Below are 112,017 nucleotides of genomic sequence, written 5' to 3'. Positions count from 1 at the left end.
ATGACGCGGGCGCGGACCCCGAGCTGCTCACCCGCCCATCCCACACCCGGAGCCCCGAACCCCGCACCTGCGCGTGTTCGCGCGTCCTGGGGGGCTTGGGCGGACGTGGCTAAAGTCAGGTAGATGCCGCCCTCCGAGAGCCGCACCCCGACCTCCTTCGTGGGCGAGATGGACCTCCACCTCGTCGCCGAAGGCCGCCACGAGCTGCTCTGGCAGGTCCTCGGCGCCCACGTGCGCACCGAGCCGACGCCAGGCACCTCGTTCGTCGTCTGGGCGCCGAAAGCCCGCCAGGTGGCGGTCATCGGCGACTTCAACGGCTGGGACGGCCAGGCCCACCGGATGGAGTCGATCGGCTCCGGGCTGTGGGAGGCCTTCGTCCCCGGCGCGGGTGAGGGTGCCTGCTACAAGTACCTGATCGAGGGCGCCGACGGCGTGTGGCGCGAGAAGGCCGACCCGATGGCCTTCCACAGTCAGGTGGCGCCCGAGACGGCCTCCCGCGTCTACACCTCCCGCCACGTCTGGCACGACGAGGAGTGGCTCGCCGAGCGGGCCCGGCGGCAACCGGTCAACGAGCCGATGGCCACCTACGAGATGCACCTGGGGTCCTGGAAGCGCCACCCCGACGGCTCCTACTGGACCTACGACGAGCTCGCCGCGGACCTGCCCGGCTACCTGGCCGACCTCGGCTTCACCCACGTCGAGCTGATGCCGGTCATGCAGCACCCGTTCGGCGGCTCGTGGGGCTACCACGTCACGTCGTACTTCGCCCCCGACCCGCGCTTCGGCGACCCGGACGGGTTCCGACGACTGGTGGAGGCCCTGCACGCCGCCGGCATCGCGGTGATCCTGGACTGGGTCCCCGGGCACTTCGCCACCGACGAGTGGGCGCTGGTGCGCTTCGACGGCACGCCGACCTACGAGCACCCCGACCCCCAACGCGGCTGGCACCCGGAGTGGGGCTCCTACATCTTCGACTTCGGCCGCCCCGAGGTGCGCAACTTCCTGGTCGCCAACGCGCTGTACTGGCTGGAGGAGTACCACGTCGACGGCCTGCGCGTGGACGGCGTGGCCTCCATGCTCTACCTCGACTACGGCCGCAACGACGGCGAGTGGACGCCGAACCGGCACGGCGGCCACGAGCACCTGGAGGCCGTGCAGTTCCTCCAGGAGCTCAACGCCACCGCCTACAAGCGGGTGCCCGGCATCGTCACCATCGCCGAGGAGTCCACGGCCTGGCCGGGTGTCACCGGCGCGACCTCGGGCGGCGGGCTCGGCTTCGGCTTCAAGTGGAACATGGGCTGGATGCACGACAGCCTGCGCTACCTCGCGCACGAGCCGGTGCACCGCGCCTACCACCACGACGAGATGGCGTTCTCCCTGGTCTATGCGTTCTCGGAGAACTACGTGCTGCCGCTGAGCCACGACGAGGTCGTGCACGGCAAGGGCTCGCTGCTGCGCAAGATGCCCGGCGACCGATGGCAGCAGCTCGCCACCCTGCGCGCCTACCTGGCCTACATGTGGGCCCACCCCGGCAAGCAGCTGCTGATGATGGGCAGCGAGTTCGCCCAGGACTCCGAGTGGGCCGAGTCCCGTGAGCTGGACTGGTTCCTGCTCGCCGACTCCGGGCACCGCGGCCTGCACGACATGGTCCGCGACCTCAACAGCCGCTACCGCGAGCACGCGGCGCTGTGGCGCCTGGACCACGACCCCGCCGGCTTCGCGTGGATCGACGCGCAGGACGCCGGGCACAACACGTTCGCCTTCACCCGCCGCGCCCCCGGCGAGCCGGACCTGGTGTGCGTGACCAACTTCGCCGCGGTGCCGCACGACTACACGCTGAGCCTGCCGGTCGCCGGTGAGTGGGCCGAGGTGCTCAACACCGACGCGGCGGCGTACGGCGGCAGCGGGGTGGGCAACCTCGGGGTGGTGCACGCGGTGCCGACGCCGGCGATGCAGGCGCAGGCACCCGGAGGCAGCCCGGCGCAGGCGTCCCTGGTCCTGCCGCCGCTGGCGACGCTGTGGCTGCGTGCCCCCGATGCGCCCGCGGCCGCCGTTCCCGCTCCACCGGTCGCGGAGGAGTCCCGCACCGCCGACCTGCGGACCGCCGAGCTGGGCGCGGACCCGGCCGAGGCGACCGGTCCGACGTCGTCGGCGGGTCCCGCACTCGATGTGACGCGCACCACGGACGCGGGGCCCGGGAGCGCTCCTCTAAGGTGAGTCTGTGTCCGATCCGAGCGTCAGCCACAGCACCGTCGACGACGGCACCGCTCGGCTGACCTGGACCTCCGACCTCACCGACCGCGGCTGGCGCTCGGCTGTCGACATCGTGCGCCGGCAGGCCGCCGCCGCACTGGTGGACCATGACCGAGTCGAGGTGAAGGTCGCCACCGACGACGAGGAGGGCCAGCGGATCGCGACGTGGGCCGGCCTGCAGCGCGAGGGGGTGCAGCGCGGCCGCACCGGCGACGTGGTGGTCTACGCCCGGCTCGCCGACGACGTGCCGGTGCACGAGCCGGCGGGCTTCCGCTCCCTGCTCAACGCGTTCCTGCCCCGCAAGCGCGGGATCGCGCAGATGTTGGTCCGCGACGACACCCCCGGCCCCGAGCCGCGGGTGCTGATGTGCAACCTGACCTACAAGAGCGACTGGGACCTGCCCGGCGGCGTCGTCGAGGTCGGTGAGTCGCCCCGGCTCGCGGTCTCCCGCGAGCTCGAGGAGGAGCTGCAGCTGCGGATCACCGCCGGCGGCCTGGTGCTGACCGACTGGATGCCGCCGTGGGGCGGCTGGGACGACGCCCTCTGCCTGGTCTTCGACGGCGGCGCCCACCCCGAAGCCCTCGCCGATCAGGTGGTGCCGCAGGCCCGCGAGATCATCGCGGCGCAGTTCCTCACCCTGAGCGAGATCGACGAGCGCGCCACCGACTTCACGGCGCGGCGGGTGCGGGCGGCACTGGCGAGCCTGGCCGGGACGGGGCCGTCGTACACCGAGTCCGGTCGCTGAGCGCCTCCCTCGCCACCCGCCGCCCACCTCGCTGGGCGACGAGCACCCCGGCGACCAGCAGCACCCCGCCGGCCAGCTCGCCGGGTGAGGGCACCTCGTCGAGCAGCAGCCACGCGGAGCCGATCGCCACCGGCGGCACGAGCAGGATCCACGGCACCACCTCGGAGGAGGGGTGGCGGGCGAGCAGGCTGTTGAAGATGCCGTAGCCGACGAGCGAGGCGAGGCCGGCGGTGTAGAGGGTGGAGAGCGCCGCCTTCCAGCCGAAGGCCGCAGCGGCTGCCGACAGGGTCCCGGGGCCGTCCAGCGCCACCGCGAGCAGCAGCAGCGGGACGGGCACGACGAGCGCCGACCACACGGTCATCGACAGCCCGCCGGCCGCGCCGCCGGCACCGGAGGTGCGCGCGACGACGTTGCCGATCGCCCACATCAGCGCGGCCCCCAGGCACAGCAGGAGCCCGAGCAGCGCGACGTGCCCGCCGCGGCCGAACCCGACCACCACCAGCCCGACGGCGCCGAGCAGGACCCCGATCGCCTGCGCCCGGGTGGGCCGCTCCCGCAGCGCGACGGCGGAGATCGCGATCGTCAACGCCACCTGCGCCTGCAGCACCAGCCCGGCCAGCCCGGGTGGCAGGCCGACGTCGAGGGCGACGTAGAGCAGGCCGAACTGGCCCAGCGACATGAAGGTCCCCACCGCCGCGACGGTGCGCCAGCCCACGGCGGGCGGCGGCACCAGCAGGACGGCCGGCACGATGACGGCGAGGAACCGCACCGCCAGGAACACCAGTGGCGGCACGTCGCCCATGCCCCAGTCGATCACGACGAAGTTGACGCCCCAGATGGCGGCGACGAGGGCGGCGAGCGACTGTTCCCGGCGGTTCACCGGACCAGCATCGAGCACCTCGACCCTGTAGCACCAGCGAACAAACATGCATGTCTTCATGTAGCGTCGCTGCATGATCGATCTCGACGCGCTCGCCGGCCTGCGGGCCGTCGCCACCCACGGCTCCGTGGTGGCCGCGGCGGCGGCCACCGGCTTCACCCCCAGCGCCATCTCCCAGCAGGTCAAGCGGCTCGAGCGACAGACCGGGGTGCCGCTGCTGGAGCGGGTGGGCCGCGGGGTGATGCTGACCAGCCACGGCCTGCACCTGGTCGAGTCCAGCCGGCGCGTGCTCGCCGAGCTGGAGGAGCTGGAGGCCGGGCTGCAGCGCCGGGCGGGCGTGGTGAGTGGACAGGTCCGGCTCGCGGCGTTCTCCACGGCGATGCGCGGGCTGGTCGCGCCGATCGTGCGGCGGCTGCGCGAGGAGCACCCCGAGCTGCGGCTCACCCTGACCGAGCACGAGCCGTGGGACACCGTCGACCTGGTCGCCGGCGGCGAGGTGGAGATCGGCGTCGTGCACCGGTGGGGTGGCGTCGCGCTGGCCGTGCCCGAGCACGTCGTCACCACTCCCCTGGCCGGCGACGTCGCCGACCTCGTCGTGCACCGCGAGCACCCGCTGGCCACACGCAGCAGCGTCACCCCGCACGACCTGCTGGAGGTGGACTGGGTAGCCACCTCCGAGGGCACCATCTGCCGGCAGTGGCTGGGCCGGATGTACGACGGCACCGGCCGGGGGCCGCGGATCGCCCACGTCAGCGCGGAGTTCGACTCCCACCTCGCCCTCGTCGCGGCCGGGCTGGGGGTGGCGCTGGTGCCGCGCATGGGGCGGGCCCCGTTGGGCGAGGCGCTGGTCGCCGTACCGGTGCGCGACCCGGAGCCGGTGCGTCTCGTCGATGCACTGCACCGCCGCACGATGGCGGACTCCCCTGCCGTGACCGCGGTGCTGGACGCGCTGGCTCAGGCGGGCTCGGAGCCCAGCGCCTCCCGCGCGAGGTAGGTGGCGCCGGCGACGGCGGCCGGCATCACGGCGATCCCGCCCAGCGGCACCAGGAAGCAGGCCTGCACGCTGATCCCGAAGCCGAGCATCGCCCCGCGGTGACGCCGCATCAGGGCGGCTCGCGCCCGGCGGTCCAGGCCGCGGGCCTCCAGCGGGCGGGAGACGAGCTCGCCGGCCAGCAGCCTGCCCGAGACGAGGAGCCCGAGCACCGCGCCCAGCACCGCGCCGACGAAGGGCAGCAGCCCCACCACGAAGACGCAGAGCCCGGTCAGCGCGCCGAGCACGACGAGCACCAGCCCGTCGCGGGCCCCACGCAGCCAGCCGACCCCGGCCTCGGGGACCTCGCCGCCCAGCGAGCGCTCCACCTCGGCCCAGATCCGGGCGTAGAAGGGGTCGCCCACGGCGAGGGTGAGCCCGGTGAAGGTGACCACGGCCAGCATGGCCGCCCCGGCCAGCACCGCGAGGCCGAGGAGGAACCGGAGCGGAGTGCGCACGCCGGCGTCCCAGCCGTCGGCGAACGGCGTGGCCCAGGCGACGAGGTCGTCGACCCAGAAGAGCAGCGTCACGAACACGGCCGCGAGCAGCAGCGCGACGATCAGGGCCGGTACGACGCCCAGCAGCATCAGGCCGGGCCGGGTGCGCCACAGCCGGGCGCCGCGGAGCAGGAAGCCCGCGCCCTGGGCGAAACCCAGCGCCGGGGCCGCGCCCGCGCCCACCGTCGGCAGGGTGGTCATCGTCCTCGGTCCCGCGCTCGCTCGGCCGGGCTCAGAACAGCGCCGAGGCCAGCGCCTGGCGGCCCTTGAGCACCCGCGGGTCGTCGTTGCCGACGGCGGCGAACAGGCCGACGAGGTGCTCGCGGGCGCGGTCACGGTCCTTGCCTGCGGTGCGGCGCACCAGCTCGACCAGCCGGGCGAAGGCGTCCTCGACGTGGCCGCCGAGCATGTCCAGGTCGGCGACCATGGTCTGCGCGTCGACGTCGTCGGGAGCGGCGGCGGCCGCGGCGCGGGCGGCGTTGAGGTCCACGCCCTGGGTGCGCTGCAGCACCTTGGCCATGGCCAGGCCGGCGGCGGCCTCGTGGTCGGCGGGGTTGGCGTCCACCAGCTTCTGGTACTCCGCCACCGCACGGTCGATGTCGCCGTCGGCCAGCGCGTCCTGCGCGGGAGCGTAGCGGGGGTCGATCTCGGGCTCCTCGCCCTCGGTGGTGGCCGCGGCCGCGCCGCCGAACGCGTGGGGTGCGTGGTGCCCGGCGATGCCCTGTGCGGTGAGCTGCTGGGCCAGCTGGTTGAACAGCGCCCGGATGTCCTCGATCGGCGCGGCGCCGGGGATCGGCTGGGTGGCGGGACGGCCGTCGAGGATCACCAGCATCAGCGGGACCTGCGGGATCTGCATGGCCTGGGCGATCTGCGGCACGGCGTCCACGTCGATGGTCGCGGCGAGGAACCGGCCGTCGTACTCGTCGGCGACGGTGATCACGTCGGCGGCGAGCTGGGTGCTCTCCGGGGACTGGCTCGGGGAGTGGAAGACGAGGACGACCGGAGCGGTCATGGAGGCTTCCAGGACGCTTTGGAAGTTGCTCTCGTCGACGGCCACGGAGTACGCCGAGCCGCCGCCGGCGGGCTCGCCGGCACCACCGGCGGGAGCACCGGGCGCGGCCGGCCGGCCGGCACCGGGGCCGGCGGGCGCCGGACGCTTCTTGAGCGCGGAGAGGTCGATCGCTCCGGGACGGGAGAACGGCTGCTGCGACATGTGAGCAATCCTACGGAGAGGGATCAGTTCGGGATGCGGGGGCCGCGCAGACCGGCGCGTTGGACGACCCGCTGGATGGCGAGGTCGCGCTCGTCGGGCCGGCCGACGTAGCGGATGTCGCGCAGGCCCTGCTCCTGGGCGGCGGACTCGAAGCAGAAGTGGCCGAAGCCGAGCAGCCGTCCGTGCAGCGGCTTGCGCACGGAGATGTCCAGGATCCGGCTCAGCGGCATCGTCGCCAGGTGCTGCGACAGCACGCCGTGGACCCGGAACACCCGCATGTTCGTGATCACGAACCGGTCGCGCAGCACGGCCAGCCAGCCCCACGCGGCGTGCAGCAGCAGGGCGATGGCCACCACGAGGAGGATCCAGGCGACCTCGACGCTGACGAACCAGCTGGTCACCATCAGCAGCGCCGCGAGCACGCCCTCGGCGCCCGGGCGCAGGAAGGCGTACCAGTGGTGCATCACCTCGTCGACGACGACCTCGCCCTCCTCGCGCAGGAGGTGCTTGCCGATCCGGGGGTCTCCGAGTCGGGCCATCACGTCCCCGAGGAAGCGGATCATCGCGTCACCTCCCGGTCGTCGGCGGGTGCCCGCCCGCCGGCAGCAGGCCCGCCGAGGTGCTGGCTAGAGGGCACCGACGAAGTCGATGATGCCGGTGAAGAGCTGGGTGGCCAGCGCCCAGGCCCCGCCGCCCACGGTCTTGGCGGTGGTGGCCAGGCCGCTGGGGTCGGTGAACATCCAGAAGCCGAGGAACACGATCGCCACGACACCGATCAGCTTCTTGCCGTCCATGTGCGATGGTCTCCATCTCGTCCGGGCGCGCCCCCGAGGGCGCGGGTCGCCATATTGGTACCACCGGCGCCGCCGAGGTCGCGGGAGGCGCGCCTGGCACCCGGGCGATCCGGCGGTCAGGCGGTCAGGCCGGGCAGCTGCGGGTGATGCCGTTGGCCGGGGTGGCGGCCGGCACCTTGCCGGCGCGCAGCCACGCGTCGAAGAAGCCCTTGAGGCTCTTGCCGGAGATCTCCTCCGCGAGCGCCTCGAACTGGGGCACGGACGCGTTGGAGTCGTGGTGGGCGCTGACCCAGGTGCGCAGCACCCGGGTGAGGTCGGACTCCCCGATCCGGTTGCGCAGCGCGGCGATCACCATGGCGCCGCGGTGGTAGACGGCGGCGTCGAAGATGTTGTCGGCGCCGGGATCGGTCAGGTCGAGGCGCCAGAACGGCGCGTCCACGTCGCCGCACGTCTCGACGTAGCCCCGGTGCAGCCAGCTGTTCACGCTGGGCCCGCCGTGCGCCTCGGCGTGGTCCAGCTCCATGTAGGTGGCCAGGCCCTCGTTGAGCCAGATGTCGCGCCACCGGCTCACCGAGACGCTGTCGCCGAACCACTGGTGGGCGAGCTCGTGCACCATCAGGTCGCGGTCGATCCAGGCGCCGTACGTCGGCCGCGTCTGGTTCTCCAGCGCGAACCCGACGTCGAGGCTGGTGACCAGGCCGCCGGTGCTCGTGAACGGGTAGCGGCCCAGTCGTGCCTGCAGCCAGTCGGTGATCGAGGCGGTCCGGCGCAGCTTGCGCAGCGCCATCTTGCGGGTGGCGGCGGGCAGGCGCTTGGAGACGGCGTTGTAGTAGCGGATCCCGGCCGCGGAGCGGCCCTTCTCGATCGTGAAGTCGCCGGCGGCGAAGAACGCCAGGTACGTCGCCATCGGGTCGCGCATCCGCCAGTGGGTGGTGGCCTTGGCGCCCTTGACCTTGCGGCTGATCATGGTGCCGTTGCTGACCACCCGCTTGGCGCGCGGCGCGGTGACCTTGATGTCGTAGGTGGCCTTGTCGGAGGGGTGGTCGTTGGAGGGGAACCACCACGGCGCCATGTGCGGCTGGTTCATGGTGACCACCTCGTGCCGGTCGGCCAGCCAGGAGCGCTGCCCGGCGTAGGAGAGCCGGCTCGGCCGGCCGGCGTAGTTGACCACGACCCGGAACACCTCCCCCGCCGCGATCGGCGTCGCCGGGGTGATCCGCAGCTCGTGGGTGCTGGACTTGCGGAAGCGCGCCGGCACGCCGTCGACGGTGACCTTGGTGGCCTTCAGCAGCAGGTCCATGGAGAACCCGCGCAGGTCGCGGGTGGCGCGCATCCGGGCCGCGGTGCGCCCGCTGAGCCGCTTCTTCGCGAAGTCGTAGGAGACGTTGATGCTGTAGTGCAGGGCGTCGGTCCCGGCGTTGCCGTCCTTGGGCCAGTAGGGGTCCGGACCGAGGCCGGAGGCCTGCACCCCGGTGGTGCGCGAGGAGTCGGGCACCGCGACCGAGGTGCCGGTGACGAGGCCGGGGACCAGCAGCAGGAGCAGGGACCCGAGGAACAGCCGCGTGCGCATGGCGCGCACGTTACGCGAGTGCTCAGCGGGCGAGATGGTCGGCGACGAGGTCGTGGTAGCCCGGCGGCTGGAGCAGGAAGGAGTCGTGGCCCCACGGCGAGGCGATCTCGGTGTGGTCCACCGCGATGCCGCGCTCGGCCAGGCAGTCGCGGATGTGCAGCGAGTGCGCGGTCGGGAAGCGCCAGTCGGTGTCGAAGGAGATGAGCCGGAACCGGGTGCCGACCTCGCGCTCGGCGACCGTGGCGAACGGGTCGAAGTAGTCCATGGGCCGGGTCAGGTACAGGTAGGAGAGCGCGTCGAAGCGCTCCAGGAAGCTCGTGCCCTGGTGCTGCAGGTAGTGCTCGACCTCGAAGTCGGCGGTCAGGCGCATGTCGCCGGGGCCGGAGTCGCGCCGGTGACCGAACTTCGCCCGCAGCGCGGTGTCGGAGACGTAGGTGACATGCGCCAGCATCCGGGCCACCTTGAGGCCGTGGCGCGGGCTGACGCCGTGCTCGGCGTAGCGACCGCCGCGGAAGTCGGGGTCCTCCATGATCGCGGCGCGAGCGACCGAGGACAGCGCGATGTTCTCCGGGGTGAGCCGGGCGCTGGCCGCGACCAGCACCGCCCGCTCGATCCGCTCGGGCTCCTCCAGCGCCCACTGCAGCACCTGCATGCCGCCCAGCGAGCCACCGACGGCCGCGTGCAGCCGGGTGATCCCGAGCCGGTCGAGCACCCGGCGCTGCACCGCCACCAGGTCGGCGACGTCGAGCAGCGGGAAGTCCAGGCCGTAGGCACGGCCGGTGGCCGGGTCGGTCGAGCCCGGCCCGGTGGTGCCCGCGCAGCCGCCCAGCAGGTTGGTGCTGATCACGAAGAACCGGTCGGTGTCGACCGCCTTGCCCGGACCGATCAGGTTGTCCCACCACCCGGGCTTCGCGGCGCCGGCGTGCATCCCGGCGGCGTGCGCGTCCCCGGTGAGCGCGTGGCACACGAGCACCGCGTTGTCGCGGGCCGGCGAGAGGACGCCGTAGGTCTCGTAGGCGACCTCGACGTGGGCGAGCTCGGCACCACAGACGAGCCGCAGCGGCTCGGTGTCGGTCACCACCAGGCGCTGGGTCTCGACGATCCCGACACTCATCGTGTGCTCCTCTGGGTCGGACGCGGCGGCGCGGCCGGGGCGAAGTCGAGCCGAACAGTACACATTGAGCCGCGACGTGAACCACCCAGGTCAGGTCGGCCGGTAGGTTCGCCGGCGTGAGGAACACACGCACGCACGGCGTCGTGGTGGCGGTGCGCACCGAGGACGACCGCACGCTGGCGTCCGGGGCGCGGCAGGTCGCCCACGACGACGTGGACCACCTCGAGGTCGAGCGCAGCACGCTCTACACCGCCGACGAGCTCTACGACGCCGAGCACTACGCCGACACCCTCGACGCCCGCGCCGCCGGCTGGGCCCGCACCGTGACCGGCCCAGCGGCCGCGCTCGCGCAGGTGCTGCACGACCAGGCCATCGACACCGCCCTGTCCGCCTGGATCGCCGAGCGCCCGCTGGTCGGGGTGATGGGTGGCCACGCCGCCACCCGTGGCAGCGCGTCGTACGGCGAGGCGGCACGCCTGGGAGCGCTGCTGGGCGGCACCCACGTGGTGGCCACCGGCGGCGGGCCGGGGGCGATGGAGGCGGCCAACCTCGGCGCCCGGCTGGCGCGCCACTCCCCCGACACGCTGGCCGAGGCCCTCGCCACGCTGGCCCGGGTGCCGTCCTTCGAGCCGTCGGTGGACGACTGGGTGGCCTCGGCCCGCACGGTGCTGGCCGGCACCGGTGCGCCGACCCCGAGCCTCGGGGTGCCGACCTGGCACTACGGGCACGAGCCGCCGAACCTGTTCGCGACCGCCATCGCGAAGTACTTCCGCAACGCGCTGCGCGAGGCGATCCTGGTCCAGGTCTGTGACGCGGGGATCGTGTTCCTGCCCGGTGCCGGCGGCACGGTGCAGGAGATCTTCCAGGACGCCTGCGAGAACTACTACGCCGCCGAGGACGACGTCGCGCCGATGGTGCTGGTCGGTCGGCGCTACTGGACCGAGGAGCTGCCCGCCTGGCCGCTGCTGCGGGGGTTGGCGCGGGGCCGGGCGATGGAGCCGCACGTGCACCTCGTCGACACCGTCGAGGAGGCGGCCGCGCTGTTCACCGTGCCGCCGGTCCTCGACCCGCTGCACTGAGCGACGGGCTGAGCGACGGGCTGGAGGCGGGCTGGAGGCGGCTCGCGCTACTCGACCGCGGCGAGCTGGCCGCAGGCGCCGTCGATCTCCTGGCCGCGGGTGTCGCGCACCGTGGTCGGCACACCCTTGGCCTCGAGCCGGCGCACGAACTCCCGCTCGTCGGCCGGGTCGGAGGCGGTCCACTTGGAGCCGGGCGTCGGGTTCAGCGGGATCAGGTTGACGTGCACCCAGCCGTGGCCGCGCTCGTTGAGCACGTCGGCGAGCAGGTCCGCGCGCCAGGCCTGGTCGTTGATGCCGCGCATCATGGCGTACTCGATCGACACCCGGCGCTTGGTCTTGGCGAAGTACTCGTGCGCGGCGTCGACGGTCTCGGCGACGGAGAAGCGGGTGTTGATCGGGACCAGCTCGTTGCGCAGCTCGTCGTCGGGGGCGTGCAGGCTCAGTGCGAGCGTGACCGGGATGCCCTCGTCGGCCAGCTGCTTGATCCGCGGCACGAGCCCGACGGTCGAGACGGTGATGCCGCGCGCCGACATGCCGTACCCCTCGGGGGCGGGGTCGGTGAGCCGTCGTACGGCGCCGATGACGGCCTTGTAGTTCGCCATCGGCTCGCCCATGCCCATGAACACCACGTTGTTGACCCGGCCGCGGCCACCGGGGACCTCGTCACGGTCCAGCGCCCGGGCACCGGCGAGCACCTGCTCGACGATCTCCGCGGTGGACATGTTGCGCTGCAGGCCGCCCTGGCCGGTGGCGCAGAACGGGCAGGCCATGCCGCAGCCGGCCTGGCTGGACACGCACATCGTGGTGCGGCCCGGGTAGCGCATCAGCACCGACTCGACGAGGGCGCCGTCGAAGAGCTTCCACAGCGTCTTGCGGGTGGTGCCCTTGTCCGCCTCCAGCGTGCGCAGCGGCGTCATCAGCTCCGGCAGCAGCGCGGCGACCAGGTCGTCGCGCTGGGCCGCCGGCAGGTCGGTCATCTGCTCGGGGTCGTCGACGAGCCGGGAGAAGTAGTGCGTGGAGACCTGCTTGGCCCGGAAGCCGGGCAGGCCCATCTCGACGAGCAGCTCCTTGCGGCCGGCGGGGTCGAGGTCCGCCAGGTGCCGGGGTGGCTTCTTCCGTCCACGCGGCTCGGCGAGGACGAGAGGGAGCGGGCGCGGCTCGGCGGCGGCAGGCTGGTCGGACATCCCCACGATTGTCCCATCGCGGGCGGTCCTCACCCAATCCCGCGGCCGGGCGCGTCAACGGCGCCGCGACCCCTCGCCGGAGGCGCTCAGGTGTCGCGGTTGTAGAGGAACCAGGCGACGCCGGCAGCGACGACGCCGACGACGAGCAAGGTGGAGAACATCCCGAGCAGCAGGTAGCGGGCGAACCGGCGGGTCCGGGCGGGCACCAGCAGCCCCAGCGGCAGCGCCAGCACCACCACCACGAACGGCAGCAGCTCCTCGGCCCGCTCGTACCCGGCGATCCACTTCACCACCGCGGCGTACAGGCCGGGCACGACGATGATCCCGACCATGCCCGTGTAGAACCCCGCGAGCGGGAAGAAGACCGGGTGCCCGCGGTGGAACCAGTCGGGCCGACGCGACGGCGCGCCCTGGGACGAGGCACCCTGGTGCGAGCCGGCCGGGGACGGCGCGACCGGCGCCGGCGCGACCGGCGTCGACACCGGCGAGGCGGCGGGCGGGCGGCCTTGCTCCGCGGCGTCGTCCTCGCGCCGGAACGGCGGGGCCTGGGATGCGTCAGTCATGTCCGACTGATCGTATCCGGTGCCCGCCCCACACGCCGCGCCCGCGCTGTGTGACGCTGGGCGGATGAGTGAGCAGCAACCCATCCCGTCGGCCCCGGACGCCGTGCCCCACCCGGCTCTGACCTACAGCAGCTACCTGGCCCTCGACGAGGTCCTCGCCGCGCAGCGTCCTCGCTCCGAGGAGCACGACGAGCTGCTGTTCATCGTCATCCACCAGGTCTACGAGCTGTGGTTCAAGCAGATGCTGCACGAGCTGGCCGGGCTGCAGGAGCACCTCGAGGAGGGTGACACCGCACGCTCGCTGCACACCCTGGGCCGGGTGCTGGCGATCCTCAAGGTCGCCGTCGCCCAGGTCGACGTGCTGGAGACGATGACGCCGCGGCAGTTCACCAGCTTCCGCGGCCGCCTGGACGCCTCGAGCGGGTTCCAGTCCGAGCAGTTCCGCGAGCTGGAGGCCACCCTGGGCCGCCGCGACCCGAGCGTCTTCGAGCACTACCCGGCCGGCAGCCCCGGGCGGGCGCGGATCGAGGCGGCCATGTCCCGGCGCTCGGTGTTCGACTCGTTCCTGCGCTACGTCACCACGCAGGGCCACCCGGTGCCCGCCGAGGCCGTGGAGCGCGACGTGCGGCAGCCGTGGCCCGGCTCGGAGCAGGTGCAGGAGGTGCTGCTCGCCGTGTACGACGCCGACGGCGGCGCCGCGCAGGTGGCGGAGCGGCTCGTCGACCTCGACGAAGGCCTGCAGGAGTGGCGCTACCGGCACGTGAAGATGGTCGAGCGCACCATCGGCACCCGGCCGGGCACGGGCGGCTCCTCGGGGGCGCAGTACCTGTGGCAGACCGTCACCCAGAAGCTCTTCGAGGACCTGTGGGCGATCCGGAGCCGGATGTGACCCGGCTGCCCGACCCCGCTGCGCTCGCCGCGCACTACTCGCGGTTCGCGGTCGCCGAGCGGCTGCTGCTCACCGGGCACTCGCACCAGGCCTGGCCCGACGTGGCGCGCGAGGGCCAGGTGCAGGCGTACGACGACGCCGCCCTCGCCGTGGACACCAAGTGGGAGCGGGCGTTCGCGAAGGCCGAGGCGGTCCGGTCCGGGGTCCGCGCCCTGCTGGGCGAGGCGGACGCCGACGTCGCCCTCGGCGCCAGCACGCACGAGCTGCTGGTGCGCCTGCTCTCCGCGCTCGACCTGCAGGCGCGGCCCCGGCTGGTCACCACCGACGGGGAGTTCCACTCCGCGCGGCGCCAGCTGGACCGGTTGGGCGAGGCCGGCGTCGAGGTGGTCACGGTGCCCGCCGCGCCGGTCACGGACCTGGCCGACCGGCTCGCCGCGCAGCTGGACGACCGCACGGCCGCGGTCGTCGTCTCCTCGGTGATGTACGAGACCGCCCACCTCGTGCCCGGGCTCGACGCCCTCGCCCGCCGCGCCGAACGGCACGGCGTCGAGCTCGTCGTCGACGCCTACCACCACCTCGGCGTGGCGCCGCTCGACCTGGCCGAGACGGGGCTGACCGGGGCCTGGGTGCTCGGGGGCGGCTACAAGTACCTGCAGCTCGGAGAGGGCAACTGCTTCCTGCGGGTGCCCGGCCACGCCGAAGGCCTGCGGCCGTTGGTCACCGGTTGGTACGCCGAGTCCGGCGACCTGCAGCCCGACCCGACCGACACCTCGGCCGACACCCCGGCGGTGGCCTACGCCCGGGGCGCGGCGGCCTTCGCCGGCGCCAGCTACGACCCGACCAGCCACTACCGCGCGGCCGCGGTGCTGGACTTCTTCGCCGACCAGGGCCTCACTCCCCCGGTGCTGCGTGGGGTCTCGCTGCACCAGCGCGGCCTGCTGGCCGCCGCCGTGGACGACCTGGACCTGCCCGAGGACGTGCTCACCCGGGACCGGGAGACGCCCGCGGCGGGGTTCGCCGGGTTCTTGAGCCTGCGCTCGCCGTACGCCGCACGGCTGAGCCGAGGGCTGGCCGAGCGCGGGGTGCACGCCGACAGCCGCGGTGAGCACCTGCGGCTGGGCCCGGCGCCGTACCTGCGCGACGACCAGCTCCTGGCGGCCGTCGCCGCGCTCGGAGAAGCCGCCCTCGCACTGCACTGACCTCGGCCGAAGGGCGACGCCCGGGCTGCCGGGCGGTCGGCGTCAGAAGACGGCGTAGTGCAGCAGCAGCCAGATCGGGGCGATGGTGGCGAGCAGCGAGTCGAGTCGGTCCATCAGCCCACCGTGGCCCGGCACGACCTGGCTCATGTCCTTGATCCCCAGGTCGCGCTTGATCACGGACTCGCACAGGTCGCCCAGGGTCGCCATGACGACGGCGATCAGGCCCAGGCAGATGCCGATCCACCACTCGCCCTCGAGCAGGAACACCACCAGCACCCAGCCGGTCGCGACCGTGGCGACCGCCGACCCGGCGAAGCCCTCCCAGGACTTCTTGGGCGAGATCACCGGCGCCATCTGGTGCTTGCCGAACAGCACGCCGGCGACGTAGCCGCCGATGTCGGAGGCGATGGTGACCAGGATGAAGGTGATGATCCCCTTGACGCCGGCGTCGTCCAGGCCACCGCCGCCGCGGCCGCCCTCGGCGAGCATGAGCGCGACGAAGGAGCCCAGGAACGGCACGTAGACCAGCGCGAACACCGAGGCGGTGGCGTTCTTGACGTAGCCGTCGACGCCGCGCCGCAGCAGCCACAGCATCGTGACCAGGGCGCTGACCGCGGTCGCGGTGACCAGGGCGGCCGAGCCCCAGGCGTAGGCGACCACGACCATCACGACGCCGCCGACCATCAGCGGCTGCTCGGGCAGGTCGTACCCGCGGGCGAGCAGGCCGCGGCGCAGCTCCCAGATGGCGACGACCACGGCGATCGCGACGATCACCATGAACGCCGGCTTCCAGAACGCCAGCGAGGCGGCGACCGAGCCGAGCAGCACGACGGCCGAGGCGACCGCCGCCTTGAGGTCCCGGCCGGCGCGACCGTGGTCCTTCTTCGGCGCAGGCGCGGACGGCGGCACTTGTTGTGTCATCTGTGGAGAGCGGCTCGAGGTCAGACCTCCAGCAGCTCTGCTTCCTTCTGCTTGAACAGCTCGTCGATCGACTCGGTGTGCTTCTTGGTGAGTCCGTCGAGCCGCTTCTCGGCGCCGGTGACGTCGTCCTTGCCGACCTCGCCGTCCTTCTCGAGCTTCTCCAGGTTCTGCTTGGCCTTCTGCCGGACCTGGCGCACCGCGACCTTGCCGCCCTCGGCCTTCTCCTTGGCGAGCTTGATGAACTCCTTGCGGCGCTCCTCGGTCAGCTCGGGGAAGACGCAGCGCAGCTGCCGGCCGTCGCTGGAGGGGTTGACGCCCAGGTCGGAGTCACGGATCGCGCGCTCGACGTTGCCGATGGCGCCCACGTCGAAGGGGGCGACGATGATCGTGCGGGCCTCAGGCGCCGTGAACGACGCAAGCTGCTGGATGGGCGTCGGCGTGCCGTAGTACTCCACCATGATCTTGCTGAACATGTTGGGGTGCGCCCGGCCCGCGCGGATCGCCGCGAACTCCTCACGGGTGGCGTCCACCGACTTGCCCATCTTCTGGTCGGCCTCGTCGAGGATGTCGTTGATCACCGGTTCTCCTTCGTTCCTGGGGCAGGGTGCGCGACTCAGCCGGCGCTGACCCTGGTGCCGATCTTCTCACCCTGCACCACGCGCAGGATGTTGCCCTCGGGCTCCATGCCGAACACGATCATCGGGAGCTTGTTCTCCCCGCACAGCGCGAAGGCCGTCTGGTCCATGATCCGCAGGCCCTCGGCGATGGCCGCCTCGTAGGTGAGCTCGTCGTACTTCGTCGCGGTCGGGTCGAGGTGGGGGTCGGCGGAGTAGACGCCGTCCACGCCGCTCTTGGCGACCAGCACCACGTCGCAGCGGCTCTCCAGAGCGCGCTGCACCGCGACGGTGTCGGTGGAGAAGTAGGGCATGCCCATACCGGCGCCGAAGATGACCACGCGGCCCTTCTCCATGTGCCGGATCGCGCGCCGCGGGATGTAGGGCTCGGCCACCTGGCCCATCGTGATCGCGGTCTGCACCCGGGTGTCGACGCCCTCCTTCTCGAGGAAGTCCTGCAACGCCAGGCAGTTCATCACGATGCCGAGCATGCCCATGTAGTCGGCCCGGACGCGGTCCATGCCGCGCTGCTGCAGCTCAGCGCCGCGGAAGAAGTTGCCGCCACCGGTGACGATCGCGATCTGGACGCCGTCGTCGACGACCGCCTTGATCTCGCGGGCGATCGCCTGCACCACGTCGGGGTCGACCCCGACCTTCCCACCGCCGAAAACCTCGCCTGAGAGCTTCAGGAGGACTCGCTTGTATCCGGCCACCGGGGTCCTTCCTTGTCGATCGCGGGGACGCCCCCGAGGTTACCGGTAGCGCAGGCCTCGGGCCCAACGGCCTTGGGCCCGCCGAGCGGCCCTGCTCAGCGCACCCGGTTCACACGACGACGGTAGGAGGAGGCGTTGTCGCCCTCGATCCTCGACTTTCGGGTGCGGGAGATGTGATCGACCTTCTCCTCGCCGCCCTCGACCGGCTGCGCCTCGATGATCGTCTCGTGCTCGAAGGAGTGGGACTTGTCGGTGTTGCGGTAGTACCGGTAGATCGCCCAGTACGTCGCAGCACCGCCCACCGGGCCCGCCGCGAGCAGCCACACGATCCCGTCACTCTCGCCCTCGGCGGCCCGGACGACGTCGGCGACGAGCGGACCCGCCTGGGCGAGCACCAGCGCGAGGTCCACCAGCAGCGCGCTCATGCGCTCGCCACCAGGATCGCGCCGGCGATGCCCTCGAGGAAGGTGCCCACGGTGATCGCCGCGAGCAGCAGCTTGGGCTGGGAGACCGGGATGCTGCCCATGGTCTCTCCGGTGCGGGCGTTGACGGCGATGTAGTGCAGCACCCCGTTGCTCTCCTGCTGGTAGGAGTAGAGCCAGACCGGCAGGTACATCGAGACCCACCGTGAGCCGCCGACGTCGACGCGCTCCTGCTCCCAGCGCACCCCGCGGTCGAAGCGGCCCAGGGACCCCTCGACCTGCGCGCGGCCTACGGAGAGCAGCTGGTCCTCCAGCACCGGCTGCAGCGCGGTGACGTTGCGGTCGCGCTTCTCGCTGGTGAAGCCGACGAGGTAGCTGGAGTTCCAGCGCACCGCGTTCTTCGTGTCGAAGGGCAGGATCGTGTTCACGATGTTGTTGGTCTTCGCGCTGTTGAAGTCCGCACGCTCCGAGGAGCCCTCGATGGTGAGGTCGTCGACGGTGAACGCGACCTTCCGCGCCACCTGGTAGACGTCGGCGGCGTAGTAGGTGACCGTGTTGTCGCCCTGCTTCTCGGTCCACCGCCGGGTCTGCACCTCGCCCTGGCCCCAGTACTCGGACTCGACGCGCGCGTCCACCACGAGGTAGGGCAGGTAGACGCCCAGCACGTTCTCCGGCACGAACTCCTTCTTGAAGCGCTTGTGCGCGAAGAGCCGGCGCTTGGAGGCGAAGCCGCGGATCAGCTCGACCGCCTCGTCCTTGGTGAGCTTGAACGGCAGCACCGCGTCGGGGACCGCGCCGTTCTCGATCTGCTGGTTGACGTTCAGCGTGTGCCGGCACCAGTGGCAGCGGGCGTTCAGCGCGTGCGCGGTGTCGATGACGACCTCCGCACCGCACCCCTCGCACTTGAACGTGACGACGTCGTCGGCGTCCGCGGCGATGTCGGCGGCGCCGCTGGCGATGACCACCCCGTCGAGGGTGTCGATCCCCTCGCCGAGGCCGAGCTCCTCCTCGACCCGCGTCTCGGACCACTCGTGCCGGCAGTACCGACACACCAGCATGCCGGTCGACCCGCGCAGCTGCACGTCGGTCGACCCGCACCGCGGGCACCGGTTGAGCCCGTCCTTGAGCGAGTCGTTGACCGTGTTGATGTCCGGGCCCGGCTCGGGCTCGGCGCGCGCTGCTGCCAGCTCCTCCTCCAGCGACAGTGGTGGACCGTCGAAGGTGGGCCGCTGCGGCTCGCGCGGCTCGGTGGGTTCCTGCGTCATCTCAGAGCCCGAGCGCCTTCGCCTTCGCGGCGTCGTAGTCCTCCTGGGTGATGAGACCGGCGTCGAGCATGTCCTTGGCGCGCTTGAGCACCACCATCGGGTCGTCGGCGGCCGGCGCCGCGGGTGCGGCCGGCGCGGCAGGCGCCGCGGGTGCGGCAGGCGCCTGCTGGGCGGGCACAGGCTGCTGCAGCCCGCCCACGCCGAGGCCACCGGCCGCCATGCCCATCCCGATCAGCCCGCCCGGGCCGGCGTTCTCGCCGGCGTTCTCCATGCCGGCAGCCACCGAGGCCTGCAGGTTCGAGTTCCCGCGGGCGCCGGAGAGGGCGTCGGCGCGCTGCACGTTCTTGAGCAGCTCGCGGGTGTTGGCGTCGTACTCGATGGAGACGATCGCGACCTTCACGATCTCCAGGCCGCGGTCGGTGCGCCACTGGTAGTTCTGCTCCACCGCCGCGGACAGCGACTGCGCGAAGCCGATGGAGTCCTGCTGCAGGCGAGCGATCCGGTTCCCCTTGGCGGGGTCGTTGGTGTACATCGAGAACGCCGGGGCCAGCGAGCCGACGACCTCGTTGAACAGCTGCTCGCCGGCCGGGTTGTCCATGTCGGTGAAGTCGAAGAACTTCTTGCCGCCGATCACCTCGGCGGGCAGGAAGTTGCGCACGAACGTGAGCGGGTCAGTGATCTTGAGCGTGTAGGTGCCGCGCGTGATCGCACCGACCTGGGTGTTGAGGAACGCGTCGTCCCAGTAGATCTCCGACTGGGTGCCGAACCGGTTGTTCGGCAGCTCCTTGAGGGTCACGAAGATCGCGTTCTGCTGCGCCGAGGGGCGCCCGCCGAACTTGAACCGCTCCCAGCTCTGCTTGATCACCGCGTCGACGAGGCCGCCGCCGGTGAACACCGACTGCGACGCCGGCTCGTCGGAGTTCCAGATGTAGGCACCCGGCTCGGCAGCGAAGCCGGTGAACGCACCGTCCTCGAGCAGCACCAGGCCGTAGCCCTCCGGCACGATGAACTTCGAGCCGTTGGTGATGACGCCCTCGGAGCCGCGCTTGTTGCTGCCACGGTCCGCGTTCTGGCCCTTCGCCACGGCGGGGAAGACCGCCACCGTCGAGCTGATGCCATCCGGGATCCCGTAGAAGTCGACCCACTGGTCGCCGAGGGTTCCGCCGATCGCGCCGGCCGCCGCCTGAATGAGTCCCACTGACGTTCTCCTTCACCTGAGCCGGGCTCCCCCTGCGGAGGGCGCCCTCGACCGGAGTATGTCCGGTCGCCGAAACCATCAAACTACACCGCCACGGGGGTCGCGAACCTCCCCTGCCGCGCCTGGGAGGGACCAAAAAAAGCCGACGGCCGGCACCACGTGCGTGGTGCCGGCCGTCGTACGGTGCCGGGAGGACCGTCGCTCAGGCGCCGACCTCGAACCGGACGAACCGCTTCACGGTGGTGCCGGCGGCGTCGAGGACGGCCTTGACCGTCTTCTTCGACTCGCTGACCGACTCCTGCTCGAGCAGGACGATCTCCTTGAAGTACCCGCCGAGGCGGCCCTCGACGATCTTGGCGACGGCAGCCTCCGGCTTGCCCTCCTCGATCGTCTTCTTGGTGAGCACGTCCTTCTCCGCGGCCACGGCGTCGGCCGGGACCTCGTCGCGGGTCAGGTACTTCGCCTTGAGGGCGGCGACCTGCATGGCGGCGCCGCGGGCGGCGGCCTCGTCACCCTCGTACTCCACCAGCACGCCGACGGCGGGCGGCAGGTCGGCCGCACGCTTGTGCAGGTAGACGGTGGTCTCGCCGTCGAAGTACGCGACGTTGCCGAGCTCGATCTTCTCGCCGATCGTGATCGCGAGGTTCTCGACGACCGCGCCGACGGTGCTGTCGCCCAGCGGCAGCGCCTTGGCGGCCTCCACGTCGGAGGCCTTGCCCTCGTTGACCGCCTCGGCGATCTTCTGCGCGGTGGCGATGAAGTCCTCGTTCTTCGCCACGAAGTCGGTCTCCGAGCGCAGCTCGATGAGCGCGCCGCCCGCGTTGGCGACCAGGCCGGCGGAGGTCTCGCGCTCGGCGCCACGGGCCGCAGCCTTGGCCGCACCCTTGACGCGGAGCAGCTCGACGGCCTTGTCGAAGTCGCCGTCGGTCTCGTCCAGCGCCTTCTTGCAGTCCATCATCCCGGCGGAGGTCGCCTCGCGGAGCTTCTTGACGTCAGCAGCAGTGAATGCCATGGGTTCTCCTCGAAATCGGTTCGTGTGAGCAGAAGCGGGACGCCCCGGTGTGTGTGCCGGGTCGGCGTCCCGCTTCTGCTCGGTGCCTTGGGTGGAGCGGAGGCTCAGGCCTCGGCGGGTGCGTCGGACACCGGAGCGGCCTCGGCGGGCGCCTCGGACGTCGCAGCGGCCTCGGTGCCCTCGCTGGAGGCGCCGGTGGCCTCGGAAGCCGGGGCGTCGGTGGCGGCGTCGCCACCGGTGGCCTCGACGGCGACCTTCTCCGCGTCACCCTCGAGGAGCTCGCGCTCCCACTCGGCCAGCGGCTCCTGCGCGGCGGGGGCGCTCGAGGACGAGCTGCCGCCGGAGCGGGCGATGAGGCCCTCGGCCACGGCGTCCGCGACGACGCGGGTCAGCAGGCCCACGGCACGGATCGCGTCGTCGTTGCCCGGGATCGGGAAGTCGACGAGGTCGGGGTCGCAGTTGGAGTCCAGGATCGCGATGATCGGGATCCGCAGCTTGCGGGCCTCCTCGACCGCGAGGTGCTCCTTGTTGGTGTCGACGATCCAGACCGCGGAGGGCGTCCGGGTCATGTCGCGGATGCCGCCCAGGGTCTTGTCGAGCTTGACGTGCTCCCGCTTCATCTGCAGGAGCTCCTTCTTGGTGCGACCCGAACCGGCGACGGTCTCGAAGTCGACGTCGTCGAGCTCCTTGAGGCGGCTGATCCGCTGGCTCACGGTCGAGAAGTTGGTGAGCATGCCGCCGAGCCAACGCTGGTTGACGTAGGGCATGCCGACGCGGGTCGCCTGCTCGGCGATCGACTCCTGCGCCTGCTTCTTCGTGCCGATGAACATGATCGTGCCGCCCTTGGCCACGGTGTCCTTGATGAACGCGTAGCTGCGGTCGATGTAGGCCAGCGACTGCTGCAGGTCGATGATGTAGATGCCGTTGCGGTCCGTGAGGATGAACCGCTTCATCTTCGGGTTCCAGCGACGGGTCTGGTGTCCGAAGTGGACACCGCTCTCGAGGAGCTGGCGCATGGTCACGACAGCCATAGTGATCTCCTGTTGTGGTTTCGGTTGGTCCTGTCGCCTGCACGTGGTCCGACCACCTGGCGCGAGCCGGGTGGACCGAGGACCGACGTCCACGGGAGACCAGGTCCCGAAGGGCCTGTCGTGGTCAGCGGGCGAGCGAATTCCGGCCCAGGGCGGACCGGTACGGATCAGCCTACGGCGAACGGCACCCGGCGAGCCAATCCGTGGCCACCGGTCCTGCACAGCCGGGCCCGGGCGCACCTGCCGTCCACAGCTGCCGGGGATCGGGACCCGTGTCGGGGCGGCGCGGCGCAGGCTGCAGGCATGGCCCGACGTCTCCTGTTGCCCCTCCGCACGGCACTGGTCCTGAGCGTGCTGCTCGCGGTGCCGTCGGCTCCCGGGGCCCCTGCCCTCGGCGCCTCCGGTCGGACCACCGGTGGGACTGCCAGCACGACTGCACGGGCTGCCGTGTCCGGAGACGACCCGGTCGGGGTGTGGCCGTTGCAGCCGCAGCCGCGGGTGCACCGGCGCTTCGATCCGCCGGATGGTCCTTACGGCGCCGGGCACCGGGGCGTCGACCTCGCCGGCCACGCCGGCCAGCAGGTCCGGACGGCGTTGCCGGGCCGGGTCGCCTTCGTCGGCCGGATCGCCGGCCGTGGCGTGGTGACCGTCAGCCACGGCGACACCCGGACGACGTACGAGCCGGTGGCGGGCGCCGTGGCGGTGGGCCAGGAGGTGGCGGCGGGTGCGGTGATCGGCAGCCTCGAGCTCGTCGGGTCGCACTGCTTCCCCCAGGCGTGCCTGCACTGGGGCTGGTTGCGCGGCGAGACGTACCTGGATCCGCTGCGGCTGGTCGGCGGCGGTCCGGTGCGGCTGCTGCCCCTGTGGCGCGACCGGCCGGCGCCGGCGGGCGTACCGGGCGCACCGGGCGTCTCCTGGCCGCGACTGGTGGGGCTGCTCGGCGCTGGTGGGTCTGACGGTGCTGGTCAGGCCCGTGGGTGAGCCTGCTGGTAGGCGCGGCGGAGTCGGTCGGTGGTGACGTGCGTGTAGCGCTGGGTCGTGGCCAGAGAGGCGTGGCCGAGCAGCTCCTGCACCGAGCGCAGGTCGGCGCCACCCTCCAGCAGGTGGGTGGCGGCGGTGTGCCGCAGCCCGTGCGGCCCGAGGTCGGGTGCGCCGGGCACGTCGGCGATCCGGCGGTGCACGAGGGTGCGCACCGCCCGCTGGTCGATCCGCCCGCCGCGCGCGCCCAGGAAGAGGGCGGGGCCCGACCCCGGTCGGAGCAGCTGGGGCCGGCCCTCGCGGAGCCACCGGTCGAGCGCTCTCGCGGCCGGCGTGCCGAAGGGGACGGTGCGTTCCTTGCGGCCCTTGCCCAGGACCCGGACCAGGTTGCGGTCGCGGTCGACGTCGTCGACGTCGAGGCCGCACAGCTCCCCCACCCGCACGCCGGTGGCGTAGAGCAGCTCGAGCATCGCCACGTCGCGCAGCCCCACCGGGGTGCCGTCGTCGGCCAGCGCGCTCGCCGCGCGGAGCAGCTCGTGCGCCTCGTCGGCACGCAGCACGTCGGGCAGCGTGCGGTGCGGCTTCGGGGAGCCGAGGGCGGAGCCGGCGTCGCCGGGAGCCCGGCCGGTGCGGGCCAGCCAGGCGGTGAAGACCCGGGCCGCGGTGGCCCGCCGGGCGAGCGTGGTGCGCGAGAGGCCCAGGCTCTGCTGCTTGGCCAGCCAGCTGCGCAGCGAGCGGAGGTCGAGGTCGGCGACGTCGTCGATGCCGAGCCTGCTCGCATGCTCCAGCAGCGCGGCGAGGTCGCCGCGGTAGGCCCGCACCGTGTGCGGTGCGAGGTCGCGCTCGCTGACGAGGTGGCGCTCGTAGTCGGCCAGCACCCGGGCGTGGGCCTCGGGCAGCGCGTGGTCGGCGTCCGTGCTCACCGCCCGATCCTAGGACGGCGCCCGCCCCGACCGGGGCCGCCACGCTGCCGACACGGGCGGCCGGTCTCGCCTCCTCCTGACGAGCGGCGCTCCCATCCGATGAGGCGGTGGGCTCACGCGCGACCGCGCTCGGTCAGCCGCCACCCGCCTGCCCGCGCCTCCACGAGACCTCGCTCCTCCAGGCCCTCCAGGAAGTGGGCGACCTGCGGCGCACCGAGCCCGGCGACGAACGCGATCGACGCCGTCGGTGCCGGCTCGAGGACCGGGACGGCATCGAGCACCTGGCGCTCGGGCACCGACAGGCGGTCGCGCTCCTGCTCCGGGGCACGCAGCTCCTGGGTGAGGTTCTCCCCTGCGGACCCGAGCAGCTCGAGGACGTCGTCGGGTCCGGTGACGAGCGTCGCCGCACCGGAGCGCAGCAGCTGGTTCACGCCCTGGGAGGCGACGCTGGTGAGCGGACCGGGCGTGCCCATCACCACCCGGTTCAACCGCTCCGCCCAGCTGGCGGTGTTCAACGCGCCGCTGCGCACCGCCGCCTCGACCACGACGGTGCCGCGGGTGAGGGCGGCGATGACCCGGTTGCGGGCCAGGAACCGGATCCGGAACGGCGAGGCACCCAGGGGCGCCTCGGAGACGACGGCGTGGTTCTCCCCGAGGTAGCGCAGCATGTCGCGGTGGGCCGCCGGGTAGGCCCGGTCCACCCCGCACGCCAGCACCGCCACGGTCGCCGCCCCCGCCCCGACCGCTCCGCGGTGCGCCGCGTAGTCGATGCCGAACGCCGCACCCGAGACCACGGGATGACCGGCTGCTGCCACGACCGCGGCCAGGTCGCTGGCCAGCTGGTCGCCGTACGTCGTGGCGGAGCGGGACCCGACGATCGCCACAGAACGTCCCAGCCGGTCCAGGCGCAGCGGCCCCTTCACCCACAGGCCCGCGGGCACCTCGCCGCGCTGCTGCAGCTCGCCCGCCTCTGTGAGGTCCTCGAGCTGCTCGGGCCACTCCTCGTCCCCGGGGATGACGAACCGGATCCCCTGGCGCTCGGCCTGCTCGAGCGTCCGCTCGGGCTCCACCTCGGCGAGCCGGGCGGAGGCTGCGGCCAGTTCGGGGCGCAGGTCCGGGTGGCGCCGCAGCACGTCGAGGAACTCGACGCCGCCGAGGCGGCCGGTCAGGCCCAGGCAGCGCAGGTCGCCGGGCTCGACGACCATGCTGATCGTCGCGCGAGCGAGTCGCTCGGCGTCGCGGTCGGCCCCGGAGCCCGGGATGGGCGCGGCGGCGAGGGCCGTGCTGTCCAGGGGCGTGCGCTTGAGGGGCGGGGTCCCGGTCATCCGGCGCGCTCCGCTCCGGCCCACGTCGGGCGACCGCGGACCGTGCTCAGGTCCAGCGGCTCCCCCAGGCGCAACCTGAGCGCGGCCGCCACCTCCTCCGCCCCTGGGGTGATGTCACGTCCGGTCCGCACGGAGGCCAGGTCGGCCACCGTCCACGCGACCCTCAGCACCCGGACCGCTCCCCGGGCGCTGAGGCGTCCGCGGTACGTCTCCTCGTCGAGCAGCCGCTGCCCGGCCTCGCTGACGGGCCAGGTGTCCTTGAGCCGCGGGCTGGGGACCTGGCTGTTGTAGCGCCAGCTGCGGTCGGCGTACCGCCGCACCTGGCGGTCCCGCGCGGCGCGCACCCGCTCCCGGACCTCGGCGGAGGTCTCCACGGGGGCGAAGGGGTCGGCGCTGGCGGGTGTGGCCGGCTGGACGTGGCGCAGGATGTCGATCCGATCGGCGACCGGCCCGGAGGTGCGGGCCTGGTAGGAGCGACGGATCCGCTCCGCGCACTTGCACCGGTTGGTCCGGGCGTCGACGGTCCAGCTGCCGCAGGGGCACGGGTTCGCGGCCAGCACCAGCATGCCGCCCGCCGGGAGCGTGACCGACTCGTCGCGGCGCGCGATGGTGATGTCACCGCTCTCCAACGGTTGCCGCAGGGCGTCGATCACGTCGGAGCGGAACAGGGGGAACTCGTCGAGGAAGAGGACGCCGCAGTGGGCCCGGCTGAGCTCGCCTGGTTGCACCTGCCCGAGCCCTCCCCCGATCACGCTCGCCTTGCTGGCGTCGTGGTGCGGAGCCGCGAAGGGTGGGCGCCGCACCATGCCCTGGCCCGGGTCGAGCACCCCGGCGAGCGAGTGCAGGGCGGTCAGCTCGAGGGACTCCTCGGCGCTCAGGTCCGGCAGGATGGTCGGGATCCGCTCGGCGAGGCTGGTCTTGCCGCAGCCGCGGGCACCGGACAGCAGGACGGCGTGGTTGCCGGCGGCGGCCACCTCGACGGCGTACTTCTCGTCCAGCATCCCGCGCAGGTCGGCGAGGTCGAGCTCGTCGAGCCGCTCCTCGCCGCGCCAGGTGATCAGGTTGGTGCCCGAGGAGGGCGGGACCGGTGGCGCCTCGGGCAGGTCGTCACCCGCCAGGTAGGCGAGCACCTGCGCCAGCGAGCGTGCGCCGACTACCTCGACGCCGGGCACCATCATCGCCTCCTCCGCCTGCGGCTCGGGTACGACGACCCGTCGCGCCCCACGCTCGGCGGCGGCCAGCGTCATCGGCAGCACGCCGACGGCCGGTCGCAGTCCGCCGGCAAGCGTGAGCTCGCCGATGAACACCGTCTCGGCGAGGTGACGCAGCTCGACCTGCCCGGCCGCGGCGAGGACACCGATCGCCATGGCCAGGTCGAACTGGGTGCCCGACTTCGGCAGGTCGGCCGGCGAGAGCAGGATGGTGATCCGCTTGGCCGAGGGCCACTCCAGGTCGCTGTTGATGATCGCCATCCGGACCCGGTCCATCCCCTCGCGCAGTGCGGCATCGGCGCGCCCGACGATCACGAGCGTGGCGGCGCCGACGGAGACGTCGGCCTGGACGTCGATGAGGTGTCCGCGGGCGCCGTTGAGCGCCACACACTGCGCGGTCGCGAACGGCATCAGCACAGCCCTCGCACGTGCTCCACCTGCGCGGGCCCGCGGGCCGGTCGCATCACCGCGACGAGGTCGATGCGGATCCCGTCAGGGCGCACCGCGCGCTCGCGCGCCCACCGCTCCCCCAGCCGCCGCAGCCGGTCCAGCTTCGTCGGCGTGATCGCCTCGTGCGGCGTCCCGGCGACCAGGCTGGTGCGGGTCTTGACCTCGCACACCACCAGCGTGGCGCCGTCGCGCAGCACGATGTCGATCTCGCCCTCGTCACACCGCCAGTTGCGTTCGAGCACGGCGAGACCGAGCCCGCTCAGGTGACGTGCGGCCACCTCTTCGCCGTACGCCCCGATGGCCTGCCGTGCCTGTGCTGTCGTCGCCATGGGACCAGCCTGGGACGCGGGACCGATTCGGACAGTGGGCCACGTCGCGCTCTGTGGAGGACGACCGCCGTCCACAAAGCGATGGACGACAGCGGTCAGACGGCGTTACTCCACCAAGCGAACGTTGTTGCAGACGGGACGATCGTGCATCGATACCTCGGCGACGCCGACCTTGGCTCCGATAGCAGCAAGAACCGGGTCCAGAAGCGTGATCAGCAACGGATTCACAACAGATGTCAGCAACGGCTCCACAAGCCCGGTCGTGATCTCGTTGAGCGCCGCGGAGAGGTTGGTTCCCAACGCGTTGACGAGCGCGTTCTGACCGTTGCTCAAGGTGACGACCGGAGCACCGAATCGGATCACGTCGCCCACCCCGTCTTCAGGCACGATCAACGTCTCGGGTAGCCCCTCAGAACTTGGAAAGTCCACCTCATACGATCCTTCAGCCACCCCCACCCCGAGCAGACCGAGCGCGACGTCCAGCCGCACGGCAGCAAGGCCCAGCACCCCGCCGAGGGTCGCCTTCAGCAGTGCACCGACGCCGTTGGGGAACCCCGCCGGGTACTTCAGCGGGATCCCGAGGTTGAGGAGCAAGAAGATCGGGTCCAACACATCAAGGAATCGATCCGGGGTGACCTCGAGGTTCAGGTGAGATGGCGGAGCCGGTTTGAGCGAGACTGCACCCGTCCTCACGTGGAGGGTTGCGGCATCCGGATTGCACCCCAGTGCATCGAGTCGCGCCGTCGCTTCGCCGATCTCAAGGTTCACGCCTAGGCGTCCGCTGGTCAGGCCGCCCGGCAGATCAGAGCCTGGCAGGTCCACCTCCAGGTCGATTGCGATCTGTGCAGAGTGCGCCTGTACGTCCTTACGCCCGCAGACGGTCTTCGGGGGTTCGGTGATGCGAACCTTGGCGCCAACGACACCCAGGACCTCGCCGTCGATTGCCAAACCCGCGGGTCCTTCCTGCGCCATACCTGCGGCTACGACTGCAGCACTAACGAGGTCCAACACATTGATCGTGGCAGCAAGGGCATTGAGGTCCACCCCCGATTCGACACCGAGGATGTCGCCGATCCTGACGCGGACATCCTCGACGCCGATCTGAACGGCCCGAAGCACGTTCGCAGCGGCCACAGAATCCCTCCCCACGATGTCCGCAGCGGCAACGAGAAGGTCACCAAGACCGACAGCGGCCGTAGCGAGCTCCGAGGTGGACCCGACGTTTAGTTCCGCCATCAGGTCCACGAGGGGAACCGAGACACTTCGGAGATCAACCAATCCGTCGTAACCCACTGCATCGAGCTTCACCCTGAGGATGTAGTCCAAGAGCGGACTCAGCGCTCCGCCAGAGGTGTCGAGAGCGAGGGTCTTGGTCCCTACGGCGAAGCAGACCGAGGGGTCGGACCGCGTCGCCACGGCGGATCGCTGGGCCGAGCCCGACCGGTTGTCCCCGAGCACCCCTGCGAAGGCGAAGGCGACCTCCGACCTCGCGAAGACGCGAACTCCCTCTGCGATGTCGTCTGCTGCCTCTGCGGGCTGCCAGGACGAACCTGCTCGCTTGACGAACTCCCAGCAGACTCCGGATCTGGCGCTGACGCCTCTGCCTTTGTCCAAACACTCCTTCACCGTCAAGGGTATTCCTATGGAGTCCGAGTTGCGGCGCAGGTTGTTGTTCAGCGCTGTTGTCAAAGCGTCGGGATCTTGCTCTTGCACCGGCTTGTCGCTCTCGAGCAGCCAGGCCAGATCGAGAGCCGCGATGTCGGCCACGGTCTGCATGTCACGGCGGAGCACGCGTTGTTGCCCCAGGTCGACTGTGAACGCAGCAGAGACGAGAAGGACCCCGCTCATCATCACCGCCACCAGCACGGCGGTGACGCCACGGTCGTCCCTGCGTCGTGGATGCCAGCGGCGAGCCAAGTCAGCTCACCCGAGCCACAGCGGTGTAGGACAGCGTCCTGGGGAACACGAACTTGCCGCCGCCAGGGATCGGGAGCGGAATCTTCTCCTCGAAGGGCAGGTTCACCGTCACCGTCGCGCAATCTGCCGTTCCGTCGTTGGTGCACGGGTCCACAGAAGCCTCGACTGCGACGGCACACGTGTCGGCATCGGAACGGCAGAGCGCGTCGCGTGCGGCACTTGCTGCAGCCGCTTCTCGTTCTTCGTCCCCGCCTACAGCGACTGCCGCAGCACGCGCTCCCTCCGCGGCAGCCTGACTGACCGCCTGCCGGTCGTTGAGCATGAACCCGAAGTCGATGATCCCGAAGACCAGGATCAACAACACCGGCACGATCAGCGCGAACTCCACGGCCGCAGCGCCGCGCTCCCGGCGCGCACGTCCCCCGCGCCCCACACGACTCATCTCGGCCGGCCTCCCCGCCATCACTTCCCCATGCCTGCCCCCGAGCGGCACCGTCGGGGTCGAACAGTAATGGTCGTCACGACGACGGCGGAACAGATCCCGGGTCATTCTGCCCGGACGGAGTAGTCCGTGTAGTCCATTCGAACCAGGCCGCCACCGGGACCCGGCGATCCGCGATCGACGCCGCGGGAGCGCCCGGCGTCAGGACTTGGGCAGCTCGAGGTCGGAGCCGGCGAGCTCCTCGACGTTGACGTCCTTGAAGGTGAGCACCTTGACGTTCTTGGCGAACCGCGCGGGCCGGTACATGTCCCAGACCCAGGCGTCGGCGATGGTGACCTCGAAGAACACGTCACCGCCCTCGGAGCGCGCCTTCACGTCGACGGTGTTGCACAGGTAGAACCTGCGGTCCGTCTCCACGACGTACTTGAAGATGCCGACGACGTCCCGGTACTCCCGGTAGAGGTTCAGCTCCTGCTCGGTCTCGTACTTCTCGAGCTCCTCGGCACTCACGGGCTCGACTCTAGCCGTCCATCTCGGCCAGCGGCTCCAGCCCGGCCGCACGGCGCACGTTGACGAACCGCATCCGGTGCACCGGTGAGGGCCCGTGCTCGGCCAGCGCCGCGGTGTGGGTGGCGGTGATGTAGCCCTTGTGCGTCTTGAAGTCGTACGCCGGCCACTGCGTGTCGAGCTCGAGCATGATCCGGTCCCGGGTGACCTTGGCGAGCACGGACGCCGCCGCCACGCACGCCGCGACCCGGTCGCCCTTCCAGATCGCCAGCCCAGGCGCACCGAGCCCGTCGACGGGGAACCCGTCGGTGAGCACGTAGGCGGCCGGCACCTCCAGCTTCGCGACCGCCCGGCGCAGCGCTTCGATGTTCGCCACGTGCATGCCGAGCCGGTCGCACTCCTCGTGGGAGACCACGACGACCGACCAGGCCACGGCGCGGCGCACGATCTCCTCGTAGCAGCGCTCCCGGGCGGCCGCGGTCAGCAGCTTGGAGTCCGCCAGGCCCGGGATGATCCCCGCCCGGCCGCCGGGCAGGATCGCCGCGCCCGCCACCAGCGGTCCGGCGCAGGCACCGCGGCCGGCCTCGTCCACCCCGGCGATGGGCTCGAGGCCGTGGCGACGCAGCGCGCGCTCGTAGCCGTAGATGCCGGCGTCGCGTCGTACCGTGGCTCCCTTGGGCAGGATCGACATCGCGTCTCCGTCAGCGGGCGGCGAGCTTCTCGGCGCGCTTCACCAGGTCGGCTGGCGGGGAGGCCGGGATGCTCTTGAACGTCTCGGGTCGTCCGATCCAGCGCCAGCGGTCCTGCGGCCAGATCAGCAGGAACACCTTGCCGACGACCAGGCGGGTGTCGACCCACGGGCTCTCGGTGCACGGGTCCTCGTCGGGGCCGCACAGGTGGGCCCGCGAGTCGGCGGAGTGGCCGCGGTTGTCGCCCAGCACGAACAGCTTGTTCTTCGGCACCGGGCCGACGGTCCACGAGCACGGCCGGGCCAGCGCGGTCTTGCGCTGGGTGATCCAGTCGTCGACCGGCGCGTCGCAGGCACCGGGGTCGGGGCCGAGATAGCTCGACTCGTCCAACGCCTTGCCGTTGACCTCGAGGCGACCTTCGTCGTCACAGCACACGATCACGTCGCCCTCGATGCCGATCACCCGCTTCACCAGGTGTCCGCCGGTCGGGTAGAGACCGACCTTGGACAGCAGGTTGGCGATCCCCGTCGGCGCGTCGAGGTCGGCGGGACCGAGCCACTGCCCGGGGTCCTCGAAGACGACGACGTCGCCGCGCTCCGGTGTCTTGCCGAACCAGTAGGACACCTTCTCCACCAGGATCCGGTCGTCCTTGACGAGGCCCGGCTCCATGGACTCCGAGGGGATGTAGAAGGCCTGCACGAACAGCGCCTTGATCAGCACGGCCAGCGCCAGCGCGACCGCCAGCAGCAGCAGGCTCTCCTGCCACACCGGCAGGTGCTTGCGCTCCTTGGCCTTGCGCCCGGGCCGTCCCGACGCCGCCTTCTCGACGGGCTCCGACCCGCTGCCCGAACCGTCCGACCCACTGCTCCTGCCCGGTCCACCGGCCGGATCGCCGGCCGGGATCCCGGCGTCGTCGTCGGCGTCGTGGTGGGTCACAGGGAGCGAGTCTAGGCGGGGCCTCCACCCGGGAAGCACGAAGGCCCGACCGGGAACCGGTCGGGCCTTCGGGGAGCGGCGGATCAGGCCTCGCGGCGCTCCTTGATCTTGGCGGCCTTGCCGCGCAGGTTGCGCAGGTAGTACAGCTTCGCGCGGCGCACGTCACCGCGGGTGACGATCTCGATCTTCTCGAAGATCGGGGAGTGCAGCGGGAAGGTGCGCTCCACGCCGACGCCGAAGGAGACCTTGCGGACGGTGAAGGTGCGGCCGACACCGGAGCCGTGCACGCGGATCACGACGCCCTGGAAGATCTGCACGCGGGAGCGGTTGCCCTCGACGACCTTGACGTGGACCTTGATGGTGTCACCGGCGCGGAAGTCGGGGACGTCGTCACGCTTGGCAGCGTTGCCGAGCTCGGTGACCAGGGCGGGGCTGGGCTTGCTCATGGTGTCTCCTCGCGAATGCCACAGGTCAGCCGCGGAACTAGGGGGGTGGGATCGATCTCGGTGCGCGGGCGACGATTCCCCTGTGGCAGAAGCGGCCGCAGCACCGACCCGTGATCCTCCCACAGCAGGCACGCGCGACGAAAATCCAGGACCGGGCGCGGCGGGTGCGCGCCACGGTGAAGGATGGACCCATGAGCGACGTCCCGCCCCTGCGCGACTGGGCGCCGCACACGGCCGAGGTGCGTTGGTGGCGCCAGCGTACGACGCGCGGCCCGCGCGTGGACCGGCTGGTCCGCGAGGTGACGGTGTCGCGGCCGCCGTACATCGCGGAGCGTGAGTACCCGATGGACCGTCCGTTGCGGGCGATGACCACGGCCAGCGTCGGCGACCTGAGCCACCTCGACCTGGTGCACGGCCGCACCCTCAAGGCGCTCAACCACCTGCAGCTGCGCACGGAGTCGGTGGACTCCTCGAAGATCGAGAACGTCGACGCCAGCCTCGCCGACTACGGCCGGGCGCTGCTCGGGTCCGGCGCGAACGCCTCGGCCACCTCGATGGCCTCGGCCACCGCCGCGCTGTCCCGGATGATCCGGGAGGCGGACACCACGCGGAAGGTGAGCGCGGAGGCGATGCTGCGCGCCCACCACGACCTGTTCCGCACCAACCCCGACGAGGCGCACCGCGCGGGACGCTTCCGCACCACCCAGAACTGGGTCGGCGGCAGCGACTACTCCCCCCGCGACGCGCTGCACGTGCCTCCCCCGCCGGAGACCGTGCCGGACTACCTGGACGACCTCTTCGCCTTCTGCAACCGCGACGACCTGCCGCCGGTGGTCCAGGCGGCGATCGCGCACGCCCAGTTCGAGTCGATCCACCCGTTCATCGACGGCAACGGCCGGATCGGGCGGACCCTGATCCACGCCATCCTGCGCCGCCGTCGCTCCACGCGGCACCTGACCGTGCCGATCGCCTCCGCCCTGGTCACGCACCGCGACTCCTACTTCGCAGCACTCAACGACTACCGCGCCGGCAACGCCAGCACGATCGTGGCGATGATGGCCACCGCCATCCGCATCGCCACCGCGGAGTCGTGGACCGCGGCCACCAACCTGCTCGCCACCCGGGAGCGCTGGGGCGGCGCGCTGCCCGAGGCCCGGCCCGGCAGCGCGGTGTTCCGGCTGCTCGACCTGCTCACCGAGCAGCCGATCCTCAACGTGGAGCTGGTCGAGCGGTCCGTCGGCCTGGGGGCCGACGAGGCAGAGGAGGCGATCGAGACCGTCGCCGCCGCGAAGATCCTCACCCGGGTACGACGCACCCGCAAGGCGCCGGTGTGGCTGGCCACCGACGTGCTGCACGAGGTGGAGGAGCTGAGCACCCGGATCCAGGACTCCGCGCGCCGGCTGCGTGACTGACCGCCGAGCGCCGGGCTGACCGAGCCGCCCGGCCGGCCCTCCCCGTCCGCCACAGACGCGAGCAGGCCCGCCCCGGAGTCCGGGACGGGCCTGCTGTGGCGAGGAGTGATCAGTTGAGCGCGTAGCCGCTGCCGTGCAGCACCAGGTCGATGCCGGCGACCTCGTCCTCCTCCTTGGCCCGGAAGCCGATCGTCTTCTGGATGATCGTGGCGAAGACGAAGGAGACGATGAACGAGAAGGCGATCACGGTGAGCGAGGAGAGCAGCTGAGCGAGGAACAGCTTGATCTCGCCGCCGAACACCAGGCTGCCACCGGTCAGCGCCTCGGCGCCGAAGATGCCCACCCACAGGCAGCCGATGAAACCGGCCACGAGGTGGATGCCCACCACGTCGAGGGTGTCGTCGAAGCCGAGCTTGAACTTCAGGTCGACGGCCAGGGCGCAGACGGCACCGGCGACCAGGCCGAGCACCAGGGCCCAGACGGGGGTCAGGAAGGCGCAGGCCGGGGTGATGGCGACCAGGCCGGTGACGATGCCGGAGGCGGCGCCGACGGCGGTGGCCTTGCCCTCCCTGATGGACTCCACGACGATCCAGCCGAGGAGCGCGGCGGCCGGGGCGATCAGGGTGTTGAAGAAGATCAGCGAGGTCTGGCCCTCGTCAGCGCCGTAGACGCCGGTGTTGAAGCCGTACCAGCCGAACCACAGGATCGCGGCACCGATCAGGACGAGCGGCACGTTGTGGGGCTGCGACTCCTCCTTGGAGAAGCCGACCTTGCGCTGGCCGAGGACCAGGGCGAGAGCGAGCGCAGCCGCGCCGGCGGACTGGTGGATCACGGTGCCGCCGGCCCAGTCGAGGGCACCGACGCCGAGGCCCCAGACGTCGGTGGCCAGCCAGCCGTTGGCGTCACCGTTGCTGTCGAGGCCCCAGATCCAGCGGAAGCTCGGGAACACCACGAAGATGGTGAACAGTGCCGCGAACAGCATCCACGGCCAGAACCGGGCGCGGTCGGCGACCGCACCGGAGACCAGCGCGACGGTGATGATGCAGAAGGCCACCAGGAACGCGTGGGCGCCGAAGGCGTTCTCCGCCTCGCCGCCGCCGACACCGGTCATGAGGTCGCTCATGCCGGGGTCCGCGAAGGGGTTGCCGAAGAGCTTCCAGCCACCGGTCGTGCCGTCGGTGATGCCCGTGCCACCGATCAGGACGTAGAGCAGTGCCACGACGGCGATCGAGCCGAAGCTCAGCATCATCATGGAGACGACGGACTTCTGCTTCACCAGGCCGCCGTAGAAGAACGCCAGTCCAGGCGTCATGAACAGCACTAGGGCAGCACAGATCAACTGCCATGAGAGATCGACGGACATGCGGTTTCCTCACTGAGACTCGGGAGTGGGCCGGCGGGCCGGGCAACATTGCTGGCCGCGTCTGGTGCCGATCCTGACGACCGCTCGTTTCGCCGAATCTCGGTCGAGGTTTCTTCCTTGTTACAGGTTCGTGCGTCGTGTATCGGGTCGGTGAACAGTCTTGGTCAGCACCACGGCGCCCGCCGGGGCCGGCAGGTTCGGGCGCAGCCGGAAGCCGGCCTTCCTGTACATCCGCTGGTTGCGCACGCTGCCGGCCCCGGTGAACAGCACGTACGACGTCACCGACGCCGGCGCTACCTGCTGGATGTGCTCGAGCAGGACCCGCCCGAGGCCGGAGCCCTGCAGGTCGGGGGCGACCATGATCCGCCCGATGTCCCAGGTGTCCTCACCCTCCAGCCGGCCGCGGACCGCCGCGACCAGCCGCCCGGCGCGGCGCACCACCCAGGTGTCCCACTCGGTCAGCCACGCCCGCACGTCGTCGAGCGACTCGTGCAGGGCCGGGATGTCGAGGCTGTCGTTGGCCAGCGCCTCCTGCACCCAGCACGCGCGCTGCAGGACCAGCAGCTCGGCGGCGTCGGCCGGCACCGCGCGCACGATCGGGGTGCCGTCGTCGAGCACCGAGGGCGCCAGCAGGTCCGGACGGCGCTCGGCGGTGCGTCGTACCGCCTGCTCGTGGCGCCAGCGGGCGACCTTGCCGTGGTCGCCGGAGCGCAGCACCTCGGGCACCTCACGACCGCGCCAGGTGGGCGGCTTGGTGTAGACGGGGTACTCCAGCAGCCCGCCGGTCTCGGCCGAGTGCGACTCCTCCACCAGCGACTCGGCGTTGCCCATGAAGCCGGGCAGCAGCCGCACGACGGCCTCGGTGATGGCCAGCGCCGCCACCTCTCCCCCGTTGAGCACGTAGTCGCCGAGGCTGATCTCGCGGACCTCGGCCCGCTCACGGGCGTGGTCGATGACGCGCTGGTCGATGCCCTCGTAGCGCCCGCAGGCGAAGACGAGGTGCTCGCGGGTGGCGAGCTCGGCGGCCAGCGCCTGGTCGAACGGCTCGCCGGAGGGGGTGGTGAACACGACGGTGGGGCGGCCGGCGTCGGCGTCGGCGTGGGTGTCGGCCGGCAGCAGAGCGTCGAACGCCTCCCCCCACGGCTCGGGCTTCATCACCATGCCAGCCCCACCGCCGTACGGCGTGTCGTCGACGGTGCGGTGCCGGTCGTGGGTGAACGAGCGCAGGTCGTGCACGCCGAACGCCACCAGACCCTTGGCCGCGGCCTTGCCGGGCAGCGAGAGCGCCAGCGGCGCGAAGAAGTCCGGGAAGATCGTCACGTAGTCGAGCCGCATGGCCGCCGCCGGTGCGCTCAACGGTCGTTCTCTCGGGCGTCCTGGTCGTCGGGGAACGGGGTCACCAGGCCGGGCCGGTCGGCGATGACCACCCGGCCGCCGGCCAGGTCGACCTCGGGCACCAGCGCGGCCACGAACGGCACCAGGCCCTCGCGACCCTCGGGGGTGCGGACCCGCAGCAGGTCCTGGGCTCCGTGGACCAGCCCGACGACCTCGCCGAGGTGGCGGCCGTCGAGGTCGTGGGCGGCGAGACCGACCAGCTGGTGGTCGTAGTACTCGTCCGGGTCCTCGGGTGCCTCGTCGAGGGGCACCTGGGCGTGCAGGACGACACCGCGGGCGCCCTCGGCGGTGTTGCGGTCACCCAGCTCGGTGAAGGTGACCAGCAGGGTGCCCTGGTGCCAGCGGGTGCGGGCCACGGTGAGCGTGGGCGCGGTGAAGGCCGAGCCGCGCGGGGCCTGCGCCCTCAGCACGGCGCCGGGCGCGTAGCGCCGCTCCGGCTCGTCGGTGCGTACGTCGACGGTCACCTCGCCGCGGATGCCGTGCGGCTTGCCGATCCGGCCGATCACGAGCTCGATGCTGTCCTGGCTGCTCACGCACAGAGGTTAGAGCGTGGCGCCGTGAACGTGCGAACGGGCGCCTCCCCGGTGGGGAGACGCCCGTTCGTGGTGAGGTCCTCAGACCTCGGTGAACCTCAGCGGCGGTCGGTGTCGACGAAGTCGACCCGGGTGCCGTTGCTGCCGGCCAGCGCCGAGATGACCGTGCGGAACGCGGTCGCGGTGCGGCCGCTGCGCCCGATCACCTTGCCGAGGTCGTCGGGGTGCACCCGGACCTCGAGCACCGAACCGCGGCGAAGCTGCTTGTCGCGCACGACCACGTCGTCGGGGTGTTCGACCACTCCGCGGACGAGGTGCTCCAGCGCGTCGGCGAGCATCTGCTCAGGCCTCGGCCGGCGTCTCGGCGGCAGCCTCGGCGGCCGGAGCCTCCGGGGTCTCCTCGGCGGGCTTGTCGGCCTTGTCGGCCTTCTTCTCGGACTTCTCGGACTTCTTGGTGGTCACCGCGGCGCCCTTGGGCTCCTTGGCGGCCTCCTTGAGGGCCTCGTTGAAGATCTCGAGCTTGTCGCGCTTGGGCTCCTTGACCTTCAGGGTGCCCTCGGCGCCGTCGATGCCCTTGAACTTCTGCCAGTCGCCGGTCACCTTGAGGATCGCCTCGACGGCCTCGGAGGGCTGGGCGCCCACGCCGAGCCAGTACTGCGCCCGGTCGGAGACGACGTCGATGAGCGACGGCTCCTCCTTGGGGTGGTACTTGCCGATCTCCTCGATCACGGCGCCATCGCGCTTCTTGCGCGAGTCGACGACGACGATGCGGTACTGCGGAACCCGGACCTTGCCCAGGCGCTTCAGACGGATCTTGACGGCCACGTTTGTGGTGTCTCCTTGAGAACTTGTGGTGGGTGAGGCACGGACGGCCAGGTGGGGAACACCGGTGCCCGGACTCGGACGGGTGCTGCGCCGCCCGGTTGAGAGGGTCCGGTCGACACAGAACTCAGTCGCCCAGTCTGCCAGACCACCCGTCCGGGTGCCGAATCGACCCGGGCGGACCTCTCCCGCGTCAGTAGACCCGGCCCCGCAGCACGACGTACGACGGCTCGGCGAGCACCGACGGGTCCTCGACCGGGTTGCGCGGGTAGACCACGAAGTCGGCGGGCGCGCCCTCGTCGAGACCACCGTTGAAGCCCAGCCACTCCCGGCCGCGCCAGGAGGCGGCGCCGATGACGTACTCGGCGCTCAGGCCCATCTCGATCATCGCCAGGATCTCCTCGTGCAGCACGCCGTGGCGGGTGGAGCCGCCGCCGTCGCTGCCGACGTAGAGCGCGACGCCAGCGTCGTGGGCGTTCATCAGCACCTCCCGGCGCCGCGCGTAGAGCTGCTCCATCGTGTGCGCGTAGTCGGGGAACTTCTCCCGCCCGGCGTCGGCGAACTCGGGGAACTTGGTGGTCTGCAGCACGGTGGGCACGAGCGCGACGCCTGCGGCGACCATCCGCTCGAGGTGCTCGTGGGTGAGCCCGGTGCCGTGCTCGATGCAGTCGATGCCGGCATCGAGCAGCGGGGAGATCGAGTCCGTGCCGAAGCAGTGCGCGGTGACCTTCGCGCCGTGGGCGTGGGCGACCTCGATCGCGTCCGCGACCGCGTCGGCGGGGAAGGAGGGCGCGAGGTCGCCGGCCTCCCGGGAGATCCAGTCGCCGACGAGCTTCACCCAGCCGTCACCGGCTCGGGCCTGCTCGGCCACGGTGTCGGTGAGCGCCTCGGGCTCGACCTCGTGGCCGTAGTTCTTGATGTAGCGCCGGGTCCGGGCGACGTGCCGGCCGCAGCGGATGAGCCGCGGCAGGTCCTCGCGCTCCTGCACCCACCGGGTGTCCGACGGCGAGCCGCAGTCGCGGGTGAGCAGGACGCCGTTGCCGCGGTCGGCCAGGGCCTGCTCCTCGATCTGCTCGTCGCTGATCGCGCCGCCGTCCTCGAGACCGAGGTGGTTGTGCGCGTCCACGAGGCCCGGCAGGATCCAGCCCTCCCCCGCCTTCTGCGCGCCCGTCGGCCGCTCGTAGGTGACGCGCCCGTCGAGCACGAACACCTCGCGCACCTCGCCGTCGGGCAGGACCGGGCCGGAGAACCGCAGTGCACTCACAGCGCGGACGCTACCAACGCCCACCGGCGTCGGCGGGGATCGTGGGGATCTGCGTGCACGGGGTGCGCGGAGATCACCACGATCACGGCCGCACCGGACCATCCGGGCACTCGGGGCAGCGACGCAGCGTCCCCCGCCAGCCTCGCGCGGCGAGGATCGCGCCCACGGCGGAAGCGGTGCGGCACTGGCCGCCGTACACCTGTCCCCACCCGAGACGCACCGTCAGCCGGTCGTCCTGCGTGGCCTCCAGGTCACGCGCCATGTCTCGGTCCCGATGCGGGATCCCGCTGTGGTGCATCCGACCGTCCAGCTCCACGATCGTGCCCAGGCCGACGTACTCCACGTCGCGGTAGGCCCGACTCCTTCCGGGGACCAGGAACTGCCTCGCGCCCGCAGGGAGTCCGTGCGCACGCTCCACCCGGTGCAGGTAGCCGTGCTCCAGCGCCGAGCAGGTGCCGGCAGCGACGTCCTCGACCAGGGCCGCGAGGAACCCGCGTCGCCGAATCCTGGCACGTCCAGCCAGCGCCGACCGGAGCTGCTCGGGACGTACCCGACGGGCGCCGACGGCGTCGGCCACGACCGCGACGGCGTCCAGCTCGCTCGCGGCGGCAGCCGCGAGGTCGAGCACCCACTGCTCCGGACGCTGCCGCGGCGGCAGCATCGACCAGTCGACGTCGCGGCGCAGGTGCCGGGTACGACGCACCGACACGCCGGGCGGCGCTCGCAGGTTGCGGGCGAAGTCGACGACGACCTCGATCGGTCGTCCGTCGTCGGCGCTGTCGCGGTGCCGCAGGTCGGCCGCGCGCCGGGCGCACTCGCCCGCCACTGCCGCCGGCCAGCAGGCCAGCACGGCGGCCCAGGAGCGCTGGTCCCACGACAGCGGTCCGGTGTGGTCGACATGGGTGCCCGGGTGGACCCGGGTCAGCAAGCGCCGGCGCAGCATCCGCGCGATGTCGTGGTCGGCGAGTCCGAGGGCACGCAGCTGGTGTCGCGCCACCACCCCGCTCTGCATGGCGAGCAGTGGCGCGAGCCGGTCCGGGGAGTCACTCACCGCGCCCACGGTGGTGGCCGGGCGAGGGTAGGACAAGAGGGCCCTCAGCGGCTGTGGATGGTCCCGCTCAGAGCCGGGACAGCAGCCAGGTCGGGGACATCGTCGTCGCTCCGACGCCGTGCACCCGGGCGTCCAGCGCCCGGTCGGCGGTGACCACGACGACCCGCGAGCCCGCCTCCACCGCGCGCCGCGTCTCCTCGACGATCGCGGCGTCACCGTCGCGGGCGGCGTGCACCGTGCGGACGTGGGCGTCGCGGCCTGCCCGGACCCCGGCCTTGGCCTGCCCTTCGAGGACCAGCACCACGACGTCCTGGTCGACGTCGGCGACGAGGAGCTCCTCGTGCAGGCGCCGGGCGGCACCGGCCCGGTCCTTCCACCAACCGTCTGGCCGGGCGCCGACGACGTTGGCGCCGTCGACGACCAGGACCGAGCCGGGAGGCTTCCGGGGGCTCACTTCAAGAACTTGGAGAAGTCCTTGGGGAGCTGCAGCTGGTCGGCGGCGGCCTCGTAGTCGATGTCCTCGCCGATGCCGAACGGGTTCGGCTTCGCCTCAGCCGCCTTGGCCTTCGCGGCGGCCGCCTCCTGCGCGGCCTTGGCCGGGTTGCCGGAGCGGCGCTTGCCGCCCTTGCCCTTGGCCTTCGCCTGCTTCTGCTTGGCGTTGAGCCGCTTGCCGCCGCCGGGCCCGCCCATGCCGGGCATCCCCGGCATTCCGGGCATCCCCGGCATGCCGGGCATCCCGCCGCCGCGGGCCATCTGCATCATCATCTTGCGGGCCTCGAAGAACCGGTCGACGAGACCGTTCACGTCGCTGACGCTGCGGCCCGAGCCCTTGGCGATGCGGGCGCGGCGGGAGCCGTCGATGATCTTGGGGTTGGCCCGCTCGGCCGGGGTCATCGAGCGGATGATCGCCTCGATCCGGTCGATCTCGCGGTCGTCGAAGTTCTCCAGCTGCTCGCGGATCTGTCCCATCCCGGGCAGCATCCCGAGGATCTTCTGCATCGAGCCGAGCTTCTTCAGCTGCTGCATCTGCGACAGGAAGTCGTCGAGGGTGAAGTCGCCACCGGTGAGCTTCTGCGCGGCCTTGAGCGCCTCCTCCTGGTCGAAGGCCTTCTCGGCCTGCTCGATCAGGGTCAGCACGTCGCCCATGTCCAGGATGCGCGAGGCCATCCGGTCGGGGTGGAAGACGTCGAAGTCGGTCATCTTCTCGCCGCTGGAGGCGAACATGACCGGCCGGCCGGTGACGTGGCGGATCGACAGCGCGGCACCACCGCGGGCGTCACCGTCGAGCTTGGTGAGGACGACGCCGTCGTACCCGACACCGTCGAGGAAGGCCCGCGCGGTGGACAGCGCGTCCTGACCGATCATCGCGTCGACGACGAACAGGATCTCGTCGGGCTGCACGGCGTCGCGGATGCCGGCGGCCTGCGCCATCATCTCCGCGTCGACACCGAGGCGGCCGGCGGTGTCGACGATGACCACGTCGTGCAGCTTGCGCTTGGCCTCCTCGATCGAGGCGCGGGCCACCGAGACGGGGTCGCCGGTGCCGTTGCCCGGCTCCGGGGCGAAGACCGGGACGCCGACCTTCTGTCCGTTGACCTGGAGCTGCTGCACGGCGTTGGGGCGCTGCAGGTCGCAGGCGACCAGCATCGGCGTCTTGCCCTGCTCCTTGAGCCACAGCGCGAGCTTGGCGGCGAGCGTCGTCTTTCCCGCACCCTGCAGACCGGCGAGCATGATCACCGTCGGGCCGGTCTTGGCGTAGCGCAGCCGGCGGGTCTCCCCGCCGAGGATCGAGATCAGCTCGTCGTTGACGATCTTGACGACCTGCTGGGCGGGGTTCAGCGCACCGCTGACCTCCTCGCCGCGGGCGCGCTCCTTGACGGCGGCGACGAAGTCCTTGACGACCGGCAGCGCGACGTCGGCCTCGAGCAGCGCGATGCGGATCTCGCGCGCGGTGGCGTCGATGTCGGCCTCGGACAGCCGGCCCTTGCCGCGAAGGTTCTTGAAGGTCGCAGTGAGGCGGTCAGACAGTGTGGCGAACAAGAGCGTTGCGTCCTCGTGGGTCGTCGACTAGGTGATCGGGGGTGATCGGTCGATCCCGGGGGGATCGGCGGCGAGATCGATGGATGGCTCGTCGATCCCTGATCGTAACCGTCCCTGCTCCTAGGGCTGGCGTCTGCGGTCCCCTCGGCCGGGTACCGCACCGTGGTCAGCATGCGGTGCACGTGCTCGGGTCGCGGCCGAACAGGCGCGGCTCGCGGGGTCAAGGAGGATCCTCATGGCGACCACCACACCTGCTCCCGGCTCCGGCCCCGCACCCGCCTCCGGCGGGTCCGGACGGCGCCGGCCGTCGCCGGCCTCGATCGTGACCTGGACGGCGGTGGCGCTCGTCGGCGCGGTCTGCTGGACGGTCCTGGCTCTTTCGCGCGGCGAGGAGGTCTCCGCGCTGTGGATCCTGTTCGCGGCGCTGTCGTCGTACGCCATCGCCTACCGGTTCTACGCCCGCTTCATCGCCCGCAAGGTGCTCGAGGTCGACGACACCCGGGCGACGCCGGCCGAGCGGCTGGAGAACGGCCAGGACTTCGACGTTACCGACCGGCGGGTCCTCTTCGGACACCACTTCGCCGCCATCGCCGGGGCCGGGCCGCTCGTCGGGCCGGTGCTCGCCGCGCAGATGGGCTACCTGCCCGGCACGATCTGGATCATCGTCGGCGTCATCCTGGCCGGCGCCGTGCAGGACATGATGGTGCTGTTCTTCTCGATGCGCCGCGACGGCCGCAGCCTGGGCCAGATGGTGCGCGACGAGATCGGCGTCGTCGGCGGCACGGCCGCGCTGATCGCGGTGTTCGCGATCATGATCATCATCCTCGCGGTGCTGGCCCTCGTCGTGGTCAACGCGCTGGCCGAGTCGCCGTGGGGCGTCTTCTCGATCGGGCTCAGCATCCCGATCGCCCTGTTCATGGGCTGCTACCTGCGCTTCCTGCGCCCGGGGCGGGTGCTGGAAGCGACCGGGATCGGTGTCGTCCTGCTGCTGCTCGCCATCATCGCCGGCGGCTGGATCGACGACACCGCCCTGGGCGAGTCGCTGACGCTGTCCCACGAGACCCTCGTGATCTGCCTGGTGGTCTACGGGTTCATCGCCTCGGTGCTGCCGGTGTGGCTGCTGCTGACCCCGCGCGACTACCTGTCGACGTTCATGAAGGTGGGCGTCATCGTGCTGCTCGCCGTCGGCCTGCTGCTCGCCCAGCCGGCCCTGCAGGCCGAGCCCGTCACGAGCTTCGCGCTCGACGGCGACGGCCCCGTCTTCTCCGGCAAGGTCTTCCCGTTCGTCTTCATCACGATCGCCTGCGGCGCGCTGTCCGGCTTCCACGCCCTGATCTCCTCCGGCACGACGCCGAAGATGATCGCCAAGGAGAGCCAGGTCCGGATGATCGGCTACGGCGGCATGCTGATGGAGTCGTTCGTCGCGATCAGCGCGCTGATCGCGGCGTGCGTGATCGACCAGGGCCTCTACTTCGCGATGAACAGCCCCGCCGGCGCCACCGGCGGTACGGCGGCCTCGGCGGCGGAGTTCGTCGCCGGGCTCGGGTTCACCATCTCCCCCGACGCGCTGACCCAGGCCGCCGCGGCGGTCGAGGAACCGTCCCTGGTCTCCCGCACCGGCGGGGCGCCCACGCTGGCGCTCGGCATCTCCTTGATCTTCAGCGACGCCTTCGGCGGTGGCCTCTCCGCGTTCTGGTACCACTTCGCGATCATGTTCGAGGCGTTGTTCATCCTCACCGCCGTCGACGCCGGCACCCGCGTGGGCCGGTTCATGCTGCAGGACACGATCGGCAACTTCTGGAAGCGCTTCGGCGACACCTCGTGGCGTCCGGCCGCCTGGTCGGCGAGCGCGGTGGTGGTCGCCGCGTGGGGCTACATGCTCTACGTCGGGGTCACCGACCCCCTCGGCGGGATCAACCAGCTGTTCCCGCTGTTCGGCATCTCCAACCAGCTGCTGGCGGCGATCGCACTGTGCCTGTGCGTGACCCTGATGCTCAAGCACGGTCGTGCGAAGTGGGTGTGGGTGCCCCTGGTGCCGCTGGTGTGGGACCTGGTGGTCACGATGACCGCGAGCTGGCAGAAGGTCTTCTCCGACGACCCTGCGATCGGCTACTTCGCCCAGGCCGACCGCTACCGCGAGGCCCGTGACGCCGGGGAGCTGCTGGCGCCGGCGAGCGACGCCGGCCAGATGGACCAGGTGGTCACGAACTCGACCACCAACGGGGTGCTGCAGCTGGTCTTCGCCCTCCTCGTCATCGTGGTCGTCGCGAACGCGATGGTCGTGTGGGTGCGCGCCCTGCGCGCCGGCGGCCTGCCCACCACCGAGGTGCCGCACACGCCGTCGCAGATCGTGGCTCCGTCCGACTTCTTCGCCACCGCCGACGAGAAGGCGGCGATGGCCGAGTGGGAGGCCTCGCGCCGCACGGAGGGCGTGCGATGACGATGCAAACCGCCCGACCCGAGCGCTGGACGACGCCCCGACGGTGGGCGGCCGGGCTGCGCTGGTACCTGCGCGAGTTCACCGGCGAGGCGCGGTGGGACGAGTACGTCGCCCGCTGCGCCGCCGAGGGCAGCGAGCCGATGTCGCGCCGGGCCTGGGAGCGCCACCGCGCCGACGCCCGCGAGCACGCCCCGCAGTCGCGTTGCTGCTGAGCCGCGGCAGCGGTCGCGGCCGGGGTATCGGCAGGGGTATCGGCAGGGGTCAGGTGCGCTCGCTGATCGCCGCGCGGACGGCGTGTGCCGCCTGCGCGGCCCGGGTCTCCGCGAGTGCGCCGGCGTGCGCCTCCTGCACGTAGAAGACGTCCACCGCTTGGGGGCCGAGGGTGGAGATGTGGGCGGAGCGCACGGTCATCTCCAGCGCGGCGAGGGCGGCGGTGACCTGGTAGACCACCCCGAGCCGGTCCGCAGCCCGGACCTCGATGACCGTGGCCTGGTCACTGGCCTCGGGCCGCACGACCACCGTGGGGGCGAGCTGGTCGGCCGGCCGCTCCCGGGGCGCGAGCCGGGTCGCCGGGTCGACGCGGCCGGCACCGATCGCCTCGAGCTGGTCGCGCAGCGCGCGGGGGTCGAGGTGGTCGTCGGCGACGTCCCAGACCGAGACGCCGTGCTCGCCCTGCGACCAGACCCGGGCGGCCCGCACCGAGACCCTGCGCAGCGCGAACGCCGCGGCGACGCCTGCCAGCAGGCCGATGCGGTCAGGGGCCACGACGGTGACCCGGGAGCCGTCGGGCACCCGCTCGACCTCGACCGCGAGCTCTCCGGCGAGCGCGGCGGGCGGCACCTCGATCTCCTCGCCGCCGAGCGGGGGCGGCACGGCGCCCTGCAGCAGGGAGGCGCGTGCCCGCCGAGCCAGGTCCAGCACCAGGCCGGCCCGCCATGACGTCCAGGCCTTGGTGGAGGCCGCCTTGGCGTCGGCCTCGGTCAGCGCGGCGAGCAGGTCGAGCGCCTCGGGGGTGCTCACGTGCTGGGTGAGCGCCTCGATCGTCGCCGGGTCGTCCGGGTCGCGGGTGGTGGCCACGTCGGCCAGGAGCAGGTGCCAGCGCACCAGCGTCGCGATGAGCTCGACCTCTTCGGGGCCGAATCCCATGCGCCGTGCCACCTCGCGGGCGATCGGGGCACCCGCCACGCTGTGCTCGGTCAACCCGCCCTTGCCGATGTCGTGCAGCAGCGCCGCGACGACCAGCACGTCGGGACGCGACACCTCACGGATCAACGCCGCGGCCTCGATGCAGGTCTCCACCACGTGCCGGTCGACGGTGAACCGGTGGATCGGCGAGGCGTGCGGCAGCAGGCGGATCCGCTCCCACTCCGGCAGCACCCGCTCCAGCGCCCCGGTCTCGTCCAGGGTCTCCCACACCGGCAGCAGGCCCGGTCCGGAGGCGAGCAGCCGCACCATCTGCTGCCGCGCCTCCTGCGGCCACGGCTCGGGCAACGCCGGGCACTCCCGCACGAGCCGGGCGGCGGTGGCCGGGGCCAGCACCAGGTCGCGGGTCGCGGCCTCGGCGGCGGCCCGCAGCAGCAGCACCGGATCGCTCGCCGGGCGGGCGCGCCGCTCGAGCACGACCTCGTCCCGGGCGGCGGCCACCCCGGGCGCGAGCGGCACCAGCTCGGGTCGGCGCGGCCGGTTCGCGGGCGAACGGCGGAGCACGTCGTCGGCCCGGCGCCATGCCAGGCGCGAGAGGTGGGTGACGCGCCGGCCCAGCTCGCGGACGTGACGCTGTGCCTCGAGCTCGCCGGGAAGGCCCAGCCTCTCGGCCAGGGGCTCCCAGTGCTCGGGGGCGATGCGGTCGGTGCCGCGGCCGGCGACCTCGTGCAGCACGTCGCGCACGTCCAGCAGCTGGTTGCGGCAGCGCTCGAGGTCCGCGGCGGGCACGTCGACCAGCCAGGTGGCCGCGAGGCCGCGCAGCACCGTGGCGTCGCGCAGCCCTCCGGCGGCCTCCTTGAGGTCCGGCACGGAGAGGTGCGCCAGCTCCCCGACGGTGCGGTGCCGTCCGACGACCAGCTCGCGCAGCTCGGGCAGGCGACGCCGGGCCTGCCGGCGCCACTGTGCGAGCAGCGTCGTGCGGGTCCGCAGCGCAAGGTTGGTGTCACCCGCGACGTGCCGCATGTCGAGCAGCCCCGCCGCGACGCGCAGGTCCTTCTCCGCGGCGGTGAGCATCTCCGCGCTGGTACGCACGGCGTGGTCGAGCTTCCAGCCCGAGTCCCACAGCGGGTACCAGACCCGGCCCGCGAGCGCGGCCAGCTCGGTGTCGTCGTACCCCTCGTCGGCGACGAGGACCACGTCGAGGTCGGAGAACGGCGCCAGCTCCCGGCGGCCGTAGCCGCCGACGGCGACGAGCGCCACCCCGGCCTCGGGAGCCCCCGCCTCTTCGAGGGCGCGGGCACACAGCGCGTCGGCGGCGGTGGTGCGCTCGGCGCGGTCAGCAGCGGTCATACGGTGGTCCAGGCTCCGTCCGGCTCAGTCGCGTCCACATCGCTGGGTCGGTGCGGCCGAGGGCGCCGGCGGGGCCGGCGGCCGGGTGGCCGCCGGCTGCTCAGAGCGCCTCGGCGTCCTTGTCCCCCGTGCGGACCCGGACGACGGTCTCGACCGGGCTCACCCAGACCTTGCCGTCGCCGATGCGTCCCGTGTGCGCGGTCTTCGTGATGATCCCCACGACGTCCTCGGTGTCCGCGTCGTCGACGACGATCTCGATCCGGATCTTCGGCACCAGCGCGATGTCGTACTCCGCGCCCCGGTAGACCTCGGTGTGGCCCTTCTGGCGGCCGTAGCCGCTGACCTCGCTGACGGTCATCCCGGTGACGCCGAAGGTCTCGAGCGCCTCGCGGACGTCCTCCCACTTGTGCGGCTTGATGACTGCGGTGACCAGCTTCATGCGCTTACCTCCGATGCGGTGGACGTGTTGAGGACGGAGGCGCGACGGGCTCCCCCGCCGGCGCCGAGGTCGTAGGCGGACTCGCCGTGCTCGATGAAGTCGATGCCCTCGACCTCATCCTCCTCGGCGAGCCTGATGCCCATCGTCGCCTTGAGGCCAAACCCGACGACCAGGGTGGCGAGGCCGGACCAGACCATCGCGAACACCGCGACGGCGGTCTGGACCGCCAGCTGCTCGGCTCCGCCGCCGGTGAACAGGCCGCCCTCGTTGGCGGCGAGGAAGCCGACACCGATGGTGCCGACGAGGCCACCGACCAGGTGCACCCCCACGACGTCGAGCGAGTCGTCGTAGCCGAACCGGTACTTCAGGCCGACCGCCAGCGCGCACAGCGCACCGGCGACGACGCCGAGGACCATCGCGCTCCAGGGGACGAGGTTGCCGCAGGCCGGGGTGATGGCGACCAGACCCGCCACCACGCCGGAGGCGGCACCCAGCGAGGTGCACTTGCCGTCGCGCAGCTTCTCGACCAGCAGCCAGCCCAGCATCGCGGCGCAGGTGGCCAGCGTGGTGTTGAGCCAGACCAGACCGGTCTCGGTGGTGTAGTCGTCGAGGTTGACGATCGAGCCGACGTTGAAGCCGAACCAGCCGAACCACAGCAGGCCGGCACCGATCATCGTGAGCGTGAGGTTGTGCGGCTTCATCGGCTCCTTGCCGAAGCCGATGCGCTTGCCGAGCAGCAGCGCGAGGACGAGACCGGCGACGCCGGCGTTGATGTGCACGACGGTGCCGCCGGCGTAGTCGATCGGCGCGAAGCGGGCCACGCCGTCGCCGGCGAACATCAGGTCGGCCAGGCCGCCCTCGACGCCGCTGAGGAAGCCCCCGCCCCAGACCATGTGGGCCAGCGGGAAGTAGGACAGGGTGGCCCAGATCGGCAGGAACACCAGCCAGGCGGAGAACTTCATCCGGTCGGCGACGGCGCCGCTGATCAGGGCTGCGGTGATCACCGCGAACGTGAGCTGGAAGGCGACGAACACGTAGTTGGCCGGGTCGGTGTTCCCCAGGCCGAACTGGGCGAACGGGTCGGCGAAGAGGCTGCCGACCTCGTTGCCCCTCGCTCCGTCAGCATCCGCGAAGACCGAGCTGTAGGACATGGACCAGCCCCACAGCGCGTAGACGATCCCGATCACCGCGAGGGCGCTGAACGACATCATCATCATGTTGAGGACGGACTTGGTCCGGCTCATCCCGCCGTAGAAGAGCGCCAGGCCGGGCGCGGTCATCAGCAGCACCAGCGAGGCCGACACCAACATCCAGGTGTAGTAGCCGTTTTCCATGGCCGGAACATTGCTCCCCGTTGATTTCGACGGGTCCGGGCTCGGGTTACGCACACGTAACGAGTTCGCCGATCGCGTTACGGAAAGATGACGCACTCGGGCGTGGCCCGGGTCGTGCTCTGGAGTCGCCTGCTTCGATGAGGGCGTGCCCCGCGTCGCCGCCGAGACCTTCGTGCCCGTGGACCCCGACCTCGCCTTCGCCGTCTCCCAGACGACCGGAGAGCTACGACGTCGGTGGGACCCCTTCATCCGCCGTCAGGAGCTGCTGGACGCCGCGACGGCCCCGGCCAAGGGGGTGCGCACCCGCACCTGGGCTCGACTGGGCCCCCGGATGGACAGTGAGTACGTCTCCTACCGGCCCCCGACCTCGGTCGGGATGACGATGGTCCGCGGCCCCTGGTTCTTCGCCTCGTTCGGCGGCGGCTGGCGCTTCGAGGCCGTCGAGGGCGGCACCCGGGCACGGTGGAAGTACACGTTCACGACCCGTCCGGCGTGGTTGAGCCCGGTCGCGGATCGGATCGGCACGTGGCTGCTGGGCCGCGAGATCGAGGCACGGATCCGCGCCTTCGCGCGCGCCTGCGAGGACCCCGAGGTGCTCGCAGCCGTGCGCTGAGATCAGCTCAGCAGGGCGTCCACGAAGGCGGCGGCGTCGAACGGCGCCAGGTCGTCGGGGCCCTCCCCGAGACCGACGAGCTTGACCGGGACGCCCAGCTGACGCTGGACGGCGACCACGATGCCGCCCTTGGCGGAGCCGTCGAGCTTGGTGAGCACGATGCCGGTCACGTCGACCACCTCGGCGAACACCTTGGCCTGGATCAGCCCGTTCTGGCCGGTGGTGGCGTCGAGGACGAGGAGCACCTCGGTGACCGGGAGCTGCTTCTCCAGCACCCGCTTCACCTTGCCGAGCTCGTCCATCAGCCCCTGCTTGTTCTGCAGCCGGCCGGCGGTGTCGACCACGACGGTGTCGACGCCGTCCTCGATACCGGTGCGGACGGCGTCGAAGGCGACGCTCGCCGGGTCACCGCCCTCGGGCCCGCGCACGACCTCGACGCCGACGCGCTCGCCCCACGTGCTGAGCTGCTCGGCGGCCGCGGCCCGGAAGGTGTCCGCAGCGGCCAGCAGCACGCTGCGCTCGTCGGCGACGAGGATCCGGGCGATCTTGCCGACCGTGGTGGTCTTGCCGGTGCCGTTGACGCCGACCACGAGGACGACGCCCGGTGCGCCGTCGGCGCCGGAGACCTGCAGGCTGCGGTCCATCGTCGGGTCGACGAGGGCGATCAGCTCCTCACGGAGCACGGCGCGCGCGTCGGCGGCACCGCCCTCGACCCGCAGGCGCTCGCGCAGCCGCTCCACCAGCTCCTGGGTCGGACCGACCCCGATGTCGGCGCCGATGAGGAGGTCCTCGATGGCCTCCCAGGTGTCCTCGTCCAGCTTGTCCCGGCTCAGCAGGCCGAGCAGCCCACGGCCCAGCGCGTTCGAGCCCGCGAGCCGCTGGCGCAGGCGCACCAGGCGCGAGGACGCCTTCTCGGGCCGGTCCAGCGTCGGCGCGGCCGGCTCGACCGGCGTCTCGACCGGGGCCTCGGGAGCCTCGGTGGTGTCCGCGGGAGCCGGTGGCGTCTGCTGCGGGCGCGGCGGAGCCAGCACGTCGGTGGACGCACCGGGCAGGTCCCGCTTGCTGCCTCGGACCCGGGTGGTGACGAGGCCGACGAGCGCGATGACGCCGAGGACGGCGATGCCGATGACGAGGTAGAGCCACTCCATGTCGCCATCCAATCACCGCCGCCTGGCGGCGGTGACCGGCGGGTACGTCGGCAGGCGTGACGGACCCGCGCCGAGCCCGAGGCTCGGCGCGTCAGCAGCTCAACGCAGCCGGATCAGGTCCCGCTCGTCGTCCTCGATGACGGGAGCGGCGCCGGCAGCCCGCTGCATGGCCTTGCCCAGCCACGGGAGGCCAGGAACCTGCTCCCCCCGGTGCGGGTAGGCGACGTAGACCACGACGAGACCGGCGACCAGGAGGGTGACGACGACGGCGACAGTGACGACCAACAAGTTCGACTCCTCCGAGCAGGGATCGGTCCTTGCCCTCCATGGTGCCCCTCGACCCCGAGGAGCGCGACCGCACCCCCGGGACCGACGCGTGGCTCTCCCCTGCTAAGGGGATGGGATCGCAGGACCGGCGGCCGAAGGACGCCGACGACGCGCCGCTCAGTCGAGCAGCAGCGGTGCGACGGCGCTCCGGATCGCCTCGGGCACCGCGGTGACCGGCCGGTCGGGGGCGCTGTTGTCGACGTACACGTGCACGAAGCGGCCCTCGGCGCTGGCCAGCGCACCCTCGGCGTCGGGGTCCCCCTGGAACAGCCCGACCCGGTAGATCACCGAGGAGGTGCCGAGCCGCTCGACCGCGAGCCCCATCTCGATCGGACGCGGGTAGCCCATCTCGGCGAAGTAGCGGCACGACACCTCCGCGACCACGCCGATCGCGGGCAGCCGGCGGATGTCGGTGCCCGTCGCCTCGGCGAGGTGGACGTTGACGGCGGTGTCGATCAGGTCGAAGTAGCGCGCGTTGTTGAGGTGGCCGTAGACGTCGTCGTCGGACCACCGCGTGGTCGCCGTGCGCCAGTGCCGGTACGACGAACGGTCCGGTCGGCTGCGATCAGGTCGGCTTCCCTCAGGGGCACTCATGCCGGCTCATCCTGCCGCAGCCGCTGGCTGATCACCGTCGAGACACCGTCGCCGCGCATCGTGACGCCGTACAGGGCGTCGCCGACCTCCATGGTCCGCTTCTGGTGGGTGATCACGAGCAGCTGGGAGCTCTCCCGCAGCTCCTCGTAGATCTCCAGCAGCCTGCCGAGGTTGGTGTCGTCCAGCGCGGCCTCCACCTCGTCGAGGATGTAGAAGGGCGAGGGGCGGGCCTTGAACAGCGCCACCAGGAACGCGACGGCGACCAGGGACCGCTCGCCGCCGGAGAGCAGCGAGAGCCGCTTGACCTTCTTGCCCGGCGGGCGGGCCTCGACCTCGACGCCGGTGGTGAGCATGTCGGAGGGGTCGGTGAGCACGAGTCGACCCTCGCCGCCAGGGAAGAGCCGGGCGAAGGTGGCGTCGAAGGCCTTGGTGACGTCGGCGTAGGCCTCGGTGAAGACCTGCTCGACGCGGACGTCGACGTCCTTGACGATGTCGAGCAGGTCCTTGCGGGTCGCCCGCAGGTCCTCCAGCTGCTCGGAGAGGAACTGGTGGCGCTCCTCCATCGCGGTGAACTCCTCCAGCGCCAGCGGGTTGACCCGGCCGAGCTGGGCGAGCGCGCGTTCGGCCGAGCGCAGCCGCTTGGCCTGCTCCTCGCGGACGTAGGGCACGGTCCGCGGCTCGTCGGCCTCGGGGTCGTCGGCGTCATCTGGGTCGGCGGGGTCGTCACGGCCGGCCTGGGTGGGCGCCTGCAGCACCGGCACCGGCTGGTCCGGCCCGTAGTCGGCGACCAGCGCGGCGGGCTCCAGCCCGAGCTCCTCGAGCGCCTTGGCCTCCAACTGCTCGATCCGCATCCGCTGCGCCGCGCGCGCCATCTCGTCGCGGTGCACCGAGCTGACGAGCTCGGCATGCTCGGCGCCGAGCTCACGCAGCGTCTGCCGCACACCGAGCAGCTGCTGCTCACGGCCGCGCCGGGAGTCCTCCACCTCGCGCCGGCGCTCGGCGGCGGCCTCGACCGAGACCTCGAGCCGCGCCAGCACCTGGCCGGCGGCGGCCTCGACCGCGGCGCCGGTGCGCCCCTCGGCGATCAGCCGCTCACGGCGCTCGGCGGCACGAGCGCGGGCCTGGCGCTCGGCCGCCGCGGTGCGCCGGATCTGCTCGACCCGGCCGTGCAGGGCGCGGGCGCGCTCCTCGGAGGTGCGCAGCGCCAGCCGGGCGTCCATCTCGGCCTGCCGGGCGGCGCGGGTCTCCTCGACCAGCCGCTCCTGCTCGGTGGTGTCGGGGTCCTCCTCGGAGTCCTGCTCGGCGGCGGCGAGCCGCTGCTCGAGCTCGGCGAGACCGACCAGGGCCTGCTCACGGGAGCTCTCCGCCTGGGCGATGGCCTCGGTGAGCCGCTCGGCCTCGGCGCGTGCTGCACGGGCCAGCGAGCCGTGCTGGCCGAGCTCCTCGGCCACCGCGGCGAGGGTGGCATCCGACTCGTGCAGGCGGGCGAGGGCGACGTCGACGCGCTGCTGGGCCTGCGCCCGCTCGGTCTCCAGCCGGGACAGGTCGAAGGCGAGGCGTTCGGCGGAGGCGACCGCCTCGGCCAGCGCCTCGGTCGCCTCGTCGACGGCGGCCTGGATCTCGATCAGGCTCTGGGTGGCGTTGGAGCCGCCGGCGGCGAAGTGGGCGCCGAGCAGGTCGCCGTCGCGGGTCACCGCGACCACGTCGGACGCCTCGGCGACCAGCGCTCGGGCGGCGGGCAGGTCGTCGACGACCGCGACCTTGCGCAGCAGCCGGTCCACGGCGGGCCGGATGTGCTCGGGGCACTCCAGCACCGTCGCGGCGTACGACGTCCCGGGCGGCAGCACGGGCCAGGAGCCGACGTCCTCGGCCGCTCCCCCGCCGAGCAGCAGGCCTGCGCGACCGAGGTCGTCGGCCTTGAGGTGGTCGATGGCGGCCACCGCGGTGTCGGGGTCGTTGACGGCGACGGCATCGGCGGCCGCGCCCAGCGCCGCGGCGACGGCGGCCTCGTAGCCGGAGCGGACGCTGACCAGCGCCGCCACGGAGCCGAGCAGCCCCGAGATCCGGTCGCTCGCGGCGAGCAGCGCCCCGGCGCCGTCCTTGCGGGACAGGCCGAGCTCGAGGGCCTCCTTGCGGGCGCTCAGCCCGGCCCGGTCCTGGTCGGCCTGTGCCGCCTCGGCGCGCAGCTTGGTGAGCCGATCGTCGAGGTCGTCGAGCGCGGCGACCGCTGCCTCGTGCTCGGCGTCGAGGCCTTCCTCGCCGGCGTCGAGCCCGGCCACCTTGGTCTCCAGGGCGGTGAAGTCGCGCTGGGCACGCTCGGCGCGGGCGACGGCGTCGTCGCGGGCGGTGCCGAGGCGGCCGATCTCCTCGGCGGCGGCGTTGGCCCGCGAGCGCAGCGTGTTGACCTGCCCGTGCAGCCGGGCGAGCCCTTCGCGCCGGTCGGCGGCGGCGCGGAGCAGCCCGGCGACGCGCCGCTCCTCGGCGGCGGCGGCCTCCTCGGCGGCGCGACGCCGTGCGAGGGCCTCCTCCAGGGCGCGCTGCTGGTCAGCGACCAGGGCGACGATCTCGGCCTCCTGCTCGGCGAGCCGGGCGGCCTCGGCGTCCAGCTCGTCGGGGTCGCGCGCGGAGCCGTCGAGCTCGCCCTCGACCTCCACGCCCGCGGCGTTGCGCACCCGCTCGGCAGCCAGGCTGCGGGTGCCGCGGAACCGCTCGCGCAGCGCACCGAGAGCCGAGAGCGTCTCCTGGGCCGCGGACAGTGCCGGCAGGTCCTCGCGCAGTGCCGCCTCGAGGGCGGACTCCTGCTCGCGGGCGGCGGCGAGGGCGGCCTCGACCTCCTCGCGCCGGGCCAGCAGCACGCTCTCGTCGGCCAGCTCCTGCTCGAGCGCGGTGGTGGCGGTGACGAGGTCGTCGGCGAGGAGGCGGGCCTTCGCGTCGCGGACGTCGGCCTGCACGGTCGCGGCGCGCCGGGCCACCTCTGCCTGACGGCCCAGCGGCTTGAGCTGGCGGCGGATCTCGGCGAGCAGGTCGTTGAGCCGGTTGAGGTTGCCCTCGGTGGAGTCGAGCTTGCGCAGCGCCTTCTCCTTGCGCTTGCGGTGCTTGAGGACGCCGGCGGCCTCCTCGATGAACCCGCGACGGTCCTCCGGCGTCGCGTGCAGGATCTGGTCGAGCTGGCCCTGGCCGACGATGACGTGCATCTCCCGGCCGATGCCGGAGTCGCTGAGCAGCTCCTGGACGTCGAGCAACCGGCAGGTGGTGCCGTTGATCGCGTACTCCGAGCCGCCGGTGCGGAACATCGTCCGGCTGATGGTGACCTCGGCGTAGTCGATCGGCAGCGCGCCGTCGGAGTTGTCGATGGTCAACACGACCTCGGCCCGCCCCAGCGGGGGCCGGTCGGCGGTGCCGGCGAAGATGACGTCGTCCATCTTGCCGCCGCGCAGGCTCTTGGCGCTGGCCTCGCCCATCACCCAGGCGAGGGCGTCGACGACGTTGGACTTGCCGGAGCCGTTGGGTCCGACGATGCAGGTGATGCCGGGCTCGAGCTGCAGGGTCGTGGCGGAGGCGAAGGACTTGAACCCCTTGAGGGTCAGGCTCTTCAGGTACACGGTGTCTCCCCGGCGTCGTCTGGTCTGCTCGTACGTCGCACACGTGGTGCGCCGGACACAGCAGCGATCCTGTCAGGTCGACACGGTCGCGAGGCGCTGCGGGGGAAGGTCGGCGCGCTCAGGCTACCCCCGCGGGTTGCCTGCGTCGGCCAGGTCGGCGCGGGTCGCGCCGGGAGGCTCAGGCGGGCTGCATCTCCGAGCCGTCGGCGAGCAGCTCGGCGGCACGCGCCGACATCAGCTTGTCGTTCTCCTCGGACAGCCGCAGCACGAGGGACTCCAGCTCGGCGACCCGGTTGCGGAGTCGAGCGTTCTCGACAGCCAGGCGGGGGTCGCGGAGGTCGCTGTTCAGGTGGCCGATCAGCGCCTTGGCCATGTAGGTGAGCCTTCCGCTTCGAGGGGTTGGGCCCGGAGCTCCGGGTGGGAGTGGGCCGTCTCCAAGAGTCCCACCTCTGTGCACGACGGTCAAACCGTGGCGAGGCCCCCGCGCCGGCGCTCGGGGACGACGTGGTAGGTGGCGGTGGGTGCGCTGGTGAGTGTGCCGGGGAGACCGTGTCGCCACGGGTGGGGAAGACCACGATGGCGCGGTCTCCCCGGCACGTCCGGGGGGGCGGTGGGCCCGGGACCGGCGGCTCCCCGCGGGTTCACGACCCGCGGGGACGCGGCGTCAGCAGCTCTGCGTGACCTCGGCGGAGCAGCGGTCGCGGCCGGTGCCGCCGTAGGCGATGTCCACGCCCGCGCCGCCGCCGATCACGTCGTTGCCCGCGCGGCCGCGGAGGACGTCGTCGCCGCCGAAGCCGCGCAGGGTCTCGTTGCGGGCTCCGCCGAGGATCACGTCCGCGGCCTCGCCGCCGAAGTAGGCCTCGAGGAGGCCGAAGGTGAGGGCGCCCTTGTCCCACGTCGCCGAGCGGGGCTCGGCGTCGACGCGGACCGGGACGCTCAGCGTCCGGAAGCTCAGCGCGTCGGAGCCGGAGCCGCCGCTGATGGTGGAGGTGGCGGTGGTGTTGAGGTCGGTGACACCCTCGGGGGCGCTGCGCTCGGCGCCCACGAGGAACACGTCGTCGCCCGCGCCGCCCTGGATCCGGCCGGAGGTGCGGTCGAGGACGACGGTGTCGTCGCCGGAGCTCATGCGCAAGGTGGTGGTCAGGAAGCTGACCTTGGCGATGTCGTCACCGGAGCCTGCGGTGATCTCGGCCGTCGGGGAGCTGCTGATGATGGTGTCGTCGCCGCTGGCGGCGCTGACCACGTCGGCGCCGTCGGTGACGACGATCCGGTCGCTGCCGTCCCGGCCGAGCAGGACGTCGCGGTCGGCGCCGCCGTCGAGGGTGTCGTCACCGGAGCCGCCGTCGAGCCAGTCGCGTCCGGCCCCGCCGAGCAGCGTGTCGTCGCCGTCGCCGCCGCAGAGGGTGTCGTTGCCGCCGAGGCCGTCGAAGGTGTCGTTGCCGGCGCCGAGGAAGACGACGTCGTCGCCCGGTGTCCCGGCCAGGTCGTCCGGGCCGTCGGTGCCCACGATGGTCGCGGCCAGGCCGTGGCACGTCGGCGTCTCGTCGGCCGCCTGGGCGGTGGGGGCGAGGGGCCCGGCGGAGGTCACCGCCCAGAGCGTGCCGGCACCGGTGAGCAGGGCGACCGCGCAGGCGGCGCGGCGGGGGGTTCGCAGGGTGGGCATCGTCGTACTCCTCGACGGTCGTCGGTCGGACGGGCACACCAGAGAGCGGACGACACCGCGGATCGATTACACGCCCGTCGCGACTCGCCGTGTAACCAATCGGCTCCCCGATCCGCTGCTCGGGTTGTGCCAGCATCGTCGTCGGTCGGCCCACGGCCCCCCGTGCCCTGGTCGGCCCGTGCCGCAAGCCCACCACCGGAGCGGGGAGACGTCCTGGACCGCGAGCCTTGCACCGACCCGATCGGGGTGTCGCTGGAGAGCGCCCTCGCCGGGGACGAGGACGCGTTCGGCGAGCTCTGGCGGGCGCTGCACCCGCCGCTGCTGCGCTACCTGAAGGTGCGTGACCCCGACACCGCCGAGGACATCGCGGCCGAGACCTGGCTGCACGTCGTGCGGGACCTGCGCCGCTTCTCCGGCGGCCCCAGCGACTTCCGCGCCTGGCTGTTCACCCTCGCCCGGCACCGTGCCATCGACGCCGGCCGGGCGCGTGCGGCGCGCCCGAGCACGCCGACGGCCGAGGTCGTCGACATCGGCACCGCGCCCAGTGCGGAGGCGGCCGCCCTGGAGCGCGCCGACACTGACGCCGCGCTGCGGATGGTGGCCACGCTGCCGCCGGCCCAGGCCGAGATGGTGATGCTGCGCGTCGTCGCCGGGTTGTCGGTCGCCGACGTGGCGGCCATCGTCGGCAAGCGTCCCGGGACCGTGGCGGTCGCGGTGCACCGCGGCCTGAAGGCGCTGGCCCGCACCGCGGGACACCGGCACCGGGCCCGGGCGGTGAACGGATGAACGGCCTGGACCCCTTCGGCATCGACGACTTCGAGGACACCCCGCTGGTCCGCGCGCTGCGGGCACCCGGATCGGCGGCCGAGCTGGCCGGTGAGAAGCAGGTGCTGGGCGCCTACCGCCGCTCGTTCGGACGGCGCGGCGCACGGCTCGGCTCCGCCGCCGGACTGGCCGCCGGCCGGGCCGCCGGCCTGGCGGGGCGGGCCGGGATCAGTGGCGCGGCCCTGGTCGCCGCGGTCACGCTCACCGGCGGCGTCGCGGCAGCCGCCTACACCCAGGCCCTGCCCGCCGGGGTGCAGGCGATCGCGCACGGTGCGCTCGGGGGCATCGGCGTGCCCGCCGCTCGCACCCCGCGCCCCGAGGCACCGGTCGCCAAGACACCCGCACCGACGTCGGACGCCGGCTCCGGCAACGAGGGCGAGGCGTCGACGCCGTCGCCCTCGGGTCCGACCGCCGACGCGCAGGGGCCTGCCAACGCCGACCGGACCGGGCCCGGCGGCTCCTCCTCGACGGGCTCCCCCGGCTCCCCCGGCTCCCCCGGCTCCCCCGGCTCCCCCGTGGCCGTGCCCGCACCCGACTCGGCGTCCGGCCCGCGGGCCGGTGCCCCGGCGGCGGGGGTGCCCGCGACCGCCCCGGTGCCGGCGAGCCTGACCAGCACGCTGTCGGGACGCAGCGTCGTCGCCGGCGGCCGGGTGAACGTGGTGGGCACGGTGCGCGACGCCGAGAGCCGGCCCGTCGCCGGTCAGGAGGTGAGCCTGCTCAAGCGTCGTGCGGGCGCACCGTGGAAGGTCGTCGCCCGGGCGACGTCGCAGGCCGACGGGCGGGTGTGGTTCAGCAGCGGCAGGCTCACGGAGAACACCTGGCTGCGGCTGCAGCTCTCGCTCCCGGCGGCCCCCGCCCCGGAGCCCTCGGGCTCCCCCAGCGCCCCGGCATCGCCCGGCGCCACCGCCTCCCCCGGCACGTTCTCCCCCACCTCCTCGGTCTCCTCCGGCTCGGGCTCCCCCGCGACCGGGAGCGCCGGTGCGACGCTGCAGACCCCGGCCCGGCGCGTGGTGGTGCGACCGGCGCTGGTCCTGCGGGTCGACGAGGGCCGGCTGCACGTGCAGGCCACCGGCGCACGCGCCGGCGACACCGTCGAGGTGCTGCGCCGGCACGACGGCCGGCTGGTGCGGCTCGGCACCGTGCGCCTCGACGGCACCGGCCTCGCCGGCTACGACGTCTCCGGGCTCACCGGGCGCAACCGGGTCGTGGTCCGGCTGCAGCGCACGGCGGTGCACGGTGCGGCGCGCGCCTGGGTCGTGGTACGCGGGGGGCGGCCGGCGCCGATCACCCCGACGCCGACCCCAGCACCGACGCCGACGCCTGTGCCCACCCCGGCGCCGACACCGGCGCCGACACCGGACCCGACACCGGACCCGGCGCCGTCGCCGGAGGCCGACCCGTCGGGGACGCTCAGCGCCGACGCGCCCGCGGCACCGGCTGGCACCGCGGGCAGAAGTACGACGAGCGGTTCATGAACGCCACGCGGCGGATCGGCGTGCCGCACCGGTCGCAGGGCTCGCCCTCGCGGCCGTAGGCGTGCAGCGAGCGGTCGAAGTAGCCGGACTCGCCGTTGACGTTGACGTAGAGCGCGTCGAAGGAGGTGCCGCCCTGGGCGAGCGCCGCGTTCATCACCTCGCGGGCGTGGCCGAGCAGCTCGAGGGCCTGCTTGCGGGTCAGCCGGTCCCCGGGCCGCTCGCCGTGCAGCCGGGCACGCCACAGCGCCTCGTCGGCGTAGATGTTGCCGACACCGGAGATCAGTCCCTGGTCGAGCAGCAGCCGCTTCACGCCCGAGGTGCGTCGCCGCAGCCGGGCCGCGAAGGCGTCGTCGTCGAAGGCCGGGTCGAGCGGGTCGCGGGCGATGTGCGCGATCTCGCCGGGCAGCTCCGCGCCGCCGACCGAGACCGACAGGCCGCCGAACATGCGCTGGTCGACGAAGCGCAGCTCGCGGCCGTGCTCGGTGCCGGCGAGGGCGAACCGGACGCGCAGGTGCCGTTCGGCGGGGGCGTCGGTGGGTTGGACGAGCATCTGCCCGCTCATCCCGAGGTGGCCGAGGATGGCGTCGCCGTTGTCCAGCGGCAGCCACAGGTACTTGCCGCGGCGGCACGCGCCGACGATGGTGCGGCCGGTCAGCGCAGCGGCGAACCCGGCGGCACCGCCGGGGTGACGGCGCACCGGACGGTCGTGCAGGACGTCGACGAAGGTGATCGTCGCGCCGGTGACGTGGCGCTCGAGGCCGGCACGGACGACCTCGACCTCGGGCAGCTCGGGCACGGGGCGGTGGAGGTCAGCTGCCGGCGACCAGCGGGCGGCCGGGGGCGTCGAGGCCGAGGTCGGCGGTGATCTCGCCGTACGCGGTCTGGGCGGCGCCCTGCTCGGCCTCCTTCTTGGAGCGGCCGGTGCCGTTGCCGTAGAGCTTGTCGCCGACGCGCACCTGGGCGGTGAACGTCTTGAGGTGGTCGGGACCGGCGTCCTCGATGACGTACTCGGGCACGCCGAGGGACTGGTCGGCGGCCAGCTCCTGCAGCGAGGTCTTCCAGTCGAGCCCGGCGCCCATCGCGGACGCCGCCTCGATGAGCGGGTCGAACAGCCGGTGCACGAGGTCGGCGGAGACCTCGATGCCACCGGAGAGGTGCACCGCGCCGATCACGGCCTCGACGGTGTCGGACAGGATCGAGGCCTTGTCCCGGCCACCGGTGGCCTCCTCGCCGCGACCCAGCTTGATGTGCTGGCCGAGGCCGATCCCACGGGCCACCCCGGCCAGGGCGCGCGCGTTCACCACGGCGGCGCGCAGCTTGGCCAGCCGGCCCTCGGGGAGGTCCGGGTGGGTGCGGTAGAGGGTCTCGGTCACCACCACGCCGAGGACCGAGTCACCGAGGAACTCCAGCCGTTCGTTGGTCGGAAGACCACCGTTCTCGTAGGCGTAGGAGCGGTGCGTCAGGGCGCGCTCGAGCAGCTCGGGGTCCAGGATCGGATCCCCGAGCGCTCGACGCAGCTCGACGTACTCGGTGATGGGCGTGCGCCTCAGAGGACCTGACGACGGTCGGCGCGGGCGCCGTACTGGCCGCAGGTGCCGCAGGCACGGTGGGGCAGGTGCTTCGCGCCGCACGCGGGGTTCGCGCAGGTGACCAGCACCGGGGCGACAGCCTTCCACTGCGAGCGACGGTGCCGCGTGTTGCTGCGCGACATCTTCCGCTTCGGAACAGCCACTGTCTTCTCCTTGGGATCTACTGGGAACGTCGAGCGCTCGGGTGAGCGCTAGTCCTGGGGGTCTTGCTCGGCATCTTCGGTCAGCGCGGTGAGCGCCTTCCACCGGGGGTCGATCGGAGCCTCGTGCGTGTGGTCCGGCTCGTCCGCCAGCCGCACGCCACACTCGACGCACAACCCCGGACAGTCGTCCTCACACAGCGGCTGGAACGGCAGTGCGAGCACCACCGCATCCCTCAGCAGCGGCTCCAGGTCGACCAGGTCGTCCTGCAGCGTGCTGACCTCGTCGTCCTCCTCAGCTTCCGCTGAGTCCCGGATGTCGTCGTAGACGAACAGCTCCTGGAACGTCACCTCGATGTCCTCGCGGATCGGCTCCAGGCACCGCGCACACTCGCCCTCCAGACCGGCTCGCGCCGTTCCGGTGACGAGCACGCCTTCCATGACCGCCTCGAGACGCAGGTCAAGATCGACCGGCGCGCCTTCGGGGACAGCTAGGACTTCGATGCCCAGATCGGCTGGGGCCGGAACTGTCAGTGTCACCTCACGCTGGGACCCCGGGCGGCGGCCGAGCTCGCGGGTGTCGAGCACGAGCGGCGCTCTCGGGTCCAGGTCGTTCAGGGGATCACTTTCCAGGTCCGGGCACAACAGATCGGGTCAATCGTAGTGGCGGTGTCGGGCGCCACCAAATCTGGCCCGGCCACCGCGCGGTGCGCCGTGCGGGCGCGACTCACTGCCCGGCTCGTGGGGAGGCCAGCTTGGCGTCGAGGCGGCGCTGCACCGCGGGAGGCACCAGCGCGGAGACGTCGCCGCCGAGCGAGGCGACCTCCTTGACCAGGCTGGAGGAGACGTAGCCGAGCGAGGCGGTGGTGGGCACGAAGACGGTCTCGACGCCGGTCAGGTGGGCGTTCATCTGCGCCATGGGCAGCTCGTACTCGTAGTCGTTGCCGCCACGCAGGCCCTTGACGATCGCCTGGGCGTCGATCTCGCGGCAGAAGTCGACGATGAGGCCGGTGAAGCCCATCACGGTGACGTTGGGCAGGTCCGCACACGCCTCGCGCAGCATCTCCAGGCGCTCGTCGGGGTCGAAGAGCCGCGACTTGGAGATGTTCGTGCCGGTGGCGACCACGAGCTCGTCGAAGAGCGCCGCCGCACGACGGAAGATGTCGACGTGGCCGTTGGTGACCGGGTCGAAGGATCCAGGACACACCGCACGGGTCATGGTGGGTGAGGTTAGCGGACCCCGCTCACTCCCCCGCCGCGTCCTCGGCCGGGTGCTCGGCGAACCACAGCGTGGTCTCGCCGTACCGCTTGGCTCCGCGGCGGCCGGGCAGCGGCACCAGCCCTGCCGGCCAGGCGGGCTCGGGGCTGCGCCCGGACCGCTCGACGACGACGAGGGCGTCGTCACTGAGCCACCCTCCCTCGACGAGCGCGCCGAGCACCTCCGCGACCGCGTCGTCGGCGAGCGGGTAGGGCGGGTCGGCGAAGACCAGGTCGTACGGCGCGCGCGGCGCGGACGCCAGGAACGCCGACACCGAGCGGGCGATCACCTCGGCGACCGGGCAGCCCACGGCGCGGGCGTTCGCCCGCACCAGGTCGGCGGTGCGCCGGTCGGACTCCACGAGGGTGACCGCCTCCGCGCCCCGGGACCAGGCCTCCAGGCCGACCGCGCCGGAGCCCGCGTACAGGTCGAGGACCCGCAGCCCGCGCAGCGAGCCGGCCCACGCGTCGACGGCGGACAACAGCGCCTCCCGCACCCGGTCGCTGGTGGGCCGGGTGGCGTCGCCGCGCGGCGTCTGCAGCCGGCGGCCGCCGGCGGAGCCGGCGATGATCCTGGTCACGGGTGCTCCCTCTCCACGCTCACGGTCACGACTTCGCCACGAACTCTGCCTGGTGGGTGCGCTCCAGCTCCTGCACCGCCGCCGCCAGGCCGGGCGCCTGCCCCAGGTCCCGGTCGGCGTCGAGGAGCCCTTCCGCCGCGGCCCGGGCCGCCACGATCGTGTCCTCGTCGCGCAGCACCTTGAGGTTCTCCAGGCTCGAGCGCCGCCCGGCCTGGGAGGCCCCGAGCACGTCGCCTTCCCGGCGCTGCTCGAGGTCGATCTGGCTGAGCACGAACCCGTCGGTGGTCGAGGCGACAGCCTCGAGCCGCTCCCGGGCAGGGGTCTCCTCACCGGCGTGGGTGACCAGCAGGCACAGCCCGGGCAGCCCGCCCCGGCCGACCCGCCCGCGCAGCTGGTGCAGCTGGGAGATGCCGAACCGGTCGGCGTCGAGGATCACCATCGTGGTCGCGTTGGCGACGTCGACGCCGACCTCGATGACGGTGGTGGAGACGAGCACGTCCACCTCGCCTGCGGCGAAGGCGCGCATGGTGGCGTCCTTCTCGTCCGCCGGCAGGCGACCGTGGATCCGCGCGATCCGCAGTCCGCTCAGCGGACCCTCCGCCAGCCGCTGCACGACCTCCTCGACGGCGGCGGCCGCCGGGCGAGGCGCCTCCTCGACGACGCCGTCCTCTCCGGGCACGTCGATGACCTCGACCTGCTCGGCCTCGCGCTCGTCGCCGGAGATCCGCGGGCACACGACGTACACCTGGTGGCCCTTCTCCACCTCCTCGCGCACCCGCTGCCAGACCCGCCCGAACCACGACGGATGCTCGGCCAGCGGCACCAGGTTGGTCTGGATCGGGGCGCGCCCGGCGGGCAGCTCGCTCAGCGTCGAGGTCTCCAGGTCCCCGAAGACCGTCATCGCGACGGTGCGCGGGATCGGCGTCGCCGTCATCACCAGCAGGTGCGGCGGCGCCGAGGCCTTGTCGGTCAGCGCGGCGCGCTGCTCGACGCCGAAGCGGTGCTGCTCGTCGACGACCACCAGGCCGAGGTCGAAGAAGGAGACCTGGGCCTGCAGCAGCGCGTGCGTGCCGATCACGATGCCCGCCTCGCCGGTGGCGATGCGTGAGAGCGGCGCGGTGCGCTGGGTCTTGGTCATCGAGCCGGTCAGCAGCTCCACGCGGGTGCCCTCGCCGCCACCGAAGATCGTGCCGTCGTCGGCGAGGTCGCCGAGCATGGCCACGATGGAGCGGTGGTGCTGCTGGGCGAGGACCTCGGTGGGCGCCAGCAGCGCCGCCTGGCCGCCGGAGTCCACGACCCGCAGCATCGCCCGCAGCGCGACCAGGGTCTTGCCGGAGCCCACCTCGCCCTGCAGCAGCCGGTTCATCGGGTACGGCGCGGCGAGGTCGGCCTCGATCTCGCGTCCCACCTGCTGCTGGCCCTGGGTCAGGGTGAACGGCAGCCGCTCGTCGAACGCCGCGAGCAGGCCTCCGCCGCCGGTGCGGGCGGTGGCGCCCGCGTCCCGCACGGCGCGACGCCGCCGGCCGAGCACGAGCTGGGTGATCAGTGCCTCCTCGAACCGGAAGCGGTGGTGGGCGTGGTGGACCTGCTCGCGGTCCTGCGGCTGGTGCACCCAGTGGTAGGCGTCCTGGATGCCCAGCACGCCGTGCTCGGTGCGCAGCGCCTCGGGCAGGATCTCCGGGATGTCGGCGATCACCGAGTCGGCGAACTTCACCGCACGGGCGATGTCCCAGGACTCCACGCCCTTGGTCAGCGGGTAGATGGGGAACAGCGGGCCGATGTCGAGGATCTCCTCCAGCCCGTCGTCGTCGCTCATCCCGAAGATCATCAGCTGCGGGTTGACCAGCTGCCACTCGTCGCGGAACTGGTCGGCCTTGCCCAGGAAGACGCCGCGGTTGCCGACCTCGACCCGGCGCGCGTGCCAGGCCGCGGTGCCCTGGTTCTTGGCGAAGAACGTCATCCGCAGGCTCGGCCCGGCGGTGGCCAGCGTCGCCTCCACCCGGTACGCCGGCCGGCCGGTGCGGCGGTCGGTGTAGGACTTGGTCACGCACTCGGTGATCTCGCCGACCACGCACAGCACCTGCCCGCGGCGCAGGTTGTCGACCCTGCTCAGCGACCCGGTCTCCAGGTAGCGGCGCGGGAAGTGGCGCAGCAGGTCGCCGACGGTGCGGATGCCGAGCCCGTCGGTGAACTTCTTGCGCTTGGCCGGCGTGGTGGCGCCCAGCACCGCCGTGATGGACGTGTCCAGAGTGATGCTCAACCCTGCTCCGCTCGCTCCTGGGGCCTGCCCGTCACCGCCGGACGGTCGACCCGTCCGGCTCCGTGACGATGGTCCGTCACTCCACCGACATCAGGAGCGGGTAGCGCTCCTGGCCACCGTCGTACACCATGACGTCGACGTGGGGATGGCTCTCCTCCACCCAGGCCGCGGCGCTCTCCGCCAGGCCGATGCCGTCGCGGCCGTGCACCAGGGTGACCATCTCGCCGCCGGCGGCGAGGAGACGGTCCAGCACGATCAGGGCGACCGCCCCGAGGTCGTCGCCGACGACGGCGAAGTCGCCGGCGATCACGCCGAGCGCGTCGCCGGGCTCGCACGGCCCGGCCATGGTCATCGCCTGCTTGGCGGCGACGGTGACCGCGCCGTGCCGGACGTGGCGGGCCGTCGCGGTCATCTCGGTGACGTCCTGGTCGAAGGCCCGGCCGGGCTCGTGCACCGCGACCGCCGCCAGGCCCTGGACCTGGGCGTGGGTCGGGATCACCGCGACCCGCAGCCCGCGGGCACCGTGGTCGGCCTCCGCGGTGCTGGCCGCGACCAGCGCGGCCCGCACCGACGGCTCGTCGTTGGGCAGCACCACGACCTCGCGGGCACCGCACCCGGTGATCGCCTCCAGCAGCTCGCCCGTCGAGGGCCGCCGCCCCGGTCCTCCTGGTACGACGACCGCACCGGCCTCCTGGAACAGCTCGGCCAGCCCGGGGCCGGCCGCGACCGCGACCACCCGGCGTCCGGAGAGCGCCCGGGGCGCCGACTCACCGCTCTGACCCGCCTGACCCGCCTGACCCGTCTGACCCGCCTGGCCGACCTGGCGCGCCAGCTGCTCGGCGAAGTGGATGACCCGGATCCGGTGCGGGCGGCCGAGCTCGAGGCCGGCCTCGATCGCCGCCCCGACGTCGTCGGTGTGCACGTGCACGTGCCACAGCCCCTCGCCTCCGACGACCACGACGGAGTCGCCGAGCCCTCCGAGCCGCTTGCGGAGCACGCCGACGCCGTCGTCGGGGCCGTCGAGCAGGTACATGACCTCGTAGGCGGGGCCGTCGGCGGACAGGTCCGCACCGGCCTCCGGCAGCTGCGGGACCGGGATGGCGTGGCTGCCCAACGGCGCGGTGACCGGGATCGGCCGGCGGCCGGTGAGCACGGTCTCCGCCGCGTCGAGGATGACCGACAGTCCTCGCCCGCCGGCGTCCACGACCCCGGCGGCGGCGAGGGCCTCGAGCTGCTCGGGCGTGTGGCCCAGGGCCTCGCGGGCCGCGGCCGCGGCGGCGGCCAGCACGTCGCTGCTGCGCGCGGTGGGCTGCTCGGCCACAGCGCCGGCGGCCTGGGCAGCGGCCCGGAGCACGGTGAGCATGGTGCCCTCGACCGGCTCGCCGACCGCGGCGTAGCTCGCCGTCGACGCCTGCGCCATCCCGTCGGCCAGGACGCGGGCGTTCGACTCGCCGGGCTCGGCGGAGGCGATGCGGCGCGCGACGGCGCCGAGCATCTCGCTGAGGATCACCCCGGAGTTCCCGCGCGCGCCGAGCAACGCACCACGCGCGAGTGCTGCCATCGGCCCCTCGAGCCCGGAGCCGTCCCCGGCACCGGGCTCGGCGCCGCGGCCTGCGCCGCTGTCTGCACCGTGCTCCTGCTCGGCCATCGCGACGCGGATCGCGTCGCGGGCCGCCACGACGGTCAGGTACATGTTCGTCCCCGTGTCGCCGTCGGGCACCGGGAAGACGTTGAGGGCGTCGACCTCCTCACGCGCCTGCGCCAGCGCGTCCACGGCGACGTCGACGAACCGGGCCACCGTGGCCAGCGAGATCGCCGTCCCCGCACCCGTCGCGTCGTGTCCCGTCCCCTCAGCCATCGCACGTCACCCTAGATGATCCGCACCCCCCGTCCCGCGCGACGCAACGGCCCCGATGGAGGACCGTCCCGTGGATTTCAGCGTCCGCGATGAGGTCGTCTATCCTGAACCGGTTGTCCGGCGTGCGCTCTCGCTGCCGGGCTCGACAGACGTGAAACCGCAATCTTCCCAGGAGTTTCCATGGCCGCCGTGTGCGACATCTGCGACAAGAAGCCGACGTTCGGCAACAACCGGCCGTGGTCGCGCAAGATCACGAAGCGCCGCTTCGACCCGAACATCCAGCGCGTCCGCGCGGTCGTCAACGGCACCCCGAAGCGCCTCAACGTGTGCACCGGCTGCCTGAAGGCCGGCAAGGTCTCCCGCTGACCTGCCGCTGATCGGCTCGACGAAGGCCGCCACCCGCTCGGGTGGCGGCCTTCGTGCTTCCCGGCGCCACCGCCCGAGAGGCAGCGGCGCCGACGAAGGACCTCAGAAGTGCGTCCAGCCCGTCGGGCCGTCGTACGGGGCTCCGTCGACGGTGACGGCGGGCTCCCCCTCCACGGGAGCGGACCCGACGGTGCCGATCCGAACCCATCCCTCGGGCAGCGCGGCACCGGCCGGGAAGGTGGCGAGCAGGCTGTGGTCGTCCCCACCGGCGAGGATGAACTGCAGCGGGTCGGCCCCGGTGGCGGCGCCGACGGCGAGCAGCGGCTCGGGCACCTCGAAGGAGCCGGTCGAGACGTCGATGCTGACCCCGGAGGCGACGGCGAGGTGACCGGCCTCGGCGAGCAGGCCGTCGGAGACGTCGATCATCGCGGTAGCCCCGGCCTGGGCCGCCTGCGGCCCGGCGTCGTACGGCGGCGCGGGGCGACGGTAGGCCTCCACCAGCACCCGCGGGGAGCGGAACCCGCGGCCCAGGACGGCCAGGCCGCCCGCGGCCCAGCCCTGCCGGCCGCACAGCGCGAGCACGTCGCCGGGCGCGGCACCCGAGCGCAGCACCGGGGAGACGGTGCAGGCGCCGATGACGGTCACCGAGACCACCACCGCGTCCGCGCGGGACAGGTCTCCGCCGACCACGCCGGCGCCCACCGCGGCGCACTCGGTGGCGAATCCCCGGGTGAAGTCCAGGGCCCACGCGGCGGGCAGGTCGGCCGGCATGGCCAGCGACACCGTCAGCCACTGTGCGCGGCCACCCATGGCGTTGACGTCGGAGATGTTCTGCGCGGCCGCGCGGTGCCCGACGTCGACGGCCTCGGCCCAGTCCCGTCGGAAGTGGCGGCCCTCGACCAGGACGTCGGTGGAGACCACGACGTGGCCGCTGCGCACCCGCATCACCGCGGCGTCGTCACCGGGGCCGACGAGCACGTCGGTGCCGGGCGCGGTCCGCGCCACGACGTCGGCCACCGCGGAGATCAGCCCGAACTCCCCGAGGTCGGCCACGGTCGCGTCGGTCGGTCGGATCTGCGGGGAGCTCATGGGTCCATCCCACCAGAGGCAGGCTCCGGGTCCCGCGCCGGTTCTGCGGAGGCCCCGGATCGGGGTAGGTTGAGTCTTCCGCACAGCCTTCGACGGGAGCGACGACCATGGTGGTCCATGCCTACATCCTGATCCAGACCGACGTCGGCAAGGCTGCCGAGGTGGCCCGCGAGGTCGGCGCCATCGAGGGTGTCACCCTGGCCGAGGACGTCACCGGCCCGTACGACGTGATCGTGCGCGCCGAGGCCCGCAACGTCGACGAGCTGGGCAAGCTCGTGGTCTCCAAGGTGCAGAGCCTCGAGGGCATCACCCGGACGCTGACATGCCCGGTCGTCCGCATCTGAGCCTGCGGCTGCACACCCCCGGCCGGTTCTCCGGACGGGTCCTTCTCGTCGCGGGCTGCCTGCTGGTCGCCGGGTGCGGTGACGACACGGTCAAGGTCGACGTGGATGCGCCCGACGGCGACACGGCCGCGTGCCGTGCGCTCATCGCCGACCTGCCCGCCACGCTCGCCAAGAAGCCGAAGGTGGCCGTCGAGCCGACCGACGCCCCGGCGGCCGCGTACGGCGAGCCCCCGATCGTGGTCACCTGCGGCGTGCCGGTGCCCGAGGGCTTCGACCTCACCGCCTCCTGCGAGACCGCCGACGGGGTCGGCTTCTACATCCCCGACGAGCAGTACGAGGACCAGGACCTCGATCTGGTGCTGACCACCGCCGGCTACGAGCCGCGGGTGGAGGTGCGGATCCCCGCCCGCTACCGGCCCAACGCCGGGCCTGCGGCCATGTCCGCGCTGGCGCCGCTGGTCACCGAGCACACCAAGCTCGTCGAGCCCTGCGACTGACCCGACTGACCCGGTTCAGCGCAGGCCGGTGGGACGCTGCAGCGCCAGCGTGAGCAGCCGGTCGATGAGCTCGCCGTACTCGACGCCGGTGGCGGCCCACATCTGCGGGAACATCGACAGCGGCGTGAAGCCGGGCATCGTGTTGATCTCGTTGACCACCAGGGAGCCGTCGGGCATCAGGAAGAAGTCCACCCGGGCCAGGCCCTCGCAGCCCGCGGCGACGAAGGCGTCGGCGGCGAGCTGCCGCATCCGGTCGGCGACGTCGCCGGGCAGGTCCGCGGGCACGTCGAGCTCGGTGTGCTCCCCGGGCAGGTACTTGGCCGCGAAGTCGTAGAACTCGTGCTCGCCGGTGACCCGGATCTCGGCGGGCAGGCTGGCCTCGACCCCGCCGCCGACCTTCTCCAGCACCCCGCACTCGATCTCGCGGGCGCCTTCGGCGGAGACCTCGATGAGCACCTTGGGGTCGTACGCCAGCGCCTCCTCGAGGGCGTCGTCGAGCTCGTCCGGCCCGTGCGCCTTCGCGATGCCGATCGACGAGCCGCCTCGGGCGGGCTTCACGAACAGCGGGTAGCCCAGCTGCTCGACCCGCGCGCGCACGGCGACCGGGTCGCTCGCCCACTCCCGGGCCGTGACGGTCTCGCTCGGCATCACCGGCAGCCCGGCGGCGGTGAGGACGACCTTCATGAACGCCTTGTCCATGCACACCGCCGAGGCGAGCACACCGGAGCCCACGTAGCGCACGTCCGACATCTCCAGCAGGCCCTGGATGGTGCCGTCCTCGCCCCACGGGCCGTGCAGCAGCGGGAAGACGACGTCGACGTCGCCGAGTGCATGCGGCGGCGCGCTGGGGTCGCTGACGACCAGGCCGGCTCCGCCGTCGGTTTGGACCAGCGCGACGGTGGCGCGCTCGGCGTCGACCGCCGGCAGGTGTCCGGTGTCGGTGATCTGGTGCCGGGAGGGGTCGTCGACCTCCAGCACCCAGCGGCCGTCGGCGGCGATCCCGACCGGCACGACGTCGTACTTGTCGCGGTCGATGGCCTGGAGCACGTTGCCCGCGGTGACGCAGGAGATGGCGTGCTCGCTGGAGCGGCCGCCGAAGACCACGGCGACACGGATCCGGCGGTGGGCAGCGGGCCGTTGGTGACCGTTTGGCGCGTTCATCGCCGATGACCATACCGTTGAGGCATGTCCGGACCCGCGCTCGACCCGACCTCCACACCCCCCGGCCAGGCGGCCGAGGGGGCACTGCGGCCCGCCACGCTGGCCGTGACCGCCGGGCGGCCCGCGCACGACGCGGACCAGCCGCTCAACGTGCCGGTGACGCTGACCTCGACGTACGTCGCCGGGGGTGACCTGGAGTACGGCCGCTACGGCAACCCCACCTGGACGGCCTTCGAGGACGCGCTCGGTGCGCTCGAGGGCGGACGGGCGCTGGCGTTCGCCTCCGGCATGGCCGCAGTCACCACGCTGCTCGACCTGGTCGGCAACGGCGCCGGTGTCGTGGCGCCGCGACACTCCTACAGCGGGACCATCGCGGCGCTGGCCGACTTCGAGGCGCGAGGCCGCCTGCACGCCACCCTCGTCGACGTCACCGACACCGCGGCGGTCGTCAAGGCGATGCAGGACGACGAGGACTGTGCACTGCTGTGGCTGGAGTCGCCCACCAACCCCGCGCTGGAGATCGCCGACCTCGCCGCACTGTGCCAGGCCGCGCACGGGCTGGGGATCCGGGTCGTGGTGGACAACACCTTCGCCACTCCCCTGCGCCAGCGCCCCCTGGAGCTGGGCGCCGACATCGTGGTGCACTCCGCCACCAAGTTCATCGCCGGGCACAGCGACGTGCTGATGGGGGCCCTCGTCGTCGGCGACGACGAGGTGCACAGCGCGCTGAAGAGCCGCCGCGACCTCGCCGGAGCCGTCCCTGGCCCGTTCGAGGCCTGGCTCGCGTTGCGCGGGCTGCGCACCCTGCACGTGCGGCTGGACCGGGCCGAGGAGAACGCCGCGGAGCTGGCGCGCCGCCTCGCCACGCACGCCGAGGTCGCCGAGGTCCGCTACCCCGGCTTCGGCGCCATCGTCTCTGCCGTGCTGGCCGGCGGCGCGGACGCCGGCGACTTCCTGGTCCGCGCCACCTCGCTGTGGGTGCACGCCACGTCGTTGGGCGGCGTCGAGTCGACCTTCGAACGGCGGCGGCGCTGGAAGCTGGAGGCTCCCAGCATCCCCGAGGGCCTGGTGCGGCTCTCGGTGGGCATCGAGGACGTCGAGGACCTCTGGGCCGACCTGGTCCAGGCCCTGGACCGGATCTCCTCCTGAGCCGCCCGGGTCGGCTGGGGCGCGTCAGCCGATCTCGGACTTGGTGTCGCGGGCGATGAACGCCTCCATCATCTGCGCGGTCGTCATCCGGCCCAGCACCACCTCGTCGACGGCGTCCACGATCGGCGCCGACACACCGAGGCTGCCGGTCAGGGCCCGCAGCGACGAGCAGGACTTCGCACCCTCCGCCACCTGGCGGGTGGAGGCGTAGATCTCCTCCACGCTCATTCCCTGCCCGAGCTTCTCGCCGAAGGTGCGGTTGCGCGAGAGCGGGGAGGAGCAGGTGGCGACGAGGTCCCCGAGCCCGGCCAGCCCCATCAGGGTGAGCGGGTTGGCGCCCAGCCGCATGGCCAGCCGCGCGGTCTCGGCCAGGCCGCGGGTGATCAGGGAGGCGGTGGTGTTGTCACCGAAGCCGAGGCCGACGGCCATGCCGACACAGAGGGCGACGACGTTCTTGTAGGCCCCACCGAGCTCGCAGCCGAGCACGTCGACGCTGGTGTAGGGCCGGAAGGCGGGCGAGTGCACGCGGGCCTGCAGCGCGGTGGCCACGGACTCGTCCGCGCAGGCGACGACGGAGGCGGCGGGCTCGCGGCGAGCGATCTCGCGCGCCAGGTTCGGGCCCGAGACGACCGCGATCCGCTCGGGGCCGACGTCGGCGACCTCGGCGACCACCTCGGACATGCGCTTGAGGGTGCCGAGCTCGACGCCCTTCATCAGCGACACGAAGACCGCGTCGCGCTGCACGTGCGGCAGGAACGTGCCCAGGTTCTCCCGCAGCGACTGCGACGGCACCGCGAGCACCACGACGTCGGCACCGGCCAGCGCCTGCTCGGGATCGGTGGTGGAGCTGATCGTGCGGGGCAGCTCGATGCCGGGAAGGTAGTCGGCGTTCTCGTGCTCGTCGTTGATCGCGGCGGCGACCTCGTCGCGGCGCGCCCAGATCGACACCTCGTTGCCGGCGTCGGCGAGGATGATGGAGAACGCCGTCCCCCAGGATCCGGCCCCCAGCACGGCGACCTTGTTGCCCGTCAACGCGCCCACTGAGGCCCTCACTTCTTGTTCTTCTTGAACCGGTCGCCCTGCACCGCCATGTCGTACCGCTCGGCGGGCGCCTTCTCGTTGCGCACCAGCTCGAGCTGGCGGGTGATCGCGTCCATGATCCGGTCCGTGGCCGCGTTCACCACAGCGGGGGTGCGCGGCTGGGCGCGAAGGTCGTCGAGCGGCACCGGCTCGCCGACCCGCATGGTGATCTGGTGCCGCGGCACCAGCTTCGGCCGCTTCGTGTACGGCGCCAGGATCTCGTGCGCGCCCCACTGGCCCACCGGGATCACCGGGCAGCCGGTCTCCAACGCGATCCGGGCAGCACCGGACTTCGCGCGCATCGGCCACATGCCGGGGTCGCGGGTGATGGTGGCCTCGGGGTAGATCACCACGCACTCGCCGGCCTGCACCGCCGCCACAGCGGCGGCGTAGGCGCCCACGGCGTCACGGGAGTCCCGCTTCACGGGGATCTGGCCGGCACCGCGCAGGAAGACGCCGAGGGCCTTGTTGTCGAACAGTCCCGACTTGGCCAGGTAGCGCGGCAGCCGGCCGTGGTCGTAGACCAGGTGCGCCGCGGTGAGCGGGTCGAGGTGCGAGATGTGGTTGAGCGCGATGATGCAGCCGCCGGTCTCGGGCAGGTTCTCGCCACCGATCCACTCCCGGCGCGTGGTGCTCAGCAGGAACGGCTTGATGATGGGCACCGCGATGTTGAAGGCCCAGCCCCGCCTTCGCCCCAGCTTCCGCACCGTCACAGCCACGCAGGCTACCTCCCCGTGACCGTGACCACGCCAGCACGCGCTCACCGGCGCGTTCCGCCGCCGGGCACCGGTCTGGGACAGCGGGGATGGATGCCAGGATGGGGACGTGGTCGTGAGGCGGAACGGTTTCGTCGTGCTGGTGCCGGCGAAGTCGCCGGGCACGGCCAAGTCCCGGCTCTCCGCACTCAGGCCCCAGGAGCGGCGCCTGCTCGCCGCGGCGTTCGCCACCGACGTCGTCGACGCCTGCCTGGCCAGTGCGTACGTCGTCGAGGTCCGCGTGGTCAGCGACGACCCGGTTTTCGCAGCCACCCTGGTGGCCCGCGGCGCCGTCGGCTGCGCCGATCCCGGCGGCGGTCTGAACGCTGCGCTGCGCCACGCTGCGCATCTGGCGCACCACGACCATCCCGGGCTCCAGCCGGTGGCCCTGTGCGCCGACCTGCCCGCCCTGCGCCCCGCCGACCTCGACGCCGCCCTGTCCCAGGCCGCCGGCACCGGCGAGGCGTGGTTCGTCCGGGACGCCGACGGGACCGGGACCACGCTCTACACCGCGCCGTTCGACGCGTTCGACCCGCGCTTCGGCGCAGGCTCCGCAGAGCGGCACGAGGCCGCGGGGTGCCGCCAGCCGCAGGGCGCACTGCCCACCCTGCGCCGCGACGTCGACGACGTCGCGGGTCTGCGCGCGGCCCTCGCCCTCGGCGTCGGCCCAGCCACCGCCCGCGTCGCGACGTCGCTGCCGCCCTCCCCCTGAGTCCCGCAGGACGACGAACGGGCCACCCTCCACGCAGGAGGGCGGCCCGTTCGGCCGATCGGTGAGGATCAGGACTTCTTGGCGGCTTTCTTCGCCGGCGCCTTCTTGGCAGGAGCCGACTTCTTCGCCGCAGCGCTCTTCGTCGCGGTGGTGGACTTCGTCGCGGTCTTCTTCGCGGCGGGCGCCTTCTTCGCCGTCGTCGAGCTGGTCGCTGCGGCGGTCTTCTTGGCCGGTGCCTTGGCGGTGCTCGCCTTCTTCGCCGTGGACTTGGTCGCCGTCGACTTGGTCGCCGTCGACTTGCTCGCCGTCGACTTGCTCGCCGCCGACTTGCTCGTCGTCGACTTGCTCGCCGCGGACTTGCTCGTCGTGCTCGCCTTCTTGGCGGGGGCGGCCTTCGTGGCGGGCGCGGCGCTCTTGGCGACCGCAGCCGCCTTCTTCGCCGGAGCCGCGGCCGTCTTCGCAGCCGTGGCCGCCGCCTTCTTCGCACTCACCCTCGGCAGCGGCGCGAGCTTCTTGGCCCCGGACACGACGTTCTTGAGGTCGGCACCCGCGCTGAACTTCGGCACCGACTTCTTCTTGGTCTTCACCCGTTCCCCGGTCTGCGGGTTGCGGACCCAGCGCGCGTTGCGCACGGCCTTGTCGAAGGAGCCGAAGCCGGTGATCGCGACCTTCTCCCCCTTGGCCACCTGCCGGGTGATCGTGTCGAGAACCGCGTCCAGTGCATGGGCGGCGTCCTTGCGGCTGCCGTCGAATCGGTCGGCCAGCGTGTCGATCAACTGAGACTTGTTCACTACGTGTCCTTTCAAGACACACCGTCAAGGGCGTCTCTGGGGCTCTCGCAGCCGAGCCGGCGCCCAGCTGTCCTACTTGCGAACGCTAAGCACTGCCGCGCGGACCCACAATCACCAGGCACGGTTTTTTGTGACGCATTTCACTGCGGACGCCCCAGAACCGCTCTGTTACGCCGATTTCAGGGGTTCGTGACCACCGAGCCGGGCCACATCCGGTCCACGGCGAAGCGCTCACCGATCGAGAAGTCGTACTGCACCAGGCGCAGGTCGGCGAGCAGCTGCTTCGTCTCGTCGTCGAGGTCCTCGGGCTGCACCGGGTCCCCGGAGGTGTCCAGCAACCGGCCCTGCGCCATGGCACCGACGTGCTCGCGGACCTCGTCCAGCAGGGCGAGGTACGGCGGCACGGGCGCGTCCGCGACCTCGTACAGCAAGGGCAGGAAGAAGGCGGGGCTGGTGATCGGCACCTCGCGCACGACGTTCTGCTCCGCCCGGTTGCTCCACACCAGGAAGGGCGTGCGGTGCAGGCGGAGCCCGTCGTTGGCGGACTGGGTGTCGGAGCTGTAGATGCCGGGGAGGTGGTCGCCGTAGAACAGCACGATCGTCTCCTCGTCCGCGCCGTCGAGGGCGTCGAGGAAGTCGGCGAACGCGGCGTCGGAGTGCTCCAGCCCCCGTGCGTACTGGCCGATCCGCTCGGCCTGGCCGCCGCTGACGCCCTCCACCCCGATCGGGTCGGGATAGTTGTCGGTGACCGGGATGTGGTTCTGCATGGTCACGAGGTTGACCAGCAGCGGCGCCTCGCTGTCGTCGATCTGGCGCAGCACCTCGTCGAAGGCCGAGGCGTCGGAGATGAAGGGGTTGTCGTCGATGGTGCGGGCCCCGGGCAGCGTCGTGTCGTGCACGAACTCCTGGAAGCCGAAGCGGTGGTAGACCTGCTGCCGCTTGTACATCCCCACCCGGTAGGGGTGCACCGCGACCGCCCGGTGCCCCTGGGCGCGGAACCAGCCCACCGCAGAGGGATAGTCGCGCTCACCGGGCACGAGCATCTGGTACGGCGAGAGCATCTGCGGGCGGAACAGGCGCAGGGACTGCCCGGTCAGGGTCTCGAACTCCATGTTGGCCGTGCCGCCGCCGTACATCTGGGCGAGCATGTGGCCCGAGGTGGTGCGGGCCATCAGCGCGCGGGTGTGCGGGATCGGGTCCCGCTCGAGCTCGAAGCCCTCGAGCTCGGTGGGGTCGGTGAACGACTCGCTGAGCACCAGCACGACGTTCACGTCCGCCAGGCTGCCGTCCCGGGTGGCGTTGATGCGCTCCGCGGCGGCGGTGTAGCGGTCGGCGAGGCGCGCCATCACCTCGGCGTCGTACGACGTCGGGGCGGCCATGGCCTCGGTCGGCATGTTGTAGAGGAACCCGCCGATGAAGCCGTTGGAGCGGTAGTTCGTCGTCTGGTTCCAGTACCGCCAGGACTCGCCTCGCGCCTCGTACAGGCCGCGCCACGCGTTGCCCTGGTGGTTGAACTGGAAGGCGTGCAGCAGCATCACCCCGGTCAGCGCGAGGACGCCGAGGCGCAGTCCGATGACGGCCAGGGCCTGGCGCCGAGGCAACGCCCACAACCGCGGCCGTGGCCAGCGCTGCTGCATCCGGCGGCCGATCCGTGCCGCGGCGACGAGCACGCCACCGACGGCGAGCCCGCCGAGGATCAGCAGCGGCAGCGGGACCATCGAGGTCAGGAAGCCCGGCTCACGCAGGAAGTCGATGTCGCTGGGATAGACCGGCTCCCGGCGCAGCGGGATCTTGACCAGCGTGACCACGCCGAGCACCAGGGCGAGCGCCGCGACCGCGCCGAAGGACCACCACAGCCGGCCGAGCAACGCCCAGCAGAAGCCGATCAGCGCCCAGACCAGCAAGGTGTCGAACCAGAACCCGCCGCCGTCGAAGAGCAGGTCCTTCAACCACCGGGGCAGGAACAGCCCCAACGTGGAGGCCTGCAGCGCCACCGAGATGGCCAGCGCCGCCTGCAGGCTGCCCTTGGCACCGCGCAGCAGGACCTGGCGCAGGCTCGGTGGGACGGTCTCCTCGGGGACGGTCTCCTCGGGGAGGGTCTCCTCGGGGGCGTCTCCGAGGGCTTGGCCCGCGCGCGCGGCGGGGCCGACGGAGGTGGACACGGGATCGATCCTAGAGAACGGTCCCGCCCCCACCTCCGCTACGTCATCGGCTCAGGAGGTCGCGCCCAGCGTGACCGGCTTGTACGACGGCCGCTTCGCCTCGTAGGCGATGATGTCGTCCTCGTGGGACAGCGTGATCCCGATGTCGTCGAGGCCGTTGAGCAGCCGCCAGCGGACGTAGTCGTCGACCTGGAAGTCCGCGGTGATGTCGCCGGCGGTGACGGTGCGGGCCTCGAGGTCGACTCTCACCTCGGCGCCCGGGTTCGCCTCGAGGTAGTCCTGGATCTTCAGGATCACGTCCTCCTCGACCTGCGCGGCGAGCAGGCCGGAGTTGCCGGCGTTGCCGCGGAAGATGTCGGCGAAACGCGGCGAGAGGACGGCCTTGAAGCCGTAGTTCTGCAGCGCCCAGACGGCGTGCTCACGAGACGAGCCGGTGCCGAAGTCCGGGCCGGCGACGAGCACCGAGCCGGCGCGGTAGGCGTCCTGGTTGAGCACGAAGCCGGGGTCGGTGCGCCAGCTGGCGAACAGGCCGTCCTCGAAGCCGGTGCGGGCGACCCGCTTGAGGTACTCGGCGGGGATGATCTGGTCGGTGTCGACGTTGCTGCGCCGCAGCGGGACGCCGATGCCGGTGTGGGTGGTGAACTTGTCCATGACGTGTGCTCCGTTCAGACCGAGGCGGGGACGAGGTCGGCGGGCGAGGAGAGCTTGCCGCGCACGGCGGTGGCCGCGGCGACGGGAACCGACACCAGGTGGGTGCGGCCGCCCTTGCCCTGACGTCCCTCGAAGTTGCGGTTCGAGGTCGACGCGCTGCGCTCACCGGGGGCGAGCTGGTCGGGGTTCATGCCCAGGCACATCGAGCAACCGGCGCCGCGCCACTCGGCGCCCGCGGCGATGAAGATCTCGTGCAGGCCCTCGGCCTCGGCCTGCATCCGCACGCGCACCGAGCCGGGCACGACGAGGAACCGGGTGCCCTCGGCGACCTTGTGGCCCTTGATGACCTCGGCCGCCAGGCGCAGGTCCTCGATCCGGCCGTTGGTGCAGGAGCCGACGAAGACGGTGTCGATCGCGACCTCGCGCAGCGGGGTGCCGGCCTCCAGGTCCATGTACTCCAGGGCGTTGCGGGCCGCGAGCGCGTCGGTCGGGTCGGCGAAGTCCTCGGGGCTCGGCACGGTCGCGCCGAGCGGCGCGCCCTGGCCGGGGTTCGTGCCCCAGGTGACGAACGGCGTCATCTGCGAGGCGTCGAGGACGATCTCCTTGTCGAAGACGGCGTCGGGGTCGGTGGCCAGGGTGCGCCAGTGCGCGACCGCGGCGTCCCACTCGGCCCCCTTGGGGGCCTCCGGCTTGTCGGCCAGGTAGGCGAAGGTGGTCTCGTCGGGCGCGATCATGCCCGCCTTGGCGCCCCACTCGATCGACATGTTGCACACGGTCATCCGGCCCTCCATGGAGAGCTCCTCGATGGCCTGGCCGCGGTACTCGACGATGTAGCCCTGGCCGCCGCCGGTGCCGACGTGGGTGATCAGGTTGAGCACCAGGTCCTTGGCCGTCACGCCCTCGGGCAGGCTGCCGTTGACGGTGACCGCCATGGTCTTCAGGCGGGCCTGCTGCAGGGTCTGGGTGGCGAGCACGTGCTCGACCTGCGAGGTGCCGATGCCGAAGGCGATCGAGCCGAAGGCGCCGTGGGTGGAGGTGTGCGAGTCGCCGCAGACGATGGTCATGCCGGGCTGGGTCAGGCCGAGCTGCGGGCCGACGACATGCACGATGCCCTGCTCGATGTCACCGAGCGGGTGCAGCCGGACGCCGAACTCCTTGGCGTTCTTGCGCAGCGTCTCGACCTGGGTGCGGCTGATCGGGTCGACGATCGGCTTGTCCCAGTCCAGGGTGGGGACGTTGTGGTCCTCGGTCGCCAGGGTCAGGTCCGGGCGGCGGACCTTGCGTCCAGCCAGGCGCAGGCCGTCGAAGGCCTGCGGGCTGGTCACCTCGTGCAGCAGGTGGAGGTCGATGAAGAGCAGGTCCGGCTCCCCCGGGTTCGACCGGACGACGTGCTCGTCCCACACCTTCTCCGCCAGGGTCTTGCCCATGACTCGCTCCTCATCGTCGATGTCGTTCTTGGTGGCTGCGTCGCGGGTCGGCCGATCGGCCGTGCGGCGTGACCTCGGCCGGGGTTTCCGGCCTCGACTTCCAGTTTAGCCTTGCATCCCAGATCCCGAGACGGCAGTATTGCCATATGGACAACTCGAGCGGAGTCGGCGTACTCGACAAGGCAGCCCTGGTGCTCACGGCACTGGAGTCGGGACCGGCCACGCTGGCCGGCCTGGTCGCCGGGACCGGCCTCGCCCGCCCCACGGCCCACCGGCTGGCGGTGGCACTGGAGCACCACCGGCTCGTGGCCCGCGACATGCAGGGCCGCTTCGTGCTGGGCCCGCGGCTGGCCGAGCTCTCCGCGGCGGCCGGCGAGGACCGGCTGCTCGCCACGGCGGGCCCGGTGCTCGCCCGGCTGCGCGACATCACCGGTGAGTCCGCCCAGCTGTGGCGCCGCCAGGGCGACCACCGTGTCTGCGTGGCCGCCGCCGAGCGGCCCTCCGGCCTGCGCGACACCATCCCGGTCGGCTCCCAGCTCACCATGCGCGCCGGCTCCGCGGCGCAGGTCCTGCTCGCCTGGGACGACCCCGAGCGGATCCACCGCGGCCTGCAGAACTCCGCCTTCTCCGCCGCCGAGCTCTCCGCCATCCGCCGCCGCGGCTGGGCGCAGTCGGTCGGCGAGCGCGAGCAGGGCGTGGCCTCGGTCTCGGCGCCGGTGCGTTCGCCCAGCGGCAAGGTCATCGCGGCCGTCTCCGTCTCCGGTCCGCTCGAGCGGCTCTCCCGCCAGCCCGGCCGGATGCACGCCCCGGCCGTGCTCGCCGCTGCCGAGCGGCTCTCGGAGTCGCTGCGCCGCGCGGCCGCGGAGTAGCCCGGGCAGTAGCCCGGTCCTGCCCGCGCGGGCCGCTCAGAACAGGGCGTCCTGCTCGATGTCGAGCAGCACCTGCTTGCGCGCCACCCCGCCGGCGTAGCCGGTCAGCGTGCCGTTCGCACCGATCACTCGGTGACACGGGATGAGGATCGGGATCGGGTTGGACCCGTTCGCCAAGCCCACCGCACGCGACGCCGCGTTGGTCCGGCCCAGCCGGGCCGCGATCTGGCCGTACGACGCGGTGGCGCCGTACTCGATGCCCAGCAGCTGGTCCCACACCGCGCGCTGCCACAGCGTGCCGACCGGGGCCAGCGGCAGGCCGAATTGGGTGCGGGTGCCGGCGAAGTACTCCCCCAGCTCGCGCGCGGCCTGAGCCAGCACCGGCGACGGCTCCCCCGGCTCACCCGGCGCGCCCGGGTCCGAGTCGTCGCGGAACGGCGAGAACTCGACCGCGGTGATCGCGCCGTCGCGCTCCACGATGCGCAGCGGTCCGAGTGGTGAGTCGATCACGATCCACATGGCTTCCTCCGTCCTCCTCACGAGTCTCCCACCGCCTTCTTCTCGGCCGCCGTCGTCCCGGCTGACGTGCCTGCCGTCGTGCCTGCTGTCGTGCCTGCCGTCGTGCCGGCCCACAGGTGCATGAGCGCGTACGAGCGCCACGGTGCCCAGCGCTGCGCGGCGGCCGGGTCCGCGCCGCGGGCGGTCAGCGCGGCGCGCACCCCGGCGTCGCCCGGCAGCCACACGTCCGGGTGGCCGAGGGCCCGCAGCGCGACGTAGTCGGCGGTCCACGGGCCGATCCCGGGCAGCGCCAGCAGGTCGGCGCGCACCCGGGCCCGGTCCGGGCCGCGGTCGAGCACGAGGCGGCCCTGCGCCAACGCCTCGGCGAGCCCGAGCAGGGCCCTGGCGCGGGAACCGGGCATCCGGACCCCGGCGTCGCGCAGGTCGTCGACGTCGAGCGCCGCCAGGGCCTGCGGGGCCGGGAAGAGGTGCGTCAGGCCGGGGATCGCGGACAGGGTGGTCCCGGTGGTCCCGTTCGTCGTGGTCGTCCCGGTCGCCACGGGCTCGCCGTGGGCGGCGACGAGGCGGGCCGCGGCGGTGCGTGCCGCCGCGACGCTGACCTGCTGGCCGAGCACCGCCCGCACGGCGACCTCGGCGCCGTCCACGTGGCCGGGTACGCGCAGGCCCGGCCGGGCGGCGACCAGTGGCGCGAGCAGCGGGTCGGTGCCGAGGTGGGCGTCGACGGCGACGGGGTCGGCGTCCGCGTCGAGCAGGGCCCGGACGCGGGCCACCGCCGCGGCCGTGTCGCGCAGGTCGTGCAGGGCCAGCCGGATCACGACGTACGACGTCCCCGGCCCGGGCAGGTCGGCGAGCTCGACCTCGACGGCTCCCGGCCCGTGTGGCAGCCGCAGGGTGCGCGCGTACCTGCCCGTGCCGTTGGCACCCACGGTGGCGACCTCGACGCCGGGCACGCAGCGGTCGGCGAGGAAGCGCAGCAGCGCCGTCCCGGCGAACGGCGTGCGGACCGCGATCCGCAGCCGCAGGCCGCCCGCCCCGTGGCCCGACGCGAGTCGGCCACGGGACCGGTCGGGGCGCCGGGTGCGCAGCTGGGTGGGCGTCGCGTCGTACACCTCGCGCAGGGTGGCGTTGAACTGGCGCACGCTGGCGAAGCCCGCGGCGAAGGCGATGTCGGCCAGCGGCAGGTCGGTGCTCTCCACCAGGGCTCGGGCGGTCAGGGCGCGCTGGGTCCGGGCCAGCGCGAGCGGCCCGGCGCCGAGCTCGGTGACGAGCACGCGGGACAGGTGCCGCGGGGTGTACCCGAGCCGGGCGGCGAGACCGGGGACGCCGTCGCGGTCGACGACGCCGTCGGCGATCAGCCGCATCGCCCGGCCCGCGACGTCGCCGGCGACGTCCCACTGCGGGCTGCCCGGGGTGGCGTCGGGCAGGCAGCGCTTGCAGGCGCGGTGCCCGGAGGCTTGGGCGGAGGCGGCGGTGCGGTGGAAGGTGACGTTGACCGGGGCCGGCGTCCGGGCCGGGCAGGACGGGCGGCAGTAGATCCCGGTGGTGCGGACCGCGACGTAGAACACACCGTCGAAGCGCCGGTCCCGCGAGCGCAGCGCGGTGTAGCAGGCGTCGAAGTCGAGCACGCCGCCCGCCTCAGCGCTCCACACCGCCGGTTCCGTCCGCACCCGACCATCCTGGACCCCCGAGCCGACATCGGCTGGCGGGAATCGGACACGACGTTCCGGCCCTGTCCTGGCGTCGCCGTTCTGCGCAGGAACGGGAAAACGACGAAGGCTCCCGGTCAGCTTCCGCCGACCAGGAGCCTTCGCTCTCGGTACCCCCGACCGGATTCGAACCGGCGCTGCCGCCGTGAGAGGGCGGTGTGCTAGGCCGCTACACAACGGGGGCCCGTCACTTGCTTCCCTTGCGGGCCGCTTGCGACTCGTGAACTCTAGCGGGGCTGTTCCGGCCGGTCCAAATCGGGCCTGCCTTCGCGGTTCTCGCTAGAACTCGCTGGTCTACTAGGACTCGAACCTAGACTAACTGGACCAGAACCAGTCGTGCTGCCAATTACACCATAGACCATGGTTTTCCGGCTTCTCTCCGGGGAGATCGACCGACCCGGAACATTACACGGGCCGCTGCCGCGGCTCCAAAATGGCCCCGCCTCCGCTTCTCGTCGTCCGGTCCAGGACCCCCATCCGGCGCGCGCCCCAGAGCGCGAGGAGCAGGTAGCCCACCGACTGCGTCAGGGTGGACAGGATGGTCCACCACGAGCCGCCGGTCGGGTTGAGCGCGGCGGTCATGTCGCCGAAGGCGAGCGCGACGCCGAAGGCGAGGAAGTTGTTCAGCACGTGCATGGCGATGCCCGCCTCCAGCCCGCCGGTGAGCAGCACCAGGGTGCCGGCGACCAGGCCGAAGGCGAACCGGTCGAAGAACACCGGAAGGTCCTGCCCCAGGCCGTGGGCGAGCGCGAAGAGCAGGGCCGGTACGACGACGGCCACCACCGCACCCAGCCGGTCCCCCCAGCGACCGAACAGGCCGCCGAACGCCTGGGTGAGGTAGCCGCGGAACACGTACTCCTCGCCCGCCGCCTGCAGCGGGGTGAGCAGGAGCACCACCAGCACGAAGTCGCGCACCGTGCTGGACCAGGGGTTCAGGCCGGTGTCGGCCTCCATGCCCTCGGTGGCCTCCACCGGCAGCAGGGCCGCCACCCCGAGGGTGAGCAGCAGCGCGAGGACGGACAGGCCCAGGCAGACCAGCAGCCACCGCCAGCGGATGCGGCCCGCCACGGACGCCAGCCAGCCGGGGCGCTGGCGGTGCAGGGCCAGCCCGACGAGCCAGACCGCCGGGATGGCCACGGCCCAGCCGAGGTTGACCAGCGCCAGGAACGCCGGGGTGACCGGGTCGCCGAGCAGCTCGTCGCCGACCTCGTCGAGCGGGGTGCCGGTCAGGAACAGCACGACCCCGACCAGCACGCTGAGCACCAGCTGGGCGCCGAAGACCAGCGCCCCCAGCATCAGCACCCCGAGGAGCGGACGCCACGGCGCGCGGGGGCCGAGCCGCTGCAGCTGGTCGTAGCGCAGGCCGGCGTCCATGCCGCTCAGCCGAGGGCGCGCTGCAGCCGGGCCAGGCTGCGCTCGCGGCCGAGCAGCTCCATCGACTCGAACAGCGGCGGCGAGATCCGCCGGCCCGTGACGGCCACCCGGACCGGTCCGAACGCGTTGCGCGGCTTGAGCCCGAGGCCCTCGACCAGCGCCGTCTGCAGCGCGGTCTGGATCGCCTCGGTGGACCACGTGGACAGCCCCGTCAGGGCGTCGTACGACGCACGCACGACCTCGAGGCCCTTGTCGTCGAGCAGCTTGGCCGCGTCGGTCTCGTCGACGCTGAACTCCTCGTCGGCGACGAAGAGGAAGCCGAGCATCGCGCTGGCCTCGGCGAGCTTGTTGATCCGCTCCGCGACCAGGGGCATCGCCAGCTCGAGCAGCTGCGCGTCGGCGTCGGTGACCGGGTCGGAGACGACGCCGTCGCGCTTGAGGAACGGCAGCGCGCGGTGGGTGATCTCGTCGGTGGACAGCCGCCGCATGTGGGCGGCGTTGATCGCGTCGGCCTTCTTCAGGTCGAAGCGGGCCGGGTTCGGCACCACGTCGCGGATGTCGAAAGCGGCGACCATCTCGTCGAGGGTGAAGATGTCGCGGTCGGCGGCGATCGACCAGCCGAGCAGCGCCAGGTAGTTCAGCAGGCCCTCCGGCAGGTAGCCCTGGTCGCGGTAGGCCAGCGCGTGCGCCTCCGGGTCGCGCTTGGAGAGCTTCTTGTTGCCCTCCCCCATCACGTAGGGCAGGTGGCCGAACTGCGGCGTCACCTTCGCGATGCCGATCTCCTTGAGCGCCTCGTAGAGGGCGATCTGGCGCGGCGTGGAGGACAGCAGGTCCTCACCGCGCAGCACGTGGGTGATCTCCATGAGCGCGTCGTCGACCGGGTTGACCAGCGTGTACAGCGGGTCGCCGTTGGCGCGGCACAGCGCGTAGTCCGGCACGAACTCGGTCTCGAAGGTGACCTCGCCGCGGACCAGGTCGTCCCAGGTGATCGAGCCGTCGGGCATCCGGAACCTGACGACCGGCTTGCGGCCCTCGGCGACGAACGCGGCGACCTGCTCCTCGCTGAGCTCGCGGCAGAAGCCGTCGTAGCCCTGCACCTTGGAGCCGGCGGCCTTGCGGCGTGCGGCGGCCTCGTCGTTGGTGCAGTAGCAGTCGTAGGTGAACCGGCTCTCGCGCAGCCGCGCCAGCGCGTCGGCGTACAGCTCGCCACGCTCGCTCTGCTTGTACGGCCCGTGCGGGCCGCCGACCTCCGGGCCCTCGTCCCAGGTCAGGCCGAGCCAGTGCATCAGCTCGATGATCGAGTGGAGCGACTCGTCCGTGCTGCGCTCGCGGTCGGTGTCCTCGATGCGGAAGACGAACGTGCCGCCGTGGTGGCGGGCGAAGGCCCAGTTGAACAGCGCCGTGCGGATCAGGCCGACGTGCGGGCTGCCGGTCGGCGAGGGGGCGATCCGGACCCGGACGCCGTCGATGGTCGAGCCTGCTGAGCCAGTCGAGTCCGTCATGCGCGTGCTTCCACCTTGTTCGTGAGGGTTCCCAGGCCGTCGATGGAGATCTCCACCTCGTCACCGACCTGGAGCGGGCCGACACCCTCGGGGGTGCCGGTGAGGATGACGTCGCCGGGCAGCAGCGTCATCACGCTGCTGACGTAGGCGATGAGCGTCGGGATGTCGTGGATCATGTCGGCGGTCGTGCCGTCCTGCACGACGTCGCCGTTGACGAAGGTCTGGACGCGGCGCCCCTCGTTGAAGTCGTGGGGGTCCAGGTCGGTCTCGATCCACGGCCCGAGCGGGCAGAACGTGTCGAAGCCCTTGGCGCGGGTGAACTGCACGTCGGAGGCCTGCAGGTCGCGCGCCGTCACGTCGTTGGCGATGGTGTAGCCGTGGATGACGTCGGTCGCCTTCTCGGCGGGGACGTCGCGGCAGATCCGGCCGATCACGACGGCGAGCTCGCCCTCGTAGTGCACGTTGGTCGACTGGCGCGGGTAGGCGATGGCGTCGCCGGGGCCGATCACGCTCGTGTTGGGCTTGAGGAAGATCAGCGGCTCGGCGGGCGCCTCGCTGCCCATCTCGGCAGCGTGCGCGGCGTAGTTCTTGCCGATCCCGACGACCTTGCTGCGCGGCAGCACCGGCGCCAGCAGCCGCACGTCGGCGAGGCTGTACTCCTTGTCGAGCAGCTTGAGACCGACGTAGAGCGGGTCCCCGGCGAGGCCGACGATCACCGCGTCCTCGGCCGGCTGGCCGTAGTCGTCGAGGTCGCCGGTGAGGACGCCGTAGGAGGGGTCCTCACCCTGGGTGAATCTGACGATGCGCACCTGCCGAGCCTATCGACCTAGCATCGTGCGTCGTGAATGCGCAGGAGTGGCGGGAACGGGCAGCGGCACACGCCCAGCGCATCGACGCCTACGTCGCCCCTCACCTGGCGCGGCGCGAGGCCCACGTGAAGCACCCGGTCTTCGACTTCCTGTTCACCTACTACTCCCACCGGCCGGCCCAGCTGCGCCGCTGGCACCCCGGGTTCGGGGTCGAGGTGCCGGCCGAGCACGCGGCCGACCACCTGGGCGCGAAGGCGTACGAGGCCACGGCCGGCGGCGGGGCGAGCGTCGCGGCGTCGTACGTGATGGGCCAGCGGCCGCTGCTGCTCGCACTGCACCGGCTGCTGCGCGCCACCGCGGACCGCACGCCGCACTTCGGCTGCTTCGGGCTGCACGAGTGGGCGATGGTCTACCGGCTCACCGAGGACCAGACGCGGCACGCGGACTGGCCGCTGCGCCTCGGCGCCGCCGGCACCGACGAGGTCGTCGAGGGCCACAAGATCGCCTGCTCGCACTTCGACGCCTACCGGTTCTTCACTCCCCCGGCACGCCCCCTGAACACCCTCTCCCCCGGCCGCGACGACCGCGCGGACTTCGAGCAGCCGGCCTGCCTGCACGCCGGGATGGACCTGTACAAGCACGCCTTCCGGCTCTCCCCGATGATCTGCTCGGACCTCGTCGCCGAGGCCTTCGAGCTGGCTTGGGACATCCGCACCCTCGACATGCGCGCGGCGCCGTACGACCTGGCGGACCTGGGGTTCGAGCCGGTGCGGATCGAGACGCCGGAGGGCAAGGCCGAGTACGTCGCCGCGCAGCGCGACTTCGCCGAGCGGGCGGCGCCGCTGCGCTCGCGGCTGATCGCCGAGTGCGAGTGGCTGCTGGCTGTCACGCAGTAACGGGCTCGTTGCCGGGCGGATCAGGCCCCTAGAAGCCACGCCGAACCAGGTCCCGGGACAGACCATGTTGATGCCTGATGGGCAGCGAGTGATGATCGGACCGCCGCACGCCTCCGGCCCGGAGTCCCACATTCTCCGCGCAGCGCGACCCATGTGGTCGAGCATCAGCACGACGGGCACGAGATGGCCTCTGGCGAGAGATGACGGACATCAGCGGGAAGTCGCGAACTGGTGGTGACGCCGGTCGGCCTCAACGTGAACCGCCCGCAAAGGACTCCGATAAATCCGCCGACGGGGGCAGCGACCGGCATGGCGCCGTTGACGCCGGGGAGGACCCGGTGCGTGTCGAGGTTTCTCCTTGCTCGCGAGCGAGACCGTGCGGCCCACCGAAAGGCCTCGCGCCGACGGGTCTTGACGGGAGCCGGATACGGCGCCAAGTAGTCTCCCAGCCCGCAACGCCGCGCCGCTGATCTCTCCCGTGCTGGCCTAGTGCCCTGACCAGCGATGTGATTCCGCCCCGCAAGGCGGGTGGCGGGCCATAGGCTGGCGCCCATGCCGCCAGCGATCCCTTATGGCGGCCCCGCAATGGCAACCTGCGAGAAAAGTTCAGGGCGCTTGCGCACCGCGCTGCTTCGAAGCGGTGTTGTCGGGGCCCTCGCGCTGGGGTTGATGGGCTGCAGTTTTGGTGACGGCGACTTGGGGCCTGCTGGCTGCCCCGAAGGGGCGGTGGAGACGCTGCGGTCCTACGATCCCGACCAAACTGTTGCCGGCGCGCAGGTCACGCTGGCGAGCATAGGGCTTGAAGGTCTCGATGATCTCGTCGCGTGCACGCTGCGCATTGACACCACCGACGACGGCGCCCGCGCGTACGTCATCATGCGCTCCAACGTGTCCGTGCCCACCGTCCAGCGACGGTTGAACGAGAACGGGGCACCACCTGTGGGCAGAAGCCCCGCCCTCCTTCCGGGGGTCCCAATCGGGCACCTCTATTCCACGGAAGCAGGCACGGCCGAGTCCGTGTGGCGCTTCGATTCGCCGGCGCTGGTACCGGCAGACACTGCCCTGGTCGTTGCCCGACTGAACATTCCCGTTGTCGAGAAAGAGTGCCGCAAGCGGTACGCCCCGCAGCCCTTCAGACCGATCGAGGCGAAGCAAGAACTACCGCAACCGAAACGGAAAATCCGTGTCTGCGCACCGCCGCCCGCCAAGAACGCCGAGAGTGAACCAGATGACCCCGATGCCCCGTTCTGGACACAGGGCACAGCGAAGAAGCGCCGGGAGCCAGCGCCCTGGGAGCACACGGAGCCCGACGCCCCAGACACGCCGTTCGAACCCCCGTCAGTTCCGCCCGGCCCAGACCCTTGGCGTGAACCCGAAGACGTCCCCGGGGCGTGCCGGGACGTGACCTCGTACGACTACAACTGGGACAACGACGTGCTCTGCACCCGTTCCGACGGGTCTCAGTTCTACACCAGCTACGAGGGGGCTGACGCGTTCCTCGGACGCTACTGAAACCTCTCGAGCTTCGCTCCGCCAGGGCGAGGCTCTGTGATCTGGAGGACAGACTCTGGCGCCGTCGAGAACCACTAGTTGGCCCATGTCGAGCGCACTCCATATCGCCTCGAACGGGTCAGGAGCCGGGGGAAGACCTTACGTTGACTCGCGGAACAGCGCCGCTCGCCGTCTAGCGTGCTGCGTCCCCTAGCGGTCAAGTCCCCGGTAGTGGTGTAGCGCTGCGTTCTCCTTCTTGATGGTTCAGGCGGTCAGGGCGGGCAGTTGATCAGCTCCGATCTCGGGTTCGGTGGTGGGAACGAGGTTGACGCGGCAGCGGGCGAGGAGGTCGAGTCCGAGGTAGCGGCGGCCTTCGGCCCACTCATCGGTCTGCTCGGCCAGGACAGCACCGACCAGGCGCACGATGGCCTCGCGGGTGGGGAAGATCCCCACGGCGTCGGTGCGGCGTCGGATCTCGCGGTTGAGGCGCTCGGCCGGGTTGTTGGACCAGATCTGGGTCCACACGTCCTTGGGGAACTCGGTGAACGCAAGGATGTCGGCACGCGCCACGTCGAGGTGGTCGTGGACTTCGGGCAGCTTGTCGTCGACGTAGTCCAGGAGCCGGTCGAACTGGGCGTGTACCGCCGGCCGATCTGGCTGGTCGTAGACGCTGTGCAGCATCGCCTTCACCGCCGGCCACATCGCTTTCGGGGTGGCGGACATGAGGTTGGCGGCGTAGTGGGTGCGGCAGCGTTGCCAGGCGGCGCCGGGCAGGTTGGCCGCGACCGCCTCGACCAGCCCTTGGTGGGCGTCTGAGGTGACCAGCCGGACCCCGGTCAGGCCGCGGGCGACGAGGTCGGCGAAGAACTCGTTCCACGCCGCCCCGGTCTCACTGGTAGCCACGCGCATGCCGAGAACCTCGCGGTGCCCATCACCATTGACGCCGGTCGCGAGCAGCACCACGGCGTTGATGACCCGGCCGCCCTCGCGGACCTTCATCGTCAGCGCGTCGGCGGCGACGAAGGTGAACGGGCCGGCGGTGTCGAGGGGTCGGTGGCGGAACTCCTCGACGTGCTCGTCGAGCTCGGCGGCCATCCGCGACACCTGGGACTTGCTCAACGAGTCGATGCCCAGGCTCTTGACCAGCTTGTCCATCCGCCGCGTGCTTACGCCGGCGAGGTAGCAGTCAGCCACCACGGTGATCAGCGCGGACTCCGAGCGCTTGCGGCGCTCGAGGAGCCACTCCGGGAAGTAGGTGCCCTTCCTGAGTTTGGGGATCGCGACGTCGATGGTGCCAACCCTGGTGTCCAGCGGGCGGCGGCGGTAGCCGTTGCGCTGCGCGACCCGACCCGGATCCGGGCGGCCATACTCGGCGCCGACCACCGCGTCGGCGTCGGCGGACAACAGTGCGTTGATGATCGTCTGCAGCAGGCTGCGCATCAGATCCGGACTCGCCTCAGCCAGGGCTTCACCAAGCAGGCCAGCAGGGTCGACAATGTGTGGTGCGGTCATCGTGATGACTCCGTTCGAGGGTGCTGTGAGAGGTTCACTCGAAGGATCACGCGGTGGCCGCATCTACGTCTTCCGTACACGCCGATGACGATCCCGGCGACCGCGCTACACCACTATCGGGGACTCAACTCCCCTAGCGACCTAGCACCGTGCGTCGTGAATGCGCAGGAGCGGGCAGCGGCACACGCCCGGCGCATCGACGGCTACGTCGTCGGACATCTCGCGCGGCGCGAGGCCCACGTGAAGCACCCGGTCTCGGTTCGTGCAGCAGACCCGTCCGTCCACTCCTGCGCTCACCTAAGTTGCATCACCACATCGACCATCTCGGGCACACTTCTGGCATGCAAGACGATCTGGACATCAGGATGCTTGAGTTCATTTACGACGCCTGCGAAGCATCCGGTGGCCCCGCTGACGCCTTCGGCGCTTGGGGGACGGCCGACACCGACGACCTGGGCCGTGCAACAGCCGCCAGCCTCAAGGATCGCGGCCTGATCCGTGCCGATCTCCGAATGGTTGCGGGTTACTACATCGAACCCGAGGGCCGCAGAATCGTCCAAGAGGCACGCTCCAGGCGAACCGATCGGGCATACCGACGTAGCGAGTGCCGTACCCAACTCCTCAGGTGGGCGGACACTGGGGGTCGCCTTGCGCGTCGCGACTTCCCCGGCAGCGCGGACGGCCTCCCATTCTCTATGGAGGAAAGTGCCCAGGCTGCCGAGTACCTAATGCAGAAAGGTCTCCTGATATCCGGCAACGCATGGGGCGAACCGCACTTCCAGTTCGAGATCACAGAGTTCGGACGAGAGTGTATTGACTCCGGCTCGTCGATCACCGAGTTCCTCAAGCCCGCCCTCACGTCCGTCGGCCCCACGATCAACGTCCACGGAACGGGTAACAACGTCGCCGCCGCACTCGGCAGGCACAGCACCGCGACGGCAACGATGGAGTCCTTCGATCACGAAGCAGCGATCCAGGTCGCCGAAGCAATCCGCCAAGCCCTGAGCGTGCTGAGCCTTCCTCCCGAGACCGAGGACCTCCTCGATGACATCACGCAACGCGAAGACCCGTCGCGGGCTCAGCGAGCCTTGGCCCGGCTGTACCCGTTCCTCGGCGAATTGAGCACTGGGGCGCTGGGCGGCGTCCTCGGAAACGCAGCAAGCGGCGCGCTCGGCATCTGACCACCGCTCTACTGGCGCAGTAGATCAACGGCGTTTGCCGAGGTTCTTGAGCGCCTTGTCGAGGTCGTCCATCGACCGCTGCGCCTGACGGGCACCACGCCCCTCATCCACGAGCGTGATGGCATGGCCACGAGGGCACCGCACTGTGCGCCCGTTAGCCACGTCGCGCATGGTCACAGTCAGGGCCGACTCGCACTCAGGGCAATTGATATCGACTTTCAGATCCATCAGATTCTCCTTACAGGTGGTGGGCGTCACACTCTGCCGCAGGGCTCCGACGCAATCGCCACTCCGTCAGATCCGGTCCCCAGCGCCGTATCGCAGAAGCCTGCGGATCGCGTGAGAAGGGACCTGTACAGGCACGCCTTCCGGCTCTCGCCGATGATCTGCTCCGACCTCGTCGCCGACTGCTTCGAGCTGGCCTGGGACATCCGCACCCTCGACATGCGCGCGGCGCCGTACGACCTGGCGGACCTGGGGTTCGAGCCGGTGCGGATCGAGACGCCGGAGGGCAAGGCCGAGTACGTCGCCGCACAGCGCGACTTCGCCGAGCGGGCGGCGCCGCTGCGGGCCGCCCTGATCGCGGAGTGCGAGCGACTGCTGGCGGTGCAGGCAGCCGTGGGATCGCCTGCCTAGGCGGAACCTCGAGGGGCCAGCCCTGCCCTCACCTCGTGCGGGCGACCTCCGTGAACGCCGCTTCGTCCGAGGCCAAGGGCTCCGGCTCACGGTCCTCATGGACCTGCTGCACGTCCGTGGACAGCGACAGCGCGACCGGTGCCCGGTGCCGCGAGAGAGGCAGGACGCCGTACGGGCGCCAGGGGGCGCGCATGCTCGGAGTCTGCCTGCGGTCCTCATCCTGCGGCGCGCGTTGGGCGCTGATCGGGACCGTCCCGACTCGTCAGGAGCGCTTGGTGAACCGGTAGTCGCCGTTGGGCAGGACCTGCATCGTGTAGGTGGGGTCGTGGGCGCGATGGTGATGGTGGCTGCACAGACAGACGCCGTTGGTGAGGTCGGTGGGCCCGCCGTGGGACCAGGGTTGGAGGTGGTGGGCCTCGGTCCAGGCAGCGGGGATGGTGCAGCCTTCGGCGCGGCAGCGGCGGTCGCGGGCTTTGAGGGCTTTGCGTTGGGCCTTGGTGAACAGGCGTTGGGCTCGACCCTGGTCGAGGACCTCGGATCTACCGCCGAGCACCTGGGGAATGATCGCGGCCTGGCAGGCCAGCCTGCGCGCTTCGCTCGCGGAGATGGGGTCGGCGCCGCCACCGGTGAGCGTGATCGCGGTGGCGAGGTCGGTGAGCAGCTGCTCGTGGGACAGCGTGACGATCACGGTGGTGGCGTCCCCGCCGTGCTCGGGCAGCCGGTCGGGGTCGATGAGGTCGAGCAGGGCCTCGAACGCGTGGGCGTTCGCGCGGTGCCGCGGAAGGAACTCTCCGGTGCCGCTGCTCGATCCGCGCCGATCGCCACTCCCGTCGTCTGGTGTGGGTTGGCGGGGTGAGGTGTAGGCGTCGAGGTAGGTCCGCAACCGGTTCGCGACCGTGGTCGGAAGCACGCCGGACAGGCGCGTGCGGCCGTCGCCGAGGTCCCTCAGGCTCAGCGTGGCCTTCTCGCGGGCGCGGCGTTCCTCGTCCTCGAGTCGCTTTCCTTCCTCGGCGTCGGCGACGTCGGGGGCGACGACCTCGAGGATGCGCCGCGCCAGACGCCGCAGGTCCTTGGGACCGAACTCGGTGCAGTAGCCGACCAAGGTCAGCTCCGCACCGGCGACGGTCTCGGGTCCGAGCTCGGTGGGCAGCTCGTCGAGGCCCGTGGTGATGACGCGAGCCTGCGCCGCCGAAACCCGCCCCTCCCGCATGCCCGCCGCCACTACAGGCCGGTGCTCGAGCGCTTTCGCCAGCTTCCAGTCCGCTCGTGCCGTTTGTGGGTCGGTGTGGGTGGCGTGGGCGATCCAGGCGCCGGCATCGCGGACGCCGTGCACTGCCGCGACGTCGTCCGCCGAGGCCAACACCCGCAGCCTCAGCTCGGCGACCTGCGCCTCAACCCGGGTGAGCTCACGCAGCGCGGCTTCCTTGTCGGCAGTCGCCATGAACAGCGACTCGACGTCCGCCACCTCGCCCAGGACCCGACGCATCTGCCCGGCAGCCTCCAGCACGGGGTGGCGGGTGAGAACACCAGCGGTCACTGCGATCGACCTCCCCGGAACGGTGGGTCACACGTCGAGCGGGAGCGCTCGACCTACGGTCGATCCTACCATTAATCGAACATGTGTTCTAGTGCGAGAGGCGCACTTTTCACTGTTCTTGCCCGGCACTGCCGCCGTCGGCGACAGGCTTGACTGTGGTCGCAGCGGACGCCGTCGGCTCCGCGCCGTCTTGTGACGACAAGGCGGTCGAGGACAGGTCGGGACGAACACTGCCCGGAGGGTCGACCTCTTCGCGCAGCTTCGGCGGCGCCGCAGACCACGCCTTGAGGTTCTGCACGACCCCCTCATAGAAGGTGTCCACTGCGACGATGACCGAGTCGATGAAGGCGCCTCGTCCACGCCCGCGCTTCGTGCCCATCGGCGACGTCTGCGCGATGGCGAACGCCTTGAGATCGCGGCTTCCGTCCTGGACGAGCGCAGCCGGGTCCTCGCGCACGACGCTCAACGGCTCGGCCATACCCGGCCCCCGCTGGTTCACCACGGACGCCTCGATCCGCAGCGTTCCGGGCGCCTCGCGCAGCTGCCGGACGAGCCAGTTGACCCTCGTCGTCGGCCGCCCCGCCTTCGGCGCCTCGACCGTGAGCTCACACGTCACCTTGCCCGAGCGAAGATCCGCGACGACCTTGATGTCGCCGACGGTGTCAGGGATCCGGATGAGTCCCTCGAGCGTTCCCGTGTCGGCGAGCAGGCTCTTGAGTGCTTGGGCCCGCAGGCTCGGGTCGGCACGTTCCTTGCGACTCAGCTGCACCGTGACATCGGTCCCCAACCGGCGCCCCAAGTGCAGGGCGACGTATCGCAGCAATGCGTCGAATCGGGCAACGACATCAGGGACGGACCTGTCCGAGGCTCGCAACGTCCCCGCTGCGACCGCCTCACGCACCCCGACCCAGTCGCCACCCATGTCGTCGAACTCCAGCGCGCCGGACTTCGGGTGCTCGAGGTACCGGATCAGCTCACCGAGGATCCAAGCTTGTTCCGGGTCCGACACACCGCGATGCTCCTTCTGCAGGACCGCCGCACTGAGCAGGTCCGCCCAGGAAAGGTGCCTCAAGGCGTTCTTGCCGGTCTTCACCTCGACGAGAGCGACCCAGGTCCGGGCGCCCCGCTTCACCCTGATCAGCCCGTCGGGTCGCCACTCCTTGTCCCCCAGCTTGAACGACACCTCGATGAAGGTCTCCACGTTCCCGGCGGGTGCACCGAGCGGCGCCGACACCGCACGTCGCTTCGGCCATGCGCGGGAGCGTACGACGCGACGAGCCCCGGAGGCGTGGAACGCGGAAAGGAGGCGCCGGCGTCAGTCGACCGCGACGCGGGTCTCGTCCACCACGGGGTCGGCCTCGCGCTTCTCACGGCCCCAGGCACCCCACGCCAGCCGGCCGACGAGCGCCAGCCAGGCCACCATGAGCACGGCGTCGAGCCAGCCGGGGAGGTCGCCCAGGGCGTCGATGATGGTCACGGCGTTCACCAGGATCACCATGCCGCCGACCAGCGTGCCCATGGGCGCGTGCGGCAGCCGGCCGGCGAGCCGGGCCGCGATCGGCGCGGCGATGACGCCGCCGACGATCAGACCGATGACCGGTAGCCAGGGGATGTCCTGGTGCACGGCGCCGGTGATGAAGCCGCTGGAGACCGACAGCGCGACGATGAACTCGGCCGCGTTCGTCGTACCGACGACCTTGCGGGGCTCGTGGCGGGTCACCGTCATCAGGCTGGGCGTGACCACCGGCCCCCAGCCCCCGCCGCCAGTGGCGTCGACGAAGCCGCCGAGCAGGCCGATCGGCCCCAGCCAGCGCAGCGTGCTGCCGGACTTGGGCACCGGGATGATCCGGAGGCCGAAGCCGAAGCGCACCAGGATCACGAAGCCGAAGAACAGCAGCAGGGCCGCCATCGAGGACTTGGCCGCGGCCAGGCTGATCGAGGTCAGCACCACCGCGCCGAGGAAGCCGCCGATGGCACCGGGGATCGCAACCCGGATCAGCACCTTGCGGTCGACGTTGCCGGCACGCCAGTGGGAGAGCCCGGAGACCAGTGTGGTGGGCATCTTCGCCACGTGCGTCGCAGCGCTCGCGGTCGCCGGCGCGACGCCCAGGGCGAGCAGCACGGTGGCGGAGGTGACCCCGAAACCCATGCCGAGGGTGCCGTCGACCAGCTGCGCCAGTCCACCGGCGAGCGCGAAGGCAGCCAGCAACCACATGAGGACCTCGCAAGTGCTGATCGATGAGAAACTTTACCGATCAGGTTGCCATACAAGACCTTCCACCGCGAAGCCGGCGCGAACGACGGACACCCGCCCCGCCCGGAGGGCTGAGGCGGGTGTCCAGTGACACTCAGATGCGACTCAGGCGCGACGCAGATGAGCCGCGGGCGAGGCCCAGGCGAGGTTCACGCGGTGACCGGTGCCGCGACCTGGCTGGCCAGCCGGGCACCGAGCAGCCGGCCCAGGGTCAGCGCGGGCGTCAGCAGCATGCCGGAGCAGAAGCTGTTGCCGCAGGTGGCGCCGGCGCCGATGACCTCGCCGACGGCGTACAGGCCCGAGATGGTGCTGCCGTCCTCGGCGCGCACCCCGCAGTCGGCGTCGATGTCGAGGCCGACGAAGGTGACCAGGGTGATCGCGTGGTTGCGGATCGCATAGAACGGCCCGGCCGCGATCGGGGCGGGCAGGTGCACTCGGCCGAACTTCTCGTCGACGCCCGCCGCCACCGCCGCGTTGTACGACGCCACCTCCGCCTCGAGCCCGGCCGGGTCGATGCCCGCCTTGGCCGCGAGCTCACCGATCGTGGCGGCGGAGTGCACGCCGGGCCGGGTGTTGGCCATGGCACGCACCTCGTCGGGCTCCTTGCCGACCACGATCTGCAGGTCGCCGGTCGCCTGGGCGAGCGCCGCGTCGTCGAAGACGGTCCAGAACGTCTGGTCACCGACGCCGACCAGGGCGCGCTCCTTCTCGTCGATGGACTCCTCGTCCTCGGCGATCCAGCGCTTGCCGTCGCGGTCGACGTAGATCTCCCACGGCGGTCGCTCGCTGGTCAGGCGCTGCCGGTCGTTCCAGTTGGCCCGGCCCGGGGAGACCGGGTCGGGCAGGCCGCCGAAGGTGGGCAGGTAGGTGCCCTCCCCCTGCAGCGCGGCGCCCACGGACATGCCGAGGTGGATGCCGTCGCCGGTGGAGGTCTTGGCGGCCGCGGAGACCAGCGGCGCGCCGTGCATCTCGGTGAACAGCTCGGGGTCGGCGCCGTACCCGCCGGTGGCGAGGACGACGGCGCGGGCGCGGACCTGCTCGTCCTTGCCGGAGCGGTCCAGGTGCACCCCGGCGATCCCGTCGGCGCCTTCGACGAGGTCGACCACGGCCGCGCCGAGCCAGACCTCGAGGTCGGCCTCGGCCTGGGTCGCCTCGAGCTCGGCCTCGAGGACGGTGAGGATCGACATCCCCTCGTCGACGCCGTAGTAGGTGCGGGCGGTGCGGTAGGGCTCGTGGCCGTAGACGATGCGCGGGGTCTCCGGGGAGAAGTTGAAGCCGGCGTCGGCGAGCCAGGCGATGGTGCCGGGGGCGTGCGCGGTCACGGTGCCCACCAGGTCCTCCCGCGCGCTGCCCCGGCTGATCCGGCGGACGTCCTCGAGGTGGGCCTCGGGTGAGTCCTCGATGCCGAGCGCCGCTTGCTGCGGCGTGCCGCCCGCGGCAAGGTGGCCCCCGCTGAGGTGCAGCGTGCCTCCCAGGCGGCGGTCCTTGTCCACCAGCAGCACCTTGGCCCCGCCGCGTGCGGCGTGGATGGCGCAGGCCATCCCAGCAGCACCGGCTCCGACGACGACGACGTCCACCTCAGTCACAGTCATAGATGATATATGATCGGCTGACCTGATCCCCACCCCCCGAGGACGAACATGACCCAGGGTCCCCTGACCGGTATTCGAGTCCTGGACGCATCCACCATCCTCGCCGGGCCGCTGGCCTGCCAGATCCTCGGCGACTTCGGTGCGGACGTGATCAAGATCGAGCACCCCAAGGCCGGGGACGGCATGCGCGGCCACGGCCCTGCCAAGGACGGCACGCCGATCTGGTGGAAGGAGATCAGCCGCAACAAGCAGACCCTCGGGCTCAGCCTCTCCAACCCCGACGGCGCCGACATCTTCAAGGCGCTGGCCTCCCAGGCCGACGTGGTGGTGGAGAACTTCCGTCCCGGCACCCTGGAGCGCTGGGGCATCGGCCCCGAGGTGCTGCACGAGCTCAACCCCGGCCTGATCGTGCTCCGGGTGACCGGGTTCGGCCAGAAGGGCCCCTACTCCTCGCGCGCCGGCTTCGGCACCCTCGCCGAGGCGATGAGCGGCTTCGCGCACCTGACCGGTGAGGCCGACGGCCCGCCCACCCTGCCGGCCTTCGGCCTGGCGGACTCCATCGCCGGCATCGCCGCCTCCTCCGCGGTCTCGATGGCGCTCTTCGCCCGCGAGCGCAACGGCGGCAAGGGCCAGGTCATCGACCTCGACCTGCTCAGCCCGCTGATGACCGCGGTCGGCCCCGGCCCCACGGTCTACCAGCAGACCGGCGAGGTCGGCATGCGCCACGGCAACCGCTCCACCAACAACGCCCCGCGCAACACCTACCGCACCTCCGACGACCAGTGGGTCGCCATCTCCACCAGCGCCCAGGCCATCGCCGAGCGGGTGATGCGCCTGGTCGGGCACCCCGAGGTCATCGACGAGCCCTGGTTCGCCGCCGGCCACAGCCGGGCACAGCACGCCGACGAGCTCGACGAGATGGTCGGCTCCTGGATCGCCGCCCGCACCCGCGAGGAGGTCGTCGACGCCTTCACCGAGGCCGGTGCCGCGATCGCGCCGATCTACACCGCCCAGGACCTCGTCGAGGACCCGCACGTGCGCGAGACCGAGATGCTCGTCGAGGTCGAGGACGCCGACTTCGGCCGCGTCCTGCAGCACAACGTGATGTGGCGGATGTCGGAGACGCCGGGCTCGATCCGGTTCACCGGCCGGGACCTCGGCGCCGACACCGACGTCGTGCTGGACAGCCTCGGGATCACCCCCGAGGACGTCGCGGAGCTCCGCTCCCGCGGCGCCGTCCGCTGAGCCCGCCAGCACGCCTGGCCGCAGCCCGCGCCCCGATCACCGCCACGAGCACGCCCACGAGCACCGACCCGAGCCGCACCGAACAGCGACCCGCCGCGGGTCGTCGTACGCCGAAGGACAGAGGAACCATGAACAACACCGTCACCGAGCAGCTGCTCGCCGCCGTCGCCGCGGGCGTCGAGGTCGTCGACCTCGGCCGCACCCTGACCGTCGGCATGCCGCAGTCGCCCAACCACCCGGCGTACTGGCACGCCATGCCGCGCCGCCACGGCGACATGGTCCGCGGCGACGGCGGCTCGGCCGCCAACGACATGATCTCGATGGGCACCCACGTCGGCACCCACGTCGACGCGCTCGCCCACGTCTCCCAGGACGGCAAGCTGTACGGCGACGTGGACGCCTACGAGGCGCAGGTCGGCGGCAAGTTCCTCGAGCACGGCGCGCACACCATCGCGCCGATGGTGCGCCGCGGCGTGCTGCTCGACGTGCCGGCCGCCCTCGGCGTGGGCCGGCTCGAGCCGGGCCAGGAGATCACCGTCGCCGACCTCGAGACCACGCTGGCCAAGCAGGGCACCGAGATCCGTGAGGGCGACGTCGTCCTGGTGCGCTCCGGCTGGGGCCAGCACTTCGACAACGGCGACGGCGACACCTACCGCGGCCTGTCCACGGGCGTGCCCGGGGTCTCCGACGCCGGCGCCACGTTCCTCGCCGAGGCCGGCATCCACGCCACCGGCGCGGACACCATCGCCTACGAGCAGCTCAAGCCCGGCGCCGGCCACGGCCTGCTGCCCGCGCACCGGGTGCTGCTGGTGGAGCGCGGCATCTACATCATCGAGGCGCTCGACCTCGAGGGCCTGGCCGCCTCCGGCGCGCAGGAGTTCCTGTTCGTGATGAGCCCGCTGAAGTTCTTCGGCGCCACCGGCTCCCCGGTCCGCCCGATCGCCGTGGTGGGCGCATGAGCACCTACTCCCCCGCGCCTGAGGCGAACCCGGCCGGCAACCCGACGTACGCCGCCGACGGCGGGCCCACCCTGGCCCAGCAGCTGGGCGCCTTCGCCGCCCATGTCGCCGCGCACGGGGTGCCGGACGACGTGCGCAGCTCGGTCAACCAGCGCACGCTCGACGTGCTGGGCCTGTGCGTCGCCGCGCACCGGCTGCCCACCTCCGCGGCCGCGATCGGGCACGTGCTCGACCAGGGCGGGCACCCGCAGGCCACGGTCGTCGGTGAGAGCACCCGGGTCAACGCCGCCCAGGCCGCCTTCGCCAACGGCGTGCTCGCGCACTCCCTGGACTACGACGACACGCACCTGCCCTCGGTGCTGCACCCGAGCGCCAGCATCGTGCCGGCCGCGCTGGCCGCCGCCGAGCACGCCGGCGCCTCCGGCGAGCTCACCGTCCGCGCGATCGCGGTCGGCATCGAGGTCGCCGTCCGCCTCGGCATGGCCGGCTACGACGCCGAGCTGGGCAACTCCGTGTTCTTCGAGCACGGCCAGCACGCCACCTCGATCACCGGCGCGATGGGCTCCTCGGTCGCGGCGTCGATGATCTACGGCCTGGACGCAGGCGGCATCGCCGACGCGCTCGGCATCACCGCCTCCATGGCGGCCGGCGTCATCGAGGCGAACCGGACCGGCGGCACCGTCAAGCGGCTGCACTGCGGCGTCGCCGCCCAGGCCGGCGTCACCGCCGCGCAGCTGGTGCGGCGCGGCTTCACCGGCCCGCCGACCGTGCTCGAGGGCCGCTTCGGCTTCTTCCAGGCGTGGCTGCACGGCCAGTTCTTCCCCACCGCGATCACCGAGGACCTCGGCACCGCGTGGTCGGTGCCGGGCATCTTCTTCAAGCCCTACCCGGCCAACCACTTCACGCACACCACGGTGGACGCGGGCCGTGCGTTCCGCGAGCGCGGGATCACCCCCGAGCAGGTCGCGAAGGTCGTGGTCGGCGTCGCCGGCTCGACGGTGCGCACCATCGGCGAGCCGATCGAGGTCAAGCGGACCCCTGAGACCGGCTACCAGGCGCAGTTCTCCGGCCCCTACGCCTTCGCCGCGGGCCTGCTCGGCGGCGGCGGGCTCGGCACCAGCCTCGACGACTACTCCGACACCCTCGCCCAGGACCCCGCCCGCCGGGAGCTGATGGCGAAGGTCGACGTGGTCGCCGACGAGAAGTGCAACGAGATCTTCCCCTTCCAGTTCCCCGCCGTGGTCACCCTGACCACGGCGGACGGCGAGGTCCTCGTCGAGGAGGTGCTGGCCAACCGCGGCGGGCCGGCGCGTCCGCTGACCGACGACGAGCTGGCCACCAAGTTCCGCGACAACGTCGCCGGACGCCTGTCCCCCGAGACCGCCGGCGCCGTCAGCGCCGACGTCCTCGACCTGCACACCGCGACCGACCTGGCCGCCGTGCTGAAGCCCCTGTCCACGTTCAGCCCCGCCGTCAACCAAGGAGAGTCCCTGTGACCGAGTACGACGTCCTCCTCACCAACGTCAAGGCCGTCCTGCCCGGCCACGACGAGCCGCAGGCGGTCGACATCGCCGTCAAGGACGGCAAGTTCGCCCGGATCGAGGCCGGCATCGACCCGGCGAGCGCGGCCGAGGTCGTCGACGCCGGCGGCAAGGTGGCCTTCCCCGGCGTCGTGGACGCCCACCAGCACTGGGGCATCTACAACCCGCTGCCCGACGACGTGCGCACCGAGTCGCGCGCCTGCGCCCAGGGCGGTGTGACCACGTCGCTGTCCTACATGCGCACCGGCCAGTACTACCTGAACAAGGGCGGCGCCTACGCCGACTTCTTCCCCGAGGTGCTGGCGCAGACGCAGGGCAACGCGCTGGTCGACTACACCTACCACCTGGCCCCGATGAGCAAGGCGCAGATCGGTGAGATCCCGAGCCTGATCACCGACCACGGCGTCACCTCGTTCAAGGTGTTCATGTTCTACGGCAGCCACGGCCTGCACGGCCGCAGCACCGACCAGTCCGAGTTCCTGATGACCCCCGAGGGCGAGCGCTACGACTACGCGCACTTCGAGTTCGTCATGCGCGGCATCCAGAAGGCCCGCGAGGAGAACCCCGAGATCGCCGAGGCGATCTCGCTGTCGCTGCACTGCGAGACCGCCGAGATCATGGCCGCCTACACGAAGATGGTCGAGGAGGAGGGCGAGCTCAAGGGCCTGCCCGCCTACTCCGCCTCCCGGCCGCCGCACTCCGAGGGCCTCGCGGTCACCATCGCGTCGTACCTGGCGCACGAGACGCAGCTGCCCACGATCAACCTGCTGCACCTGACCTCCCGCAAGGCGGTCGAGGCGGCGCTGACGATGGCCGCGGCGTTCCCGCACATCGACTTCCGCCGCGAGGTCACCGTCGGGCACCTGCTCGCCGACTGCGACACCGCGCACGGCGTCGGCGGCAAGGTGAACCCGCCGCTGCGTCCGCGTGAGGACGTCGAGGCGCTGTGGTCCTACCTGCTCGACGGCAAGATCGACTGGGTCGTCTCCGACCACGCCTGCTGCAAGGAGGAGCTGAAGTTCGGCGAGCCCAAGGACGACGTGTTCCTGGCCAAGTCCGGCTTCGGCGGCGCCGAGTACCTGCTGGCCGGCATGGTCAGCGAGGGCGGCAAGCGGGGCCTGGCCTACGGCCGGATCGCCGAGCTGACCGCGACCAACCCGGCCACCCGCTACGGCCTCGGCGGCCGCAAGGGCGCGATCGCGGTCGGCCTGGACGCCGACGTCGCGCTGGTCGACGACGCCCACACCTGGACGGTGCGCGCGGAGGAGTCGGAGTCCACCCAGGAGTACACGCCGTTCGAGGGCGCCGAGCTGAGCGCGAAGGTGACCGACACCTTCCTGCGCGGCAAGCGGATCATGACCGACGGCGCCGTCACCGACGAGGCGCCGTCGGGCACCTACCTCAAGCGTCCGCTCTGAGGATCGCCTCTGCATCACGCGGCTGGGCCACGACGTGCGGAGCGCCGAAAGGCGCCCGCAACGTCGTGGCCCTGCTGCTTCCGAAGCCGGGCAGGTCGACGTCGACGACCTCCCCCAGCCGGGCGTCCGCACCGGCCCGGGCGACGACACCGTCCAGGTCGTCGGTGAGCACGACGAGGCCGAGCAGGCCGCGGCGCGGCGGCACGGACGCACCCAGCAGCGAGCCGGCGCGGTCGGCGGGCAGGCCGTAGTCGACGATGTTGACGTAGGTCCGGTCCCGGCTCGGGCCGAGCGCCTGCGAGCACACCTTGATCGGCTCGGCGTCCTCACCGTCGATACCGAGCATCGCGGAGAACGAGGCGTCGACGAAGTCGTACTCGTAGACGACGCCCCAGCCGAACACGTCACGGTAGAACGCGGTCGTCGTCGCGGCGTCGCTGAGCGGCAGCGAGATGCTCACCGGCTCGCTGGCGATCCGGTCGCGGACCTGGGCGAACTCGGTGAAGAAGTCGGCGGGACCGCTGAGGAACGCCGTCATCACGTTGTCGGGTGCCTCGACGTGCGCCTCGCGGAAGCTGCCCTCCGCCAGCTCGTACGACGCCTCCTTGGTGTGCATCGGGAAGCCGGCCGCCGCGGAGTGCTCCAGTGCCGCGGCGAAGTCGGGGGCGTAGAAGTCGATGACCCGGAACGCGTCGCGGAACAGCCGGCTCTCCTCGTCGCGCACCGGCGGCGCGGGCGGGCCGTCGAAGCGACACAGCACGGCACCGGCCGTGACCCCGGGAGTGCCGAGCACCTGCAGGTCGGCGGCGAACCCCTCGCCCAGCAGCGCCTCGGCGTCCGCGCCCCCGAGGCGGCCCGCGCCGCGCGGCGCCATCCCGTAGGTGCGGCCGAGCAGCGCGGCGTGGCCGGCGAAGTCGTCGGTCGAGATCAACGGACCGTAGATCCAGGAAGCGCTCATTCATATATCCTATCTAGATGCAGGCCAGCGCTCCCTCGTCCTCCCGCGCCGTGCTGGTGCGGTCCACGCCACACGGACAGGTGCAGGCGAGTGACTTCGAGGTCGCGGAGGCTCCCCTGCCGGAGCTCGCCGACGGCGACGTCCGGATCCGCGTGGACGTGCTCTCCCTCGACCCCTACCTGCGCTCCCTGCTCGGCCCCGGCCACCTCGGCGAGCCCGCCGTGGGCCCCGGTGCGGTGATGCCCGGACGCGCCATCGGCACCGCGACGCTCTCGCGCCACCCCGACGTGCCCGAGGGCAGCCAGGTGCTCGCCGAGACCGGCTGGCGCACCGAGGCCGTCGTGGCCGGCGACGCCACCACGCCCGTCTCCGTGCCCGCCGGCGTGCCGGCCTCCGCCGTGCTCGGCGTGCTCGGCATGCCCGGGCTGACCGCCTTCGCCGTCGTCGAGCGGCACCTGCGCCCCGCCGCCGGAGAGACGATCGTGGTCACCGCCGCCACCGGCGGCGTCGGCTCCCTCGTCGGCCAGCTCGCGCGCCTCGCCGGCGCCCGGACCGTCGCGATCGTCGGCGACGAGGACAAGGCCGCGATCGCCAAGGACCTCGGCTACGACGCCACCGTCCTGCGCGGACGACCGGGCTGGATCGACGAGCTGCACGCCGCCTGCCCCGAGAAGATCCACGGCTACGTGCACATGGCCGACCAGGAGACCCTCGACGGTGTCGTGGAGCACCTCGCCGTCGGCGCCCGGGTCTCCCTGGTCGGCGTCATCGACCAGAACAACGGCGCCGCGCCCACCCGGATCCGGGTCGGCGCGCTCATGGCGGCCCGCGCGACGACGTACGGCATGGTCGTCTACGACCACGCCGACCTCGCCGACGCGCACCGCGAGCGGGTCGGCGAGCTGCTCGCCCGCGGCGAGGTCGTCGCGCTCGAGGACGCCCACGAGGGGCTGGAGAACGCCGGACAGGCCTTCGCCGAGCTCATGGCCGGCCGCAACCGCGGCAAGGTCGTCGTCCACGTGTCGTAGCGGTCCCGCCGGGACCCGAGGAAGGAAGACGCATGAAGAACGTCGTCATCACCGGCAGCACCAAGGGGATCGGACGTGCGATGGCGAGCGCCTTCCACGCCCGTGGCCACAACGTCGTCCTCACCGGGCGCGACGAGCCGGCGCTCAAGGCGGCCGTCGCCGAGCTGGAGTCCCGCGGCGGCGCCCGCGCGCTCGGCCGCACGGTCGACGTCACCGACCCCGCCTCCCTCGACGCGCTGTGGGAGCACGCCGCGAGCGAGCTCGGCCGCGTCGACATCTGGGTCAACAACGCCGGCGTCGCGCACACCACGCACGCCATCGTCGACACCCCCGCCGAGGCCGTGCGGGCGATGGTGCAGACCAACATGTACGGCACCATCTTCGGCTCGCAGACCGCCGTGCGCGGCATGACCACCCAGGGCGGTGGCCAGCTCTTCAACGTGCTCGGCGGCGGCAGCGACGGCCGGATCCGGCCCAACATGGGCGTGTACGGCGCCACCAAGCGCGGCCTCGACATGTTCACCAAGGCGCTGGTGAAGGAGGTGGAGGGCTCCGGGGTGCGGGTCGGCCAGATCCGCCCGGGCATCCTGATCACCGACGGCTGGCTGCGCGAGGCCGCGGCCGCCCCCGACCAGGTCGCCAAGCAGCGCAAGGTGCTGAACATCCTGGTCGACCACGTGGAGGACGTCGCGCCCGAGCTGGTCGACAAGATGCTCGCCAGCACCAAGAACGGCGACGCCATCGCCTGGCTGACCACCGGCCGGATGACCAAGCGGTTCATGAACCCCGGCTACGCGAAGAAGAACGACAAGCTGGCGCGCTACGGCCTCTGAGCCGACACCGCACAGAAGGGGCCTGGGGGCACTCCCCCGGCCCCTTCGTCGTACCCGGGCACGACGGGCGGTTCGAGCGACCACGACAGGTGATTCGGCCGACCACCAGGGGGGATTCGGCGGACCACCAGGGGGGATTCGGCGGGCCACCAGGGGGGATTCGGCGGGCCGCAAGACGCAGCAGGGCCCCGGCACGGAGATCCGTGCCGGGGCCCTGCTGGTGGTTCATGCTGACCGGCCGGGTGCCCTTCCCCCACAGGCAGGGCACCCGGACGGCGGGATCAGCAGCTCTTCTTCTTGGCGGCGTTCGCGGAGCTCAGCGCCTTGGTGGTCGAGCTGACCTTCTTCTTGGCCGAGGTCTGGGCCTTCTTGGCCTTCTTGACCTGCTTCTTGAGCTTGGTCTTCTTGGCGCCCTTGGCCTTCTTGACCTTCTTGTTGAGGGCCTTCACCTTCTTGACGGCCTTGGTGTACGCCTTCTTCGCGGCGGTGTACGCCGAGGCGGCCTTGGTCGCGTTGGTGGTGGCGGCCTTGCACGCGGCCGACGGACCGGCGGCGACGACGGACACGGAGGCCAGGGTGGCCGGCGCAGCGAGCACGCAGTCCATCGGAGCGTCCATCTCGACGTCACCGAAGGTGACCGTCATGGTGGCGGAACCCGCGGCGCCGGAGAGCGTCGCGTTGTGGGTGCCGGCAGCGGCGGGCTTCACCGTCACGTTGCCCGCGCCCTCGACGCTGACGAACTCGTTGACCGGCGAACCGATGCCGGTGCCGGAGGGGATGGTGCGGTTCCAGGTGCTGAGCGCGATGTCACCGGTGGCGGTGGCGGCACCGACGGTGATCTTCGGCGCGACCTTGCCGGTGACCTTCTTGACCGGGGAGGTCTCGAGGTAGTCGGAGAACTCACGGCCGAGCGTGATCTTGGCGGTGACCGGGACGGTCATCGCCGTGCCCACGGTGCCCTTGGCGGGCATGGTCGCGGTGGTCTCGAGCTTGGCCGGGTACGCGCCCGCGCCGCCGAAACCGCTCGCGGACATGTCGATCGTGCACGTCGCGTTCACGCCGGCGAGCTGCGCCTCGTCAGCGAAGGTCACCGCCACCGGGGCGGCCAGCGTGCAGGACTGCGCGGCAGCGTTCGTGCCGTCGGCCTTCTTCACGTCGTAGGAGTAGGCCTTGATGGAGATCGAGGCGGGACGGGTCGCGAGGCTGCCCGTCGCCTTCGGCATCTTCGTCGGCGTGCCGCCGATGAAGTCGGCCTTGTGCGAGCCCTCGAGCACGACGTCCGCGCCGTTGGCGGCGACCGTCAGCTTGTTCGAGACCGTCGCACCGGGGAAGTTCACGTACTGCGCCGGCGCACCGTTCGGCATGTCGGAGAGCGTCGCGGTCAGCGACGCGCCACCGTTGTTGTGGGCGAGCTTGAACGTGATGGTCGCGTTGTACGCCGACGTCTGCATACCGGTGCCGCAGGTGAAGCTGGCGGTCGCGGTCGACGTGACGGCAGCGTTGGCGGGGGTCATCAGGGCGGGCGCGGCGAGCATGCCCAGGGTCAGGGCTCCGGCCGAAAGGCCGGCAAGCTTGCGAAAACGCATGTGTTTCCTCCTCGTGGGCCATCCCATGGGCGGGTGTGGCCTAGGTCTCATCGATAAGATATATGATCGCCGTGTCGGTGACCACCGAATCCCAAGAACTTTCTGAAGATGAAACGCCGAGGTAACGCGAAGGGCCGGACGATGACGTCCGGCCCTTCGGTATTTGCCTCGCTAGGTGCGGTCAGCGGCGTCGCACCAGCACTCCACGCGCTTGGCGCAGGACCGCCTCGTCGACCATCCGGCCGTCGGCGTCCACACCCACGCCGGCGTCGCCACCGGCGAACCGCTCCAGCAGCGCGGTCGCCTTGGCGACCTCCTCGTCGGTCGGGGTGAACACCTCGTTGGCGACGGCGACCTGGGCGGGGTGGATGCAGGCACGACCCACGAAACCGAGCCGGGCCACGGCCTCGGTGGAGGCGCGGTAGGCGTCGAGGTCACGGAACTCCACCGACACCGGGGCGATCGGCGGGGAGATGCCGGCCGCAGCCGAGGCGAAGACGACGTGGCTGCGGGCGTAGAGCAGCTCCCGCTCGTCGGCCCCGGGGGTGACCCCGACGTCGGCGCGCAGGTCGGCCTCCCCCACCTGGAGCCGCTCCACCCGCGGCGCGAGCGCGATCTCGCGGGCGTTGAGGACCGCGTTCGCGCTCTCCAGCAGCGGGACCACCTTGGCGGCCGAGCCCAGCTCGGTGAGCAGCGCGTCGAGCGCGACGAGCTCGGCGGCGTCCTCGGTCTTGGCCGCGACGAAGCCGGCGAGCTCCTCGCAGCCGGCCAGGGCGCGGACGTCGGCCTCGCGCTCGGGGCCGTGCTGGTTGATGCGGACCCAGACCTTGACGTCGGTGGCGGGCAGGCCGTCGACCCACATCCACACGATGTCGCGGGCCTTGGGCTTGTTGGCCGGCAGCACCGCGTCCTCGAGGTCGACGATCAGCTCGTCGGCCCCGCGGTCCAGCGCCTTGCGCAGCTTGTCCGGAGCATCGCCCGGGACGTAGAGCGCCGAGCGGGAGAGAGCCGTACCCATCAGCCGACCTTCGTCTCGCCCTTGAGCAGCGACTTCGCCACGACCGTGCGCAGGATGTCGTTGGTGCCCTCGCCGATGCTCATCAGGATCGAGTCGCGGTAGAGCCGCTCGACCTCGAACTCGGTGGAGTAGCCGTAGCCGCCGTGCACCTTGAGCGAGTCGATGGCCGACTGCAGCGCGACCTCGGAGCAGAAGATCTTCGCCATGCCGGTGGCGCCGTCGGCGCGGCCCTGGCGCACCGCGTCCGCGGCCCAGTAGGCCATCAGCCGTGCGGCCTGGACCTGGGTGCCGAGCTCGCCGAGCTTGGCCTGGATGAGCTGGAACTCCGAGATGGCCTGACCGAACGCCTTGCGCTGCTTGGAGTAGGCCAGCGCCTCCTCGTAGGCACGCTGCGCGATGCCGACGGAGCGGGCGGCGATGTTGACCCGGCCCCACTCCAGCGCGGAGAGCACCTGCTGCATGCCCCTGCCCTCGACGCCGCCGACCAGCTGGTCCTTGTGGACGCGGACGTTGTCGAGCAGGATCTCGCAGGACTCGGTGCCCTTGTAGCCGAGCTTGGGGATGTCCTTGGTGACCTCGAAGCCAGGGGTGCCGGCCTCGATGAGCAGCACGCTCATGCCCTTGTGCGCCGGGCTCGCGGTCGGGTCGGTCTTCACCAGCACCGGGAGCGGGTCGGCGTAGCGGGCGTTGGTGATCCACATCTTCGCGCCGTTGACGACGTAGTGGTCGCCGTCCAGCTTCGCGGTGGTGCGGATGCCTTGGAGGTCCGTGCCCGCATCGGGCTCGGTCAGGCCGATGCCGGTACGACGCTTGCCGGTGGCCAGGTCCGGCAGGTACTTGTCCTTCTGCTCCTCGGTGCCGTGCATCGCGATGAGGCGGCAGGCCAAGGAGTGGCTGCCCAGGATGCCGGCGATGCCCATCCAGCCGCGGGCGATCTCCTCGAAGACGAGGCCGAACGCGACCGGGTCGAGGTCGAGGCCGCCGTACTGCTCCGGCACGGTGATGCCGAACAGGCCCATGTCCTTCATGCCGTCGACGATCTCGGTCGGGTAGCGGCCCGCCTGCTCCCACTCGCGCGCGACCGGGATGATCTCGTTGTCGACGAACTGGCGCAGCAGCGCCTTGAACTCGGCCTGGTCCTCGTTGAGCTTGAAGTCCATCGGTGCCTCTCAGGTCTGGCTGTCGGGGATGCGGGTGAAGTACGGGAGGGCCCGGCCGTCCGGGAGGTCGGCCCAGGCCACGGTCACGGGCTGGCCGATGCGCCACTCCAGCCCACCGACCAGGCGGGTCAGCAGCACCGGCCCCTCACCCAGGCGGACCCGGGCGAGCACGTAGGGCACCTCCAGGTCCGCGCGCGGCGCGCGGTGGACCACGGTGAAGGAGTCGATGGTGCCGGTGCCGGCGACGTCGGCCTGGCCCAGGTGCTCGGTGGAGGAACAGGCCGTGCACACGCCGCGGGGCGGGTGCTGGCGGTTGCCGCAGGCCGCGCAGGTCTCCACGGTCAGCCGGCGCTCGGTCGCGGCGTCCCACCAGGCCTGGGTGAGGTCGTCGGCCGGGGACGCGGTGCCGGGGACGAAGACGCTGTTGGGCGTGGGATCGGGTGCGGGGTCGGTCATCGGTCCCTCCCCAGGACGACGGTGGCGTGGGTGGACAGGATGCCGCCGGTGCCGTGCGCCACGGCGACCTCGGCGCCCGGCACCTGCCGCGCGCCGCACTCACCGCGCAGCTGGCGCACGGCCTCGACGAGCAGCAGCACGCCGTACTGGCCGGGGTGGCAGTAGGACAGCCCGCCGCCGCTGGTGTTCAGCGGCAGCGCTCCCCCGGGCCGGGTGCGGCCGTCGGCGATCAGGTCGAGCGCCTCGCCCTTGCCGCAGAACCCGAGCGCCTCGAGGGTGAGCGCGACGGTGATGGTGAAGGAGTCGTAGACCTGGGTGACGTCGACGTCGGCGACGGTGACGCCCGCGCGGGCGAAGGCGTCGGCTGCGGAGCCCGCAGCACCCGAGACGGTCAGGTCGTCGTGACCGGTGAACGAGTTGTTCGTGGTGCGCTCGCCGTAGCCGAGGACCCGGACCGGGACCTGCTTCAGGTCGCGGGCCCGCTCCAGCGAGGTGAGCACGATCGCGCCGCCTCCGTCGGTGACCAGGCAGCAGTCGGCCGCGGTCAGCGGCGAGGAGATCATCGTGGAGCCCAGCACGTCCTCGACGCTGAGCGAGCCCTTGGTGTGCCGGAACGCCTTCGGGTTGAGCAGCGCCCACTCCCGCGCGGCGATGGCGACCTCGGCGAGCTGCTCACGCTTCGCGCCCGAGTGGTGCAGGTAGGACTGCGCCGCCATCGCGTAGTACGACAGCGGGAACAGCGGGTCGTAGGGCTCCTCGAACTGTGCCTCCGGGGTCCACGGCTCGTAGACGCCGCCGAGGCGACGCGAGGCGGCCGAGCGCTGGTTGGAGGCGAAGGTGATCACCACGACGGAGGCCTGGCCGGCCTCGATCGCCTGCGCCGCGCGAGCCACGAACATCTCGTAGGCGCTGCCGCCGGCGAAGGTCGAGTCGGTCCAGCGCGGGGTGATCCCGAAGTGCTCGGCGAGCTGGGTGGCGGAGAACCGGGAGACGCTGGTCGAGGCGATGCCGTCGACGTCGGCCAGGCTCAGCCCGGCGTCGGCCAGCGCGCGGGTCACGGCCTGCGTCTGCAGCCCGAGGATCGACTTGCCGGTGACGCCGAGGTCGCACTCCGCGGCCCCGACGACGGCAACACCCGTCACGAGGCTGCCCCGGGGCCGTCGGCCTGACCGAGCAGGACCTCGGCCTTGCCGCCGGCGACGGCGAGCCGGGTCACGGCACCGTCCTCGCCGACGACGCCGACGCTCAGGTCGGCGACGAGCCGGCCGTCGGAGACCTCGGTGACCGTACCCTCGCAGCGGATGGTCTCGCCGGCGAAGACGAGGTTCTTGAACTGGAAGGACAGCGTGGCCACGAAGCTGGCCGGGCCGAGCCAGTCCTGCAGCTGCTCGACGAGCAGGGCGCCGAAGACCTGGCCGTCCACGATCGGGCCGGGCAGCTTGGCCGCGGCCACGAACTCGGGGTCGTAGTGCGACTTGTAGAAGTCCCAGGTGGCGCCGGCGTAGGCGACCATGTCGACGAGCGTGATGGTCCGCTCCAGCGGCGGCACCACGTCGCCGGCGGCGACGGTGGCCTGGATCGTCGCGTGGTCCACGTCGTTCGCGGCGCTCATGCCTTCTTCTCCAGTCCGACGAAGATGATCGTCTCGGTGTTCTCCGCCAGCGGCTCGCCCTCGGTGGTGGCGTACCGCGCGGTCGAGGTGATGATGACCATCTCGTTGCCCGAGCCGGTCACCTTGCCCTGTACGTCGTCGATGGACCAGGTGGCCACGACGGTGTCCTCGGGACGGATGCGGCGGTGGAACGTGTAGGCGTTGCCGCCACGCACCTGCCGGGTGCCCGGCATCTCCAGGCCCCAGGTGTGCCCGGCGTAGCCGTCGGCGTCCATCGGCAGCCCGGCGTACTGGTTGGTCTCGCAGATCAGGGTCAGCGGCCAGGTCACCCCGGTCAGCCCCTGGGCCCGGGCGAAGTCGGCGTCGGAGTACAGCGGGTTCTCGTCGCCGATGGCCAGGCCGAAGTAGCGCCCGGCCGCGGCACCGCACGGCTCGGGTGCGGTGTAGGTGACGGTGCGGCCCTTGAGCGCCAGCACCTCGGGGGTCAGCAGGGAGTTCTCGCTCATGCCTGCACCCCCGTCACCGCGGGGTGGTCGGCCGGGTAGAGCGCGGTCGGGAAGACCTCGAGGCCGAACTCGGGGCGCAGCAGCGCCTTGCACAGCGCGCCGGTGGAGGCCGGCCACGGTGCGACGAGCAGCTTCTCGCGCACGTCCGCGACGGCCTTGTAGTCGCCGACGTAGGACTCCACGCAGTACTCGGTGGTCTCCAGCAGGTGCTCGGGACCGAGGCCGGCGTGCTCCAGCAACGTCAGGATGGCGCCGTAGGTGGCCTCGGCCTGCTTGCCCAGGTCGCCGTCGTGCAGCGCCTGCTGGGTCTCCATGTCGAGCGCGGCGAAGCCGGACATGAACAGCATCCGGCCGGCCTTCACGCCCGGGGCGTAGGTCAGCGTGTCGTAGCGGCTCCAGCCCGGGTTGACGATCTCCAGCGGGTGCCGCGAGGCGGTCACGTCGATGGCCACCAGCGCGCCCGGGGCGTGCAGCTGCGACATCAGGATGCCGCCGGCGCCCGGGTAGACGCCGCCGGCGTTGTTGCCGAGCAGCTCCTTGCGGACCTTGTGCGTGCCGCGGTAGACCGCGCGGGTCTCCGGCGTGGAGTAGTCGTAGGTGGTCACGGCGTGACCCAGCGTCAGGCCGACGGCCTCGAGCATGTCGCCGGCCCGCTCCAGCACGTAGCGGTACTGCGAGACGAAGTCGCCCTCGAAGACGACGTCGCCGTTCGCGTCGATCGGCGTGACGGTGGGCAGGTAGACCACGCCGTCGGTGCCCTCGGTGATCGCCGAGGCCT

Annotated in this window: 112 protein-coding genes and 2 tRNA genes (2 of these 114 only partly in view); 29 read left to right on the top strand and 85 right to left on the bottom strand. The window is 72.1% G+C overall.

Features of this window, described 5'->3' with window-relative positions:
• Nucleotides 1–31, bottom strand: partial view of a multidrug effflux MFS transporter gene (locus KG111_RS05520; RefSeq protein WP_205291688.1) — the 5' end (the start) only. It extends 1,232 nt beyond the left edge of the window; 31 of the gene's 1,263 nt are visible here — the first part of the coding sequence; the start codon lies at nt 29–31; its stop codon lies beyond the left edge, outside the window.
• Nucleotides 32–123: 92 nt separating this feature from the next.
• Here KG111_RS05520 and glgB point away from each other — a divergent pair, with 92 nt between their 5' ends.
• Both glgB and KG111_RS05510 read left to right on the top strand, forming a co-directional pair.
• A complete protein-coding gene (glgB, locus tag KG111_RS05515; RefSeq protein WP_205291689.1) occupies nt 124–2,217 on the top strand; it encodes a 1,4-alpha-glucan branching protein GlgB in 2,094 nt (697 codons plus the stop codon).
• A gap of 4 nt (nt 2,218–2,221) precedes the next feature.
• Nucleotides 2,222–2,998 carry an NUDIX hydrolase gene (locus tag KG111_RS05510; protein WP_205291690.1) on the top strand — a complete coding sequence of 259 codons (777 nt, stop codon included), beginning with the start codon at nt 2,222–2,224 and terminating at the stop codon, nt 2,996–2,998.
• On the opposite strand, the gene KG111_RS05505 is transcribed toward KG111_RS05510, so the two are convergent.
• A complete protein-coding gene (locus KG111_RS05505) occupies nt 2,922–3,878 on the bottom strand; it encodes an EamA family transporter (RefSeq protein WP_249666314.1) in 957 nt (318 codons plus the stop codon). The genes KG111_RS05510 and KG111_RS05505 overlap by 77 nt on opposite strands.
• A 73-nt stretch (nt 3,879–3,951) precedes the next feature.
• Between KG111_RS05505 and KG111_RS05500 the strand changes: the two genes are divergently transcribed.
• Entirely contained in the window at nt 3,952–4,872 is a 921-nt protein-coding gene (locus tag KG111_RS05500; RefSeq protein WP_205291692.1) for a LysR family transcriptional regulator, read from the top strand.
• Here KG111_RS05500 and KG111_RS05495 read toward each other — a convergent pair.
• The 6 genes from KG111_RS05495 to metX form a co-directional block, all read right to left on the bottom strand.
• Entirely contained in the window at nt 4,833–5,606 is a 774-nt protein-coding gene (locus tag KG111_RS05495; RefSeq protein ID WP_205291693.1) for an EI24 domain-containing protein, read from the bottom strand. The genes KG111_RS05500 and KG111_RS05495 overlap by 40 nt on opposite strands.
• Before the next feature lie 31 nt (nt 5,607–5,637).
• A complete protein-coding gene (locus tag KG111_RS05490; protein ID WP_205291694.1) occupies nt 5,638–6,618 on the bottom strand; it encodes a co-chaperone YbbN in 981 nt (326 codons plus the stop codon).
• Between the two features lie 23 nt (nt 6,619–6,641).
• A complete protein-coding gene (locus KG111_RS05485) occupies nt 6,642–7,181 on the bottom strand; it encodes a PH domain-containing protein (RefSeq protein ID WP_240195758.1) in 540 nt (179 codons plus the stop codon).
• Between the two features lie 63 nt (nt 7,182–7,244).
• The gene (locus KG111_RS05480) at nt 7,245–7,412 is read right to left on the bottom strand and encodes a hypothetical protein (RefSeq protein WP_205291695.1); all 168 of its coding nucleotides are present in this window, start codon (nt 7,410–7,412) and stop codon (nt 7,245–7,247) included.
• Between the two features lie 124 nt (nt 7,413–7,536).
• Entirely contained in the window at nt 7,537–8,982 is a 1,446-nt protein-coding gene (locus KG111_RS05475; protein WP_205291696.1) for a M1 family metallopeptidase, read from the bottom strand.
• A 22-nt stretch (nt 8,983–9,004) separates the two neighbouring features.
• Entirely contained in the window at nt 9,005–10,096 is a 1,092-nt protein-coding gene (gene metX, locus KG111_RS05470; RefSeq protein WP_205291697.1) for a homoserine O-acetyltransferase MetX, read from the bottom strand.
• A 116-nt stretch (nt 10,097–10,212) separates the two neighbouring features.
• Here metX and KG111_RS05465 point away from each other — a divergent pair, with 116 nt between their 5' ends.
• Nucleotides 10,213–11,175 carry an LOG family protein gene (locus KG111_RS05465; RefSeq protein ID WP_205291698.1) on the top strand — a complete coding sequence of 321 codons (963 nt, stop codon included), beginning with the start codon at nt 10,213–10,215 and terminating at the stop codon, nt 11,173–11,175.
• 47 nt (nt 11,176–11,222) lie between these two features.
• Here the strand turns inward: KG111_RS05465 and rlmN are convergent, their stop codons facing one another.
• Nucleotides 11,223–12,359, bottom strand: coding sequence for a dual-specificity RNA methyltransferase RlmN (rlmN, locus tag KG111_RS05460; protein ID WP_205291699.1), 1,137 nt, complete (start codon nt 12,357–12,359; stop codon nt 11,223–11,225).
• Between the two features lie 86 nt (nt 12,360–12,445).
• Entirely contained in the window at nt 12,446–12,922 is a 477-nt protein-coding gene (locus KG111_RS05455; RefSeq protein ID WP_205291700.1) for a hypothetical protein, read from the bottom strand.
• 64 nt (nt 12,923–12,986) lie between these two features.
• Here KG111_RS05455 and KG111_RS05450 point away from each other — a divergent pair, with 64 nt between their 5' ends.
• Complete coding sequence (locus KG111_RS05450) at nt 12,987–13,811, top strand: tryptophan 2,3-dioxygenase (protein WP_205291701.1); 825 nt, start codon at nt 12,987–12,989, stop codon at nt 13,809–13,811.
• Nucleotides 13,808–15,010: an aminotransferase class V-fold PLP-dependent enzyme gene (locus tag KG111_RS05445; RefSeq protein WP_205291702.1), complete on the top strand. Its 1,203-nt coding sequence runs from the start codon at nt 13,808–13,810 to the stop codon at nt 15,008–15,010. The genes KG111_RS05450 and KG111_RS05445 overlap by 4 nt, the downstream gene beginning before the upstream one ends.
• Nucleotides 15,011–15,052: 42 nt before the next feature.
• Here the strand turns inward: KG111_RS05445 and KG111_RS05440 are convergent, their stop codons facing one another.
• The 8 genes from KG111_RS05440 to rpsB form a co-directional block, all read right to left on the bottom strand.
• Entirely contained in the window at nt 15,053–15,931 is an 879-nt protein-coding gene (locus KG111_RS05440) for a phosphatidate cytidylyltransferase (RefSeq protein WP_205291703.1), read from the bottom strand.
• Between the two features lie 20 nt (nt 15,932–15,951).
• Nucleotides 15,952–16,506, bottom strand: a complete 555-nt coding sequence (gene frr / locus KG111_RS05435) for a ribosome recycling factor (RefSeq protein ID WP_205291778.1) — start codon at nt 16,504–16,506, stop codon at nt 15,952–15,954.
• 38 nt (nt 16,507–16,544) lie between these two features.
• A complete protein-coding gene (gene pyrH, locus KG111_RS05430) occupies nt 16,545–17,258 on the bottom strand; it encodes a UMP kinase (RefSeq protein ID WP_205291704.1) in 714 nt (237 codons plus the stop codon).
• 95 nt (nt 17,259–17,353) lie between these two features.
• Nucleotides 17,354–17,683: a hypothetical protein gene (locus KG111_RS05425; protein WP_205291705.1), complete on the bottom strand. Its 330-nt coding sequence runs from the start codon at nt 17,681–17,683 to the stop codon at nt 17,354–17,356.
• Entirely contained in the window at nt 17,680–18,945 is a 1,266-nt protein-coding gene (locus KG111_RS05420; RefSeq protein ID WP_205291706.1) for a hypothetical protein, read from the bottom strand. Before KG111_RS05420 ends, KG111_RS05425 begins: the two co-directional genes overlap by 4 nt.
• 1 nt (nt 18,946) lies before the next feature.
• Complete coding sequence (locus KG111_RS05415; RefSeq protein WP_205291707.1) at nt 18,947–20,143, bottom strand: SPFH domain-containing protein; 1,197 nt, start codon at nt 20,141–20,143, stop codon at nt 18,947–18,949.
• A 202-nt stretch (nt 20,144–20,345) separates the two neighbouring features.
• A complete protein-coding gene (tsf, locus tag KG111_RS05410) occupies nt 20,346–21,155 on the bottom strand; it encodes a translation elongation factor Ts (protein WP_205291708.1) in 810 nt (269 codons plus the stop codon).
• 104 nt (nt 21,156–21,259) lie between these two features.
• Nucleotides 21,260–22,186: a 30S ribosomal protein S2 gene (gene rpsB, locus KG111_RS05405; RefSeq protein ID WP_205291709.1), complete on the bottom strand. Its 927-nt coding sequence runs from the start codon at nt 22,184–22,186 to the stop codon at nt 21,260–21,262.
• 303 nt (nt 22,187–22,489) lie between these two features.
• Between rpsB and KG111_RS05400 the strand changes: the two genes are divergently transcribed.
• Nucleotides 22,490–23,167 (top strand): M23 family metallopeptidase, encoded by a 678-nt coding sequence (locus KG111_RS05400; RefSeq protein ID WP_205291710.1) that lies wholly within the window; start codon nt 22,490–22,492, stop codon nt 23,165–23,167.
• On the opposite strand, the gene KG111_RS05395 is transcribed toward KG111_RS05400, so the two are convergent.
• From KG111_RS05395 to rplS, 10 genes are all read right to left on the bottom strand, one after another.
• Entirely contained in the window at nt 23,152–24,087 is a 936-nt protein-coding gene (locus KG111_RS05395) for a tyrosine recombinase XerC (protein ID WP_205291711.1), read from the bottom strand. The two genes, KG111_RS05400 and KG111_RS05395, sit on opposite strands and share 16 nt — an antisense overlap.
• A gap of 113 nt (nt 24,088–24,200) precedes the next feature.
• The gene (gene dprA / locus KG111_RS05390) at nt 24,201–25,412 is read right to left on the bottom strand and encodes a DNA-processing protein DprA (protein ID WP_205291712.1); all 1,212 of its coding nucleotides are present in this window, start codon (nt 25,410–25,412) and stop codon (nt 24,201–24,203) included.
• The gene (locus tag KG111_RS05385; RefSeq protein ID WP_205291713.1) at nt 25,409–27,034 is read right to left on the bottom strand and encodes a YifB family Mg chelatase-like AAA ATPase; all 1,626 of its coding nucleotides are present in this window, start codon (nt 27,032–27,034) and stop codon (nt 25,409–25,411) included. The genes dprA and KG111_RS05385 overlap by 4 nt, the downstream gene beginning before the upstream one ends.
• Nucleotides 27,034–27,402 (bottom strand): YraN family protein, encoded by a 369-nt coding sequence (locus tag KG111_RS05380; RefSeq protein ID WP_205291714.1) that lies wholly within the window; start codon nt 27,400–27,402, stop codon nt 27,034–27,036. Before KG111_RS05380 ends, KG111_RS05385 begins: the two co-directional genes overlap by 1 nt.
• A 105-nt stretch (nt 27,403–27,507) precedes the next feature.
• A complete protein-coding gene (locus tag KG111_RS05375; protein WP_205291715.1) occupies nt 27,508–29,268 on the bottom strand; it encodes a Tad domain-containing protein in 1,761 nt (586 codons plus the stop codon).
• 52 nt (nt 29,269–29,320) lie between these two features.
• Nucleotides 29,321–29,707, bottom strand: a complete 387-nt coding sequence (locus KG111_RS05370; protein WP_205291716.1) for a TadE family protein — start codon at nt 29,705–29,707, stop codon at nt 29,321–29,323.
• Between the two features lie 255 nt (nt 29,708–29,962).
• Nucleotides 29,963–30,271, bottom strand: a complete 309-nt coding sequence (locus KG111_RS05365) for a DUF2469 domain-containing protein (RefSeq protein WP_205291717.1) — start codon at nt 30,269–30,271, stop codon at nt 29,963–29,965.
• Between the two features lie 10 nt (nt 30,272–30,281).
• Complete coding sequence (locus tag KG111_RS05360) at nt 30,282–30,959, bottom strand: ribonuclease HII (protein WP_205291718.1); 678 nt, start codon at nt 30,957–30,959, stop codon at nt 30,282–30,284.
• Between the two features lie 10 nt (nt 30,960–30,969).
• Nucleotides 30,970–31,893, bottom strand: coding sequence for a signal peptidase I (lepB, locus tag KG111_RS05355; protein WP_249666313.1), 924 nt, complete (start codon nt 31,891–31,893; stop codon nt 30,970–30,972).
• An 83-nt stretch (nt 31,894–31,976) separates the two neighbouring features.
• On the bottom strand, nt 31,977–32,339 hold the full coding sequence (gene rplS / locus KG111_RS05350; RefSeq protein ID WP_205291719.1) for a 50S ribosomal protein L19: 363 nt from the start codon (nt 32,337–32,339) through the stop codon (nt 31,977–31,979).
• Nucleotides 32,340–32,530: 191 nt separating this feature from the next.
• Here rplS and KG111_RS05345 point away from each other — a divergent pair, with 191 nt between their 5' ends.
• Nucleotides 32,531–33,751, top strand: a complete 1,221-nt coding sequence (locus KG111_RS05345) for a Fic family protein (RefSeq protein ID WP_205291720.1) — start codon at nt 32,531–32,533, stop codon at nt 33,749–33,751.
• Nucleotides 33,752–33,860: 109 nt separating this feature from the next.
• Here KG111_RS05345 and KG111_RS05340 read toward each other — a convergent pair whose 3' ends face one another.
• The 9 genes from KG111_RS05340 to ffh form a co-directional block, all read right to left on the bottom strand.
• A complete protein-coding gene (locus KG111_RS05340) occupies nt 33,861–35,114 on the bottom strand; it encodes an ammonium transporter (protein ID WP_205291721.1) in 1,254 nt (417 codons plus the stop codon).
• A 120-nt stretch (nt 35,115–35,234) separates the two neighbouring features.
• Nucleotides 35,235–36,470 carry a tRNA (guanosine(37)-N1)-methyltransferase TrmD gene (gene trmD, locus KG111_RS05335; RefSeq protein WP_240195761.1) on the bottom strand — a complete coding sequence of 412 codons (1,236 nt, stop codon included), beginning with the start codon at nt 36,468–36,470 and terminating at the stop codon, nt 35,235–35,237.
• A complete protein-coding gene (rimM, locus tag KG111_RS05330; protein WP_249666312.1) occupies nt 36,467–37,042 on the bottom strand; it encodes a ribosome maturation factor RimM in 576 nt (191 codons plus the stop codon). Before rimM ends, trmD begins: the two co-directional genes overlap by 4 nt.
• Before the next feature lie 98 nt (nt 37,043–37,140).
• Nucleotides 37,141–37,380 (bottom strand): RNA-binding protein, encoded by a 240-nt coding sequence (locus KG111_RS05325; protein ID WP_205291722.1) that lies wholly within the window; start codon nt 37,378–37,380, stop codon nt 37,141–37,143.
• Nucleotides 37,381–37,384: 4 nt separating this feature from the next.
• A complete protein-coding gene (gene rpsP, locus KG111_RS05320; protein ID WP_205291723.1) occupies nt 37,385–37,867 on the bottom strand; it encodes a 30S ribosomal protein S16 in 483 nt (160 codons plus the stop codon).
• Nucleotides 37,868–38,057: 190 nt separating this feature from the next.
• Nucleotides 38,058–39,128, bottom strand: coding sequence for an amidohydrolase family protein (locus KG111_RS05315; protein ID WP_249666311.1), 1,071 nt, complete (start codon nt 39,126–39,128; stop codon nt 38,058–38,060).
• A gap of 82 nt (nt 39,129–39,210) precedes the next feature.
• Complete coding sequence (locus KG111_RS05310; protein ID WP_205291725.1) at nt 39,211–40,179, bottom strand: hypothetical protein; 969 nt, start codon at nt 40,177–40,179, stop codon at nt 39,211–39,213.
• A 67-nt stretch (nt 40,180–40,246) separates the two neighbouring features.
• The gene (locus KG111_RS05305) at nt 40,247–40,633 is read right to left on the bottom strand and encodes an NYN domain-containing protein (protein ID WP_205291726.1); all 387 of its coding nucleotides are present in this window, start codon (nt 40,631–40,633) and stop codon (nt 40,247–40,249) included.
• Nucleotides 40,630–42,219, bottom strand: coding sequence for a signal recognition particle protein (ffh, locus tag KG111_RS05300; RefSeq protein WP_205291727.1), 1,590 nt, complete (start codon nt 42,217–42,219; stop codon nt 40,630–40,632). Before ffh ends, KG111_RS05305 begins: the two co-directional genes overlap by 4 nt.
• Before the next feature lie 235 nt (nt 42,220–42,454).
• Here ffh and KG111_RS05295 point away from each other — a divergent pair, with 235 nt between their 5' ends.
• Both KG111_RS05295 and KG111_RS05290 read left to right on the top strand, forming a co-directional pair.
• Entirely contained in the window at nt 42,455–44,659 is a 2,205-nt protein-coding gene (locus KG111_RS05295; protein ID WP_205291728.1) for a carbon starvation CstA family protein, read from the top strand.
• Nucleotides 44,656–44,871 (top strand): YbdD/YjiX family protein, encoded by a 216-nt coding sequence (locus KG111_RS05290; RefSeq protein WP_205291729.1) that lies wholly within the window; start codon nt 44,656–44,658, stop codon nt 44,869–44,871. The genes KG111_RS05295 and KG111_RS05290 overlap by 4 nt, the downstream gene beginning before the upstream one ends.
• Nucleotides 44,872–44,920: 49 nt before the next feature.
• On the opposite strand, the gene KG111_RS05285 is transcribed toward KG111_RS05290, so the two are convergent.
• The 3 genes from KG111_RS05285 to KG111_RS05275 all read right to left on the bottom strand — a co-directional run bounded on the left by KG111_RS05285 (nt 44,921) and on the right by KG111_RS05275 (nt 48,925).
• Nucleotides 44,921–47,152, bottom strand: coding sequence for a [protein-PII] uridylyltransferase (locus KG111_RS05285; RefSeq protein ID WP_205291730.1), 2,232 nt, complete (start codon nt 47,150–47,152; stop codon nt 44,921–44,923).
• 100 nt (nt 47,153–47,252) lie between these two features.
• Entirely contained in the window at nt 47,253–47,591 is a 339-nt protein-coding gene (locus KG111_RS05280; RefSeq protein WP_205291731.1) for a P-II family nitrogen regulator, read from the bottom strand.
• Nucleotides 47,588–48,925: an ammonium transporter gene (locus KG111_RS05275; protein ID WP_205291732.1), complete on the bottom strand. Its 1,338-nt coding sequence runs from the start codon at nt 48,923–48,925 to the stop codon at nt 47,588–47,590. The genes KG111_RS05280 and KG111_RS05275 overlap by 4 nt, the downstream gene beginning before the upstream one ends.
• Before the next feature lie 145 nt (nt 48,926–49,070).
• Between KG111_RS05275 and KG111_RS05270 the strand changes: the two genes are divergently transcribed.
• Entirely contained in the window at nt 49,071–49,538 is a 468-nt protein-coding gene (locus KG111_RS05270; RefSeq protein ID WP_205291733.1) for an SRPBCC family protein, read from the top strand.
• A 2-nt stretch (nt 49,539–49,540) separates the two neighbouring features.
• On the opposite strand, the gene ftsY is transcribed toward KG111_RS05270, so the two are convergent.
• The 6 genes from ftsY to KG111_RS05240 form a co-directional block, all read right to left on the bottom strand.
• Complete coding sequence (gene ftsY / locus KG111_RS05265) at nt 49,541–50,686, bottom strand: signal recognition particle-docking protein FtsY (protein ID WP_205291734.1); 1,146 nt, start codon at nt 50,684–50,686, stop codon at nt 49,541–49,543.
• Nucleotides 50,687–50,785: 99 nt separating this feature from the next.
• Nucleotides 50,786–50,974 carry a hypothetical protein gene (locus KG111_RS05260; protein WP_205291735.1) on the bottom strand — a complete coding sequence of 63 codons (189 nt, stop codon included), beginning with the start codon at nt 50,972–50,974 and terminating at the stop codon, nt 50,786–50,788.
• Between the two features lie 156 nt (nt 50,975–51,130).
• Nucleotides 51,131–51,607, bottom strand: a complete 477-nt coding sequence (locus KG111_RS05255) for an acyl-CoA thioesterase (protein WP_205291736.1) — start codon at nt 51,605–51,607, stop codon at nt 51,131–51,133.
• On the bottom strand, nt 51,604–55,209 hold the full coding sequence (smc, locus tag KG111_RS05250; protein ID WP_205291737.1) for a chromosome segregation protein SMC: 3,606 nt from the start codon (nt 55,207–55,209) through the stop codon (nt 51,604–51,606). The genes KG111_RS05255 and smc overlap by 4 nt, the downstream gene beginning before the upstream one ends.
• A gap of 178 nt (nt 55,210–55,387) precedes the next feature.
• The gene (locus KG111_RS05245) at nt 55,388–55,582 is read right to left on the bottom strand and encodes a hypothetical protein (protein ID WP_205291738.1); all 195 of its coding nucleotides are present in this window, start codon (nt 55,580–55,582) and stop codon (nt 55,388–55,390) included.
• A gap of 291 nt (nt 55,583–55,873) precedes the next feature.
• Nucleotides 55,874–56,872, bottom strand: a complete 999-nt coding sequence (locus KG111_RS05240; protein WP_205291739.1) for a calcium-binding protein — start codon at nt 56,870–56,872, stop codon at nt 55,874–55,876.
• Between the two features lie 246 nt (nt 56,873–57,118).
• Between KG111_RS05240 and KG111_RS05235 the strand changes: the two genes are divergently transcribed.
• Nucleotides 57,119–57,658: an RNA polymerase sigma factor gene (locus KG111_RS05235; RefSeq protein WP_205291740.1), complete on the top strand. Its 540-nt coding sequence runs from the start codon at nt 57,119–57,121 to the stop codon at nt 57,656–57,658.
• On the top strand, nt 57,655–59,172 hold the full coding sequence (locus tag KG111_RS05230) for a hypothetical protein (RefSeq protein ID WP_205291741.1): 1,518 nt from the start codon (nt 57,655–57,657) through the stop codon (nt 59,170–59,172). Before KG111_RS05235 ends, KG111_RS05230 begins: the two co-directional genes overlap by 4 nt.
• Here KG111_RS05230 and mutM read toward each other — a convergent pair.
• From mutM to KG111_RS05190, 8 genes are all read right to left on the bottom strand, one after another.
• Entirely contained in the window at nt 59,108–59,968 is an 861-nt protein-coding gene (mutM, locus tag KG111_RS05225) for a bifunctional DNA-formamidopyrimidine glycosylase/DNA-(apurinic or apyrimidinic site) lyase (RefSeq protein ID WP_205291742.1), read from the bottom strand. The two genes, KG111_RS05230 and mutM, sit on opposite strands and share 65 nt — an antisense overlap.
• Nucleotides 59,969–59,981: 13 nt before the next feature.
• Nucleotides 59,982–60,803, bottom strand: a complete 822-nt coding sequence (gene rnc / locus KG111_RS05220; RefSeq protein ID WP_432806874.1) for a ribonuclease III — start codon at nt 60,801–60,803, stop codon at nt 59,982–59,984.
• On the bottom strand, nt 60,719–60,904 hold the full coding sequence (gene rpmF, locus KG111_RS05215) for a 50S ribosomal protein L32 (RefSeq protein ID WP_141006753.1): 186 nt from the start codon (nt 60,902–60,904) through the stop codon (nt 60,719–60,721). Before rpmF ends, rnc begins: the two co-directional genes overlap by 85 nt.
• A gap of 48 nt (nt 60,905–60,952) precedes the next feature.
• Nucleotides 60,953–61,489, bottom strand: a complete 537-nt coding sequence (locus KG111_RS05210) for a YceD family protein (RefSeq protein WP_249666310.1) — start codon at nt 61,487–61,489, stop codon at nt 60,953–60,955.
• Nucleotides 61,490–61,628: 139 nt separating this feature from the next.
• Nucleotides 61,629–62,120, bottom strand: coding sequence for a pantetheine-phosphate adenylyltransferase (gene coaD / locus KG111_RS05205; protein ID WP_205291743.1), 492 nt, complete (start codon nt 62,118–62,120; stop codon nt 61,629–61,631).
• Nucleotides 62,121–62,145: 25 nt separating this feature from the next.
• Nucleotides 62,146–62,739 (bottom strand): 16S rRNA (guanine(966)-N(2))-methyltransferase RsmD, encoded by a 594-nt coding sequence (rsmD, locus tag KG111_RS05200; protein WP_205291744.1) that lies wholly within the window; start codon nt 62,737–62,739, stop codon nt 62,146–62,148.
• A 25-nt stretch (nt 62,740–62,764) separates the two neighbouring features.
• The gene (locus KG111_RS05195; protein ID WP_205291745.1) at nt 62,765–64,999 is read right to left on the bottom strand and encodes an ATP-dependent DNA helicase RecG; all 2,235 of its coding nucleotides are present in this window, start codon (nt 64,997–64,999) and stop codon (nt 62,765–62,767) included.
• 76 nt (nt 65,000–65,075) lie between these two features.
• Nucleotides 65,076–66,857 (bottom strand): DAK2 domain-containing protein, encoded by a 1,782-nt coding sequence (locus KG111_RS05190; protein ID WP_205291746.1) that lies wholly within the window; start codon nt 66,855–66,857, stop codon nt 65,076–65,078.
• Nucleotides 66,858–67,037: 180 nt separating this feature from the next.
• On the opposite strand from KG111_RS05190, the gene rpmB reads away from it, so the two are divergent.
• The gene (gene rpmB, locus KG111_RS05185; protein WP_205291747.1) at nt 67,038–67,223 is read left to right on the top strand and encodes a 50S ribosomal protein L28; all 186 of its coding nucleotides are present in this window, start codon (nt 67,038–67,040) and stop codon (nt 67,221–67,223) included.
• 102 nt (nt 67,224–67,325) lie between these two features.
• Here the strand turns inward: rpmB and KG111_RS05180 are convergent, their stop codons facing one another.
• Nucleotides 67,326–68,312 carry a thiamine-phosphate kinase gene (locus KG111_RS05180; RefSeq protein ID WP_205291748.1) on the bottom strand — a complete coding sequence of 329 codons (987 nt, stop codon included), beginning with the start codon at nt 68,310–68,312 and terminating at the stop codon, nt 67,326–67,328.
• Nucleotides 68,313–68,419: 107 nt separating this feature from the next.
• Here KG111_RS05180 and KG111_RS05175 point away from each other — a divergent pair, with 107 nt between their 5' ends.
• Together KG111_RS05175 and KG111_RS05170 are read left to right on the top strand one after the other, a co-directional pair.
• A complete protein-coding gene (locus tag KG111_RS05175) occupies nt 68,420–68,656 on the top strand; it encodes an Lrp/AsnC family transcriptional regulator (RefSeq protein WP_240195762.1) in 237 nt (78 codons plus the stop codon).
• Entirely contained in the window at nt 68,635–69,153 is a 519-nt protein-coding gene (locus KG111_RS05170; protein WP_205291749.1) for a DUF3515 domain-containing protein, read from the top strand. Before KG111_RS05175 ends, KG111_RS05170 begins: the two co-directional genes overlap by 22 nt.
• A 15-nt stretch (nt 69,154–69,168) precedes the next feature.
• Here the strand turns inward: KG111_RS05170 and KG111_RS05165 are convergent, their stop codons facing one another.
• Nucleotides 69,169–70,314 carry a D-alanine--D-alanine ligase family protein gene (locus KG111_RS05165; protein ID WP_205291750.1) on the bottom strand — a complete coding sequence of 382 codons (1,146 nt, stop codon included), beginning with the start codon at nt 70,312–70,314 and terminating at the stop codon, nt 69,169–69,171.
• Nucleotides 70,315–70,338: 24 nt separating this feature from the next.
• Here KG111_RS05165 and KG111_RS05160 point away from each other — a divergent pair, with 24 nt between their 5' ends.
• On the top strand, nt 70,339–71,463 hold the full coding sequence (locus tag KG111_RS05160; RefSeq protein ID WP_205291751.1) for a trans-sulfuration enzyme family protein: 1,125 nt from the start codon (nt 70,339–70,341) through the stop codon (nt 71,461–71,463).
• Nucleotides 71,464–71,487: 24 nt separating this feature from the next.
• Here KG111_RS05160 and KG111_RS05155 read toward each other — a convergent pair whose 3' ends face one another.
• Nucleotides 71,488–72,516, bottom strand: coding sequence for an NAD(P)H-dependent glycerol-3-phosphate dehydrogenase (locus KG111_RS05155; RefSeq protein WP_249666309.1), 1,029 nt, complete (start codon nt 72,514–72,516; stop codon nt 71,488–71,490).
• The gene (locus tag KG111_RS05150; RefSeq protein ID WP_205291752.1) at nt 72,513–73,256 is read right to left on the bottom strand and encodes a lysophospholipid acyltransferase family protein; all 744 of its coding nucleotides are present in this window, start codon (nt 73,254–73,256) and stop codon (nt 72,513–72,515) included. The genes KG111_RS05155 and KG111_RS05150 overlap by 4 nt, the downstream gene beginning before the upstream one ends.
• A gap of 112 nt (nt 73,257–73,368) precedes the next feature.
• On the opposite strand from KG111_RS05150, the gene cofC reads away from it, so the two are divergent.
• Nucleotides 73,369–74,010, top strand: a complete 642-nt coding sequence (cofC, locus tag KG111_RS05145) for a 2-phospho-L-lactate guanylyltransferase (protein WP_249666308.1) — start codon at nt 73,369–73,371, stop codon at nt 74,008–74,010.
• A gap of 68 nt (nt 74,011–74,078) precedes the next feature.
• Here cofC and KG111_RS05140 read toward each other — a convergent pair whose 3' ends face one another.
• The 4 genes from KG111_RS05140 to leuC form a co-directional block, all read right to left on the bottom strand.
• The gene (locus KG111_RS05140) at nt 74,079–74,801 is read right to left on the bottom strand and encodes an HU family DNA-binding protein (protein WP_205291753.1); all 723 of its coding nucleotides are present in this window, start codon (nt 74,799–74,801) and stop codon (nt 74,079–74,081) included.
• Between the two features lie 179 nt (nt 74,802–74,980).
• Nucleotides 74,981–76,963: an LTA synthase family protein gene (locus tag KG111_RS05135; RefSeq protein WP_205291754.1), complete on the bottom strand. Its 1,983-nt coding sequence runs from the start codon at nt 76,961–76,963 to the stop codon at nt 74,981–74,983.
• Nucleotides 76,964–77,014: 51 nt separating this feature from the next.
• Nucleotides 77,015–77,614 (bottom strand): 3-isopropylmalate dehydratase small subunit, encoded by a 600-nt coding sequence (leuD, locus tag KG111_RS05130; RefSeq protein WP_205291755.1) that lies wholly within the window; start codon nt 77,612–77,614, stop codon nt 77,015–77,017.
• A 14-nt stretch (nt 77,615–77,628) separates the two neighbouring features.
• Entirely contained in the window at nt 77,629–79,041 is a 1,413-nt protein-coding gene (gene leuC / locus KG111_RS05125) for a 3-isopropylmalate dehydratase large subunit (RefSeq protein ID WP_205291756.1), read from the bottom strand.
• A 146-nt stretch (nt 79,042–79,187) separates the two neighbouring features.
• Between leuC and KG111_RS05120 the strand changes: the two genes are divergently transcribed.
• The gene (locus KG111_RS05120) at nt 79,188–79,910 is read left to right on the top strand and encodes an IclR family transcriptional regulator (RefSeq protein ID WP_205291757.1); all 723 of its coding nucleotides are present in this window, start codon (nt 79,188–79,190) and stop codon (nt 79,908–79,910) included.
• A gap of 36 nt (nt 79,911–79,946) precedes the next feature.
• Here the strand turns inward: KG111_RS05120 and KG111_RS05115 are convergent, their stop codons facing one another.
• The 7 genes from KG111_RS05115 to KG111_RS05085 form a co-directional block, all read right to left on the bottom strand.
• Complete coding sequence (locus KG111_RS05115; RefSeq protein WP_205291758.1) at nt 79,947–80,429, bottom strand: methylated-DNA--[protein]-cysteine S-methyltransferase; 483 nt, start codon at nt 80,427–80,429, stop codon at nt 79,947–79,949.
• 17 nt (nt 80,430–80,446) lie between these two features.
• Nucleotides 80,447–82,096, bottom strand: coding sequence for a DNA-3-methyladenine glycosylase 2 family protein (locus KG111_RS05110; RefSeq protein ID WP_249666307.1), 1,650 nt, complete (start codon nt 82,094–82,096; stop codon nt 80,447–80,449).
• Nucleotides 82,097–82,246: 150 nt separating this feature from the next.
• A tRNA-Glu gene (locus KG111_RS05105) sits at nt 82,247–82,319 on the bottom strand.
• A gap of 105 nt (nt 82,320–82,424) precedes the next feature.
• Nucleotides 82,425–82,496, bottom strand: a tRNA-Gln gene (locus KG111_RS05100).
• Nucleotides 82,497–82,540: 44 nt separating this feature from the next.
• Complete coding sequence (locus tag KG111_RS05095; protein WP_205291759.1) at nt 82,541–83,509, bottom strand: CPBP family intramembrane glutamic endopeptidase; 969 nt, start codon at nt 83,507–83,509, stop codon at nt 82,541–82,543.
• A gap of 5 nt (nt 83,510–83,514) precedes the next feature.
• A complete protein-coding gene (gene gltX, locus KG111_RS05090; protein WP_205291760.1) occupies nt 83,515–85,011 on the bottom strand; it encodes a glutamate--tRNA ligase in 1,497 nt (498 codons plus the stop codon).
• Nucleotides 85,008–85,820, bottom strand: a complete 813-nt coding sequence (locus KG111_RS05085) for a fumarylacetoacetate hydrolase family protein (protein ID WP_205291761.1) — start codon at nt 85,818–85,820, stop codon at nt 85,008–85,010. Before KG111_RS05085 ends, gltX begins: the two co-directional genes overlap by 4 nt.
• 32 nt (nt 85,821–85,852) lie before the next feature.
• Here KG111_RS05085 and KG111_RS05080 point away from each other — a divergent pair, with 32 nt between their 5' ends.
• Nucleotides 85,853–86,716 carry a 3-methyladenine DNA glycosylase gene (locus KG111_RS05080; protein WP_249666306.1) on the top strand — a complete coding sequence of 288 codons (864 nt, stop codon included), beginning with the start codon at nt 85,853–85,855 and terminating at the stop codon, nt 86,714–86,716.
• Between the two features lie 552 nt (nt 86,717–87,268).
• Nucleotides 87,269–88,228 (top strand): hypothetical protein, encoded by a 960-nt coding sequence (locus KG111_RS05075; RefSeq protein ID WP_205291762.1) that lies wholly within the window; start codon nt 87,269–87,271, stop codon nt 88,226–88,228.
• A 243-nt stretch (nt 88,229–88,471) separates the two neighbouring features.
• Here the strand turns inward: KG111_RS05075 and KG111_RS05070 are convergent, their stop codons facing one another.
• Nucleotides 88,472–89,719, bottom strand: a complete 1,248-nt coding sequence (locus tag KG111_RS05070; RefSeq protein WP_205293124.1) for an IS256 family transposase — start codon at nt 89,717–89,719, stop codon at nt 88,472–88,474.
• Between the two features lie 341 nt (nt 89,720–90,060).
• Between KG111_RS05070 and KG111_RS05065 the strand changes: the two genes are divergently transcribed.
• Nucleotides 90,061–90,900: a hypothetical protein gene (locus tag KG111_RS05065; RefSeq protein WP_205290464.1), complete on the top strand. Its 840-nt coding sequence runs from the start codon at nt 90,061–90,063 to the stop codon at nt 90,898–90,900.
• Between the two features lie 24 nt (nt 90,901–90,924).
• On the opposite strand, the gene KG111_RS05060 is transcribed toward KG111_RS05065, so the two are convergent.
• A complete protein-coding gene (locus tag KG111_RS05060; RefSeq protein ID WP_205290465.1) occupies nt 90,925–91,128 on the bottom strand; it encodes an MJ0042-type zinc finger domain-containing protein in 204 nt (67 codons plus the stop codon).
• 153 nt (nt 91,129–91,281) lie between these two features.
• On the opposite strand from KG111_RS05060, the gene KG111_RS05055 reads away from it, so the two are divergent.
• The gene (locus tag KG111_RS05055) at nt 91,282–91,536 is read left to right on the top strand and encodes a hypothetical protein (protein ID WP_240195436.1); all 255 of its coding nucleotides are present in this window, start codon (nt 91,282–91,284) and stop codon (nt 91,534–91,536) included.
• Nucleotides 91,537–91,564: 28 nt separating this feature from the next.
• Here KG111_RS05055 and KG111_RS05050 read toward each other — a convergent pair whose 3' ends face one another.
• The 5 genes from KG111_RS05050 to KG111_RS05030 form a co-directional block, all read right to left on the bottom strand.
• Entirely contained in the window at nt 91,565–91,729 is a 165-nt protein-coding gene (locus tag KG111_RS05050; RefSeq protein WP_205290466.1) for a hypothetical protein, read from the bottom strand.
• A gap of 69 nt (nt 91,730–91,798) precedes the next feature.
• Nucleotides 91,799–93,073, bottom strand: a complete 1,275-nt coding sequence (locus tag KG111_RS05045) for an HNH endonuclease signature motif containing protein (RefSeq protein ID WP_205290467.1) — start codon at nt 93,071–93,073, stop codon at nt 91,799–91,801.
• A gap of 109 nt (nt 93,074–93,182) precedes the next feature.
• Complete coding sequence (locus KG111_RS05040) at nt 93,183–94,274, bottom strand: hypothetical protein (protein WP_205290468.1); 1,092 nt, start codon at nt 94,272–94,274, stop codon at nt 93,183–93,185.
• A 114-nt stretch (nt 94,275–94,388) separates the two neighbouring features.
• The gene (locus KG111_RS05035) at nt 94,389–95,288 is read right to left on the bottom strand and encodes a sulfite exporter TauE/SafE family protein (protein ID WP_205290469.1); all 900 of its coding nucleotides are present in this window, start codon (nt 95,286–95,288) and stop codon (nt 94,389–94,391) included.
• A gap of 188 nt (nt 95,289–95,476) precedes the next feature.
• Nucleotides 95,477–96,919 carry an FAD-dependent oxidoreductase gene (locus KG111_RS05030; protein ID WP_205290470.1) on the bottom strand — a complete coding sequence of 481 codons (1,443 nt, stop codon included), beginning with the start codon at nt 96,917–96,919 and terminating at the stop codon, nt 95,477–95,479.
• A gap of 48 nt (nt 96,920–96,967) precedes the next feature.
• On the opposite strand from KG111_RS05030, the gene KG111_RS05025 reads away from it, so the two are divergent.
• From KG111_RS05025 to KG111_RS05010, 4 genes are all read left to right on the top strand, one after another.
• The gene (locus KG111_RS05025) at nt 96,968–98,164 is read left to right on the top strand and encodes a CaiB/BaiF CoA transferase family protein (protein WP_205290471.1); all 1,197 of its coding nucleotides are present in this window, start codon (nt 96,968–96,970) and stop codon (nt 98,162–98,164) included.
• Between the two features lie 128 nt (nt 98,165–98,292).
• Nucleotides 98,293–99,123 (top strand): cyclase family protein, encoded by an 831-nt coding sequence (locus KG111_RS05020; protein ID WP_205290472.1) that lies wholly within the window; start codon nt 98,293–98,295, stop codon nt 99,121–99,123.
• Nucleotides 99,120–100,619, top strand: a complete 1,500-nt coding sequence (locus KG111_RS05015) for an MmgE/PrpD family protein (RefSeq protein ID WP_205290473.1) — start codon at nt 99,120–99,122, stop codon at nt 100,617–100,619. The genes KG111_RS05020 and KG111_RS05015 overlap by 4 nt, the downstream gene beginning before the upstream one ends.
• Nucleotides 100,616–102,082, top strand: a complete 1,467-nt coding sequence (locus tag KG111_RS05010; protein ID WP_205290474.1) for a dihydroorotase — start codon at nt 100,616–100,618, stop codon at nt 102,080–102,082. Before KG111_RS05015 ends, KG111_RS05010 begins: the two co-directional genes overlap by 4 nt.
• On the opposite strand, the gene KG111_RS05005 is transcribed toward KG111_RS05010, so the two are convergent.
• On the bottom strand, nt 102,066–103,040 hold the full coding sequence (locus KG111_RS05005) for a VOC family protein (RefSeq protein ID WP_205290475.1): 975 nt from the start codon (nt 103,038–103,040) through the stop codon (nt 102,066–102,068). The genes KG111_RS05010 and KG111_RS05005 overlap by 17 nt on opposite strands.
• Nucleotides 103,041–103,057: 17 nt before the next feature.
• Between KG111_RS05005 and KG111_RS05000 the strand changes: the two genes are divergently transcribed.
• Nucleotides 103,058–104,068, top strand: a complete 1,011-nt coding sequence (locus KG111_RS05000) for an MDR family NADP-dependent oxidoreductase (RefSeq protein ID WP_205290476.1) — start codon at nt 103,058–103,060, stop codon at nt 104,066–104,068.
• 32 nt (nt 104,069–104,100) lie between these two features.
• Nucleotides 104,101–104,901, top strand: a complete 801-nt coding sequence (locus tag KG111_RS04995) for an SDR family oxidoreductase (RefSeq protein ID WP_205290477.1) — start codon at nt 104,101–104,103, stop codon at nt 104,899–104,901.
• A 281-nt stretch (nt 104,902–105,182) separates the two neighbouring features.
• Here KG111_RS04995 and KG111_RS04990 read toward each other — a convergent pair whose 3' ends face one another.
• The 8 genes from KG111_RS04990 to KG111_RS04955 form a co-directional block, all read right to left on the bottom strand.
• Complete coding sequence (locus KG111_RS04990) at nt 105,183–106,487, bottom strand: hypothetical protein (RefSeq protein WP_205290478.1); 1,305 nt, start codon at nt 106,485–106,487, stop codon at nt 105,183–105,185.
• 181 nt (nt 106,488–106,668) lie between these two features.
• Nucleotides 106,669–107,505 (bottom strand): HpcH/HpaI aldolase/citrate lyase family protein, encoded by an 837-nt coding sequence (locus KG111_RS04985; protein ID WP_205290479.1) that lies wholly within the window; start codon nt 107,503–107,505, stop codon nt 106,669–106,671.
• On the bottom strand, nt 107,505–108,665 hold the full coding sequence (locus tag KG111_RS04980) for an acyl-CoA dehydrogenase family protein (protein ID WP_205290480.1): 1,161 nt from the start codon (nt 108,663–108,665) through the stop codon (nt 107,505–107,507). Before KG111_RS04980 ends, KG111_RS04985 begins: the two co-directional genes overlap by 1 nt.
• 9 nt (nt 108,666–108,674) lie before the next feature.
• Nucleotides 108,675–109,121 (bottom strand): Zn-ribbon domain-containing OB-fold protein, encoded by a 447-nt coding sequence (locus tag KG111_RS04975; RefSeq protein WP_205290481.1) that lies wholly within the window; start codon nt 109,119–109,121, stop codon nt 108,675–108,677.
• A complete protein-coding gene (locus KG111_RS04970) occupies nt 109,118–110,263 on the bottom strand; it encodes an acetyl-CoA acetyltransferase (protein WP_205290482.1) in 1,146 nt (381 codons plus the stop codon). The genes KG111_RS04975 and KG111_RS04970 overlap by 4 nt, the downstream gene beginning before the upstream one ends.
• Nucleotides 110,260–110,733 (bottom strand): MaoC family dehydratase, encoded by a 474-nt coding sequence (locus tag KG111_RS04965; RefSeq protein WP_205290483.1) that lies wholly within the window; start codon nt 110,731–110,733, stop codon nt 110,260–110,262. The genes KG111_RS04970 and KG111_RS04965 overlap by 4 nt, the downstream gene beginning before the upstream one ends.
• Nucleotides 110,730–111,239, bottom strand: coding sequence for an FAS1-like dehydratase domain-containing protein (locus KG111_RS04960; protein WP_205290484.1), 510 nt, complete (start codon nt 111,237–111,239; stop codon nt 110,730–110,732). Before KG111_RS04960 ends, KG111_RS04965 begins: the two co-directional genes overlap by 4 nt.
• Nucleotides 111,236–112,017 carry the 3' portion of a RidA family protein gene (locus KG111_RS04955; protein WP_205290485.1) on the bottom strand. 457 nt of this gene lie beyond the right edge of the window, so only the last 782 of its 1,239 coding nucleotides appear in the window; the start codon falls outside the window, past its right edge; its stop codon occupies nt 111,236–111,238. Before KG111_RS04955 ends, KG111_RS04960 begins: the two co-directional genes overlap by 4 nt.

It is taken from the genome of Nocardioides faecalis, assembly GCF_018388425.1.
Taxonomy (GTDB): domain Bacteria; phylum Actinomycetota; class Actinomycetes; order Propionibacteriales; family Nocardioidaceae; genus Nocardioides; species Nocardioides faecalis.
The sequence above is the reverse complement of the archived record's forward strand: the minus strand, read 5'-3'. Positions and strand labels throughout refer to the sequence as shown.

Bases quoted from the DNA above. Each gene is read 5' to 3' on its own strand.
- glgB (WP_205291689.1), top strand. From the start codon at position 124: ATGCCGCCCTCCGAGAGCCGCACCCCGACCTCCTTCGTGGGCGAGATG.
- KG111_RS05500 (WP_205291692.1), top strand. From the start codon at position 3,952: ATGATCGATCTCGACGCGCTCGCCGGCCTGCGGGCCGTCGCCACCCAC.
- KG111_RS05495 (WP_205291693.1), bottom strand. From the start codon at position 5,606: ATGACCACCCTGCCGACGGTGGGCGCGGGCGCGGCCCCGGCGCTGGGT.
- KG111_RS05490 (WP_205291694.1), bottom strand. From the start codon at position 6,618: ATGTCGCAGCAGCCGTTCTCCCGTCCCGGAGCGATCGACCTCTCCGCG.
- KG111_RS05485 (WP_240195758.1), bottom strand. From the start codon at position 7,181: ATGATCCGCTTCCTCGGGGACGTGATGGCCCGACTCGGAGACCCCCGG.
- KG111_RS05480 (WP_205291695.1), bottom strand. From the start codon at position 7,412: ATGGACGGCAAGAAGCTGATCGGTGTCGTGGCGATCGTGTTCCTCGGC.
- KG111_RS05475 (WP_205291696.1), bottom strand. From the start codon at position 8,982: ATGCGCACGCGGCTGTTCCTCGGGTCCCTGCTCCTGCTGCTGGTCCCC.
- metX (WP_205291697.1), bottom strand. From the start codon at position 10,096: ATGAGTGTCGGGATCGTCGAGACCCAGCGCCTGGTGGTGACCGACACC.
- rlmN (WP_205291699.1), bottom strand. From the start codon at position 12,359: ATGTCCGACCAGCCTGCCGCCGCCGAGCCGCGCCCGCTCCCTCTCGTC.
- KG111_RS05455 (WP_205291700.1), bottom strand. From the start codon at position 12,922: ATGACTGACGCATCCCAGGCCCCGCCGTTCCGGCGCGAGGACGACGCC.
- KG111_RS05450 (WP_205291701.1), top strand. From the start codon at position 12,987: ATGAGTGAGCAGCAACCCATCCCGTCGGCCCCGGACGCCGTGCCCCAC.
- KG111_RS05440 (WP_205291703.1), bottom strand. From the start codon at position 15,931: ATGACACAACAAGTGCCGCCGTCCGCGCCTGCGCCGAAGAAGGACCAC.
- KG111_RS05425 (WP_205291705.1), bottom strand. From the start codon at position 17,683: ATGAGCGCGCTGCTGGTGGACCTCGCGCTGGTGCTCGCCCAGGCGGGT.
- KG111_RS05420 (WP_205291706.1), bottom strand. From the start codon at position 18,945: ATGACGCAGGAACCCACCGAGCCGCGCGAGCCGCAGCGGCCCACCTTC.
- tsf (WP_205291708.1), bottom strand. From the start codon at position 21,155: ATGGCATTCACTGCTGCTGACGTCAAGAAGCTCCGCGAGGCGACCTCC.
- rpsB (WP_205291709.1), bottom strand. From the start codon at position 22,186: ATGGCTGTCGTGACCATGCGCCAGCTCCTCGAGAGCGGTGTCCACTTC.
- KG111_RS05400 (WP_205291710.1), top strand. From the start codon at position 22,490: ATGGCCCGACGTCTCCTGTTGCCCCTCCGCACGGCACTGGTCCTGAGC.
- dprA (WP_205291712.1), bottom strand. From the start codon at position 25,412: ATGACCGGGACCCCGCCCCTCAAGCGCACGCCCCTGGACAGCACGGCC.
- KG111_RS05385 (WP_205291713.1), bottom strand. From the start codon at position 27,034: ATGCCGTTCGCGACCGCGCAGTGTGTGGCGCTCAACGGCGCCCGCGGA.
- KG111_RS05380 (WP_205291714.1), bottom strand. From the start codon at position 27,402: ATGGCGACGACAGCACAGGCACGGCAGGCCATCGGGGCGTACGGCGAA.
- KG111_RS05360 (WP_205291718.1), bottom strand. From the start codon at position 30,959: ATGTCGATCCTGCCCAAGGGAGCCACGGTACGACGCGACGCCGGCATC.
- rplS (WP_205291719.1), bottom strand. From the start codon at position 32,339: ATGAGCAAGCCCAGCCCCGCCCTGGTCACCGAGCTCGGCAACGCTGCC.
- KG111_RS05345 (WP_205291720.1), top strand. From the start codon at position 32,531: ATGAGCGACGTCCCGCCCCTGCGCGACTGGGCGCCGCACACGGCCGAG.
- KG111_RS05340 (WP_205291721.1), bottom strand. From the start codon at position 35,114: ATGTCCGTCGATCTCTCATGGCAGTTGATCTGTGCTGCCCTAGTGCTG.
- KG111_RS05325 (WP_205291722.1), bottom strand. From the start codon at position 37,380: ATGCTCGCCGACGCGCTGGAGCACCTCGTCCGCGGAGTGGTCGAACAC.
- KG111_RS05295 (WP_205291728.1), top strand. From the start codon at position 42,455: ATGGCGACCACCACACCTGCTCCCGGCTCCGGCCCCGCACCCGCCTCC.
- KG111_RS05290 (WP_205291729.1), top strand. From the start codon at position 44,656: ATGACGATGCAAACCGCCCGACCCGAGCGCTGGACGACGCCCCGACGG.
- KG111_RS05285 (WP_205291730.1), bottom strand. From the start codon at position 47,152: ATGACCGCTGCTGACCGCGCCGAGCGCACCACCGCCGCCGACGCGCTG.
- KG111_RS05280 (WP_205291731.1), bottom strand. From the start codon at position 47,591: ATGAAGCTGGTCACCGCAGTCATCAAGCCGCACAAGTGGGAGGACGTC.
- KG111_RS05275 (WP_205291732.1), bottom strand. From the start codon at position 48,925: ATGGAAAACGGCTACTACACCTGGATGTTGGTGTCGGCCTCGCTGGTG.
- ftsY (WP_205291734.1), bottom strand. From the start codon at position 50,686: ATGGAGTGGCTCTACCTCGTCATCGGCATCGCCGTCCTCGGCGTCATC.
- KG111_RS05255 (WP_205291736.1), bottom strand. From the start codon at position 51,607: ATGAGTGCCCCTGAGGGAAGCCGACCTGATCGCAGCCGACCGGACCGT.
- KG111_RS05245 (WP_205291738.1), bottom strand. From the start codon at position 55,582: ATGGCCAAGGCGCTGATCGGCCACCTGAACAGCGACCTCCGCGACCCC.
- KG111_RS05240 (WP_205291739.1), bottom strand. From the start codon at position 56,872: ATGCCCACCCTGCGAACCCCCCGCCGCGCCGCCTGCGCGGTCGCCCTG.
- KG111_RS05230 (WP_205291741.1), top strand. From the start codon at position 57,655: ATGAACGGCCTGGACCCCTTCGGCATCGACGACTTCGAGGACACCCCG.
- coaD (WP_205291743.1), bottom strand. From the start codon at position 62,120: ATGACCCGTGCGGTGTGTCCTGGATCCTTCGACCCGGTCACCAACGGC.
- KG111_RS05190 (WP_205291746.1), bottom strand. From the start codon at position 66,857: ATGGCTGAGGGGACGGGACACGACGCGACGGGTGCGGGGACGGCGATC.
- rpmB (WP_205291747.1), top strand. From the start codon at position 67,038: ATGGCCGCCGTGTGCGACATCTGCGACAAGAAGCCGACGTTCGGCAAC.
- KG111_RS05180 (WP_205291748.1), bottom strand. From the start codon at position 68,312: ATGAGCTCCCCGCAGATCCGACCGACCGACGCGACCGTGGCCGACCTC.
- KG111_RS05175 (WP_240195762.1), top strand. From the start codon at position 68,420: ATGGTGGTCCATGCCTACATCCTGATCCAGACCGACGTCGGCAAGGCT.
- KG111_RS05170 (WP_205291749.1), top strand. From the start codon at position 68,635: ATGCCCGGTCGTCCGCATCTGAGCCTGCGGCTGCACACCCCCGGCCGG.
- KG111_RS05165 (WP_205291750.1), bottom strand. From the start codon at position 70,314: ATGAACGCGCCAAACGGTCACCAACGGCCCGCTGCCCACCGCCGGATC.
- KG111_RS05160 (WP_205291751.1), top strand. From the start codon at position 70,339: ATGTCCGGACCCGCGCTCGACCCGACCTCCACACCCCCCGGCCAGGCG.
- leuD (WP_205291755.1), bottom strand. From the start codon at position 77,614: ATGGACAAGTTCACCACCCACACCGGCATCGGCGTCCCGCTGCGGCGC.
- leuC (WP_205291756.1), bottom strand. From the start codon at position 79,041: ATGGGCAAGACCCTGGCGGAGAAGGTGTGGGACGAGCACGTCGTCCGG.
- KG111_RS05120 (WP_205291757.1), top strand. From the start codon at position 79,188: ATGGACAACTCGAGCGGAGTCGGCGTACTCGACAAGGCAGCCCTGGTG.
- KG111_RS05115 (WP_205291758.1), bottom strand. From the start codon at position 80,429: ATGTGGATCGTGATCGACTCACCACTCGGACCGCTGCGCATCGTGGAG.
- KG111_RS05095 (WP_205291759.1), bottom strand. From the start codon at position 83,509: ATGGACGCCGGCCTGCGCTACGACCAGCTGCAGCGGCTCGGCCCCCGC.
- gltX (WP_205291760.1), bottom strand. From the start codon at position 85,011: ATGACGGACTCGACTGGCTCAGCAGGCTCGACCATCGACGGCGTCCGG.
- KG111_RS05075 (WP_205291762.1), top strand. From the start codon at position 87,269: ATGCCGCCAGCGATCCCTTATGGCGGCCCCGCAATGGCAACCTGCGAG.
- KG111_RS05070 (WP_205293124.1), bottom strand. From the start codon at position 89,719: ATGACCGCACCACACATTGTCGACCCTGCTGGCCTGCTTGGTGAAGCC.
- KG111_RS05065 (WP_205290464.1), top strand. From the start codon at position 90,061: ATGCAAGACGATCTGGACATCAGGATGCTTGAGTTCATTTACGACGCC.
- KG111_RS05060 (WP_205290465.1), bottom strand. From the start codon at position 91,128: ATGGATCTGAAAGTCGATATCAATTGCCCTGAGTGCGAGTCGGCCCTG.
- KG111_RS05055 (WP_240195436.1), top strand. From the start codon at position 91,282: ATGATCTGCTCCGACCTCGTCGCCGACTGCTTCGAGCTGGCCTGGGAC.
- KG111_RS05050 (WP_205290466.1), bottom strand. From the start codon at position 91,729: ATGCGCGCCCCCTGGCGCCCGTACGGCGTCCTGCCTCTCTCGCGGCAC.
- KG111_RS05035 (WP_205290469.1), bottom strand. From the start codon at position 95,288: ATGTGGTTGCTGGCTGCCTTCGCGCTCGCCGGTGGACTGGCGCAGCTG.
- KG111_RS05030 (WP_205290470.1), bottom strand. From the start codon at position 96,919: ATGACTGTGACTGAGGTGGACGTCGTCGTCGTCGGAGCCGGTGCTGCT.
- KG111_RS05025 (WP_205290471.1), top strand. From the start codon at position 96,968: ATGACCCAGGGTCCCCTGACCGGTATTCGAGTCCTGGACGCATCCACC.
- KG111_RS05020 (WP_205290472.1), top strand. From the start codon at position 98,293: ATGAACAACACCGTCACCGAGCAGCTGCTCGCCGCCGTCGCCGCGGGC.
- KG111_RS05015 (WP_205290473.1), top strand. From the start codon at position 99,120: ATGAGCACCTACTCCCCCGCGCCTGAGGCGAACCCGGCCGGCAACCCG.
- KG111_RS05005 (WP_205290475.1), bottom strand. From the start codon at position 103,040: ATGAGCGCTTCCTGGATCTACGGTCCGTTGATCTCGACCGACGACTTC.
- KG111_RS05000 (WP_205290476.1), top strand. From the start codon at position 103,058: ATGCAGGCCAGCGCTCCCTCGTCCTCCCGCGCCGTGCTGGTGCGGTCC.
- KG111_RS04995 (WP_205290477.1), top strand. From the start codon at position 104,101: ATGAAGAACGTCGTCATCACCGGCAGCACCAAGGGGATCGGACGTGCG.
- KG111_RS04990 (WP_205290478.1), bottom strand. From the start codon at position 106,487: ATGCGTTTTCGCAAGCTTGCCGGCCTTTCGGCCGGAGCCCTGACCCTG.
- KG111_RS04985 (WP_205290479.1), bottom strand. From the start codon at position 107,505: ATGGGTACGGCTCTCTCCCGCTCGGCGCTCTACGTCCCGGGCGATGCT.
- KG111_RS04980 (WP_205290480.1), bottom strand. From the start codon at position 108,665: ATGGACTTCAAGCTCAACGAGGACCAGGCCGAGTTCAAGGCGCTGCTG.
- KG111_RS04975 (WP_205290481.1), bottom strand. From the start codon at position 109,121: ATGACCGACCCCGCACCCGATCCCACGCCCAACAGCGTCTTCGTCCCC.
- KG111_RS04965 (WP_205290483.1), bottom strand. From the start codon at position 110,733: ATGAGCGCCGCGAACGACGTGGACCACGCGACGATCCAGGCCACCGTC.
- KG111_RS04960 (WP_205290484.1), bottom strand. From the start codon at position 111,239: ATGAGCGAGAACTCCCTGCTGACCCCCGAGGTGCTGGCGCTCAAGGGC.